The sequence below is a fragment of the Paraburkholderia sp. BL25I1N1 genome (assembly GCF_003002025.1).
Classification (GTDB): domain Bacteria; phylum Pseudomonadota; class Gammaproteobacteria; order Burkholderiales; family Burkholderiaceae; genus Paraburkholderia.
The window spans coordinates 169940-282057 of the sequence record NZ_PVZB01000005.1; the positions used below are offsets into that span (position 1 = coordinate 169940).

Here is a 112118-nt window from a genome sequence, read left to right on the forward strand (position 1 = left end):
GGCGCAACCGTAACGGCACAAGCCTTGCTGCGAACCAATGGAACGCAAACGAGGATAAATAATATGCCGGACTACGCTGCCGCCCCCGCGCTTCCCCTGCCGATTCAGGCTCATCGTCCCGAGCCGATCGAGCCGCCGTCGCCGCCTCCGATTGCGCCGCCGAGTCCAGGCGAACCCGACACCATTCCGGTTCCAGGTCCCAGTCCCGATCCGAGTCCGCAACCCATCGAACCGATCGAGCCCGTCGCTCCGCCAATCGGCGATCCGCCGCCGCAGCCGACCCAAACGCCACAAGCCGGTCAGCGTTAGCCGTCGCGAATGCCGCGTATGCAACTCTGACACGTTCTTCGGTTGCGCCGCAGTATGGCGCGCCGAATTTATGTATTTGTTACAAAGCCGGCGCATCTTTTACCGGCAATTTACCGTCGCGACCCCTAGACTGTATTGACGCCGCCAATCTGGCGGCGGGCTTCCCGCGGAGGCGTGGATCATGAGACATCCAGCATTGCGACGTTCAGCGCGCCATTCGAAGCGCGACTCCCGGCCGGCCGGCACCAAGGAGAGTCCGCCTGAATTGCACGATCCCGCAGGGCAGAACCGCATCGCGCCCGACGCGCCACCGGACGGCGAGCACAACCAGGGCGGCGTGCGTCAGGAAGGGCTGGAGTACCAGCGCGACCTCGGCTCGGAACAGGACGCCTGAGCCGATTGACGACCGGTAAGAGGCCTTCCGGTTTCGTCATACAAAGCAGAAAAAATTTCTTCGCGGCCGGGTGGCGCCGCGCGTTTTTGCTCGTCAGTCACATTTGCATACATTTTTATTTCTGCGACTGTTAAAAACGGCACGCGACTTGCATGCATCTTTTCGACACATATCCGTATGCAACGAAACAACTGAACTAGGTGGAGCACCAATGAGCAGACTGATCGTGGTATCGAATCGTGTCGCGCCGACTCAGGAAGGCCGTCCCGCAGCGGGCGGTCTCGCTATCGGCGTGCTGGACGCGCTGAAGGAAAGCGGCGGGGTCTGGTTCGGCTGGAGCGGCGAGACGGTGAGTGAGCCCAGCGCTCCGGTGATAGAAAAACAAGGCAATGTGACGTACGCAACGGTGGGCCTGACCAAGCGCGACTACGACCAGTATTACCGCGGCTTTTCCAATGCGACGCTGTGGCCGACGTTCCACTATCGCAATGACCTGTCGCGCTACGACCGGCAGGAATACGCGGGGTATCAACGTGTCAACGCGACGCTGGCCAAGCAGCTCAAGGCGCTGCTCAAGCCCGACGACATCATCTGGGTTCACGACTATCATCTGCTGCCGTTCGCGCGCTGCCTGCGCGAACTCGGCGTGAAGAATCCGATCGGCTTCTTCCTGCATATTCCGTTTCCGGTGCCGGAAGTGCTGCGCACGATTCCGCCGCACGAAGAACTGGTCAAGGCCATGTGCAGCTACGACGTGATCGGCTTCCAGACCGATGCGGATCGCCAGTCGTTCGTCGACTTTATCGAGCGCGGCCAGCACGGCACCTCGAGCGAAGACGGTATGGTGCACGCGTATAACCGTTTCCTGAAGGTGGGCGCGTATCCGATCGGGATCTATCCAGACGCGATCGCCAAGGCCGCCGAGCAATTCACCGACCGTAAGCCGGTGCGCAGCCTGCGCGATGGCATGCGCGGACGCAAGCTGATCATGAGCGTCGACCGCCTCGATTATTCGAAGGGTCTGGTGGAGCGCTTCCAGGCGTTCGAGCGGTTGCTGCTGAACGCACCGGGTTGGCACGGTCGCGTGTCGCTCGTGCAGATCGCGCCGCCGACGCGCGCCGACGTCACGACCTACCAGCGGATTCGTCAGACGCTCGAGGGCGAAGCGGGCCGCATCAACGGTCGCTTTGCGCAACTCGACTGGACGCCCATCCAGTACCTGAACCGCAAATACGAGCGCAATCTCTTGATGGCGCTCTTCCGTCAGTCGCAGGTCGGCTATGTGACGCCGCTGCGCGACGGTATGAATCTCGTCGCAAAGGAGTACGTGGCGTCACAGGATCCGGCCGACCCGGGCGTGCTCGTGCTGTCGCAGTTCGCCGGCGCGGCCGAGCAGCTGCCTGGCGCACTCGTCGTCAATCCGTTCGATCTGTCACAGATGGCCGAGGCGCTGGAACGCGCGCTCTCCATGCCGCTCGCCGAGCGTCAGGCACGGCATGCCGACATGATGGCGCCAATGCGCGAGAACAATCTGTCGGTGTGGCGCGATACCTTCCTCGCGGATTTGCGCAACGTCGCGACGGCATCGTCGGTGGCGGCCAAAGCGGTAAAGCGCGCTGACGTGACCGCGCCGTCGTTGCCGGAGTAACGGTCGCGCGGCTAGCGTGAGAGCCGCGCGTGCTGGTCACGTCATCTGATTGGCGGTGTGAAAGTAGAAGCGAAGGGCGTGGCTCGCACAACGTGAGCCACGCCCTTTTTGCATTCGTACGGCTGAAAAAATCCCTTGCGCTGAACTCAGTCAGGCCGGCTGCACATTGGCATGGTGCCTGACGCGCATCGTGCTGATCACCGCGGCGACCGCCGAAAAACACGCGGCCACGTAGAGCGCGATGGTCGGTCCATGCTGTGGCGCGATGCCGAAGATCAGCGCGACCAGCGCCGCGCCGAGCGTCTGGCCGGTCAGGCGCGCGGTGCCGAGCATGCCGCTCGCGCCGCCGCTGCGCTCGCGCGGCGCGGCAGACAGCATGGTGCGATTGTTCGGCGACTGGAAGATGCCGAAGCCGGCGCCGCACAAGGCCATGCGCCAGGCGATTTGCATGGCGTCCGGATGCGCGCCGAGTGTGGCGAGCAGCAGCAACCCGGCCGTCATCGCGGCAAGTCCGATGCCGCCCAGCCATCCCGACGACACCTTGTCCGACAGTACGCCCGCAATCGGCGCCGCGATGATGATCACGGCAGGCCACGGCGTCATGAGCAGACCGGTTTCCACCTGCGACAAACCCAGCGAGTCCTGCAGCATGAACGGCAGCGACACGAAGGCGAGCATCTGCGCGCAGAACGAACAGACCGACGTGCCGATCGAGAGCGCGAAGATGGGAATCCTGAGCAAATCGATCGGCAGCAAGGGCGCGGGCTGCGTCAACTGACGGCGCACGAAGAAATAGCCGATCACCAGCGCGCCGAGCGCTTCGAGCGCGACGTAGCGGAATCCCTCGCCGTGGCCGAGTCCGTCGACCGCGAAGATCAGCAGGCCGAAGACAAATGCGTTCATCACCGCGCTCAAATAGTCGTACGGCGATTCGTGGCCGGGGTTCATCGGCAACGCCTTGAAGCCGCCGACGATTGCCGCGATGCCGATCGGCACGTTGATGGCGAACAGCCACGGCCATGAGGCGACCGCGAGCACGCCGGAAGCCACGGTCGGCCCCACCGCCGACGACACCGCGACCACCATCGCGTTGATGGAGACGCCGCGTCCGAGCTGCGCGGGCGGATAGATCATGCGTACCAGCGCCGTATTCACGCTCATGATGCCGGCCGCGCCGAAGCCTTGGATCACGCGAGCGAGCGCGAGCGTCGGCAGCGAAGTCGACAACGCACAACCGAACGACGCCACCGTGAACAGGATCAGCCCGGCCAGATAAATGCGCCGGTAACCGATGCGGTCGCCGAGCGAGGCGAGCGGCAACAGCGAGATGGTGATCGCGAGCTGATAGGCGTTGACGACCCAGATCGAGCCGGCCGCGCTGGCGTGCAGATTGCGCGCGATAGTCGGCAGCGCCACGTTGGCAATCGCGCTGTCAAGCACCGCAAGCGTGAGGGAGAGCGCGATAACCAGCATCGCCCAGTAGCGCTGCGGAATCGGCAAACCTTGTTCGGTGTCCTTGCGCAGCGATGTGTCGAGGGCGAGGGTGTCGGCCGCTTCGGCGGCGATGGTGCCGTCGGCGCCGTCCTTGCGCGGTGGTTGTGCTTGCATCGATTGTTCGAGTTTTAGTGGGGCGGCTCGCCGCTCGCGCGCGCCGCGTGCCGCTTTCAAGGAGCCGGCGCAGCCTGAGCGCGCCGGCCGGCGCGTCTCCCGCGTTATTTGAGTTCGTACAGACCGGTGTGAGTGGTCGAATCGAGTTCGTTCAGATGCGTCATAAAGCGCGCCACCGCGTTGGTGGTGTCCGCGTTGATCGGCAGACTCGGCACGCGCAGCGCATGCAGACGGAAGATGTAGCGATGCGCCTTGTCGCCCCGCGGCGGCGCGGCGCCGCCGAAGCCGACCGTGCCGTAGTCGTTGCGCACCTGCAGCGCGCCTTGCGGCAGCAGCGAGCCGTCCGACTTGCCGGCGTTGCGCGGCAGCGAACGGGCGTCACCCGGAATATTCACCACGACCCAGTGCCAGAACCCGCTGCCGGTGGGCGCGTCGGGATCGTGAACGGTGAGCGCGAAGCTTTGCGTGTCGGGGGGCGGCGCCTCCCAATGCAACGCGGGCGAGATGTTCTCGCCGTCCACGCCAAAGGCCTTGTCGTGATATTCGTGGGCTTTCGGCATGAAGCCGTTGGTGGGAAATTCGTCGGACCAGAGACGGAAATCTGCCATGGTGTGCCTCCCTTCTTGAGTGGTTCTGGGATGGTCGGGGCGGGCGGTTTTGCGGCCGGTTTGCAGGGCAGGGCGCCGTGCGGAAGTACCCCGAGTTAGCCAATCGAGTGTATCACCAGCGGCCTGAAGATTCGTGCGGCCGGGCGGACTACAAGCGGCTTTCAGCCGCGTTCCTCGAAGCTCGGCGCGTCGCTCTTCAGCCACTCGACGAGCCGCTGCAAGACACCTTCGATATCGCGATTGGCGCCACGCAAAGCGCATTCCCATACCACCGCGACGCGCCAGCCGCTGGCGAGCAGCGCCGCGCAAACCTTGTCGTCGTTGCTGCGATTGCGGCCGATCTTGTCGCGCCAGAATTCCGGCCGCGTTTGCGGCCATTTGAAAAGATGACAGTCGTGGCCGTGCCAGAAGCAGCCGTGCACCAACACCACGGCGCGGTAGCGCGGTAAGACGATGTCCGGGCGTCCGGGCAGATCGCGCGCATCCAGCCGGAAGCGAAAGCCCTGTCGATGCAACAGGCTGCGGATCAGAATTTCCGGTTTGGTGTTGCGGCCGCGAATGCCGGACATCATCCGGCTGCGGGTGGCGCTATCGACGATGTCGACCATCGCTTCTAGCGCTTGAAAAGCGGGTCGGCGCGCCGGCTATTCACACCGACTGACCGATCACGCGTAGAGCGAGAGCGTTTGCTTCGAATCATGGCGAGTTTCCTCGGCGAGCAGAGCTTGCACGTGCGGCAGCATGATGCGCGCCACTTCGCGCATTACCGGCATCACGACGCTGTTGCCGAACTGCCGGTAGGCTTGCGTGTCGCTCACCGGGATTCTGAAGGTATCGGGAAAGCCCATCAGCCGCGCGCATTCACGCGGCGTGAGGCGGCGTGGGCGCAGCGACTCGCCCTGATAGACCAGGATCTCGGAGCCGTCCTTGTGATAACGCGCCGACAGCGTGCGCGTCACGCTGGTCGGATAAGCCATGCCGAAGCCGAAGCCGTTGCCCGCCGCACGATGTTTCTCCGCGTAGTTCTGCAGGTAAGTCCAGAGATTCGGCGTGAGTGTGTACTTGGGTTGCACGCGTCGGCCGGCGTGGTCGAAGAAGCGGTCGTGGTCCCACGGCAGCACCGGCTCGCTGCCATCCGTGCGATGCAGAATCGAGCCGAGACGCGGGCCTTCTTCCGGCAGGCGCAGGTCGTCCCACGAAAACAAAGTCTTGCCGCGAAAGCCGACGATGATGATCCGTTCCCGATGCTGCGGCGTGAAATGCTGGCCGTCGACCACGCGATAGTGCACTTCGTAGCCGAGTTCGTCGCGCAAGGTTCGCAGGATCACGTCGAAGGTGCGGCCCTTGTCGTGCGAGAGCAGGTTCTTCACGTTCTCCAACAGGAACGCGGCGGGTCGTTTGGCTGCGATGATCCGCGCGACATCGAAAAAGAGCGTGCCCTGGGTCGTGCATTCGAAGCCGTGCGGCCGGCCCAGCGCATTCTTCTTGCTCACACCCGCGATCGAAAACGGCTGGCACGGGAAGCCGCCGAGCAACACGTCGTGGCTCGGCACGTCCTCAGCCGGAAACGAGACGATGTCGCCGATCAGCGCATGCTCGGCGCCGCCGGGATAATTCTCGCGGTAGGTCCTGGTCGAAAAGTCGTTCCACTCGCTCGTAAAGACGCAGTCGCCGCCGTGCGCCTCGAAGCCCATGCGAATTCCGCCGATGCCGGCGAACAGGTCGATAAAGCGGAACTGAGCGTCGCCGCCCACGCTGCCGCGGGTTCGCACGCGGTTTCGCAGCAGATCGCGCAAGGCCGGTTCAAGCATCGCCGGGCACTGCGTTTCGCCTTTTTCCCAGCGACGTACCGTCTTGATGTCCTTGCCGACATGCGCGGCGATTTCGCGTTGAGTGAAGCGGGCGCGCGCTTGCTTGAGCAGTGCGAGCGGTGCGGCGACGGTCACGGGTATCCTTGCTGGGAATTTTTGCGGACATTATGACCTAAGGTCGTCCCATTTCCCTATTTTTTGCGTGGCTTGGGCAGAAAATTTCGCACGTTTGAAACACTGCACAGGCGAGTCCACGGCTAAATGCGGCTGTCACAGTTGCGCGTGTACGCTTATAACGTGACGCGAATTCCCCGCGTTGCGACGTGTTGAGGCCGCGGCATGGTTCGCGGCCTTTTTTTATCGCGAGCAAATGGAATGCCGCCGGCCCGGAACGAACCGGAGTTCAGGCTCAGCCGGTCAGACCCGGTGGCTGGCGCTGGCCGGGTACGGCGGCGGGAACAACGCGGCGGAGGCCGGCGCCAATGCGTCCCAGGCCAGTTGAGGTTCGGCTTCGTACTGATCGAGCTGGAGCAGGAGGCTGTCGACCGTGCACAGTTGCGCGTGGGAAAGATTGCCGGCGTCGAGCAATTGGTACAGACGCTTGCGCCAATACCCGGCGGGCAGGATCGGGCCGCCCAGATCGCCGTGTAAAGACGGCCGCATCACCCGCGCAATATGGGTAATGTCGCGATCGATCAAAGCGGCTTGGGATGATCCCGAAACGGTGATGGCTGTGCGATCCATGGCGCCTCCTTGGCAGCTTTACGGCGCGCCGCAGCGGGACTTTAGGCCTGTTTGAAAATATTTTCTTGCGATACGTTCTGAAGAAACCAAACCACGCGCGGGCACGGGCACACCCGTTGCTCACTACGGATACTGGCGTAATGTCGCGCCGGCATTCCAAATAGTGGAGCCGAACATGAACAAGGACCAGGTGAAGGGTGTGGCCGAGCAGGTTAAGGGCAAGGTCAACGAAGCAGTCGGCAAGGCCACGGACAACCCGGGCAAGGAAATCAAGGGCGATCTGCAACAAGGCGCGGGCAAGGTGCAAAAGGCCTATGGCGACGCGAAGGAAGACGCCAAGAACAATGCCAAGCGCAACGCGCCGTAATTTGGTTTGCGACGGGGGTCGACGGAAAGGGCGCTGCGGCGCCTTTTCCTTTGCCGATGCCTTTGCGTCGCACATCGGACTTGTTCGGCCGATGGCGGATTTTGCCTGGGAGTAACCCGGGGTTGGGGTCGGGAGCATTCCGCATGCCGTGCGCCGCCTTTAGACTTGGCGCATCCAATACGGAGACGGCGCCCATGACACCCGAAAAAGTTCTTTCGATGTTCGAACGGCAATACCTCGAGGGCAAAACGCCCGTCGACCTGGAACAGACCTGTGCGAGCTTCGCCAGTTGGCTCGCGGCCGCCTGGGACTTGCTCGACGGCGAGCAGAAGACGCTGTTGCTGAGCGTCGGCGCGTCCTTGTGGCGCGAAGGTTATAACTCGCGCGCCGGCACCGCGACCAAGGATCTGTGGTGAGTGCCGGTTAGCGTGCACGTTTTACGTTCGCGAGCCGCCGGTAACGTCGGCTGTAAAACCTTGAGTGCCGATATACGCGTTGGGCCGCGCCCGCACGCGTTGCGCCGAGTCGGTTTATATTTGGCGATCCTGGGTTGGGATCTTCGCCACCGGTCGTCCGGCCGGCAGCGAAGGCCCGATTCTCTTTTCAGTCGCCGCATTCGCACAAGGGTTACACCGCCAGATGACCGACCTATCCGCTTTTCCGATCACGAAGAAATGGCCTGCCGAGCATCCGGACCGGATTCAGCTTTACTCGCTGCCCACGCCCAACGGAGTGAAGGTGTCGATCATGCTGGAAGAAACGGGCTTGCCGTACGAGCCGCATCTCGTGCGCTTCGATACCAACGATCAGATGACGCCGGAGTTTCTGTCGCTCAGTCCGAACAACAAGATTCCGGCGATCATCGATCCGAACGGACCTGACGGCAAGCCGTTGCCGCTGTTCGAATCCGGCGCGATCCTGCTTTATCTCGCGGACAAGAGCGGCCAGTTGATTCCACAGAATGCCGCCGGCCGCTATGAGGCGATCCAGTGGGTGATGTTCCAGATGGGCGGTATCGGGCCGATGTTCGGCCAGGTGGGTTTCTTCCACAAGTTTGCCGGCAAAGAGTACGAAGACAAGCGTCCGCGCGACCGCTATATCGGCGAAGCGAAGCGCTTGCTCGGCGTGTTGGACCGGCAACTCGAAGGACGTGACTGGATTCTGGGCGATGCCTACTCGGTCGCCGATATCGCCACGTTTCCTTGGGTACGCAATCTGATCGGCTTCTATGAAGCAGGCGATCTCGTCGGCATTCAGGACTTCTCGAACGTGACGCGCGTGTTGGCCGCGTTCGTCGCGCGTCCGGCCGTGGCGAAGGGACTGGATATTCCTAAGCGTCCGTCGTAATCGATTCATGCGGCCGGGCTGCGAGTCTCGTCGGCCGGCCGCCGTTAGTCTAAATCCGCCATGAATTCCTTTGCGTGGATCTTGCGTTGCCTCTCTGTCTTCTGTCGTTCGCGTGGCGGCGCGTCGATAGCGTCATCATTGTTCGCGAAGTCCTCAACCATGTGATCGACGAACGCCCGCACTCTGTATGCGGTGAGACATAACGGTTCTTTTCAATTGAGCAGTAGAAAGTCTGTGCGTAATTTGCACTGATCGCCCGGCGCTCGTTGCCGTCCTCGAATGACTTTACGTAGGGCAGGTAGCTTTTACGACTATTGCCCAGCGAGAACGAAAAGATTTCCGTGCAGTGGAGAAGCGAGATGATTTGTTGAACTTCTCGTAGCCGAATCCTTACCAACCGTTTCAGAGCTTATCGGCTATCAATACCCGCGCGGCGAGCTATCCGCCCCGCCTTCTCCAAACAGGCATGAGTCACATGCAACACACCCGGATTGCCGGCCTCGACGGATTGCGCGCGCTTTCCGTCATCGCCGTATTTCTTGCGCATACGGGTCTCGCAGGCGTCGTGGGCGGCGGGTATGTCGGCGTCGACGTATTCTTCGTATTGAGCGGTTACCTGATCACGAGCCGGCTGATCGCGGAACATCACCGTAACGGCCGCATCGATTTGCCGAGATTCTACTGGCGGCGCGCTCGCCGGCTTTACCCGGCTTTGTTATTGATGCTTGCCGGGGTCACGCTCTATTGTCTGGTGTTTCCCGGCTCCCTGAGAGTGGGGTTCGAAGTCCTGCCCGCTTTTTTCTACGTGATGAACTGGGTCCGCGCGTTCGGCATTTACGACGCGCATCTCACGGGACATACGTGGACGCTCGCGATCGAAGAGCAGTTCTACCTCGTCTGGCCGCTCATCCTGTTGGGCGTGTTGAAATTCTGGCCACGCCGGCTCGTGCTCGTAGTCGCACTCCTTGCGGTTGCAGTGATCGCGTGGCGTTCGTTTCTGATGTCGCAGCACCTTTCGATGGCGCGCATTTACTGCGGCTTCGATACGCATTCGGACGGGCTGCTGATGGGGGCTTTGCTGGCGGTGATGCCGCGCCAATGGACGGCCTGGGCCGGCAAGTTATGGCCCCTTGCCGTAGCCTTTCTGTTTATCGTGACGTTTAGCGAAACCGGACTCGAATTTTCGTTGCTGGCGTGGGGTTACCCACTTACGCCGTTAGCCGCGGCGCTCACTATTGCGAAGGTCGTCACGGCCCAGCAGTCCGCGTTGGTGCGCTCGCTCGATATCGCACCTTTGGCCGGGCTCGGTCGAGTTTCGTACGGGTTTTACCTGTGGCACTACGTTGTCCTGCAGTCGATGCTTTACGGTGGGCATGAGAAGATGGGCGCATTTTTCGGTCGTTTCTCTCACCCGAATATCGCCATGGTGACCATCACATTTGTCGTATCAATGGCGCTCACGTTGGTCTCCTGGTTTGCCGTCGAAAAACCGGCGATGCGATTGCGGTTTCCGTGGCGGCGAAACGCGGCGATGGCCTGAGTCGCCGCCGCGGCGAGAAACGCAGTCAGCCGCGAGTCGATTGCTTCAGCGGCGGTGTACGACGTGCCAAATTGCACTGTTGCCTGTTCTAACGCCGAGAGGTAGTTCATGAATCTGGTTACGACGCTGCGCCGCGGGCATCTGCTGAAACATACCGATCTATCGGGAGTCGGTCTTGAGATAGGACCGTATGATCAGCCGACCGTCTTCAAGTCGGAAGCAGACGTACGATATCTGGACTGGAAAGACAGGGAGCAACTGGTCCGGGAGTGCACGCACCCGGACATGATCGCCGACATACCCGAAATCGACTACGTGGTTCACTCGAACCGGTACGGCGAGTACATCAGCGATAAGTTCGACTACGTTATCGCGAATCATGTGATGGAGCACGCGCCCAACATGATTCAATGGCTATCCGATCTATGCGACATGATGCGGCCTGGCGCAGTGCTGTTTCTTGCCCTGCCCGACAAGAAGTTCAGTTTCGACAAATACCGACAGGACACGGCGCTAAGTCATTTCGTGGCCGAATATATCGCGAGTGTCGAGGACATTCCGCGTGAACATCAAATCGAATGTGAGATCTATTACGACGAAGCCTTCGTCAACAAGCCGATGCATGTGGCCGATAAACTCGATATGAACCGTATCAGGCACAAGCTGAAGGCGCCTCCGCATGTGGGCATTCACAGCCACGTTTTCGAGAGCAGCACGATTGTTTCCAAAGTCCTGAAGCCGATCCTGATGATGGGTTTCTTCGAATTCAATCTCATCGATTTTGTGCCGGCGCGCGGCGAAACCGGCGGCGAGATGATCATTGTGCTTCGCAAGGAACCGCCTCGCGTTGAACTCACGACGGCGGAGTTCTACAGCGCCCCAGTGGATGCTGAGACAGCGGAGCGCCTCGCCGAGGCCGAGACAGCGCTTGCGGAAACGCGTCAGAAGTTCGCGGCGACACAGGAGCAGGTTGTGACGATGCAAGAGGCGGCTGCTGTCATGCAGGAGAAAGTTGCCGCGATGCAGGGCGAAATTGTCGCGATGCAGGAGGAGATTGCATCGAAGGATTCGACGATCAGGGCGTTGGAGTCGTCGACATCGTGGCGGATCACGGCGCCGTTGCGCGCCGCGGTAACCAGGTTTCGAGGGCGTGGCTCGAAAGAGCGAAACATATCGTATTGAATGCGCGCGTGGGCTTGTTTTTAAATTCTCCACGTCTCATGGCCGTCCCGCGATCGACGCGGATCGCCTTCGCTGGAGATGCTGGCACTGGCAATACCGCTTCTTTGTGTGATATTTGCTGAGACATCCTTCACCATTTATCGGAGAGGCCATGAAACCGATCAAATTGCGTGTGCCGCGCGAGGAAGCGGCCGATCTGCCGGACGATCTCACGGCGTGGGCGAGCGTGTCCGGTATCGACCCCGGACTGACCGTGTTGAGCGAGCCCGGGTCCGCGACCGACCGTAGTTCGCCGGTCCTGTATCAGATCTACGTGAGTCAAAGCTTCTTCGAGCAGTTTCCGGAATGGCGCATGTATATCGAGCAGTAGCGGACGACGGGCCCAGGAAGTGTGCGTCGTCGCCGTGCGGTAGAAATGCCGCGACCCGCGACCGTACTGCCTGCCGATTGCAACCATCATACGAAATCCCTGGTTATATTTGCCGATAGGTGTATGTAAGATAACGGTTCACATCAGCGCCCCGAGCGCGGTGTGTGTGTTTTGAGCCGCAGCATTGCTGCGGCTTTTTTTTGGCCGCTTTTTTTTGCGCAGTGGGTTTGAGCGCGGATGGTGTTTTCCCTGGCGTTCAATCCTGGGGCACGCGGGTTGCGCGACGTTGACTGCATACGCGGACCGCCGCGTCGGGAGAGTGATCATGCCTTGCCAGTCCTATGCACCTTATCGCGGGTTCGGAATCGACGTTCAGGTCACGACCGGGAAGACGTTGTGTTTGCACAACGTCGGACGCCGGTACAAGGTGTCATGGACTATCAGTTCGTCCAGTCAGCCCGCACAAAAGGTTGCAAGTTTTCCAGAGCAACTGGAATTCGTGTCTGAGGTAGATGCGTTTAGGTATGCGGAGAAGCGTGCGCGGACGTTCATCGACTGCATGCTCTCGAGGAATTCGGCTGTTGCGTCCGGTCGTGATTGGGGTGGCGTTCGCGAGGAAGCGCCGCGCGTTTGATGTTGATGTCTGAGTTTGGCCCGATGTGAGCGTTCGGCGTGGCACGTGGGTATTCGTGTGTGTGTCGGCGTGAGTGGACGATTTGGCTTTGTTTATTCGGGCAAGGATGGCAGGCAGGAAAAGGCCTCGTAGTGCGAAGGCTTGCGGGGGGCTTTTTCTGGGCAAATCTAGCAGATGCTGGGACGCTATCTGGTCCCCTGACAGCCGCTCCCCGCGCTGGGGTTTTTTCATTTATGCCTGCGATTACGTGCGTATAGTCGCGATCAGCCCAACCCGTTCGGTTCGTCATCCATCGCCCTGAGCAGATCACGTGGGAATTCATCGGTGGCGTCTTCGCGATCGGCCGAGCCGGCCCGAAGGTCTTCGGGATTCTGTTTCCCTTGCGCGCCTCTGGCCGGCGGCGAAACGCGATGCCGGATGCCGCCTTCACGCATGTTACGATCCTCGGCGTCAGGCCGTCCGACGGACGGTACGCACACGCGGCACAATTGAGCGTTCAATATGCCCATCAACTATCTTCGCGGATTTACTGCACCGGAACGGACCGATGTGACCAACCGTCGTTTGGGGCGGTCGCTGGCATTTGTCGCCGGAGCGGCGAATGCGGGCGGATTTCTGGCCGTTGGTCAATACACTTCGCACATGTCCGGGATCGTCTCGTCGCTCGCCGATAATGCGGTGCTCGGGGATGCAAGCCTTTTCGTTTCCGGGCTCAGTTCGCTTTTTTCGTTTCTTGTTGGCGCGGCTGCATCCGCCATCCTGATCAATTGGGGGCGTCGGCGGGATTTGCACAGCATCTACGCGACACCGCTTGCGATCGAGGCAATTCTGCTGCTGTGCTTCGGGCTGCTGGGCTCCAACCTTGAACACCATCGGGTTCTTTTCGTGCCTGCCACCGTCTGCGTCCTGTGCTTTGTCATGGGTCTACAGAATGCGATGATCACGAAGATTTCGCGATCGGAGATTCGTACGACCCACGTCACCGGCCTGGTAACGGATGTCGGCATCGAACTGGGCAAGATGCTCTACTGGAATACGCGGTCGATTGCCGGGGAAGGGGCCGTCAGGGCGGACAAGCAGAAGCTCGCGCTGCTCGGTTCGCTGCTTCTTTCGTTTATTGCCGGCGGTCTGGCGGGGGCCATCGGTTTCAAATATCTCGGATTCATATCGAGCGTGCCGCTCGCTATCGTTCTGCTCACGCTAGCCGTTGTGCCTCTGGTCGATGACGTGCGTGGTACGCGCTGCTAGTGCGCACTTAGCGACCGTGCCCATGGCTCCCGCGTAAGTCCGAACGTTTCCATCAGCTGCGCGTCAACTCACCTGCTATCTGCCTGAGCGCGATCCGCTGCTGCCAATCGAAGCGCGCTCCATTTGCCTTGCAGCAGATGCCCTGATTCAACCAGGTGGTTGGTGCGCAGCCAGTCGCAGATGCGGGCCATCGCGACGAGTTGCGCGACGACGAGGTAGCAAAGTAGCTCGGCGCGTAAGTCGTCACCGAGGTTATTCGCTGGCGAAATCAAGTTCTTGTTGACCACCGAAACGAGTGGTGATCTTCGGTTCGCGAACTTGGGAGATGCTGGGAGGCTATCTGGTCCCCTGACAGAATTCATACGTCAAGGCTGGTGGGGTGTTTCGGCTTATTTTTCAAATTTTATACCCCCACCAGTACCCCTAAAATCCGTCTCCTGAGGATATACGGGTGCGATTCCGAGACGAGTTGCCGGAATGCATGATTGGCATTATTCCTGTGCGTCTCACTCTAGGTCGGGCTGAAATTCGAGGCCTAAGTATTTCCGCACCTTTTCTCGCGCTCTATCGAGTTCACTCTTTGGGTCGGAACTATCTAGGTCTATTTCATCGAAAACCTTGCTGAAATAGTCACCTCTGACCAACTGCATATTGATCCATTTACGCAACTCGACGGTAGGCAAGCCCTGCCCAAGAGTCCTAAACGTAGATCTTACCCGGACAGTATGGGAAGCTGCGGAATAGTCTAGATATGCATCTAGAAGCTGCTCATGATTGATGTCGTTGATGATCGAAAGCATCGCTCCGATCTGCACATCTCTGTCGGTCCGGCGTACGTGGGAATAAGCTCTAACCAACGCAGAATCTTCGTGACAGAAAAGCACAAGCAACCATGGGTCCTTGACGTCTTCATCTGAAAACGCGAGGTGCGTTACCGTTACATTTTTTGGACTTTGCTCTGGCAGGCTATCGGGAACGTTGAATGAGATACCCAAGCCGGTTAGAGTGCTGCGTAACAGGTCGGTATTTGGCTGGGTTTCTTCGATAGCCGTTGAATCTGCCATGATTGATTTTTAACTCTGGAAAGATTGAAACCTGGTCGGTGCCAATTGCGGTCAGCGCTGACTCAATTACGCCTGTCGCCCAAACCATGTCCGGGTTGTGGATTGGATATGACAGCTTGAATAGCGTCCCCGGAACCTTGTTTCGAGCAGTGATTTCGGGGATTTTTTCCACAGCCGCTTCCGAGATGCGGTTTGTGATGGCGACGTCGTCTCGCAGACGCTTGAGTTCTACCAGCGAGGCCGATTGGACCAAGCGAACCCGATCGATTGTGTCCGGCCACACGTACATCGTCTTCAAGAGCAGCTCGCCAGATCTGCTCATGCTTACCGATTCGGACTCGTATCTCGAAAATGCAACCTCTCCGCCACCGAGAATTTCGGACGCGTCTCGTTGAGACCAACCAAGGTGTTCCCGAATCTCCTTGATCATGCCTCCGGAAAGCGTGCGTTCACCGGCTTTCAACTTACGTCGAAGATCGGCGACGCGGCGATCGGTAGCTTCGGCCTGTTCAGGGGTGACAAATTCTTCACCGCATGCCGCGCAGACGGAAACTACGGCTTGGTATGTCCCAACGCCATATTTAGTTTTCAGTTCCCGCGATTCTTCGCGGACAGAACCTGCGAACCCTTCGCAGAATACACACTGACCAAACTTGTCCATCGAATGTCCTTAAAGCTTTCCGGTGTCTAGATGAAAGCGTTCGATTACGAGCGTGTCCGAAGCGTTGACGTAGAGTTTGACAAAAATTAGATCACTTCGATCGCATTCGTCATTTTCGTCATACCATTCGAACCGAGCTTTGTAACTGTCATGAATCTTTCCGTCCGGATACAGGTAACACCATCGGAAATCGTGTTCAATCAATTGTGTGATACAGGCGCAGGCGCCTTTCCTGTCCATGCCCAAATTAGTGTAATCACGTTGAGCGCTTGGCGAGAAAACGTACCGCCCGGCGCTCAACCTTACAGGGAGGTCTGCCAAGCACCAGTTTGCCGGCTTCACCTTCTGCGGGTCAGCTGAGGTTATCATTATGATAAGTGGCGTGCAAGGACCGCCGTGTTCGATATCGTACGTACAGACGGGGCAAATTATAGGGCCGATACGTGCGCGGCCGGCGCACGGGCCGCATAGGATACCCCATAAAGGCATCTGCCCCTAAGCAGCAGTGCCATTATTCCGACTTCTATTCTGTCCAGATGCTAAAAAAACGGTCCATGGGAGGAGTGACCTGCCGATCTGTGCCAAGTCTACTTAAGCGAAAACTTCTTCGAGCAGTCCCGGGCTGGCGGACGTATATCGAGCAGTAGCCAATGGCTCGCGCCATAAAAAAAGGCCGCACATGACGGCCCTTAAGGGATTTTGTGACATCGCCGAGCTGAGAGTACTGGCGACGATGACATCGTGCCAGCACGCAATGTATGTCGAAAATCAGGATTTCCTGATGTCGCGGCCTGTATTTCCATGTACCTTGGCGATGCTATCTGCAGCGAGCCAGGCGAGTCGCACATGCCTCGTGGATGCCGCACACCACTGGCGACGCGTAGTCGGGCATCCAGCTGTCGCGAAATAGTGGCACTAACGACCGCTCTCGCGTAAGTCCGAACGTCTCCATGATCTGCGGCGCCGTCTCAGCCGCTATCTGCCCGAGCGCGATCCGCTCCTGCCAATCGAAGCGCGCTCCATTTGCCTTGCACCAGATGCGTCCTGATTCAACCAGCTGATCGGTGCGCAGCCAGTCGCCGGTGCGGGCCATCGCGACGAGTTGCGCGACGACGAGGTAGCAGAGCAGCTCGGCGCGAGCATCGTCGTCCGATCTCGTCGGACCATCGCCGTCGGACATCAGTTCTGCCGCATCCGGTTCGCCTCGCTAAGCACCGCGGAGGCGACCACATGGAGGCGCAAGATGGCTTCCCTAATCTCGCAGAGTTCGGAGTGGGCGCCAATTGCGTCAGCCGCGTCCATCATGGCGGCGCAAACGCGGATCGCTTCGCTGCAGCCCTCGTCGATAGCGGTCGCCGCTTGGTAGCGACCCTCTGCGGACCCCTGTCCCTCGTTTGCATCATTCACAGCGCCTCCAGCAAGAGTTTAAGGCGTGCACCCGACGATCTGCCTCGTGACCGATTGGAAGAGGAGCTCGGCGCGGGCGTCACCAAGAGTCGGCGCCTTCATAATTCGTCGATGGGTATATTGAACTGCGTTCTGCATGTGGGGCACTTCACGGGTTCGACACGTCCCTGCGCCGGCAATGCGGCAAGTGGCTGTTCTTCGCCCGCGAGAAAGCAGACGGGGCAGGGGAATGCCTCGTGCGGTTTCAGGCGGTGCCAACGGTCGACAAACCGTTGGATTTCCATGGGCGGCGCGTCGATCGCCTCTAGATGATCCAGCAAGACGTGGAAAAGCGGACCGTTCTGCATGTCGCCTCCATAGGCGGTATGCGTCATGTTACCCGGCCGTGCACGCAAAAGTCAGTTCCGCCTCTTGAGGCGTCCAGCCGCGAACGCCGTGCGTCTGCATATCGACCTGATGCATCTGCTTGCCCTGTTGGCTGCAGTACTCGTCGGCGCGCTTCAGGCTCGATGCTTTCACTTCCCCCCACGGCGTCATGCCGCCGCGGACTTGGGTCGTCACTGTGTAGTTGCCGTCGCCGGCCGGCGTGACATTCGTGACTGTGGTGCATGCGGCGAGCGTGGCTAACGCTGCCACAGTGAGAGTTTTTTTTTCATTGTGGTCCCCATTGATGGCGGAATTTTGCAGGGACGCGGTGCGGACCGCAAGTGCGCGTTATCATCGTGACTCACGAAACTCTTCCACGAGGGTTGCCGATGAAAATCCGACTCGATAAGTGGCTTGAAAAGGAATTCGACCCGCCGCCCAAGATTCGCACGGCGCGCCTGTGGATCAACGCGGGGAAGATATATCCGCCGCCCGTGAAGGTCGGACGCTCGTACTACGTAGAGCAGGACGCGGTATTCGCCGATGGTCGAACGCGTCCGACTCTCGCAGAGCGGGTGATCGCAGCTCGGAAGGCGAGAGGCTACGACGATTGACCTTCAAACTCCTATCTCCCGAGGACCTTCGGTCGATTACCGGCGCGCAGCGCTACTCTCTTCAGGCGAAGTGGTGCGAAGAGAATTAACTTCACTCGCAAAAGCGATGACAATTCTAACCAACGATGAACTTATTCAGCTCACGGGCGGCCTGAAACAGGGCGCAGCTCAGTGTCGATGGATCGAGCGAGAGTTTGGGTTCAAGCCGCCTCGAAAGATCGACGGTCATCCTGTCATTACGTGGGAACAAGTCAATCGGGTTCCAGAGCAAGAAAGAAAAAAGCCCCAATTCAACTGGTCGAAGGCCATTTAAATACGGCGCGCGCGGCTGGCTGGCGCGTCAACCCATGCCCGGGAACAGACATGCGGCGGCTCTTTGCTAAGATTGCTTTCGCGACCGTGCAAGCGCCATGTCGATCTGCTCGATAGGAATCCTGCCGCATCTGTTTAGGCGAAACTCACCCGCCTTCAGCTTCTTGCTCACCGTGTGGCGGCTCAGACCGAGTATCGCCGCCGCTTGCGTGATTGTCACGTGCACAGGACGTGGGGGCTGCCTCTCGTAGACATCCATGGCGCGCTGCATGAGCACTAACATCTGCTCTTCGGTGAGGTGTGCATCGCGGCCGCCGGATGCTGCATCAGTCCAAGGAAGCTCCTCGATTTTTCGCACCAGCTCGTCGACGTCCCGTTTCAGGCGAACTGCGGCGGCGCGTAACTCATCTATCGCTTTGGTCATGATGCTCTCCCGAAAGACTCTTTTCCTATCTTCCCAAAACCGTCCAGATTTGCAAAATCTCACTTGACGTTCTCACACTGGACAACTAACCTTCAGTCATCGTTGAGACAACAGCGATCGGGCCTGGAAACCCGGAAGACACAGGCGGACGACCGCCAGCAGGCGGTATTTTTTCGTCCGTAGTATCATCGCGCACCCACAGTTTATGGGTGGGCCATGGTGGGGGTGCGCTTGCGCACGCCGGTTCCTGTGTTCCGGTTTTCCAGCCCTGCCATGTGCCTGCCCACCCCATCTGGAAATGGGGCGCAGGCTCTTGTAAACACAGGAGTCCAAGCCATGCCCTCCAAAGCCCCTGCTCGTCCTGAGCAAAGTAACGAACCTCTCGTCAATTTGGCCTCGCTTCCTCGTGAAGATGCGCTCGAACGCGCTCGCGTCGCCGGCCGCGAAATTCTCGGTCACGAAAATGCTCTTCAAGCCGTGAGCGATGCGTTGTGGATGAACTGGATCAACGTCAATATGCCCGTCGCCGTCGGTCAAACCGATGACGAGTTCGGCGAACTGGTCGATGCGATGGGCGACCAGTTCTTCGATGGGCTAGCGGAGAGTGTCAAGCGGTTCGCCGCGGACACCCGTACGTTGGACCGAATCTCAGAGTTCCTCATCAAAGAATCGGGACTGGCCTGGAAAATTCACAACATGCTCGCCTTCATGGAGGCGGCGTTGGACGATGACACTCAGGGAAGCTTACCCATTCGCTGCGCGGTAGCCGACTTGCGCGTCGACCAGGACAGGCTCGCGACAGCCCTGATGGATCTCGTATGGAGAGCCAGCCATGCTTAAGAAATTGCCCACCACCGACGCATCGGGCGTCGACAATTCATCTGCGGCTGATTGCCGTTCCCCTGGCCTTGGCGAGCTAACAATTCTCCTGCGGCCTTCGGATATCGCGATGGCCGTATATGTCGGCACGCGTGCTCAGCTGGAGGGAGAGGGTGTGATCCCGCCTGGGACCGAATGGCCGACCGGCTTCGCCAGCGTTTGCTGGCAAGCGAATGGAATCGACTTCTGTCTGAAGCGGGAGCGGCCGGAAGGTGCGAAAGGTCGGCAGCGTGAATTTGTCGAGTGTGACAACTGGTGGTTGCGCGTGACGAATCCGCGTTTGAATTGGCCAGACGAGTCTATCCGGCTTCAGTATATGAAGCTGGGAAGGTTGCTGTACCAGCGAACTCAGGAGGGCATCGCTGCGTTAAATCGCCAGCACGAGATGTATTGGTCTGCGAGACGCGACGAAAAATACCAGGCATTCAAGGCGCTTATTCCGGGCCTTGTGCCGCCGCCGCGCAAACGTCGCAACCGCCGTACGCAATCCGGGGTGGGCCATGACTAACAATGTCCATGTGCTGCCAACCGGACGGAAGGCGGGGCGCCGCAGAACGCGGCCAGTCCCTGGCGCGGCCATCGCGACCGTGCTGAGTTTCGAACCACAGAACGACACCTTCGAAACGGCAGAGCAGCGTCTCGCGAAGATCGATGAGGCCACAAGACGAATGGCGCGTCACTTATTGTTTGCGATCCGGACTCTCCGTGAAATCGACGACGTTCTCAAGGACGAGTAAGAATCTTGGCATAATCGTTTCCAATCGCGCCTAGCCCGACGGGGCGAAAGCAGGGCTCCCTTACCCTGTTGGCGCGGTTCCTAACACGAGGGACGCGTTCAAGGGGCGCGAAATGCCATACGAAGATCTCTATCGGGCGCACGCGCTCACCGGCTCGCTTTTCCAAACGGTACCCATCCGGAAAGCAGCGTTTCTAATCGCTTTGGACAATGATGTTCGCGATCAGTCTGAAATTGATGCTGACCTACCGAACAACGGCGACTTTGCACATTGGTGGATGGCTTCAGAACTTGAGCCCAGCGGCAAGCTGAAAGCGTCGCGCGACAAATTCGAGCGTGCGCTGTTGAAGTCAGTGGAAACGGGCCGCCTGAGCGCGGCGATTGTTGCGCGAAACATCGACGATGAAATCGATCCAATCTATACCATTGTGCCGATCAACGACATCCGCGATTGGTGTCTAGAACGTGACGTTGATACCGGGGACTGGATTGCGCATCACGAGGAAACAGAAATCGAATTTTCCGACGCGATTATCGACGAGATAGCTACGCATTACTCTCCTGGAACGGCCGCCCTAGGCACGTACGACGCCGCCGCTCTCGAGACGTACAGATCATCGGATGAAAGTGAGCGGGCGGATCAGTATCGGCGCCTGCTTCAGGAAGTGCAAAAGCTCCGTTCTGAAACTTCGCAAGGCATAAAAGCTGAGCCTGATGGGCCCATCAACACAAGAGAGAAAAACTCACTTCTGACTGTGATCGGAGCGCTGATCACTGCATTGAGTGATCGCCTACCAGAGGGATACAAGCGCGCGCAAGCAGTCGCGAGTCTCACTGACCGAATCGGTGCATCACTTTCTGTGAACACAGTGGACAAAATTCTTAAGCAGATTGATGCGGCAGTCGACCGCCGGCGTGGGGCAAATAGGTAACCACAAACTCAATTGAGTCGAAATTTACCTCAATTGAGATTTCCGGAATTGATCGCCGCATAGCATCTGTCCATCCCAACTCTCACGATTGCGGCGGACAGATGTCAAACCTCCAACAAACCCCTTCCGCGCAGCCTCCGGTGCTGCCGACCACCGGCCTTTCCAAATGGCCGCAGATCAAACCATTTCTGCCGATCGGCCGCGAGACGTGGCGCAAGCTCGGTCTGGAAGGTAAGGCGCCGCGAGCTATCAAGCTCTCGGAAACCTGCGCCGTATATAAAAATTCCGACGTTTTACGCTGGATCGCGGACCCCCTGAATTACACCGAAGACGTCGCCTGAGGTCCGCCATGGCGACCATTCTGAAGCGCGCCGTCATGGCCGCACACAATCACGGATTTCTGCCGTTTCGGGCCGTATCGCCGTTGATCCGTCTTCTGGGTCTGGAGGCTTCCTGATGAGCCTCGAACTGCATCCGTTGTGCACGCTGTTTCCTCGTCTCGAAGGCGTCGAGTTCGAATCGCTGAAGGCTGATATCGAAGCGAACGGCCAGTTGCAGCCGATCGTTCTGCACGACGGGATGATTCTCGACGGTGGGAATCGCTACCGCGCCTGCGTGGAACTTGGTATCGAGCCGCTGACCTCGGACATGGATCTGGGCGACTACGATCTGCTGTCGTACGTGCTTTCGGTGAACCTTCACCGCCGGCACCTTACCCCGGGCCAGCATGCCGCGATCGTGGCCGCAGCTACTGACTGGCTGAATTCTCAAACTGTGGGGCGCCCGGTAAATCCGGCAACGTTGCCGGATTCCCTCGGTCAAGCGGCAACGTTGCCGCTTGAAACGGTTGCTGACCGAGCGGCAAGGTCAGGCGCCAGTGAGCGTACCCAGCGCATGGCTGACAAAGTGGCAAAGGCGGATCCCGATCTGGTCAAGCGGGTCGCGCACGGCGAAATCAGTCTGCCCAAGGCGGTGAGACAGATCGAACGTAAAGATCAACCTGAGGCAGGCACAACCTCCGATTTTTCGCGTCACGACTCCGCTCAGGAGTCCTCATCGGAGAGCGACTACGGTCCCAGCCCGGAAGAAATCGCTTTTCTCGAGCAGCAGGAACGTGCCGACCGCGAGAAGTATGACGCTCTTGTTGAGGTTTCCTATGCGGATGACAAGATCGCCGCAGCCCTGAAGCTGGTCGATACGCAGGCTCAGGAGATCGCCCGGTTGCGCGCTGAGATCGCTGTGTTGCGCGAACGCCAGACGGGCCTGATGAACGAAAAGGTTGCGCTGGAATCGGCCGCGAAGCGGTGGAAGAAGATCGCCGAACAGCACGGCTACAAAGACAAGGGGGGAAAGTGAACGCTCCTTTGTTCAGTTTTCTCCCCGACTACGAGCGCGCGACATTTCCTGAGCCACGTGGCTTTCAGGATCCCGCTATCGAAAAGATCATCGCTGGCCGACGTGACGGACATCGTCGTCAGATGCTTGTTGCCCCGACCGGGGCGGGGAAGACATACCTGGGTCTCAAGCTGGCCCACGCCACGTTGAAGATCGGCAAGAAGGCCACCTTCGTCTGCGACCGCAAGTCGCTCATCAAGCAGACGAGCGAGGTCGCATCTGCCTATGGCCTCCATCAGCACGGCATCATCCAGGCGCAAAACCCGAGGTTCAACATGGATCTGCCGTTCCAGATCGCCAGCGTGCAGACGATCATGGACCGCGGCTGGCACGACACAGACCTGATCGTCGTGGACGAGGCACATACGATCTACAAGACGCTCAAGGATCACATTCTCAGCACGCGTGCGACGGTTATCGGTCTGTCTGCAACGCCTTTCACAAACGGGCTGGGAGAGATTTTCACGAATCTCATCAACGCCGCCACGATGTCTGAACTCACGCAGTCCGGCGATCTGGTGCCTATGCGGGTGCTTTCCTGCACGCGCATCGACATGGAGGGCGCTAAAACGTCTGACGGTGAATGGACAGACAAGGCCGCCGCCGAGCGGGGCATGCAGATAGTAGGCGATGTCGTCTCGGAGTGGTCTCGTTACGCCGAGAACCGCAAGTCCATTGTCTTCGCTTCAAACATCAAGCATTGCGACGAGCTGTGCCGGCAGTTCAACGAGTGCGGCATCCTGGCGGAGGTATTTACCAGCAAGACGAAGGACGACGATCGGGACCGCATTCTCAATGAGTATCGGAAGCCCGACTCTCTGATCCGCGTCCTGATCAGCGTTGAGGCTCTGGCGAAAGGTTTCGACGTCAAGGACGTTTCCTGCGTCGTCGATTGCCGTCCGCTGCGCAAGTCCCTGAGTACCGCCATCCAGATGTGGGGTCGCGGTCTGCGGGCATCGAAGGAAACAGGCAAGACAGACTGTCTGTTGCTCGATCACAGCGGCAACATCGTCCGGTTCATCGAGGACTTCACCGAGTTTTTCCATGACGGTCTGGATTCGCTTCATCAGGGAGAAAAGCTTGATCGCATCGTTCGAAAGGATGTGAAGGAGCGGGAGACAGCAGAGTGCCCGAAATGTGGCTACAGGCCGTTCTTCAAGCGGTGCATGTCGTGCGGACACGAGACGATAACTGGCCCTGCCGTAGCCGCTCGCGCAGGCGAAATGAGGGAGATCGTCATTGGCAAGCAGACGGTCGCACGCGATCAACGGCACCTCTGGGACCAACTGAGCGCGTACGCGCGTGAGCACAGCCGTTCTGAGAAACAGTATTGGCGCGCATTCCACCTGTTCCGCAAGATCGCAGGCTCGGAGCCGCCCAAGGCTTGGGGTCTTTCCACCGAGCCGGTGCCCGTTGATGCCGCCATCGTGCGGAAAATCAAATCGATGGACATCGCCTTTAAGAAGGCCAGGGAAGCGGCATGAGCGATTTTGTTTCGTTCGCCGCCGCCCATGGCCTGCTCATCGGAAGTCTTGATGATTCCGGCCGCATCCGCCGATGCGCGACTGAGTCGCATCCGCGCAAGAAGAACGGCTCGTACATGTTCGACGGCCGCCGCGGCTGGGTGAGGGCGTGGGATGGGCAATCAGAGGTCATCTGGTTCGACGATCCCCATGCCCGTCCGTGGACAGAAGAGGAAAAGAAAGCCTGGGCCGTGAAGCGACGTGCCGAGGAAAAGGCACTGATCCGTCGCCGGCAGAACGCTGTTGCGCAAGCCGAAAAGCTGATCTCCGCAGCAATCGTCAGCGAACACAACTATCTCCACTACAAGGGGATTCCTGAGGCTCGTGGACTTGTGGCTCCCGATAACCGATTGATCGTCCCGATGCGCTCGCTTGATGGCGAGCTGCGTGGCGTTCAGTCGATCTGGTGGGACTACGACGACCTCAAGTGGCGCAAGAAAATGGTTTTCGGCATGAATGCAAGTGGGGCGGTGTTCCGCATTGGTCCTTCCCGGGCGACGGAAACGATTTTGTGTGAAGACTACGCGACCGGCCTCTCGATCGAGATGGCGGCGCGCCAGCTCCGTTTTAACGCAGCGGTCCTGATCTGCTTCAACGACTCCAACATGGCAGCCGTGGCGCCCTTGGTGATCGGCCGGAAGTACCTCTTCGCCGATAACGACGAGTCGGGCGCAGGGCAGCGGGCGGCGATCAAAACCGGGGTGTCATGGACGATGAGCGACCGGGTAGGAGAGGACGCCAATGATCTCCACAAGCGCGCCGGCGTGATGGCCGTGTGCCAGAAGCTCATGGAGGCTCGACGAGGCTCCTGAAGGCAGCAAGGCACCGCGCTGGGCGGACACGGTTTAACACCAGCGGCGCGGGAAGACTCGGTACTGGGGGATAGGTCTGAAATACCGATAAGGGTGGCGAAGCTAGCGCCCGAGACCGAACGGCTGGCGAGTCAATGCGATCCGACGGACAGGTCACGTTGTAAAGGCTCTCCCAGGATGGGCTGAGTCTGCTCACCTCGGGACAGAGATCGTAGGGATGTGGTGTTGGGGTTGAAGAGCAGGTCCTACTGAGCAGAACTAATGGCCACGGTTGGTCAAATTTTACGATGGGGAAAACATGGCAAAGCTCGAAGTCACCGAATCGATGATCACCGAAGCTATGGACACCGGCTCGCAGCGCGGATTGCTCGTGCAGGGAGTCAAGCGAACAGACGTGGCCGAACTCCTTAGGCGGACGCTAGCTCTTGCTGGCTCGCGCGACGGGAGCCAGTGGAACTGTCGGGTTGTGTACCGCGGCAATCCGGAGCGGGGAAGGCTTGTCGGACCGTCGACCGAGCAACGCGGCTACTTCTATGTCGAGGTCGAGAACGGTCCCCGCCTGCATGTCCACGGCAACGAGATTTATCCGAATTCGACGTACAAGGCGAGCCGTTCATGAAGCAGATCGAGCGGAAAGGTTCTCCGCAACGCGCAATCTGTGCGCTGCTCGGCGCCACGCCCGGAATGACCATCGCGGCGATCGCGGCGGCGCGCGGCGTTCATCCTCGCGCGATCGCACGTCAGGTCCAGGCGCTGATGAAGGAAGGGTTCGTTTGCGGCGGCGGCTACCCGCGCCAGTACCGCATGACATCGAAGCCGATGCCGGCCCCGGTGGCGAGTACTTCGCAATCAGCCGTCGTCACGCGCGCGCGGCGGCGCGAAAAGGAAGCCACTGACAAACCGTTCGGCATTCCTTCGGTCGGAGAACTCGAGCGCGTCGTTTCGAGCTGGGTGGGGTCCTGATATGCCAACCATCCGCGAACTCTACCGGAAGGATTCGAGCACCCGGGCAATATGCGCGTTGCTCGACGCCGCGGGCCCTCTCACCCAGACGCAGATCTGCGCAGCCGGCGATTTCACCGGTGGTTGTGCGTGCAAATGCCTGAAGTTGCTCATAGCCGAAGGCTACGTTGTCCGCGGGGCGCGCGCGATGAACCGGCACCGGACGTCGATCGGTCCGCGTCCATGGACGTACGTGCGCACGTCCAAGGTGCTGCCGCAGACCGGAACATCGCGGCCCGTCGCGCCCACAGCGCAGGAGCTATGCGACGTCATGAACAGCATCATCAGACGCACCAACGTCGCTGCCTGAGAGCAGGAAATATTCGTAGAGTGTCTTCGTCTCCAACGCTCGATGAGAGTTTAGCCCCGCAGGTCGGGGCTTCTTTTTCGATGAAGCCTGATTCCGTTATCTGCCCGTCGTGCGGCGCCGAGTGGCAACTGACAACGATCGAGATGGTTCGCCATCGTGGTCCGTTGTGGTGTGTCGCATGCGTCGAACGTGCAGATGCGAGGCTCGTCGAAGCGCTCAGGCGCCATCCGCAGAAAGATGCCGCGAATAGGTCAAGCGGGGTAGAAGGAAGGCCGAGCGGGGGCCATTAGCCCAGCCCTGAGATTCACCGGTGTCGCGCCGGCTCAATAAACATGGATGAATGGCGGAGTCGCCCCGCCACGACCGACCGGAATGGCTGAACGCACAAAGGCGCAGCAGGTCGACGAGTCCGGATATACCGCCCGCGGCTTAGCAAACCACTTTTTTTAGCGGGTGGGAAGTCACGCCCTGTGCAGAAGGTCAGGCATTCGAATAATCTCCGCCCGGTCCCGCTCCACCAGTCGCATATTTGCTGTTGATCACGAAAGAGCGGTGATGATTGCCCGGCCAACCGGGAACATCCTTTCTTTCCCACCATCCTGCTTTGACATGGCGGAGCGGAAGCTTGCTGAGAAGCTTCTCGAATTTGAACGGTCCACGATCCTGAATCGCGTTGTCGGTGACGTAGATGTGCACGAACCCGGGATCGCCTTCATAGGCAATCATGGCCAGCTGAACCCCATCCAGATCAACAAGCAAGCGCCACGAGCGCTCGTCACCGTCGATAAGCGTTGGGTGAGCATTCAGGTGGCGAGCCACATCATTGATCGGGGAGTCCAGCACAATCGCAGGCTGCATGTCCCCCGGGTCTCTGAGTTCGCTGATCTTGAGTATTCTGTATGACATTAGAAGACTCCAGTAACCGAGATCGGAACGATAATCGTATCGACCGAGGAGGTATTGCCGTACTTATCCGTCACCGTCATCGAAACAGTTGTGGTGCCGGACGTTCCATCTTCCCATAGCGCAGTTTTCGAGCCAAACCATATCGCCGAACGCGTAGGTGCTACGCTCGTATCGAATTCGACAGCCTTCTTTGACCCGGAGTTTAAAAGTGCCGGGTCGTGCGAACCATGGTACGCCCTGGCAGTGGGCTTGCCGACACCTAGCGCGCCCACCCTACCCCAAAGTTCGTTTGTCGCCTTCATATTAGCGGCTACCGCTGGATTCGCGTAATGAGTGAACATTCGTTGTTTTTTGAAGGTTGGGCTCGACTGCACGGATACGTCGCCTAACGTTACACCGATCACACACCGAAAATATTACATCTTCTGTGCGTTTGCGACCGCACAACACTTCAATGCAGCGGCGCGTAAGCGATTGAATCAGCGCCCGACACTTCCACCCATTCGTCACGATCCGCGAAGCCGTTGATCTCGGCGCAATGGTCTGCCATCTGCTCCAGAGTCGGCGGCACCTCTGACGAGTAGTAGGCCAACAGCTCGCCGCTCGGCGTGAAGATCGCGTAGGTCATCATCGCAGGCTCCGGTGTGAACCGCGCCATCGTACTGCTACGCAACGGAGACCCCACCGCTGGAAATAATCCCGTCGAGCCGTATCGCCTCACGCGCACGCACACGCGCGAGGAAAGGCTCGGACAGGAGGGATCGAAAGAGGGCAGAGGTGGCCGGTTCGGGTGCCGTGTCAGCCCGGAAAACACGCATCCGGCCGCCATCGACAACGCGCCACACCGCAGCAGATCGGCCCGCCAAGGCTGCACGACATTATAAAGATAATGTCGTGTAATAGCCTGTTTTGTACGGGTTTACCCTCGGTAAAACGGCTCTGAACGAGAACGATTCGCAACTCTGGGACCACCCGGGGCCCCGCCGGACGGGGTGCACAGAATTCGGGGGACGCCTCTCCGATCTGCGCACAGGAAAAACACCGATGATCCTTCGCAACGGAGGATTCGTATGAGTCTCAGCAACGCCGCCTTGCTCAAGGCGATTTCCGAGGATCGGGCACTCGCGTCAGCGATGATGTTTCCGCATCGTCATCCGCAGGCCTCACCAGCATTTCACGTCGAGGTCATGGACCTGTGGCGTGCGGAGGATGAGTTCGTTCTCATTGAGGCATTCCGGGAGGGCGGCAAGTCGACGCTGTCGGAGGAGTTCCTGCTGCTCGAAGCGGCCTTCGGCAATTTTGGATACTGCCTGATTATCGGCGAGACCTACACCAAGGCCTGCCAGCGTCTTGAGGCGATCAAGCACGAGGCGCTGCGCAACATGAAGTTGCAGAGCCTTTTCGGCAGACTCAGGCAGGACGGGCGGAAGTGGAACGAGCATCAGATCGAATTGCCGAACGGCGTGCTGCTCGAGGCGCATGGATGGGAAGAAGAACTTCGGGGCTTCAAGTGGCATGACCTGCGGCCGGACCGCGCGTACCTCGACGACATCGAGAACAAGGAGCGGGTGAAGGACGCGTCGGCGGTGAGCGCGTCGATGAACAAGCTCTATCTCGAGTTGATGCCGGCAATGGACAAGGTGAAGGGAAAAATCCGCTTCACGCAGACGCCGCTTGCCGAGGATTGTCTCGTGACGAGGCTGCGCGAAAACCCGGACTGGACGACGCGGCGCTTTCCGATCTGCAACGGCGACATCGATGATCCGTCGACCGTGGCGCTGTGGCCCGATCGCTATCCGATGGAGTGGGTGCGCAAGAAGCGCGACGAGATGGAGCGCGCCGGCCAGCTCCGCGGCTTCATGCAGGAATACATGCTGCTGGCGATTGGCACGCAGGACAAGCCGTTTGAGACCGAACAGATCGCCGAATGCGCGGTTGACCCGGCGCCGTGGTTGCCGAAGGTGGTCATCACGGATCCGGCCCGCACGACGAATGTGAAGAAGAGCGACCGGTCGGGGCGTGTGGTGGTGAGCCGGCTGGGGACAAAGATTCTGGTGCATTCATCGATCGGCGCGTTCTGGAAACCCGACGAGGTCATCGAGGATGCATTCGCGACATCGTCGCGCTTCGGCGACGCGGCCGTGGCGATCGAAAAGAATTCTCTCGACGAGTGGCTTCTGCAGCCGATGCGCGCCGAAATGCTACGCCGCGGCGTGACGCTTGCGCTCAAGCCGTTGAGTGCGCCGCAGGATCGCGACAAGACGCAGTTCATCATGGGGATTCAGCCGTTCCTGCTCGCCGGCGACATCGTGCTCGTCGGCGGCCGCGGCGCGCACGCCCAGCTCGTCGCCGAGATCCAGAATTTCCCTTCCGGCAAGCGCGACATCCTGAACGCGCTCGCGTATTTCCAGCGCGTGTTCTCGGGGGTCCCCGTGTACGAAGACTTCGGCCAGTGGAACATCGTGTCCTACTACGAGCCGTCGCAGCAGCATCCGATGGCCCTCGCGTTCAACTCGAACGGCGCCGATACGACGGCCGCACTCATCTGCATCGAAGGGCAGCGCATGGTGGTGGTGGCCGATTGGATCTCGCCGGTACCGCCCAAAGAGGCGGTGAACGACATCGTGCAACTGGTGCGCGCGATGTTCCCGCGTGCGCGCCTCACCGCATGGGTGCCGGCCGATGTCATGGATCAGGCCGACCGCATGCCGGTTGTCGCGGCGCTGCGCGCTGTCAATCTCTACCCGATGCGAGGTGAGTATCTGAACGTCTCCCGGGGCGCACTGTCGCCTCTGATCCGCACAGAAGCGAAGGCGCGGCGCCTCTTCCAGGTTGATCAGGAAAGCGCGAAACACACCCTCAATGCTCTGGCCGGTGGATACAACTTTCCAATCGATCGCGCGGGAAATAAAGGTAATGTCCCCGAGACCGGGCCGCACCGAACGCTGATCGAAGGGCTGGAATCCGCGGTCCAGGCGCTTAGCTCGCAACGGGACACGGCCTTGCCGGAAGGCATCCATATGGCCGTCAATCCGCAAGGCGCCTCGTACGTCACAACCCTGCCACGGAGATGAACATGGCTATCGACCGCAAGATTACCCCGAAGGCCCCCACGCAGAAGCCGACGGACTTCTATCAATCGAAGCAGCAGGGCGGCGCCTACGGCAAGCCCGAGAAGGTGGGTGAGCGCCTGAAGGGTGGGCCGATGCGCGAGAAGATGGGCCGCAAGGGGCTGTGATGAAAAAGCGCCGCGAATATCAGGGCACGCGCTCGGTGTCGCGCGACGTCAACGAATTCTTCGGCAAGTCGCCGTACAAGTCGAACGTCGACGACCGGCCGAAGCGTGTGCCGAAGGACCGGAACACCGGGACGTCGGCTGAGCGCCGGCTTCGCGGCAAGGTGATCGGCTAATCCATGGCGCGCGCGAAAAAAGATAAAAAGAAGGATGACAGCCCCGCAGTCGAAACACAGGACTCGCGGGCGCTTGACGCTGAAAAAACGGGTGAAGAGGTAGAGAACTGGGCCGACAAGCCCGACTCGGAAGCGTACATCGAGGCGGCGAAGCTCTACCCCAAGATCGCGAAATGCTACGAGAACAAGCAGGAGCAGATGGACCGCTGCCAGGAGTATTGGGCCATCTACAACGCCCAGCCTGACGAAAACGCCCAGTATTCCGGAAATTCGCAGTGCTACATTCCGGCGGTGCGTAACGCGGTCAATGCGCGCATGAAGCGCACGCTTGCGCAACTGCTCCCGGTCAATCACAAGCACGTGGGCGCCACCGGTCCAGACGGCAATATCCCGTTTTCGCAGATCAGCCTGCTCGAGCATCACATCCGCTCGGCGGGCGTGAAGGATGCGGTTCGAGCCGACTTGATCGCGGGCGACGTGACCGGCCAATGGAATCTGTACATTGACTGGTCGAAGACTCAACGTCGTGTGCGCGAGCTCATCAGGAAGCCGCCGATTCTTGAAAACAGCGAACTCGGTCTTGAGGTTCAGGATGTCGCGGCGGACGACGACGACTGGTCATGGGAAACCGAAACGAAGGACGTGACGATCGAGGGTCCGGATATCGTTCCCTTCGCGACTGAGGATCTCGCCGTCCTGCCACCGACCTGCAACAGCATTGAGAAAGCCACCGCCACGACGATCCGGTTGCGACTCGACAGGGAAGCGGTTCAGCAGTTTATCGACGAGGGCATTTTTCTCGGGCATTCGGCGAAGGATCTGGTCGACAATCTGGCCAAGCCTGACGGCGGCCGGGAGAAGTACGTTCCGCCCAAGCGCCGCACCGGCGACGCCGGTATCCGCACTGAAGGCACGTTCAAGTACGCGCTGATCTATGAAACGCACACCAACCTCGACCTCGGAAATGGTCGGGAACCCTGCTACGTCTATTTCGCAGGTCAGGACGAAATTCTTGGCATTATCCGCAATCCATTTTGGTCTGGAAAACGCCCGATCCTCTCAGCCCCGATCGAGCGCATCACCGGATCATTCTTCGGCATCTCCAAGATCGAACCCGTCAAGTTCCTGCAGTGGAACCTGAATGACTTCTGGAATATGGGCCAGGATTCGGCGCAATACAGTCTGCTGCCGATCACGATGGTCGACCCGCTCTCGAACCCGAACTATCAATCGATGGTGGTGGGCCTCGCGGCCGTCTGGCTGACCGATCCGAACAAGACGAAGTTCGCGAATTTCCCGGCGATCTACAAGGATGCGATTCCGCTCTGCGAGAACCTGAAAGGGCAGATCAACGAGTCGATGGACGTCAACGATGCCATGCTCGGCAAGGCGCCGCAAGGCCGGAAGAATCAGGCACAGATGGCCGCCCAGGCGCAGGCGCAGGAATCGAACATCATCGACAACGCGAAGCGGTATGAGGAAGTCATGCTCAATCCGCTTCTCGAATGGATGTTCGAGCTCGACCGTCAGTTCCGCACGGAGGAGTTGACCGTCGAAGTACTCGGCGAGGTCGGCGCGCGCGCGAACCTGCAGGTCATTCCGCCGCAGGCCTTCGGTGAGCGCTATTTCTTCCGCTGGTGCGGTACGTCCTACCAGCAGAACCTGCAGCGCATGCAGCAGATGATCGCGTGGATGAACGTCTTGCGCGGCATCCCGCCGCAGCAACTCGACGGTCGGCGTCTGAATATCGGCCCGATCCTTGAATTCGGCACGGAGCAGATTTTCGGCCCCGAAGTTGCGCCGCGGATCCTGATCGACGAACGCAACATGTTCCACCTCGAGCCTGATGACGAGAACCTGATGATGCACAACGGCTTGGCGGCCGAGGTGCATCAGGCCGACGACGACCGCGCGCACCTCGCCTCGCATCTGCGTGCCGCGCAGCTCACCGGCGATCTGGCAGGGCTGTTCCGCGCGCACATCCAGCAGCACCAGCAGGCCATGCAGGCCAAACTCCAGGCGCAGCAGCCGAAGCCTCAAGGTCAGCCCGGTGTGCCTGGCGGCGCGGCACCTGGAGTTGCCGGTACGCCGCGCCCGGGTGCTCAACCGGGGCAGCCGCGGCCGCAGGGACCGCCCGGCATGATTCATCCGGATCAGCTTGCGTCGCCTGATGCGGGGCCGCGATGAAACGCTACGTCGCCCGCTGCACGCCATGGGGCACCATCCAGACCGGAGAATTCTTCACGCGCCTGACGGATGAGGAAAAGTCTGCGGTGCTCGCGCATGAGCAGGGACATCTGCGCAATTGCGACCCGTTGCGCCGTCTCTGGTGGGTGCTCTCGCTTCAGATCCTGTTCCGCCCGACGTGGGTGTTCGAGCAGTGCCGTCGGCAGGAATTCGCCGCCGACGCGCACGCGGTCGCGCTTGGCCACGGCGTTGGCCTGCGTCGGTTCCTGCTGCGTTTTCCGCAAACGTCGAGCCCGATCTATCCAAACACACGGCAACGTCTGGAGGCACTCGATGGCTGACGCTTTCCGCATCATCCCTCCGCAGGTGCGTGCCGAAGGCAAGGACGTGCCCCCGGAGCAGATTCAGGCGGGCTTCAACGCGCTTGCCAATCAGGTGACGAACGAGAGAACAGCGTCGCGAGCGATCCGACCGGGCCGGCGGGTGGGGATCTGTCTGGCTTCTATCCGAACCCAACGGTTTCGAAGGTCAATGGCGTTGCCGCCGGGACGATGGCGAACCAGAATGCCTCGAACGTGGCCATTACCGGCGGCACGATTGCGGGCGTTACTGCGTCGCTCAGCACGCCGCTTGCGGTGACGAGCGGCGGGACCGGGCAGAACGCGCTCAGTGCGCACAACGTGCTCATCGGCGAGGGTTCGTCGGCGGTGGGATTTGTCGCGCCCGGCGCGAGCGGCACGTTACTGGCCTCAACCGGCACGGGCGCAGATCCTTCGTTCCAAAGCGCCGCGACGCTCGGGCTTGCGGTGACGAGTGGGACGCTCGCGCAATTCGCCCCGACGACATCAGCACAGCTCGCCAGCATCGTTTCGGACGAAACGGGTAGCGGATCGCTTGTGTTCGGCACAGCCCCGACGATCAGTAATCTGAACGCCACCGGCACGCCTACTGCGCCCACCGCAACGGCCGGCACAAGTACCACGCAGATTGCGACGACCGCTTTTGTTCAGGCAGCGGCCGGCAGCGGCCGGCTTCTCAACGTTCAGGTATTCACTTCAAGCGGAACGTACACGCCCACTGCAGGCGCAAGCTCGGCCGTCATTGAATGCGTAGGCGCCGGCGGCGGTGGCGGTGGTGTCGGCGCGACGTCGTCAACGCAGGTTGCTGTCAGTGGTGGCGGCGGATCGGGCGCATTTGGCCGCGCGCGGGTGACGTCGCTTTCATCGCAAACGGTGACGATCGGCGCTGCCGGCGGTGGCGGTGCTGCTGGTGCCAATGCCGGCTCGGCGGGTGGCCAGACCAGCATCGGAACCTGGCTCGTATGTCCGGGCGGCGCCGGTGGTCCGGCTGGCACTGCACAGACATTGACGAACGCACAGGCCCTGGCCGGTATAGCTGCCGGTGGCGCAATCGCTACCACGAGCGTCACGTCGATTTTCCTTTCAAGGGGCAGCGCAAGCACGTTCGGGATAAGCGTCTATAACACCGGCGGCGGTGTAAGTGGTGGTGGTGCAAGTAGCATTTTCGGAGGAGGTGGCCAGGCTTCAAGTGGTGGCGCCAACAATGCTTCCGGTTTTGGTGCGGGCGGCGGTGGCGCAGCCAACAACATTTCATCGTCGGCGCTGGGCGGAGGCAGTGGAACCGCCGGACTGATAATCGTCTATGAGTTTTCCTGATGAAAAACTATGCGCTTGTCGAAAATGGTGTCGTCGTCAACGTGATCGTGTGGGACGGCCAATCCGAATGGCAACCACCCGACGGACAGACAGCCGTGCAGATTCCGGACGGTACATACGCGGGAATCGGGTCCACGTATTCGAACGGAATATTTGGTGAGCCGCCACAACCGTCATCGACTGTTTGAGCAGTCCGGGAAATAAACGTACCGTTTGCGCAACCCTGATCAGGAGATCACCGTGCGCAAAACGATTCTGGCCAAACTGATTGGCCTTCTCTTCCCGGAAATCGGCGCGGGCAATACGCCGATCGTTCCGGACAACGGAGCATTGCCCGACCAGGTCGGGTTGTTGAATGCCATCCTGGGCATGAATCCGTTCCAGGAAACCGGGTATAACGCGGCGACCAACACGGCGGGTTTCACCGCTGTGCCCCAGCAGGTCTCCGGGGCTGCGCAGAACTTCCTCAATCTCACCGGTGCGCTCGGGGCCGCTGCAAACATGCAGCTTCCGACCGTTGCGGCACTGATCGCCGCACTGCCCAGCGTTGTCCAGAACAACCCGGTCGGGCTCAGCTTCCAGCTGCGCGTCATCAACAGTTCATCTGGCGCTTTCGCGTGGACCGTCACAACGAATACCGGCTGGACGCTGGCCGGCACCATGTCGATGGCGCAAAACACGTGGCGCGATTTCATCATCACGATCACGAGCGCGACGACCGCGACGATCCAGTCGGTCGGCACTGGAACACAATCGTAAAGGTCAACATGAGCAAGCTCCTGAAATTGCTTCTTGGTCTTCTGCTTCCTGGCGTTGATGATCCGGCCGCAGACCCTGTTGATCCGGTCGATCCCGCAGCGGATCCGGCTGACCCGGTCGACCCGGCGGGAAGCGAAACCGATGACGAAGACATCGACTTCGATTTCGTCGAACCGACGCCACGCGCCGCGCCGAAGCGCACTACCGATGACCGCCTCGCGGGAATCGAAGCGTCCATGGCGGAAGCACGTCGTATCGCCGAAGAGCGCATGCGCGGCACTGGTGCTCCGACGGCGCCGGTCGATGTCGAATTCCAGCGCGAGGAAGAGCGCCTTCGCGCTGCGGACCTGAGCGAAACCGAACGCTGGCAGATCAATTCGAATCGGGTGCTGCGTGATAGCCAACGCGCGGCCAATGCGGCGCTGTTCCAGGCTCAGGATCTGAATGACCGGACGACGTTCGAATCGAAGGTCGCCGCCGATCCACACCGCGCGCGCTATCGCGACAGGGTGGAAGCTGCGCTCGCCGAAGAGCGCCGGCACGGTCGCAACGCTTCGCGCGAGGCGATCTACTACCACATGCTCGGCAAGGACATTGCCGACGGCAAGCTCAAGCCGAAAGCCAAGGCGAAGACGCCGGCCGCAGATGTGCCGCGCGGCCGCACGCCGGCGGTTCGTTCCAATGTCCAGTCCGGGCGCGGATCAACCGAACACCAGAAGCGCGCCGCGCGACTGGAAAACCTCAATATCTGACCAGCAAGGGGAAATCCATGTTGACCAAAATCACGGCCCTTCTGCTGGGCCTCCTGCTCCCGGGTGTGACGAATAGTTCGTCGAGCTTTACGGCTGACGTCGAGGCGTACATCCAGGAAGAAGTTGAACCGCTCGCGCGCCGTCAGCTCGTCGCCTACCAGTTCGGCAAACCGCTGAAGCTCGACTCGAACCGCGGCACGACCTATACCGCGTCGCGCTACCAGCGCCTGCCGCTGCCTTATGCGCCGCTGCAGGAAGGCGTCGCGCCCCCGGGCGAGTCGATGACTCTGCAACAGGTGAGCGCCACTGCGCAGCAATGGGGCGATCGCGTGATCATCACCGACGTCGCAAACCTGACCATCAAGCATCCGCTCTTCCAGCAAGCCTGCGAACTGGTTGGGCTGCAGATGCCGGAAACGCTCGAACGCAATACGCTCAACACGTTGCTCTCGGCACCTCAGGTGAACTATGCAGGGGGCGTTGCGAACCGCGCTGCGCTGGTCGCGGCCGACGTTATGTCTCCGCACGAATCGAACCGTCTGTTCGCTTCGATGTCGGCTTACGGCGTTCCGCGTTTCAATGGCGACGAGCGCGAAGACATGATGATCGAGGCGGGCGCCTACCGCGATCCGTCGAAGTCCCCGGCGGTCAAGCAGCACTACGTCGCCCTGATCAGCCCGTTTTCGGCGCAGGACATGCGCGAGAACTCGTCGGTCCAGCAAGCCTGGGCGTATAGCGACGTGAACCGTCTCTATAACAACGAGCTCGGCGATTTCGGCGGTATCCGCTTCGTCGAGACGAACATGATGCCGTACTGGACCGGTGCTGCCCAGATCAACGGCGCGGCGTCGACCTCCGGCGGCCAGCTGGCCACCGGCACGTATTTCATCCAGGTCACCGCCGCGCCGGCCCTGACCTCCGTCGAGCAGACAATCTACCAGGTATCGGCCTCGATCAACGTGACGGGCCCCACCGGATCGATTGCGGTCACGCTGCCGTCGTTCCCGAACTACATCTTCAACGTGTATATCGGCACGACCAGCAGCCCGTCGAACCTTGCTACCGCGATCGGTAACGGTGTCCCGGTGACGGGTGTCCTCGCCGGTCAGGCTACGCAGTTGCAGCCGGGCCAGACGGTCACGCTGACGGGTGTTGGCGTAACGCAGACGCCGCCGGCCGCCCCCGCTAACGGCGTGTCAGTGTTCCCGGTGATCTTCATCGGCAATCACAGCTACGGCCAGGTGCTGCTCGAAAACCCCGAGTTCCATTACCTGACGGGCGCCGACAAGTCGGATCCGCTGAATCAGACGCGCGTCGTGTCGTGGAAGGTCTTCTACGGCTCGATTCTTCTCAACACGGCCTTCCTGGCCCGCGTCGAATGCAGTTCTGCATTCGCGCCGGGCTATCAGGGCGGCACGATCACGACCCCGTAAGGAGTAACTGATGGTCGCACGCAATACGCAGGAGCCGGCCAAGCCGTCGGCTCCGGAAATGACGGAAGCCGATGTCGGACTGTCTGCGGACCAGGGTATCACCCGCGAGAATCCGGACGAGATGGTCGACGCAGCGGCTCGGGGGGAATCGATCGAGTCGCTTCGCGCGCGCATCAAGGCGCTGGAAGCGGACAACGAAAAGCTGAGTGCAGCGAAGGACGTGGCCGAGGAAGAGTCGGCCCGTCTTTCGGCTCAAGCCCAGTCGTCGCTGCTCACGACCTCGGTGGTTGAGCGCTTCGCCGGAAAGTCCGAGGACGGCAAGGATCTGTGGTGGTACCGGGTCGACCTCGCGCCGTGTGGTGGAACGGATCTGCGCATCAATGGCAAACCGTACCTGCACGGCGAGACGTACAAGTTCGATACGGACACGCTGCGCACGATCAAGGAAATGGTTGCGCGCACGTGGGTTCACGAAAACGACATCAACGGGCACGCCTTCAATCCATACCGGAAGGCACAGAACAAGGTGCTCGGTGCTGGCGCGGTGCCCTCGTGGGCCCGGCAGTAATTTCTCATCAACTCTCAGGACAAACCATGTCTGAAAAAATGTCGGCCTCTCCGGAAGTTACGGCTGCACCTGCAACTGTGATCGGCAATTTCTCGATCACACTTCCTGCTCCGAATCAGGCACAACTGCAGGCGAGCGGTTATCTGCTCGATGGCGAAGACAAGGATTCGCTGGATGCGCGCATGGACCTCGTACGTGAGTCCCTGCAGCGTCAGCAGCGCATGCTCGAGATCCCGGTTATCGAGGCGCATATCGAGCAATACTCGAAAGCCCGGGACGACATCGCGAAGGCGTACGCGGATCTGCTCGAACGCAGCAATGCGAAAGCAGCAGGCAAGGCGGGAGCAAAGAGCCTGACGAGTCAGGAGCAGGCGAACCTGAAGACCTACCCGGCGCAACTCGACGGCATCGAGCGAGAACTCCTGAAGGCGACCCAGAAGATCGCCGACGCTCGCGCCGGGGTATGAAATGGCCTACCTCCAGGCCAGTCAGATCGTCGCGCGCGCCTGCGCGATCGCAAAATGCGCTGGCTTCATCCAGCAGGGCGGCATCTATCTGAACATGGTCCTGGAGGACCTTTGGCTGCATCGTGACCTGAAGATCAACCGGGTCACCGAATTCGTCACGGTGCAGGCAAATAACTACGGTCCGTTCACGCTGCCGCTGAACTACCTGCGCACATACGATCTGTTCTTCCAGCAGAACAACCTTCCTTATTTCCTGAATCCGATCTCGACCGAGGAATGGGACCAGGAATTCAAAGACCCATCGATTGCGAACTATCCGTACGAGTACATGACGATTCTCCTCGACGAGACGAGTGCGCAGGCGGCCGGCTCGGCGGGCAGTCTTTATATCTATCCGCAATCGTCAGGGCAGATCGTGCTGACGCACCGCTACATGGTCAAGCAGCCGGATATCACCACGCCGGAGACGTCGACGGTCATTCCGTGGTTTCCCGATCAGAACTACCTGATCAAGGCGACGGCCGTGGAACTGATGGGCGAAACGGACGATACCCGTCAGGAGTCGTGGCGCGCGCAATGCGAAGCCATGCTGCGCACGCACCTGATCATGGAAGGAGATGAGCAGGCTGTGGTCAAGTCGGTGCGTCTCGATCCGCGGCGCTTCCATTCAAACCGGACGCTGAAGCCGACGAAGATCACCGACTAGGGGATGCCATGGCGATTCGAAATGGCAAGCCGGTACAGTTCACGCCCAAAGGGCTCTGTGATGCGTTCGATTCCAGTCAGGCCTTTCCGGGCGCCTGTCAGCTTCTGACGAACCTTGTTTTCGACCAGGCGAATCCTGAGCTGGTGGTCTCCCGGCCGGGCGTTGGCGCTGCCTCCACCACGTTCTCGAGTTTCACCACCCCGACTTTCGTCTCGGTCTTGATTGTCATTGGTGTGGTCGCGTACGGCATGGTGTCGAGCGGCCGCAATGCAGGCAAGGATGAGCCTTTCGCGTACAACATCCTGACGAACACGTTCATCTCGATTTCCGGCGTCACGTCCGCGAATACGCCGACGTCCCCGGCGACGAGTGGTGCGTGGACCCCGCCGACAATGGCCGTCGTGAGTACAAAGATTCTCGTCACGCACCCGGGTTTCAGCGGAACGGGTAGCAACTTTTTCGGGGTGATCGACATCACCAATCCGGCCGCGCCGGCGTGGTCTTCGTCGAACCTGGCGACCAACGCGCTACCTGGCGTGCCGACCGCGGTCGCGAACTACAACAACCGGGCGCACTACGCGGTGGGCAACGTCGACTATTTCAGCGACGTGCTGGTGCCGACCACGCGGACCAATGCATCCCAGTCAATCACCGTCGGCGACACAACGCCGATTACAGCGTTCTCCGGATTGCCGATTCAGACAACATCAGCTGGCGTAATCGGTGCATTGGTCATCTTCAAGAGTTCGCAGATCTGGCAGGTGACTGGAGATCCAACGACGAGCAATCTCGCGTTGAACTACATCACGCTGACGACCGGATGCATCGCGCCGCGCAGCATCGTGCAGGGGCCGTTCGGGATATTCTTCGCAGGGCAGGACGCGCCGTACATCCTGAACTTCCTCGGCACGCTTGTACCGCTATCGAGCCGGCCGGGTACAGACTTCCCGGCTGACCTTCAGGTGCCGTTTCAGAACACCACGGAGCCGTCGCGGATTTCAGCAGCGTTCTCGGGCAACATCTATCGCGTGTGCGTGCCGACGCTGGTCCAGGGACAGGCGCAGACGAATGACTACTGGTACGACATCCGGCGCAAACGCTGGACCGGACCGCATTCGTTTCCCTATGACTGCGCCGCACAATACGGCAATCAGTTTGTCATTTCTGGCGCCGCGTCAGGGGCGGCTCTGTTCGTCAGTTCGACCATTCCGAATTCGAACAGCACGTTCAATGACGCTGGCACGAATCTCACCGGTCATCTGCGCTCTTCCACGTTCCCGAAGACCAACCACATGGCGGTAGTTCAGGTTGTGGAATCGACGATCGAGCTGTCATCGTCCGGCCTCTCCACGACTTACAACATCACAGCGTACGACGACCAGAACAATACGCTGGGCTCGACCTTTGTACAAACGCCGCCTGTTGGCTCTCTTTGGGGCAGTTTTCTCTGGGGCGCGGAGAGTTGGGCATCGAGTTTCAGCATTCCTCACGTGTATAGCATCCCGTGGACCTCCGCTCTCGTGTTCCAGAAGATGGCTATCGATGTGATGGTGACGTCCGCAGAGGGCGTCCAGATCGGCACCTTCTACGCGCGGTATGCGGACACCGGATATACGAATCAGGGGTAAAACATGTCGATCATCGGAGCTCTACCAGTCACGTTGGCGAACGGAAACACAGCTGACGCATCCCAGGTGATGACGAACCTGAATTTCATCATCAACGCTGTCAATGCGAATGCCCAGCCGGCCGGATCGTACCAGCCGGCCGGATCATATGTGACGACGGGCACGCTCCCCGCGCCGTCGGGCACCCGGATGGCGTTTCATCAGGCAGCAGCGCCGACAGGTTGGGTCAGCGACACGACGATCGGCAATCACGCGGTCATCATTTCGTCAGCCGGTGGAACCGTACAGAGCGGTCTGACCAACTTTGGCGGCTTTCTCACCGGCAGTGTCTCGACGGCTGGCCACACCCTCACGGCGTCGGAGATTCCGCAGCATACCCACGGCATTGGACTTTTCCAGAATGGCGGCGTGGGATTCGGTCCTCAATATGTCGGATCGGCGAGTGGTGTTGCCACGCAAACCACCGACGGAGGTACCGGGGGCAGTGGGTCGCATTCACACGGACTCACCACGCAGTACAACTACGTCACTATGGTCATCGCGCAAAAGTCATGAAAAAGTGCCCGCTCATCAAAAAGCCCTGTATCGAATCGGGCTGCACGTTCTGGACTCATCTGCTGGGCACGAACCCGAACACGGGTCTGCCCGTCGACGAGTTCGGCTGCTCGATCGCATGGCTTCCGATTCTGCTGATTGAAACGGCGCGTCATACGCGGGGCGTGCAGGCGGCGGTCGAATCGACGCGTAACGAGATCGTGTCGCGCCAGGACATTCTGAATAGCGCAGTCCGGTCAGCACAGCGGCAGGTGAGCCACACCGATACCAAATCTTTGCCAGACGGGGAAACAAATGGACGATAACCGCACTTTGACAGAGGCTGATGTGAAGGCGATCGCGGCGCAGATCGAGGTCGGTATTACTCAGCGTTTTCAACTGAATGTCGGCCGCGGCGTGCTAGCACTCGTGTGGAAAGTCATCCTGTACGCGCTGATTGCCACGGCGGCGTATGGCGCCGGCGGCGGATTCAAGAAGCTTTTCTAGGAGAAGGTCATGAGCATCTGGACTGGAATCGAAACGGAATTTAACGCGATCGTCGCTGACGCCCGATCGATCCCTGAGAAGCTGGCGGCGCTGGTCGATTTGCACGGCAAGGCGCAATCGCTCTCGACGATCGAAAGCACGGTGACGTCGATCATCGAAGACGCGGCGAAGGCTACCGCCGACAAGGTGACCGAGATCCTGACGGCGGTCGGAAAGCTGTGAGCTCGTTCGACGACGCCTTCGTTGCTCTCATGGGCAATGAAGGCGGTTATTCGGATAATCCCGCCGATCCGGGCGGCGAGACCATGTGGGGAATTACCGCCCGCGTGGCGCGTGCGAACGGGTACGCCGGCGAGATGCGCATGCTCCCACAAAGCACGGCGAAACAGATCGCGAAGATGGTCTACTGGAATCCGTACTACTGCGACCAGTTCGATCCGCGCGTTGCGTTTCAGGTGTTCGACGCTGCATACAACGGTGGAAAGCCCGTAACCTGGCTTCAGACGGCCGCGGGTGTGAAGGTCGACGGCAATATCGGACCCGTGACGATCGCTGCGGTTAATGCCGTTGATCCTTGCCGGATCGTGATGCGCTTCCTTGCCTACCGCCTGCAATATCTCGGTGATCGACCCACCTGGCCGACGTTCGGTCATGGCTGGGCCAACCGGATCGCGAATAACCTTTTAAAAGGAGCTGCGTGATGGCTGCGCTCGACCCCATTACCGCTGTCACTAACGTGGTCGGCGACGTTATCGACCGGATCTGGCCAGACCCTGCTCAGGCTGCGGCCGCGAAACTCCAGCTCTTGCAGTTGCAGCAGACTGGCGAGCTCGCGCAGATCACAGGCCAGATGCAGATCAATCAGGCCGAAGCGCAGAGCGCGGATCCGCTCCAGCACTGGCGCGGCGGAATGGGCTGGGTGTGTGTGGCGGGTTATGCGTGGAATTTCGTGCTGCAGCCGCTGACAAACGCCGTCGGACAGATGGCGGGCCACCCGCTCAATCTGCCGCCGATGGACTTGAGCGAGCTTTCGACTCTCACGCTCGGAATGCTCGGTCTGGGCGGCCTGCACGTTGCTGAACGGATCAAGGGAGCCGCATGAGGAATTTCGTGAAAATCGGCGCCGGGATCGATACGGCGCCCACGTTGCTCGCCATTGCCCGACAGCCCGGCCTGTGGAACCGTCACACGGAACGCACGGCGACGGAAGGCTCTCCGCACGCCGACGTGTCGGACATATGGCTTCGTTACAACGACATCAAGCCGTACAGGAAAAGCGGCGACATGTCGGGGTTCAACGAACCGCACGACGCCGTCTGGTACCCGGAATGGTATGCACTGCCGCAGTTGCGGCCGATCGTGTTCGGGCTCATGGCTCGAGTGGAAGGCACGCGCCTGGGCGGTGTGATGATCACGAAGATTCCGGCCGGCGGCCGGGTTTTGCCGCATGTCGACGACAACTGGCATGTCCACCACTACAACACGAAGCTTTACGTCGTGCTGCAGAGCAATCCCCAATGCTGGAACCGCGTGGAGGATGAGAGGGTGGTGATGGCGCCCGGTGACATCTGGTATTTCGACAACACGAAAGAACATGAGGTGGTCAACGAAGGGGACACCGATCGCATGACGCTGATCGTGTGCATCAGGTGTGAGAAATGATCAAACATCACTTCTCGGCCGGCGGCGTGTACGCGCGTGAAGAGGTCCTGCAGATGGGGCAGGAGGTCGAGAAGCACGTCCACGATTACGACCATCTGAGCTATCTGGCGCAGGGGCGCGCGCTGCTCGAGGTGGACGGTGAACTGAGCGTGCTTGACGGGCCGTGCATGATCGAAGTGAAGGCGGGCCGCGTACATCGCATCCAGGCGCTGACGGACCTGACGTGGCTGTGTATCCATGCGGAAAGCGTGGCCGATGCCGAAACATTGATGAAGGGGTGAGCCATGCCTTGGGGATTTGCGGCAGGAGTTGTCGGCAGTGTTGCGGGCGCCGCGGTGTCGAGCGCCATCTCCCCATCTACGTCCGGAGGTTCGGGCGGGAGTTCCGGCAGCGGCCCCAGCTACTATGTGCCCACGGGTCTTGGCACTGCTGACCAGACCTGGCAAAGCCTGCTGTCGGGGATCAATGGCGTTTATGGTGCGAACAACCTGAACCAGTACGCTCTGGGCTCGTTGCAGGGCGGTGTCACCGCGAGTAACCAGTACGGACCTGCGTATCAGACCGCCGCGAACGGTGCAGCATCGAACTACGGCAACCTGGCGGGCTTGATGGAACAGCAGGCGTACGGCAATTACGGAACGCAGCAGTCGCTGCTCGGCGCAGGGCAGCAGGTCTATGACCTGGCGCTCGATCCGCAAAGCGCGCTTTACAGCCGCACGGCCCAGCAGCTTCAGGATCAGACTGGCGCGACCAATTCGATGTACGGCTTGGGCTCGTCGGCGGCAGGAGCGGGCGTTGCGAACCAGGCGATGTCGAACTTCAATATCGACTGGCAGAACAATCAGCTTTCGCGCGCAACGCAAGGTTTGTCAGCCTATACCGGCGCGGCGAACACCGCCGGCAACTATGGGCAGCTGGCGGATCAGCAGGCCGCGTCGGTGCCAGGGTATCAGCTGCAGTCCGGCGCACTGCCATATCAGACCGCGCAGACTATCGCTGCAACTCCGGGAAACCTGGCGAACACGTACGGCTCGTTCCTGAACCAGAACGTGTACGGACCGGCCGAAGGGATCATGGGTCAAACCATTCCTTATATGAACTACGGACAGGGCGCGCAGAGCGTACCGTTTCAGGCGCAATCGCAGGGTGCGGGGGCGCTCGGTAGCGCCGTCTCCCAGGGAATTAGCGGCGTGGGAAATGCCGTGCAGAACGCGGGCGGCTTTAGCAATCTGTTCAGCGGCACGACTGGATCTTTTGGTGGTGGCGATTTCAGCGGCGCGTTCAATTCGAGCCCCTACTATTCCGGCGGCGGGAATTCGTACGGCTTCACGCTGCAATGAGGTGAATCATGGCCGGACTTTCAGGACTCCCGTATTTTCTGCAGTACCAGGAGCAGGCTCAGCAGCAGGCCATGCAGCGTCAGTATGCGCAGATTCAGATGGCGCAGTTCCAGCAACAGCAGCAGGACCGTCAGCGCCAGCAGGCCGCGCTCGCTGCGGCGGGCAATGCGCTGCCGCAGTTGCTCGCCGGACAGCAGCAGCTTCCGCCGCCACCCGGGCAGGCTTCGCAACCCATGCAGGCGCCGCAAGGCACCCAACCCGCACCGCAGGCCATGCAGGCTCCGCAGGGAGGCGTGCCGCTGCCGTCTGGACTGGTTCCTGGCCAGATGAGTCGGCCGCCGTTGCCCGCAGGTGGTACTGCCGGCGCAATGCCGGCGCGCGGACTGCCGCCTTTCCGGCCGCTGCCGACCAGCGCATCGCCGACACAGGCGGCGTCTCCGACATCGATTCCGGCACCGCCGACGGCTTCTCCCGGTTCACAGCAGCCTGCCCAAGGCCCGTTGACGCTCGAAAGCGCGGTTAAGGTGCTTCAGGATCAGGGGCTGAGCGGCGCTGATCTGATGGCGGGACTCGCGCAGCTCACGCCGATTCTGGACTCGCAGGCCAAGAGCCAGGCCGCGCAGTTGCAGCAGCAATTCCAGCATCAGTTGCAACTCGCGCAACTGCAGGAGCGCTACGACTCGCTGCGTCAGCGCGCGGAGGATAACTCTGCCAATCGCGCGGATCGGGAGCAGGCTCACCGCGATTCGCTTGGTATCCAGCAGCAGATGCTGCAACTCCGTCGCGAGTCGTTGAACAGTCGCCTGCAGGGTGATCCGAATTCGGCGCTCGACAAGGAAGATCTCAGCTTCATGGCCCAGCAGTATCTCGCCGGCGACCGTACGGTGTTGCAGAACCTTGGCCGCGGCGTTCAGGGCTCTAAGAACATCGTCGCTCTTCGCAACGAAGTCAGAAGGCAGGCGCAGGAACAGGGCATGACGGGTCGGGATCTCGCCGCATCGGTGGCGGAATTCGAGGGCGTCAAGTCAGGCGAGCGCGCACTCGGCACACGCACCGCGCAGGCCGGCATGGCCGTCAACGAAGCAAGCCAGTTCGCCGACATCGCGCAGGAGGCGTCGCAGGCTGTACCGCGTAGCCAGTTTGTGCCGGCGAACAAAGCCCTCAATGCGTATCAGACAAATACGGGCGATCCGAAGATCGTCGCATTCGGTGCGGCCACGAACTCGCTGATCAACGCATACGCGCGCGCGGTGTCGCCGAGCGGCACGCCGACGGTGAGCGACAAGGAGCATGCGCGCGAGATGCTGAATACAGCGCAGACGCCGGAGCAATACGCTTCGGTGGTGTCGATGATGAAGCGCGAGATGGCGGCCGCCCAGCAGTCGCCGGGGCAGGTGCGCAGTGAATTCCGCGAGGCAGTGACACGCAAGGCGCCGATGGCCAATCCGCCACCGCCGGCCGGAGGTCTGCCCGCCGGGTGGTCCGTCACGGAGCACTGATGCCCAAATTCACGTTCACATCGCCCGACGGGAAGAACTACGACGTGGAGGGTCCCGATGGCGCGACTAAAGAACAGGCCTTTGCGATCCTGCAGCAGCGTATCGGATCGCCTGGTGCTGGCACTTCATCTCCAACGCCGGGCGGCGCTCCTGCGCCTGCTGCAAAGCCTGCAGCAGATCAATCGCCGCAGAGCATGACCGGCTTTGTCGGTGGAAACCTGGCGAAGGGCGTGGCGGGGGCAGTCGGGCCGGTTGCGGAGAGGGTGCAGAGCCTTGTTGATCTGCCTGCGAGGGCATTCGACAAGGCGCTCGACATCGTGACCGGAGGCATGTCCGGCAAACAGAAGCCGGCCGCGCCATTGCCGAAGACGGCGGACAAGCTACCCGTCGGTGACGATGCGCTTCAGGCCGCGATGAAGAAGATCGGCATCATCGGGCAATCTGCCGAGCCGCGCACAACGGCTCAGAGATACGGCGCGGCCGCGCTGCAGGCGTTGCCCGCTGCTGCTCTACCGGGTGCTGGTGAGGGCGTGCTCGGCCGTGTTCTCCCGCAGCTCGGCGGCGCGCTGGGCGGTCAGGCAGGACAGGACACCGGCGGCGCGCCGGGGCGTCTTGCGGGCACGTTACTGGGTGGCGGCGTTGGTGGCCTCGCTACCACCCGTCCGAGCCAGATCGCGCGGCCGCCGCAGTCGGAAGCCGTGCGCGCAGCGGAGTCCTCGGGCATCCCACTCACGCTGGGGCAGGAAACCGGGAGTTCGTCGCTTCAGTTCCTGGAGAACCGGCTGCGCGAGCTTTTCCCGTCGAAGGGCACCGCGCAGGCCGACGAGGCGGAGCAGGTTGCGGCCGGCGCGGCGCGCGTGAATCAACTCGCGGACCAGTTGAGCACGCAAAGCGTTGCGGATCCGGAAGCGATCGGTAACCGGCTGCGGTCTGCCTACGTCGACACCGTGGGCAAGATCGCGGCACAACGGGATAAGCAGGCATCTGCCGACTACGGCAAAGTGCGTGCTCTCGCTGGTAACAAGCCGGTGATCAAATACCAGAACGTCACAGACGAACTGCAGAAGATCATCGAGGAAAACAAAAACGTGCCCGCCGGCGATGCAAAGAAGATCGCCAGTCAGGCGCGCGGGCTCCTGGATCAACTCACCGAAGCGCAATCAGGTCAGTCTGCGTCGCCTATCGTCCTGCCTTCGGGTCAACCTGCGCGCCTGCCGACTCCGCCCACGCCCGCGGCGAAGGCGGCGACCGTGTCGGATGCGATGAAGACGCGTGCGGCATGGGGAAAGGCGGCCCGCCGTACCGGCAACATCTTTTCCGACATCGATCCGAACGCGAACCAGATGCTGGCTCGCCGTCTTTTCGGCGCGATCAACAAGGACTTCGATGCTGCCAGTACGGATGGAACGCCGATCGCGAAAGCCCTGAAGGATGCGAACCAGAACTATGCGAAGGCATCGAAATCGATCGAATTCATCGATCAGTCGGCGCTTGGAAAGCTGCTCGGCAAGGACGTAACGGACGCCGCGTTTTCCAACGAGACATTCTCGACGAAGGCGCCCGAGGCGATCGCGAAGCGTTACCTCACGATGCAGCCGAGCCAGGCGGCTCAGGTGACCGCGATCCTGCGCGAGCACGCGCCGCAGGTTCTGCAGGACGCCAAGTCGTTCGTGCTGCGCAATGGCTTGGAGCAGGCGACGAACAGTGGTCCCGGTACATCGGGAATTTCGTTTGCCAAATTCCGCAAGGAAATCGAGAGAGTGCAACCCAAGCTCGAAGAGATGGGATTCACCGCGAAAGAGATCAAGGACATCAAGGACGTCACCGATACGATGGCGCGCGCCGGCGATCGCACGGGAGCGAATCCTTCGGGCACGTCTGCCGCCGGTCACATGCTTGGCACCGCGGCGATCGCGCTGGCACATCCAGTCGCGGCCGGTGCGTCCATCGTCACGCCGTGGATCGCATCAAAAGCGCTGCTTTCGGAGCCGGGCCGCGAGCTGCTGCGCAAGGCTTATGCAGCAGGTACGCCGGCGGCGCGCAATGCAGCCCTGGGCGCGCTGCGCGCGAAGTTTGGCCAGACGGTAGTGGGTCAGAACGGGCAGAAGACAGATGCGAACGCAACGACGCCGCCAACCGCAGCCAGGTTTTCCAGCCCATGAGTGCCGGGAACCAGCCAGGCAGCTAGCGCCCCGGTCACGAGCCAACTGCAGACCTTATAGGTGCGCATGTGAGTCTCCAAGGGAGTTACGACAAACATAGCAGGCGAATAATGAGAATTCTAGCAATCGACGTCGGTTCCAACTGTCTGGATTGGCTGATGCGCTGCCAGGACCATGGTCATCAGGTTGCATGGTACGACCAGCCGCGCGCGGACGGCACCGACCGTCACGCCGGCGAAGGCATCGTGCCGAAGATCCGCGATTTCGACGAGTTGCGAAAGAAATGGCTGGGATGGGCGGACCTGATCTACACGCCGGACAACGTGAAGTATCTGACCATGCTCGAACCGTACCGAGCGATGGGCTACCCGATTTACGGTTGCAATCTTGCGGCAGTCGAATGGGAGCTCGACCGGGAAGTGGGACAGAAGATCATGGAAGAGTGCGGCATGCGCATCATCCCGGGCAAAACGTTCCACGATTACGACTCCGCGATCGCTTACGTGAAGAAGGAGTGCAAGCCGTTCGTTTCCAAACCCTCCGGCGACGGCGAGCGCGCCATGTCGTATGTGTCGAACAGCGCGGCGGACATGGTCTACATGCTCAGCCGCTGGAAGAGGATCGACAAATACCGCGCCGCGGCGCGCGCGGACGGCTTCATCATGCAGGAGAAGATCGACGGCATTGAGATGGCCGTGGGCGGCTTCTTCGGCCCCGACGGCTGGTCGAAGGTCTGGATCGAGAATTGGGAAAACAAGAAGCTGATGAACGGCGACCTCGGCGTGAACACTGGCGAGATGGGCACGACTGTGCGCGCGGTGCGCCGGTCGAAACTGGCCGACGAGGTGCTGGTGCCGGCAACGGAACATCTGAAGCGGATCGGCTATGTCGGTTACGTGGACGTGAACTGCATGATCCCGACCGACGGCAAGGGGCCATTCCCGCTTGAGTGGACGATGCGCGACGGCTGGCCGATCCGGCACAACCTGACCGCGCTGATCGAAGGCGATCCTGCTCAGTGGATGAAAGACAAGATCGACGGGCGCGATACGCTGAAGATTCGCATGGACGAGGTGTGCATTTCGGTGCTGATGGCGCTGCCTGATTTCCCTTATTCGAAGATCACGAACAAGGAGTTGTGCGGCATCCCGATCTACGGCGCCGAGGATATGGAGCACCTGCATTTTTCGGAGGTCATGATGGGCACGGCGCCACGCGAAGTGAACGGGAAGATCGTGGATCTGCCGGGCCCGGTGACGGCCGGCGATTACGTGCTGATTGCCACAGGTACCGGCGAGACGATCACCGGCGCACGCCGCTCGGCATATAGCGCGATCAAGAAGGTCAAGATTCCGAACAGCCCGTTCTATCGAACCGACATCGGGGTCGGTCGGCTGAAGAAGCAGTTGCCTGATCTTCAGCGCATGGGCTATGCGAAAGGTTTGAGCTACTGATATGAAACGAGCCAAACGGGCCGGACTGATCTCCGAACAGTCCATCAAGGAAGCGCTAACCGAAGCGAAGGGAGACATCTTCCTCGCATCGACGACACTCGATTGCACGGCGCGTGAGTTAGACGGCTATGTCCGTGCCTCGGCGGAACTCCAGCAATTTGCGGCTGCAATCGAGAAGGTCAAGATCGACCCTGCGTACTCGCGCATGAGCGTCGAGCAGTTCGAGAACCGCCTGGCGGATCTGAGCCTCGCGTACAAGGTGGTTGGCATCGAAGAGTTGCATGATCTGGCCACTATGGATCACGGAGACAGCGCTGCAATGGCGAAGGTCAAGCTGCAAGCGGCTATCGCGCTTCGTGGCGGTCATCTGCAGGTTGCCGGCGACCGCGAGATCGAACATGCTCTTTCCGAGTTGAATCAGCTGTACCACCAGAACGCTCCGCGCATCAAAGAGATCCGGCAAACCACGATCAAGCTTGAAGATGGTCGGGAAGCGACTGAACGAGTGATCGAACTGCGGCCAGATCAGCAATAGCGTCCGCTCGTTTCTTTTCGAGGCGCGACCAATCCGGGTCGGCGGTCGGATAGCACTGGTACTTCTCGAGCGCAATGTGTCCGAGTCTCGCCATCTCCTTGACCGCTGCTCGATGTCCGGCTTCGCGAACAACCTTCTTGCTGGCGCTGCGACCCGCGCCCACCCATTCCCAGGCAGCTTGGAAGCCGGCGAATTCCGGCTGCAATCGCGGCTTCATCACCCATTCTTCGGCCGGCTTCAGGCTATTTCGCATGTACATCACATGCTGTCTGGGCAAATCGGCGGCTTCCGCCAGTTCGGCATCCGTCATCCGCGCGCCGCGACAAAACCTCCACAGATGCTGCAACTGCTCGACGGCCGGCGTACGCAGATCAATGCATTGCTCGTGCACGCGCCACGTGTGCGGGCGCGGAATGACCGTGTATTCAGCAATGTGCTGGCTGGACCGCACGATCCGCTGCATCGTCATCGGGCATTCGACGAAAACGAGAACATCGGCGGGGCCGGACTTATCCGAGAACGCGTATTCATCAATCAGCACGCCGCCGTTCTTCCGCCAGTTGGCGTGCTGCCCGTGCGTGGCGGTCTTCCAGAATCCCCACTGATACACAGGCAGGTCGGCAATGAGGATAGACCTGAAAAACACCGGCTTGATCGTGGTGTATCCGCGGTTCACCAGAACGTGGGTGAAGTCGACGTGAGCGCGGCGGACTGAGGTGGCGATATCGCTTGTCGCAAACAATTTCATCGCGGCGCAGAAACACGGTGAATGTGTGCGGTCGGGCTGTTTGTGGCGCGGGGGCCCAGGGACGCCGCGTCGAAGCCGCGTGCGCACAGAGGCAATACTTGCGACAGCATGGCAATCATCCGCATGGCCGACCTCACGGGTGGAGCAACTTCGGAATGCTCCAATTTTTTCTTGTCGTTGTAACCGTGGGCGGCCGATAGGCTTCAGCGCTTGTCGTCGAGGTAGTCAGCCCATCGCTGCATCATCTGGCGCCGCTCCGGCAAGTACTCCGCGTGGACGTAGGCGGCCGTGACCTGGTTACGCTCAGCGTGTGCCAGTTGGCGATCGACGACGTCGCGGCTGTAGCCGAGTTCGCGCAAGACAGTGGCGGCGAGTCCCCGAAAGCCGTGGCCGGTCATGCGTGACTTGTAGCCCATGCGATACAGCGCAAATAGCATCGTGTTGTTGGAAATGGGACCGCGGCTACGGCCCTGCACGCCGTAAAACACATGTTTCTCGGCGCCGTTCAACTTCCGCAACTCCTCGAGCACTTCAAGCGCCTGCCGCGACAGTGGCACGATATGCGGATCCCGCATCTTCATGCGCTCGGCGGGAATCCGCCATTCGCGAGCCTTCTCGTCGATCTCGGTCCATTCCGCGTTGATCATCTCGGTCGTGCGGACGAAGGTCAGCGCCATGAAGCGCAACGCGAGACGCGTCACCACGTCGCCCTGATATTCGGCGATGTCCTTCATGAGCTGGGGGATCTCGACCGGCTTGACGCGGGCCATGTGCTTGACGCCGGTCCCTTTCTTCAGCACGGTTTCGGCGTCAATGTCGGCCGCCGGATTGCGCGAGCACCGTCCCGTCATGATTCCGTACTGGAAAACGGCTCGGGAGCGCTGGAGCACCCGCTTGGCCGTCTCGCGTACGCCGCGGGCTTCGATCGCACGCACGATTTCCAGCATGTGAGGTGCTTCAATGTCTCCAATCGGTTTGGCACCGAGTTTCGGGAAAACGTCCACTTCGAGCGAATTGATCACCTTGCCGCCGTAGACTTCTGTCCAGCCAGTCTTCTGTGACTCGAACCACTCGCGGGCCACCGCCTCGAACGAGGACACCGCCTCAAGCGCCCGCGCGCGCTTCACTTCCTTTTTTTCCTCAGACGGGTCTTTACCCGCGGTCAGCAATTGCCGTGCAGCAAGACACGCTTTGCGCGCATCCGCCAGGCTGACTTCGGGGTAGACACCGAACGATGCGAGTTTTTCCTTTCCGTCAAACCGGTACTTCATGCGCCAGTAGCGCGAGCCGTTGGGCATCACCTGGAGATAGAGCCCCTTGCCGTCGGCGAGGCGATAGGGCTGTTCGGCCGCCTTGGCCTTGCGGACTTGAAGCTCGCTCAGAGGCGCGATCTGCTTGGGCATGATGTGGGGGTATCGAATTTGGGGGTATTCGGCGATATCCCCACCGATACCCCCAAAGAATCTGGCTTGTGTTGGAAAGATATGGGCAATGATGGCAGCAAAAAGCCCCGCAGCGCAAGGCTTACGGGGCTTTTATGGGCAAACTTGGAAGGTGTTGGGAGGCTATCTGGTCCCCCTGACAGGAATCGAACCTGTATCTAGCGCTTAGGAGGCACTTGTTCTATCCATTGAACTACAGGGAGATGGATATTTGCAATGGGACGACCGCGCCCTTGATGCTATTGGCTGCGGCCTCATCCCGTGGGCGTTTCCGGCTTTTATGCTTCTTCCTAAATGAAGCGCCGCGACCGCCCGCGAAGCCAGTTTACAGCAGTCTCTGCTACCGTTTCGCTACTGCGTGACCCTGTAGCCGCGAAACGAGGCTTGGCACTGCAACAGTTCGGAACGAAGTAAACATGGCTTCAGTCCTGCCAGTCGGCAGTTGCTGGCGTGCCGCAGTACGCCAGCGAGGGCAGAGTATAACAAAATGCGATTAAATCTAGAGACGCCGCAATAGCCCGGACACGGCGAACACGAGGTCGAGACCGGTGCTCACGGAACAGGGCGGCCACTTCTTCAGATCTAGCCCCGACAAAGCCGTCCCACAAAGCAAACGGCCCAGCAGTCAACGCCTGCTGGGCCGCACGAACCTCCAACGCCTGCAACGAACCAAAACAGCAAAGCAGCGTGCCGGCAATCCGACAAATCCGCCTCAGAACTCCACGACGGCGAACTCAGCCTTGCCCACGTCGCACAGCGGGCATCGCCAGTCATCGGGAATCGCGGCGAAGCGCGTGCCCGGTGCGATGCCTTCCTCGGGCAGGCCTTCTTCCTCGTTGTAGATCCAGCCGCAAATCAGACAGACCCAGCTCTTATATTCAGTCACTTCAATTACTTCGCTCACGACGCACTCTTCTCTAGTTCAATGCAAAACCCGCTCAGTCTGCCCCTTTTCTGGGCACGGCGGCGACCCGCAATATTACCGGAATTCGTCAATCCGGCAGAAAACTCCCGATGCGGCAACGCCACTGAGCGTCCGCGTCAAGGCCGTACCCGCTTCACGAACCCGGTCATACACAGCGTGTATGCTCTGATCCGCAGCTGATCTTTTGGACCGGCGCGCCGGCGCGCCCGGCATGAACTGCGACGATCGGCCTCAGGCTCCTCAGGCCACTCAGGCCACTCAGGCGCCGTCGTCGCCGGCATAGCCCGCGCGTGACTCTCGTTTCCCAAAAAAGGAGAAAAACGATGTTCAAGAACAAATGGTTGGTCGGTGCGGCATTGGCCGGATTGCTCACGGTATCCGCCGCGGCGCAGGCCGCCGGCGTGTCGTTCGTGCAGCCGGCGGACGGCGCGACCGTCAGCAATCCCGTCCACGTGGTGTTCGGCGTCGACGGCATGAAGGTCGCGCCGGCCGGCACGATGACGGAAGGCACGGGCCATCATCATCTGCTGGTGGACGGCAAGCCGCTGCCCAAGGGCGAAGTCATTCCCGCGAACGACAAGTCGCTGCACTTCGGCAAGGGCCAGACCGAAACGGATCTGACGTTGCCGCCGGGCGACCACACGCTGACGCTGCAGTTCGGCGACGGCGCGCATCGGTCGTACGGTCCGGAAATGAGCAAGACCATCACGGTGCATGTGAAGTAAGCCGCCGCGCGACACAGCCGGGCGCGTGCCGACGTGCTCCGGCTTCTCGACCCTGCGCGGCGGGCTTGTTCGCGGTCCGCAAGCCGGCCATTCGATCTATCTCTTCCGGCATACGGGCACCCGCCCGCGCGCCCGGTACAATGGGCAGTTCCGACCCATCGCTGTCTTCTCCAATTCTCCATGTCGCTTTACACCATTACCGGAGCCCAACTGGCGTTCGGTCACGTCGCGTTGCTCGATCACGCGGATTTCTCTCTCGAAGCGGGCGAACGCGTCGGCCTGATCGGCCGCAACGGCGCGGGCAAGTCGTCGCTGCTGAAGATCGTCGCCGACCTGAGCAAACCTGACGACGGCCTCGTCACGCGTCAGCAGGGCCTGACTTCGGTCTATGTGCCGCAGGAGCCGGAGTTCGACACGGACGACACGGTGTTCGACGCGGTCGCCGCCGGCCTCACGCACGCCCGCGCGCTGCTGGACGAATACGACGCGGTCGCCAACCAACTCGCCGACGAGCCGGAAGGCGCGGAGCACGACGCGCTCATGTCGCGCATGAACACGCTGCAATCGTCGCTTGATCATTCGGACGCCTGGAACTGGAGCACGCGCGTGGCAACCACGCTGCAACAGATCGGCCTGAACGGCGAGGCACGGGTGGGCTCGCTGTCGGGCGGCATGCAAAAGCGCGTGGCGCTGGCGCGCGCGCTGGTCGTACAGCCCGACGTGCTGCTGCTCGACGAGCCGACCAATCACCTCGACTTCGACGGCATCCGCTGGCTCGAAGACCTGCTGGTCTCGCTGCGCGCGGGCCTGCTCTTCATTACTCACGATCGCGCATTTCTCGATCGCGTCGCCACGCGCATCGTCGAACTGGATCGCGGGCGTCTGCTCTCGTATCCGGGCAATTTCTCGGCATATCAAACGCGCAAGGCGCAACAGCTCGAAATCGAGCAAGTGGAAGCCGCCAAGTTCGACAAGCTGCTCGCGCAGGAAGAAGTGTGGATCCGCAAGGGCGTCGAGGCGCGCCGCACACGCAGCGTCGGCCGGATCGCGCGGCTCGTGGAGATGCGCAACGAGCGCGCGGAACGCCGCAACGTGCTGGGCAACGTCAAGCTCGACGTCGGTCAGGGCGAGAAGTCCGGCAAGATCGTCGCCGAATTGACCGATGTGACCAAGCGCTACGGCGCGCGCACGGTGGTCGACAGCTTCACGGCTACGGTCATGCGCGGCGACAAGATCGGCTTTGTCGGTCCGAACGGCGCGGGCAAGACCACGCTGCTCAAGATGATCCTCGGCGAATTGGCGCCGGACGAAGGCACGGTGCGCATCGGCACGAATCTGCAGGTCGCGTATTTCGACCAGATGCGCGCGCAGCTCGATCTGGAAAAGAGCCTCGCCGACACCATCAGCCCGGGCAGCGAGTGGGTCGAAGTCAACGGCCAGAAGAAGCACGTCATGAGTTATCTCGGCGACTTCCTGTTCGCGCCGGAACGCGCGCGTTCGCCGGTCAAGTCGCTGTCGGGCGGCGAGCGTAACCGCCTGCTGCTCGCGCGTCTGTTCGCGCGTCCGGCCAACGTGCTGGTGCTCGACGAACCGACCAATGACCTCGACATTCCCACGCTCGAACTGCTCGAAGAGCTGCTCACGGAATATGACGGCACGGTGCTGCTGGTCAGCCACGATCGCGCGTTCCTCGATAACGTCGCGACCTCGGTGATCGCGTCGGAAGGCGGCGGAAAGTGGCGCGAGTACGTCGGCGGCTTCACCGATTGGCAGATCCAGCGCGACCGTTCGCAGCAGATGGCGCTGGACGCACAGAAAGAAGCGGGCAAAGACACGGCCGCGGCCAAAGACACGGCCGCGGCCAAAGACAGTTCCGCGGGCCGCAATGCGCCGCAACGCGCCGTGAAGCTGTCGTTCAAGGAGCAGCGCGAGCTGGATGCGCTGCCGGAAAAAATCGCCGCGCTCGAAGCCGAGCAGAAAACGATAGGCGCACAACTCGAAGACGGCTCCGTGTTCGCCAAAGACGCGCAGGAAGGCACGCGTTTGACAGAGCGCTATGCGGCGATCGACGAAGAACTGCTGATCGCGCTCGAACGCTGGGACGAGCTGGAAAAGCGGCGCAAATGAGGTGCGGGGGCGGCGCGGGATTGGAGCGTGCCACCGCCGTCCCTCATCCAGACGGCCAATCCCGTGCATCGTGAATTGCCGCGCGGATCGAAATCAGTAAAATACCCCGCGAACAGGCTTCCCCGGCGTTCGCACCGGCGTCGACGTTGCCCGCCCCGCCATATGCGGGACAGGCTTCGAGCCGCCGTCGAGCGCGCCAACGGGAAGCCATGCGACAAACAGTTTGCCCGCACGGCGGGCACCCCACCTAACCCCGTTGTTTCGTTTCGCTTTTTTTGAAAACTCAACGCATTGTCCACAGCTTTCTGAACAGGACCTGTGGACAACGATGAACCGACGCATCCGAGTCAACCATGTCTACGAAAAAGCCAAACGCCGCGTATAGCGAAGCGTCGATCAAGGTGTTGAAGGGCCTGGAGCCGGTCAAGCAACGGCCCGGGATGTACACCCGCACCGAGAATCCGCTGCACATCATTCAGGAAGTCATCGACAACGCATCGGACGAGGCCCTCGGCGGCCACGGCCGGCAAATCACCGTGACGCTGCACGCGGACCATTCGGTCTCCGTCGAAGACGACGGCCGCGGCATTCCGTTCGGTCTGCATCCCGAAGAAGGCGTGCCGGTCGTGGAAATCGTGTTCACGCGCCTGCACGCGGGCGGCAAGTTCGATAAGGCCGCCGGCGGCGCGTACACGTTCTCGGGCGGCTTGCACGGTGTCGGCGTGTCCGTCACCAACGCACTGTCCACGCGCCTCGACGTCACCGTGTGGCGCGACGGCAAGATCGCCGAATTGAGTTTCGCCAACGGCGACGTCGCCAAGGAACTCGAAGTGCGGCCCGCCACGAAGGTCGACAAGAAGTCCGGCACACGCGTCACCGCGTGGGCCAATCCCAAGTACTTCGATTCGCCGAACCTGCCGCTCGGCGAACTGCAACGTCTGCTGCGCTCGAAGGCGGTGCTGCTGCCGGGCGTCGAAGTCACGCTGATCAACGAGAAAACCGGCGAACAGCAAACCTGGAAATACGAAGACGGTCTGCGCGGCTATCTGCTCGAAGGCATGAACGGCAGCGATCTGCTGATTCCGCTGTTCGAGGGCGAGCGTTACGCCGAAAACTCCCGCGCGAGCGAAGAGACGTTCGCCGAAGGCGAGGGCGCCGCATGGGTCGTCGCGTGGAGCGAGGAAGGCACGCTCATGCGCGAGTCGTACGTGAACCTGATTCCCACGCCCGCGGGCGGCACGCACGAATCCGGCTTGCGCGACGGTCTGTATCAGGCGGTGAAGAGCTTCGTCGAACTGCATAACCTGCAGCCGAAGGGCGTCAAGCTGCTCGCTGAAGACGTGTTCGCGCGTGTGTCGTTCGTGCTGTCGGCGAAAGTGCTCGATCCGCAATTCCAAGGGCAGATCAAGGAACGCCTGAATAGCCGCGACGCGGTCAAGCTAGTGTCGTCGTTCGCGCGGCCGGCGCTGGAATTATGGCTGAATCAGCACGTCGAGCTCGGCAAGAAACTCGCCGACCTCGTCATCAAGCAGGCGCAGGCGCGCACGCGCGCCGGGCAGAAGGTCGAGAAACGCAAGAGCTCGGGCGTCGCGGTGTTGCCGGGCAAGCTGACCGATTGCGAATCGACGGAAATCGGCCGCAACGAACTGTTCCTCGTCGAGGGCGACTCGGCGGGCGGCTCCGCGAAGATGGGCCGCGACAAGGAATATCAGGCCATTCTGCCGCTGCGCGGCAAGGTGCTGAACACGTGGGAAACCGAACGCGACCGGCTGTTCGCCAATAATGAGGTGCACGACATCTCGGTGGCGATCGGCGTCGATCCGCACAGTCCGGACGACAAGGTCGATCTGTCGAACCTGCGCTACGGCAAGATCTGCATTCTGTCGGACGCTGACGTCGACGGCTCGCACATTCAGGTTCTGCTGCTCACGCTGTTCTTCAAGCATTTCCCGCAACTGATCGAACGCGGACATGTGTGTGTGGCGCGCCCGCCGCTGTTCCGGGTCGACGCGCCCGCGCGCGGCAAGAAGCCGGCGCAGAAGCTGTACGCGCTCGACGAAGGTGAACTCGAAGCGATCCTCGACAAGCTGCGCAAGGACGGCGTGCGCGACACGCAGTGGTCGATCAGCCGTTTCAAGGGCCTCGGCGAAATGAGCGCGGAACAGTTGTGGGACACCACGATGAACCCCGACACGCGGCGCTTGAGCCCGGTGGCGCTCGGCGCACTCGACTACGACGCCACGGTCGCGCGCATGACGATGCTGATGGGCAAGGGCGAAGCGGCATCGCGCCGAAGCTGGCTGGAAGAAAAGGGCAACGAAGTGGAAGCGGATATCTGAGCGAGCGCTTTTGTGGGCATTTTTGCCCGCGCTCTGACTTCGCCTGACAACTTCACGCCAAACACGGATACGGAATCTAGATGGACGACGATAACACTCTCGACCTTTTCACCGAGCCGCCGCCCCCGGAAGGCGACTTTCTCACGCTCGGCAATTACGCGGAACGCGCGTACCTCGACTATGCGGTGAGCGTGGTCAAGGGCCGCGCGTTGCCGGATGTGTGCGACGGCCAGAAGCCGGTGCAGCGCCGCATCCTGTTCGCCATGAACGACATGGGTCTGTCGGACAACGCGAAGCCGGTCAAGTCGGCGCGCGTGGTCGGCGACGTGCTCGGTAAGTATCACCCGCACGGCGACCAGTCCGCGTACGACGCGCTGGTGCGTCTCGCGCAAGACTTCTCGATGCGCTATCCGCTGATCGACGGCCAAGGCAATTTCGGTTCGCGCGACGGCGACGGCGCGGCGGCGATGCGCTACACGGAAGCGCGCCTCACGCCGATCGCGAAACTGCTGCTCGATGAAATCAACGAGGGCACGGTCGATTTCATGCCTAATTACGACGGCTCCTCCGAGGAGCCGCGGCTGTTGCCCGCGCGCTTGCCGTTCGTCTTGCTGAACGGCGCATCGGGTATCGCGGTCGGATTGGCCACGGAAATTCCGTCGCACAATCTGCGCGAAGTCGCGGCTGCGACGGTCGCGATGATCCGCAATCCGAAGATCGAACACGCGGAATTGATGCAGCACATCGCCGGGCCGGATTTCCCGGGCGGCGCGCAAATCATTTCGAGCGACGCCGAGATTTCCGCCGCGTACGAAAGCGGGCGCGGCAGCCTGAAGGTGCGGGCCCGCTGGAAGATCGAGGAACTCGCGCGCGGCCAGTGGCAACTGGTGATCACCGAACTGCCGCCGAACACGGCCGCGCAGAAAGTGCTCGAAGAAATCGAAGAGCAGACCAACCCGAAGATCAAGCTCGGCAAGAAAGCGCTCACGCCCGAACAACTGCAAACCAAGCAGACCATGCTGGCGCTGCTCGATGCCGTGCGCGACGAATCGGGCCGCGACGCGCCGGTGCGTCTCGTGTTCGAGCCGAAGTCGAGCCGTATCGATCAAACCGATTTCGTCAACACGCTGCTTGCGCATACGAGCCTCGAATCGAATGCGTCGCTCAATATGGTCATGGTCGGCGGCGACGGCCGACCGCGTCAGAAGGGCTTGAGCGAAATCCTGCACGAGTGGATCGCGTTCCGCTTCGCCACGGTGACGCGCCGCACGCGGCATCGTTTGAGCAAGGTCGACGACCGGATTCATATTCTCGAAGGCCGGATGATCGTCTTCTTGAATATCGACGAAGTCATCCGCATCATTCGCGAATCCGATGAACCGAAGGTCGCGTTGATGGCCGCGTTCGGCTTGTCCGATCGTCAAGCCGAAGACATTCTTGAAATCCGGCTGCGTCAGTTGGCGCGGCTCGAGAAGATCAAGATCGAGAAGGAACTCGCCGAGCTGAAGGACGAGAAGGCCAAGCTGGAAGAACTGCTCGGCAGCGAATCGGCGATGAAGCGTCTGCTCATCAAGGAAATCGAAGGCGACGCCAAGCAGTACGGCGACGAGCGCCGCACGCTGATCCAGCAGGAAAAACGCGCGACGTTCGAAGCGCGCGTGGTCGACGAGCCGGTGACGGTCGTGGTGTCGCAGAAGGGTTGGGTGCGCGCGTTGAAGGGTCACGGACTCGACGTCGCGGGCTTCACGTTCAAGGCCGGCGACGGGCTCTATGCGGCGTTCCAGTGCCGCACGCCGGACACGCTGGTCGCGTGGGGCAGCAACGGCCGTGTCTATTCGGTCGCGGTGGCGACGCTGCCGGGCGGCCGCGGCGACGGTGTGCCGGTCACGTCGCTGATCGAGCTGGAGTCGGGCAGCCATCTGATGCATTACTACGCGGCGTCCGCGGATCAGGCGTTGCTGCTGGCGTCGAGCAACGGCTTCGGCTTCGTCGCGAAGGTCGGCGACATGGTGAGCCGCGTGAAGGCCGGCAAGTCGTTCATGACGATCGACGCCGGCGCCGTGCCGCTCGCGCCAATGCCGATGCTGCCGGACGCGACGCACATTGCGTGTCTTTCGTCGGGCGGACGTTTGCTGGTGTTCGGCCTCGACGAGATGAAGACTCTCTCGGGCGGCGGCCGCGGCGTCACGCTGATGGCGCTCGACGACAAGGAAACGCTCGTACAGGCGCTCTCTATCAACAACGCGGGCGTCGTGTTGATCGGCACGCGCCGTGGCGGCCGTGTCGATGAAGAGAAGGTGAGTGGCGCCGCGCTCGCGCCGCATATCGGCAAACGGGCGCGCAAGGGCCGCGCGCCTGAGAGCAAGATGAAGCTCGAAGGTATGCGTCCGGTGCTGGCCGCTTAACGAAGTTTGACGTTGGAACGTGGCAAGCGTCTGCTAGCATGCGAGACGCTTGTCGTGCGGAGTGAGAGTACAAAACCGGGGAGCAGCATGGCCATCAAGGTGGACATGCTGCGATAACAACTACAAAAACGGCGCGAAAGCCACGGGCGTCATGGAACTGCGTGCATTGCACGTGGTCGAATGCGCTCAATAGCCGCTTGCTCATAGCACTCGTTATAAGCGGCGTGGCGTCGTCGGGAGAGGAAAACAACATGAACAAGGCTATCGAACTCGCGCTCTTTCTCCATTTGCTCGCGGTTGCCGTGTGGGTAGGTGGGATGGTGTTCGCGCATTTCTGTCTGCGCCCGGCTATTGCCGATCTCTCGCCGCAATTACGCTTGCCGTTGTGGGAATCGGTGTTCGGCCGTTTCTTCAATTGGGTCGCGGCCTCGGTGCTGGTGATTCTCCTCACCGGCGGCTTCCTGCTCATGCAATTCGGCGGCGGCCATGCCACCTGGCCGTTGCATGCCATGGCCGGCCTCGGCATCGTGATGATGCTGATCTTCGGGCACATCCGTTTTGCCGTATTCCCGCGCATCCGCCGCGCGGTGCAGGCGCAAAAATGGCCGGATGGCGCGCGCGCCGTCGGCACGATCCGCCGTCTGGTGCTGATCAATATCGTGCTCGGCGTGGTGACGATCGGCGTTGCGGTGCTGTCGCGCGGTTTTTAAGGCGTCTAGATCAGCGAGCCATACGCGAGCCACAGCCCGCACACCACCGCTACCGTCCCGTACACCAGGTACACCGGCACCTTCAGCTTGGCGAAGCACATGGCGGAGAACAGTGCGGTCAACAGATAGATCGGCTTGAACGGCACATGCGCGGCAATGCGTAGCACGGCCACCGCGAGAAATGCGGTGGTGACGGCGCGCAGGATCCGCATGCCGTGCTCGAAGCGCGGATTGGCCTTTAACTGATGCAGATGCCGCTGCGCCAGCACGACGAGGCACCCCGACGGTACGAACAGCGCGAGCGTGGCAATCAGCGCGCCCACCCAGCCGTCCACCAGATAGCCGAAGAACGGCACCACGTTCAACAGCGGTCCGGGCGAGAGCGGCGACAGCGAAAACGCCAGCGTGAAGTCGTTATCGGAGACGCCGATCGCCGGCGTGACGAACAGCGTCTTGAGCACCGGCAGCGCCGAGAAGCCGCCGCCGAACAACGTCATGCCGGCGCCCGCCAGCCGCGGCCACAGTAGCGCCAGCTCATAGCGATGCGGCAATGGCATCGCGAACAACGCGAGGAAGATGGACAGAGCGCTCAGCATCTGCCAGTCGCCGCGCGCGAACGACACGACGACACGCGCATTGCGCACCGGGCTCACGAACCACCCGGTGCCGAAGGCCGCCCCGAGCATGACGACATAAGCGGCCGGACTGCGCGCATAGAACAGCGCGACGCATCCCAGCACCGCCGCGCCCCATTCGAGCTTGCCGCGCACCAGCGCACGCGTCTGTTTGTACCAGGTGATCGCGATCAGCGTGGCCAGCACGACGCTGAAGTGAGCGAGCAAGGTTTGCGAGGCGGCGGCGCGCACGAACGGCGTGCGGTAGAAGATCGCGAACAGCGTCATCAGCATGAAGAAGGGCAGGACGCTGGCAATGCCCGCAACCCAGGCGCCGGCGCGTCCGCGCAGCGCATGCCCGAGTTGCACGGCGACGTTGCAGCCCACCGGGCCGGGCACCATCCAGGCGAGCGCGATCAGATCGGAGAAGGCGATACGTGAGAGGCGTCCTTCGCGTTCGACATAATGGTTTTCAAGTTGCGCCATGAGCGCGAGGCCGCCCCATGACAACGCGGACAGGCTGAACACGACCCGGAACAGCGTCCATAGCGGTTCCCGTTCGCCTCGTCTGGCAGCATCGTGGCTCGTGATCGTCTGCATGGCGCCAAGAGCGCCCGGTACGCGGGCGCTAGTCCTTTGAGATCATCGTTTAGTGGTCCGACGCGGCCGGCGGGCGGCATCGCGCTGTGATGCAGTAAGCGAGAATGTAGCCGGTTTTGCGGCGCTGCGGGTGACGACCCGCGACGCCGCGCAACGGGCGCCGCGCTCAGGTGTTGGTGCTGGATACGCTGCTGGTGCTGTCCGCTTCGTGCGCGATGCGGCGACCCGTCATGCCGCACACGCCGAAGCGGTCCAGCAGCGCCGCAATCGCGTCCACCGGCACGGGACGCGAGAACAGGAAGCCCTGCGCCTCGATATGACCGAGCGCGGCGAGCCACGCAATCTGCTCTTCGGTCTCCGTGCCTTCGACCACCACCGTGAGGCCGAGCGAACGCGCCAGATTGACGATCGCGGTGACCATCACGCAGACGCTGCGGTCGCCCGGAATTGCCTGGATGAACGAACGGTCCACCTTCAGCGTGTCCACCGAGAAGCGGTTCAGATAGGACAGCGACGAATAGCCGGTGCCGAAATCGTCGAGCGCGATGCGCACGCCGAGGCGCTTCAACGCGAAGATTTTCTCGGAGACCAGTTCGGGATACTCCATCATCGCCGTTTCGGTGATTTCGAGTTCGAGGCGGCGCGCGGAGATGCCGCTCTCCTCAATGGCGTGCGAGATCGTTTCGTACAGGTCGCCGCGCCAGAATTGCACCGCCGAAATGTTCACCGCGAGCGACAGCGTGTCGTAGCCCTGTTGCTGCCACAGCGCGAGTTGCCGGCAGGCGGTCTCGATCACGAAGTCGCCGATCGGCACGATCAGGCCGGTCGATTCCGCAACCGGAATGAACTCGTTGGCCGGAATCAAACCGTGTTGCGGATGATTCCAGCGCACCAATGCCTCGAAGCCGGTAATGCAGCGGCGCGTCAGATCGATCTTCGGCTGATAGGCGAGGAACAGTTGCCCTTCGGCGAGTGCCACGCGCAACTGCTGTTCCCACTTCATCAAGTGATCCGCGCGGTGCGACAGTTGCGGCGAATAAAACTGATAGCAGTTCTTGCCCGCGTCTTTCGCGCTGTACATGGCGAGGTCGGCTTTTTTCAGCAGGTCGATCTCGCTTTCGTTGGCGACCGAGTAGAGCGCAATGCCGATGCTCGCATGCAGCACGAACGAACTGCCGCGCACGTCGAACGGCTTGGCGAACGCTTCGGCCGCGGCTTCGGCAAGCGCGACGGCGCGCTTCTCGACGTCGTCGCCCTTGATCACGACGACGAACTCGTCGCCGCCGATGCGGCTCAGCGCGCCGCCTTCGCCGACCGCGGCGGCGAGCCGCGAGGCCGTCATTTGCAGCACGATGTCTCCGGCGTTGTGACCGAGCGTGTCGTTGACGGTCTTGAAGTTGTCGAGGTCGATAAAGAGAATCGCGAGGCGGCCGAGGTTGGTCTGTTGCGCCACGTCGTGCCGCAGGGTCTGCAGCGTCGCGTAGCGATTACGCAGACCGGTGAGCAGATCGTATTCGACCAGATGCGTCATCTCGCGCTCGCGGCCGAGCAGCTTGCCGATCAGGCCGGTGGCCACGGCGAAGAAACTCAGCATGGCGAACGAGATGAAACCCGCCATCATCAGATAGACGTTGCGCGTGTGGTTGTAGTCGGCGAATTCCTCGGCTTGCGAGAGACCCACCAGCACGCCGAGCGGATAACCGTCGATATGCCGGTACGACACGATGCGCGTGACGTTGTCGATCGAATCGACGTAGGTGCCCGACACATGTTCCGAGTTCGGATACGAGCCGCTCGCCGAGAACACGCCGTTAGCGGTTTCAGTGCTGCCGGTGCGCCGCGCGAGCACGGTGCCGTTGTCCGAGATCACCGCGATCACACCTTCACGGCCGATCGCCGCGTTGTTGTAGAAGTCGGTGGTGAAGTAGCTGGGATCTTCCGAGACCACCACGACACCCGCGAACGAGCCGTCCGGATGATTCAGACGCCGCGTCATCTGCAGGGTCCAGTGGCCGGACACACGGCCGAGCACGGGCTTGCTGATAAACAACTGGTCGTCGTTCTCGTGTTCGTGAACCTTGAAGTGTTCGCGGTCGGACAGGTCGATGCGCTTGGGGTTGAGTTCCGCCGTGTTGGCGATCAGCGTGCCGTGTTCGTCGATCAAGGACACCTGTACCAGCGTCTCGCTTTGCACGACGCCTTTTTCCACCGTGCTCGCCAGATCGAAATGATTCGGCGTTTTCTCGAACTCGAATTTGACGAAGCGGGTGATCTGATCGACCTGGTGAATCGCCTTGACCGTGTGCTGCTCCAGCGCCGCGGAGAGTATTGCAGCAGAGGCCATGGCCTCGCGATACGTGGCTTCTTTCTCGACCGAGAGGCGCGCGAAGATCACGGTCCAAAGCAGGATCAGGACCAATACGCCGAGCGCGGGAATGGCGAGCAACGCACGCCGGCGCGACACTGCGGGGTCGCGGCGGGCTTTGGCATCGCGCTGGTCGGAGAAGCGGGATTGGCTCATCGGGCGGCCCGTGCCTGGGTGCCGGCCGGTTGCAAACGAGCGAACGTCGACTGCGCTGAATTCATGGGTGGCTGCATGGTGACCAAGGTGCCGGAACTGCTGCGCAGAAGAAATAAGCGTGGCGCCGTGCCTGACCATCCGCAGGTCATCGGGTACGTCTTGATATTACTTAATGCCACTGGATTAAGGAAGAGGCCCGGCATCGGGTATACGAGGGCGCGGCCAGATGCCCGTTGCGACGAATTTGGCATCCTGTGCAATCGCTCTCGAGGCCGCCGCATCGCGGTCATATTCGGATATTTCATCGGGATTCGGCGGCGAGGCGCGCCAGCATTCAGGTGTGCCAGGCCTTTAACAGGCCTCTCCCGATGCGAGGCGCATTTAATAGTGCAAACGATGCGGCGTTTTGTGGTCAAGCGCGGCCAGGAAGGGCGAACCCTATGCCGCCTCCTGTTGCGTGCCCGGCGCACGAGTGAGGCAAGGGGCGTGCCGGTCAGGGCAGGCGAAACGTGCCGTCGACAATCGTCACCGACGAGCCGCCAATCCACGTCTTGCCGCGCGCGTCGTCGTAGCGCACCGAGATCTGGCCGGCCCGGCCCAGGGCGGTGCCTTGACGGGCTGAATAGTGCGTGCCCGGGCGCAACCGCTGGGCGCTCAGCAGGCCTGCAAGCGCGGCATTGGCGCTGCCTGTCACCGGGTCTTCGCCGACGCCGAAACCGCCACCGGCCATCAGGCAGCGCACCTCGAAGGTCGCCGGCCCGTTGGCCTCGTGCGGACCATACACAGCGAGGCCGTGCGTACCCGCCGAATGCGCAATGTCGGCGAGCGCGCCGGCATCGGGTGCTAACGCGAGGCATTCACGCGCCGAACTGACGCGCACCACGAGCCACGGCGCACCATTGTCGACCGCGCAGGGCGGCGCGCTGAAATCGATTGCATTGCTACGTAAAGCCGTAGACAGTGCCGCGTAGCGATCCTCGGCAAGCGGCGTGACGCGCGCGAGCGGCGCGGCGAAGGCCCACGCGCCGTCCGAGCCCGGCAGCGCCTCGAGTTCGACGAGTCCCACGCCGCATTGCTGCACGAGCTTGCCGGCCTGCTTCGGCTGATAACCGCTTTCGAGCAACGCGTGCGCGGTGCCGAGCGTCGGATGACCCGCGAACGGCATTTCGCCGAGCTTACTGAAGATGCGCACACGATAGTCGGCGGCCGGGTCGGTCGGTTTTACCAGGAACGTCGTTTCGGACAGATTGGTCCAGTGAGCGATGGCCTGCATCTGAGTCGTATCGAGTGCGTCGGCATCGAACACGACGGCAAGCGGATTGCCTTTGAACGGCACCGACGTGAACACGTCGACTTGTTTGAAACGGACAGTGTGGGCGGGCATCGGGCGCAGTCCAGCGAATCAAACGAATGGATAAGATTGGCGGATTCTATCCGTTGACGACGTAACGATCCACCTCTCACAAATGCAAAACGCGCCGCGGGTGGCTGACACCTCGCGACGCGTTGCTGTCTCGCTGCGCCGGACGGCCGGCGGCTCCGACGGCGTTACTGCGTTACCGCATTACTCGACTTCGGCGATCATCTCGATCTCGACGCACGCGCCGAGCGGAATCTGCGCGACGCCGAACGCCGAGCGCGCATGCTTGCCGCGTTCGCCGAACACGTCCGCGACCAGTTCGGACGCGCCGTTGGTGACCAGATGCTGTTCGGTGAATTCGAGCGTCGAGTTGACGAGACTCATCAGCTTGACGATGCGCGTGACGCGGTTCAGATCGCCGACATGCGCGTGCAGCGTGGCGAGCAGGTCAATGGCGATCGAGCGAGCGGCGGCTTTGCCTTCCTCGGTGGTGAGCGTGGCACCGAGCTTGCCGGTCCACACCTTGCCGTCTTTCTTGGCGATATGTCCGGAGAGATACACCGTGTTGCCGCTTTGCGCGCTCATCACATACGCGGCAGCCGGCGCGCCGGCGGTCGGCAGTTCGATGCCCAGTTCCTTGAGCTTGTCGTACACATTCGTTTGAGCCATGGTGTGTCCTTCGTCAGTAGTGGAATTCCGTGGATGCGGGCCGGGCGAAAATCATGCAAACGGCGCGCATGAAAATCGCCCTCAGCGCGCGGCGGCGTTCAGAGCTTCGCGCGGATCAGCGCGCCGAGACGCGACACGCCTTCGTCGATTTTTGCCGGCGGCACCGTCACGAACGACAGGCGCAGCGTGTTGTGTTGCGGCTCGTTCGCGAAGAACGGACCGCCCGGCACGAACGCGACGTTCTGCGCGACCGCTTCTTCCAGCAGCTTCATGCTGTCGATCTGCGCGGGCAGATTCACCCACACGAACATGCCGCCTTCCGGGCGATTCCAGCTCACGCCTTCCGGCATGTAGCGTTCGAGCGAAGCCAGCATCGCCGCGCATTGATCACGATACAGTTCGCGGATGGTCGGCACGTGCGTGTCGAGGAAGCCGTCCTTGATCACTTCGTACACGATCCGCTGCGTGAAGCTCGGCGTGTGCAGATCAGTCGCTTGCTTGGCTTGCACGAGTTTAAAAATCAACTCTTCGGGCGCGATGATGTAGCCGACCCGCAGGCCCGGCGCCAGCACCTTCGAGAACGAACCGAGATGGACGACGTGGCCCGGCGCCATCGACAGCATGGTGGGCAGCGGTTCGCCGGCGTAGTCAAGCGCGCCGTACGGGTCGTCCTCGATCACCGGGAACGGCGCGGTCTTCGCGAACTCGGCGAGCGCGCGGCGGCGCTCGACCGGCAGACGGCGGCCCGTGGGATTCTGGAAATTGGGTTGCGCGTACAGCAGGCGCGCGCCGGCGGTTAGCTCGGGCGTCAGGCCTTCGGGAACGAGGCCATGTTCGTCGGTCGGCACTTGCACGTAACGCGGCTCGTACATCGAGAACGATTGCAGCGCGCCGAGGTAGGTCGGCGTTTCGACCAGCACCGGGCTGCCCGGGCACACCAGCACCTTGCCGAGCAGGTCGAGCGCCTGCTGCGAGCCGGTCGTGATCAGCACCTGAGTCGGACGGATCTGCGCGCCGTTCACCGAATAGCGCTTCGCGATCCATTCGCGCAGCGGCAGAAAACCTTCGGTCGCGCTGTATTGCAGCGCCGCGGCGGGTTCGTCGCGCAGAATGCGGTCGGACGCGGCGCGCATGCGTTCGGCCGGAAAGGTAGCCGGCGAGGGCAGGCCGCCCGCGAACGAAATGACTTCGGGCCGCTCCGTGACCTTCAGAATCTCGCGAATCGCCGAGCTCGTGAGCTTGCGTGCGCGTTCGGACAACTGCCACGTGGGGGCTTTCAAGTCGCTTTGGTCCATGGTCTCCTCTGCTGGTACTGGAACCGGTCAAAACTTCGATTATCGCGCGAGTCGGCGACCCGCGCGCGCTGCTTATTTAAGGGTCCGTAGACCGTCGGGCGTTTCAAATTCGGCGATGAGCGCCGGCGCGCCTTCCGTGGGCTGCAAGGCGATCAGATGCGTCGCGCCGAGCCAGCGCAGTTGCTCCGCCACCGTGTCGGCTTGCGGATGCAGGCCTTTCAAGGCTTGCAGCGAAATCCCGGTTTCCGGCAAGGACGTCGACGGATGCTTCGTCGTGTCCCACTGAATCAGCGAGGGCAGTACGCCGTCGCCGATGCCTTGCCAGGCGGGAAACGCGCCGTCGTCCGGCACGGTGAGGCCCCACGTGAAATCGCCGCGCGTCAGCGGCACGACGGGGGGAATGCGCTGCGGATACTGCGCTTGCCACGTCGGCAGGTGTTTCGGCCGCTCCACCCGGGCCACCCAATGCGACAGATACGGCCCGTTTTCGAGCCGCGCGTGTGTTGCCGGGTCGTCGAGCGCGAACAGTCGAGGGCGCGGCGCGTTGCCGTCGGCGGGCGCATTGTCCTGGGACACGGCTTGCGGATCGATCGCGATCACTTCCAGATACACGCCGCCCCACAGGTTCAGCAGGCGGTTATGCGTGCGCATCAGCGGATGCGCGCCGCCGCCGGACGGGGCGACGCCGAGCGTATCGGCGACGTACTGCGTGCCTTCGTCGAGGGTGCGGGCGGAAACGACGAGGTGATCGAGGCGGAGCGGATGAGCAGTCATGACGGAGCGGGGAAACGGTTTTCTGCGGTAAACCGGGGCGGGCCGGGTGTCGCGGCAACGCTGCCGGGGCCGTTAGCATAACCGTTTGCCGGATCGGCGGGCCATGCGGATGGTGTTTGGCAGGGATTTGCCCGAGAGCGTAGGCGGCGTCGTGAAACCCGCTGTGCCGCCATCCCATCCTTTAACTTGTCTCAAATGTAGCGACGCCGACCGGCACAGTAACGGTACAATCAATTCGATACTGTTCGGTACAGTTGGAGCCCGCCATGTCCGTCCCGCTTGCCCAGATTCCCACCCCTCACGACACCGCCTCGCTCACGCTGGTCGAGCAACTCGTCCAGTGGGCGCGCCGCCGCATCGAGGAGCGCGTGTTCCGCCCCGGCATGCGCATGCCGTCGATCCGCAAGCTGGCGCTCGACAAGGGCGTGTCGCGCTTCACCGTGGTCGAGGCGTACGAACGGCTCGTGGCGCAGGGTTTTCTGGAGTCGCGGCGCGGCTCCGGGTTTTACGTGCGCGAGCGGCTGGGCGGCGCGGCCAGCGCTACCGCCGAGATTCATCCGCACGCCGCGGCGCCGGCGCCGGCCACGATCGACGTAGTCTGGCTGCTGCGCAACATGCTGCACACCGGCGCGCGGCCCGAGCGCAGTCCTGGGCTGGGTTATCTGCCGGCGCGCTGGCTCGACGGCGACCTGATCACCAACGCGCTGCGCACGCTCGGCCGGCAGAGCGGCGCGCAGATGCTCGGCATCGGCACGCCGCAGGGTTTTCTGCCGCTGCGCCAGCAATTGCAGACGCGGCTCGAGGAACTGGAGATCGGTGCGTCGCCGGATCAGATCGTGATGGTGTCCGGCATCACGCAGGCTATCGACCTGATCTCGCGCATTTACGTCAGGCCGGGCGATGCGGTGATCGTCGGCGATCCGGCGTGGTTTCAGATGTTCGGGCGTTTCGCGTCGCAGGGCGCGCGACTGGTGGGCATGCCATACACGCCGGACGGCCCGGATCTCGACGCGCTCGAGTCGCTGGTGCAAACCTGGCGGCCGAAAATGCTGGTGATCAATTCGGTACTGCAGAATCCGACCGGCACGTCGCTCACGGCGGCCCAGGCGTTCCGCATTCTGCGCCTTGCCGAAGCGTACGATTTCATCGTCGTCGAGGATGATATTTACGGCGATCTGTGTCCGCCGAGCTATCCGGGCACGCGCCTCGCGAGTCTCGACCAGTTGAAACGCGTGATCTATCTTGGCAGCTTTTCGAAGACGCTCGCGCCGAATCTGCGCGTCGGTTTCATTGCCTGCGCGCCAGAAGTGGCGACCGCGGTCAGCGACCAGAAAATGCTGGTCGGCATGACGAGCCCGGAACTGAACGAACGTGTGCTGTACAAGATTTTGACCGAAGGCCACTACCGGCGGCATGTCGAACGGCTGCGCGTACGGCTCGACGGTGTGCGCGAGAAGTCCGTGCGGATGCTGGAGAAGACCGGCCTGAAGCTGTTCCTCACGCCCATGGCCGGGATGTTTTTGTGGGCCGACACGGGCGTCGACGCCGACGCGCTGGCGGCCGCCGGTCACGAAGCCGGCTTTCTGCTGACGCCCGGCAGCCTGTTTTCCCCGCAACAGTCGTCGACTACCTGGATGCGCTTCAATATTTCCAACTGCGGTGATCCGGAACTGGCCACTTTTTTGTGCCGCTATCTCGACAGCGTGGCGCGCCGCGCCTCTTGAAACCGCGCCGGCTTGCCCCCAATTAGGCGGACAATCCGGCGGGCCGCGCATCCAGCGGCCGACGGCAGGCCGAGGTCTCCGGCGAACCGCAACGCACGGCGCCGCGCCCGACTTGAACCCCCATTCGCAACAGAGAGGAAGTCCGACCATGGCACAAGAAACCATGAGCTTTCAGGCAGAAGTGAAACAGCTTCTGCACCTGATGATCCATTCGCTGTACAGCAACAAGGAAATTTTCCTGCGCGAGCTGATTTCGAACGCCTCCGACGCGGCCGACAAGCTGCGCTTCGAAGCAATCGAAAACAGTGCGCTGTACGAAAACGATCCGAACCTGCGGATTCGCGTGTCGTACGACAAGGCCGCGCGCACCATCACGCTCGACGACAACGGCATCGGCATGAGCCGCGACGAAGCGATCGCCAACCTCGGCACGATCGCCCGCTCGGGGACCAAGGAATTCTTCGGCAAGCTCTCCGGCGACCAGCAGAAAGATGCGGCGCTGATCGGCCAGTTCGGCGTGGGCTTCTATTCGGGCTTCATCGTCGCGGACAAGATCACGGTCGAAACGCGCCGCGCCGGTTTGCCGGCCTCGGAAGGCGTGCGCTGGGAAAGCGCGGGCGAAGGCGATTTCGCGGTCGAGCAGATCGAGCGTGCTGCGCGTGGAACGACCATCACGCTGCATCTGCGTGCGGATGAAGACGACCTGCTGTCGTCGCATCGTCTGAAATCGATCATCCAGAAGTACTCCGACCACGTTGCGCTGCCGATCCTGATGCAGAAGGAAGAGTGGGACGCGGAAAAGAGCGAGATGGTCACGAAGGACGAGGACGAGACCGTCAATCAGGCCAGCGCGCTGTGGACGCGCTCGAAGAACGAGATCACCGACGAGCAGTACAAGCAGTTCTATCAGCACCTCTCGCACGACCATCAGGATCCGCTCACGTGGACGCATAACCGGGTGGAAGGCCGCAGCGAGTACACGCAACTGCTGTACGTGCCGACCCACGCGCCGTTCGACATGTTCAATCGCGATTATCGCGGCGGCCTGAAGCTGTACGTGAAGCGTGTGTTCATCATGGGCGACGCCGAGCAACTGCTGCCCGCGTATCTGCGCTTCGTAAAGGGCGTGGTCGATTCGGCGGATCTGCCGCTGAACGTGTCGCGCGAAATCCTGCAGGAAAGCCGCGACGTGAAGGCGATCCGCGAAGGCGTAACCAAGCGTTCGCTGTCCATGCTCGAAGAGCTGGCCAATTCGGATAACGAGGCCGACAAGGAAAAGTACGCCGGTTTCTGGAAGGAATTCGGCCAGGTGCTGAAGGAAGGCATTGGCGAAGACTTTGCCAACCGCGAGCGGATCGCGAAACTCGTGCGCTTTGCGTCGACGCATACCGAGACGCCGGAGCAGACCGTGTCGCTGGCCGACTACGTGGCGCGCATGAAGCCCGAGCAGACCAAGATCTACTATGTGACCGCCGACACCTGGCAGGCCGCGACCCACAGCCCGCACCTCGAAGTGTTCCGCAAGAAGGGCGTGGAAGTGCTGCTGCTGACCGATCGTGTGGACGAGTGGATTCTCTCGTTCCTGAACGAATTCGAAGGTAAGCCGCTGCAAAGCGTGGCGCGCGGCGATCTCGATCTGGGCGCGTTGAACGACGAAGAAAAGCAGGCGCAGGAAAAGGTCGGCGAAGAGTTCAAGCCGCTCGTCGAGAAGATGAAGGAAGCGCTGAAGGACAAGGCCAAGGACGTGCGTCTCACGTTCCGCCTGACCGATTCACCGTCCTGCCTCGTTGCCGACGACGGTGAAATGAGCGGCTATCTGCAGCGCATGCTCAAGGCCGCGGGCCAGACGGCGCCGTCGTTCCATCCGATTCTCGAAGTGAATCCGGAGCACGCGCTGGTGAAGGGCCTGCACGCGGACAGCGCGAACTTCGACGACTGGTGCCATCTGCTGTTCGATCAGGCATTGCTCGCCGAAGGTGGCGCGCTGGACGATCCGGCGAGCTTCGTGAAGCGCACCAATGCGCTGCTGCTGGCGCGCGCGAATTGAGCGTGGGTCGAGTTTGATGCCACGGCGTCACACTGACGCTCAAGGTTGAAAAATGCGCTGCTTCGGCAGCGCATTTTTTTTGCCCACGGCGTGTGATGGGACGTGACTTAGCGAAGTGCGCTTTGCTCCGCCTCGTCCGCTTCAGGGCGAACCTTCAACGCGCCAGCGCCGGCCCCTCCAGATGACGTACCTGCGAGAGCACGCTACCGGCCAATTCCTTGGCCTCGTGACATGAAGTGTGATCGGCCAATACTTTCGCAGCGAGACTGCCGATAGCCCTGCTGGTCTGTTTCGACGTGTGATGTTGGGCCAGCGCTGAGCCCGCCAGTTCCTTCTCCAGTTGCGCGACGCCCGCGCGCCGTAAAACGACCGCAGCGAGATGAGCAATGCTGTCGGATGTTTCCTTTGATTTTCCAGTACTCAAAGCTTGCTCCATGTTGTAGTTGATCGATCGGATCGACTAACGGCGGCTACTCATAGTCGACTTGAATTAATTATGGTTAACTAACTAAACACAATCAACGGAATTAAATCGAGATTGGTTTATGAGATGTAAAAGCGCGGTTTTGTCTTATGCTCGCGCGATTTTCATTCGGAGACTTGAAGGGTTATTTCCAGTCTTTAAGCATTGAAAGCACCAAGTCCTATTTTTGTGATTACGCCTTCGCATGCCAACCACAACACACTGAAATCCCATGTCCGATTCCGCTCTGGCAGTCCCTCTCGATTCCGTTCATCTCCTGTGGTCTATCCTGCGCGAGCAAGGTTTCGATGCCGCCGCGCGGCACGCAGTCGAAATGGCCGTGGCAGGCGCGACGGCGCAGTTGCACGCCGACCTGTGCGCGAGCGCCGGGCGTTTCGAAGAGGCGTATCACAGCGCGTCGCAGGCGCAGGCGTGCGCTAACGGAGCGCGCCATGGGCGGGTCGCGTTGTTCGCCGACGCGCTCGGCTATGCCGCCGCCGCGCAGCGAAACAGCGAGCGGGCGGTGGCCGCGCAGCCGGTCGAGACGACGATCGAGTGGGTCGCCTGGCTGATGTCCACGTGCGGCGCGCACTCGGCGGCCGCGCGAATCTTGCGTGCCTATGAGCGTCGCGCACCGCACGACGCGCGCGCGCCGTGGTGGTTGTCGATCGCGTTGGCGGCGCTGCCGGAGACGAGCGCGCGGGACGAGCGTCGTGCGGCGTTGTTGCGGGCGTATGCGCTCGACCACGCGATCGATCCGGCGTTGCCCTTGCAACTCGTGCTGGCGTTGCGCGAGATTCGCGATTGGCCGATGGTCGAGCGTATCTGCCGCGAGTGTCTTGCGCGCAATCCCGCCGATGCGGAGATGGCGTGGCAGCTCAGTCACGCGCAATGGCAGTGCAACGACGCTGCGGCAGCGGAGACCACCATGCGCGCCGTGGACGCCGTCGCGCCCGGCAACGCGGACGTGCTGGCGGCCATCGGCATGTATCTGAACGAGCAGGCGCGCTATGAGGACAGCGAGGCGGCGCTGCGCGCGGCGCTCGCAATCGATCCGTCAGCGGTGCAGGCAGCGGTCGATCTGGCGGACCTGGAACTGCGGCGCGGCGATTGGTCGAGCGCGTGGCCGCGTTTCGAGGCGCGTCTTGCGCGCGAAGACCGCGAACAGAACAATGTCGTCAGCGTCATGACGCGCTTGTGCCCGCGCTGGCATGGCGAAGCGCTCGCCGGCAAGACCCTGGTCGTGCACAGCGAGCAGGGCAACGGCGATGACATCCAGATGGTGCGCTTCGTCCCGCAACTGGCGGCACGCGTGCGTGACGAAGGCGGACGGCTGGTGCTGGCCGTGCGTCGCGCGCTTCAACCGCTGTTCGCGCGTTGCTACGCGAATTGCGTGTCGATCGAAGAAGGCCCGCTCGGCGCACCGGATTACGCATTGCCGCTCATGAGCCTGCCGCTCGTGCTCGGTCTCGAACCGGAGCAGGTTCGCGGCGCGCCCTACCTGCAGGCCGATACAACGAAGGCGGCGGCCTGGCGCGAACGGATCAGCGCGCACGCACCCGATGCGATGTGGCACGTCGGTCTCGTCTGGTCGGGCAGCCCGACGCATCGGCGCGACGCCATGCGGTCGATCCCGCTTGCGGCGCTGACGCCGCTGCTGGCGCTTCCGGATGTCGTCTTCCATCCGCTCACGCCCGGACGTCACGCCGATGTGACGGCGCTCGCCGCGCAGGGACATCGCCTGTGCGATCTGACCGGCGATTACATAGACGGCTTCGACGACGTGGCGGCGCATCTCACCGCGCTGGACGCGCTGGTGACGATCGACAGCGCGCCGTTGCATCTCGGCGGCGCATTAGGGCATCGCGTGCTGGCGATGCTCGATCACGTCTCGCACTGGTCGTGGGGCAACGACGAAGCGCAGCCCTGGTATGACTCGGTCGAGCTATTCCGGCAGCCGCAGCCTGCGCAATGGGCGCCGGTGGTCGAGCGGGCCGCCGCGCGTCTGAAGACGATGATGGCGGCGAACCGGACGGCCCGAGCAGCGCAATCCACGCCAGCTTGAGTCACTCACGCAACTGATCCACATCGATGCACGAACCCGATTTCTCTCTCCCCACCAGCGTCTCCCACGATATCGGTGCAATCACCGCGCACGCCGACGCCTGCTTCGCGGCAGGGCGTCATGACATGGCGATTGTCGACTACGAACGCGTTCTCGCGACGCAGCCGCACAATGTGCACGCGCTCCATCGCCTTGGCCTCGCCTTGTTTCGCGTCGATCGGCTCGACCGCTCGCGCCTGCATTTCGATCAGGCATTGAACGTCGCACCTGAGCGCGCGGACATCTGGGAGCATCGCGGCTTGATCGCCGCGCTGGGCGGCGAGTTGATCGCGGCCGAAGCGTTCTACCATCGCGCTGTGGCTTTGAGTGGCGGCACCGCGAGCCTGCATCGCAATCTGGGCGATTGCCTGAAGCTTTCGAAGCGTCTCGTCGAAGCACGCGGACATTACCTCGAAGCGCTCGAATTCGAGCCAGGCTTACATCATGCCGTTCGCTCGCTCGCGCGGATCAGTACCGAGCTCGAACGCTATCAGGACGCAGCGGACTACTGGCTGCGTGCGTGGTCGCTCGAGTCGACGCATCTGCCGGACGCGCTTGAATTGATCGCGGCGTTGTCGAAAGCGCAGCGCGGCGCGGAGATCGACAGCGTGCTCGCCGACCTGCGCATTCGCTTCGCCTCAGATGCGTCCGCGTTGCGACAGTTGGCCTTTGCGTTGAACGAGGCAGAGCGTTTCAGGGACGCGATTAGCGTCGCCATTGCAGCGCTCGCCGTCGATCCTCTCAATGGCTGGCTGCATCACAACGCGTCGTTTGCGTTCAACATGCTGGGCGACTTCCCGGCCATGCATGCGCATGCCGTCGAAGCCGCGCGGCGGATGCCCGATCATCCGCTGATGCAATTCAACCTCGCAGCCGCGCAACTGCGCGCCGGCGACTACGAAAAGGGCTGGAAGCAATATCGATGGCATGAAGCCCTGCCGGAAAATCACGATCTGGTTCGCCCCGCTTACCCAGAATGGCAAGGCGAGCGGGTAACGGGCCGCCGTTTTCTGCTGGTCGGCGAGCAGGGGCTGGGCGATCAACTGCAGTTCTTGCGTATGGCCGACTGGTTGCATCGGCGCGGCGCACAGGTCGACGTCTGGGTCGAGGCTCCGCTCGGCGAAGTGGCGCGAAGCGCGGCCGGCGTGCGTGCCGTGTGGACGAGCGCGCCGCCCGGTCCGTACGACTACTGGTGCCGCATGCTGAGCATGCCGGAGTCCATGAAGCTGGAGCTGCCGATGTTGCCGCTCGCGACGTCTTATCTGCGAGCGGAACCGGCGCAGGTGCAACGCTGGCGGACCAGGCTCGACGCAATCGGTGCAGCCGATGCGCGCGATCCACCTGGAAAACGCGTCGGCATTGTCTGGGCCGGCAATCCGGCGTACGAGCTCGACCGTTATCGGTCGATTCCGTTGCGCCAGTGGCTGCCGGTTTTGCAGCAGACCGGCGTGCAATGGTTCGCGCTGCAAAAGGGCGAGACGCAGAACGACGTCGTGGCGTCGCGTGCGGATAGCAGCGTGCACAGACTCGGGCCGGAAATCGGCACGTTTGCCGACACGCTGGCGATCGTGCAGTCGCTCGATCTGCTGATTACGGTGGACACGGCGGTTGCTCATCTGGCCGGCGCCTGCGGTACGCCCGTCTGGGTGCTGGTGCCCACGTTCACCGACTGGCGGTGGCTGACGGCGCGCGACGATAGTCCGTGGTATCCGTCCGCGCGACTGTTCAGGCAACGCGAGTTGGGGCGTTGGGATACGGTGCTCGACGAGGTGGCGCAAGCATTGCGCGATTTTGTCGCTGACTGAAAACCGGGCGGTCTGACAGCGCCCGGTTTTTCAGTTGAAGATGGCCGCGAAATAGCTTCGCTTACTTCTTGCCCATCAAGGTATCCATCGTCTCGCCACGCACGACGATCTCGGTACGGCGGTTCAGCGCGCGGCCTTCGGGCGTATCGTTGGCCGCTACCGGGTTGTTGTACGCGTTGCCCTTCGTGCGAATGCGGTCCATCGCAATGCCGCGCGCCACGAGCGCATAACCTACCGCGGTCGCGCGCGCTTCGGACAGTTGCTGGTTGTACTCGAGTGTGCCGACATTGTCGGTGTAGCCCTCGACCACAATCGGTTTCTTGCTGCGCTTGAGCAGCACGGCCGAACGATCGACGACTGCGGCCGCGTCGCCGCGCACGTCGGATTTGTTGAAATCGAACAGGGCGGTTTCGGGCAGCTTGACCGCGACACCGCCGGCGACCGGCGCCACCTCGATACCAACAGCCTTGTTCAACGACGTCTCCGTGTCGCGGTTCAGTTGCGCCGCGCAGCCTGTCACCAGCAGGACCGAGATCGCGCATGCGGTAGTGCTCAGAATGTTCTTCATCTTCGTGTCTTTTCCTTGGTTGTGCGTTCGTGTGGCGCGCCGTTCGATTGCGGGCGGCCGGCTTTGCAAAGCACGGAGGTTTTATCGCGCGACGCGAGTCGGGGAGAATCGGAACTATCTGAAATCGACACGCCGGTGAGAGCGCTTCGCTACCTCTGTCGTAATCGATGAAATCTGCTGAAGGGCAAGGCCTGGGCGTTGGCGAATGGTCCGACAGCCGCGCCGTTATAATCCGACACCATGTCCATCCGTTTCGATGCCGCCGACGCCCACTGGCGCGTCGCGCCCTTACCCGGCTTCAGCGCCGCCCAGAAAGACTGGCTGACCCGTGGCGGTTCACTGACCGCGCATCTGCGTGCGCTCGGTGCCGTCGCGGTACGCGTCACGCACGAAGGCGTCGCGCTGCCGTGGGCCGACGAGCGTGCGGCGCTCGGCCTCGTGTCGCGTGCGCCGGTCTGGGTTCGGGAAGTCGCGCTGTCGGTCGACGGCATACCGTTTGTCGCCGCGCATAGCGTCGCGCCGCTCGCCGCGAGCGCCGGTGTCTGGCAGGCCATGCGGCGTCTGCGCACGCGGCCGCTGGCTGAGTTGCTGTATAGCGATAGCAGCGTGGCGCGTTCGTCGCTGGTGAGCCGCAGGTTGACCGCGCGGCATCCGCTTTATGGTCTGGCCGCGCGTGAAATTGAAGGGTTGCCGCCGCACGCGTTGGTCGCGCGCCGCTCGGTATTCGAGCGCCATGGCGCGCCGTTGATGGTCACCGAATGCATGTTGCCCGCGTTATGGACGCATCTGGCAACCTTGTCCGGCGCGAGCCGGTCGGACGAGCGGCTCGCGCATCCGCGGGTGCGCGAACACGGCCGTCCGCTCGAGCACACCGCATCGCGCGCGCATCCCGCGATGCGCGCGTCCGACGAAGGGAGCCGCTGATGCTGCGCGGTTTTCCTCCGGTCGCCGCAGCGGATACGCATACGCTGATTCTCGGCAGTTTTCCCGGCGAGGCGTCGCTCGCCGCGACACAGTACTACGCGCATCCTCGTAACCAGTTCTGGCGCCTGCTCGGCGCCGTGCTCGACGAACCGCTCGCCGAACTCACTTACGAGGAGCGTTTGCGCCGCCTGCTCGCGCACGGCATCGGCGTGTGGGACGTGCTGGCCGCCTGCACGCGCGAAGGCAGCCTCGATGCCGCGATTCGCAACGCCAGTCCGAATGATTTCGCTTCGTTGCGCGCGCACGCGCCGAAGCTCGCCAAAGTCTGCTTCAACGGCAAGACGGCGGGCCGCTTTGCGCCGGTGATCGGCGCGGCGGGCTATGCCACCCTCGTATTGCCTTCGTCGAGTCCGGCGAATGCTATGCTCTCGTTCGACCAGAAATTGCGTCTTTGGCGCGACATCCTTACATGACGAAATTGATCAGGCGCGCTTCCGCTGAAGCGCGTGCCTTCCGCAACCGCGACGCTGACGCCGCCGGTGGGAAACAGAAACTGCAGAAATCGCAGAAATCGCAGAACGCCGCGCGCAACAAAACGCGCGTTTCGCACGACGACGATCTGCACGACGCGCCGCAAATCGAAGCGCCGCGCAAGCCGCGCTTCGCGCCAGTGACGTTCTCCGAAGAGGGCGGCGTGCGCTTTCTGCATTTCGGCACGGAGTGGGTGCAAGGCGCGATGCGTCTGCGTAAGCCGGATCACATCGAACTGGAATACGCGCAGCAGATGATGGCCTGGCTGCTGTTTATCGAAACGCCCAAGTGCATCGTCCAGCTCGGTCTGGGCGCCGCGGCGCTGACCAAGTTCGCGCATCGCTTCCTGAAACGCGCGAAGGTCGAGGCGGTGGAAGTGAACCCGGCGGTCGTCGTGGCCGCGCGCACGATGTTCGAGCTGCCGCACGACGACGCCCGTCTGACCGTGCACGAAGCCGACGCATGGGATTTCGTCAACGATCGCGCCAACCACGGCACGATCGGCGCGTTGCAGATCGACGTCTATGACGCGACGGCGCGCGGTCCGGTGCTCGACAGCGTCGGCTTCTATCGCGCGGTGCGTGCGTGCCTGACCGACGCGGGCGTGATGACGGTGAACCTGTTCGGCGATCACCCGAGCTTCGTGCGCAACATGAAGCGTCTGAACGAAGCCTTCGACGGCCGCGTGGTCGCGCTGCCGGAAGTGCACGACGGCAACCGCATCGCGATCGCGTTTTCGGGCCCGGCGCTCGAGGTGCCGTTCGCGGCGCTGCAGGCGCGCGCCAAGCTGATCGAAGCGGAACTTGGTCTGCCTGCGCGCAAATGGATCAAGGGCCTGCAGGAATCGACCGGGCAAAACGGCGCCGCGTTCTCGATCTGATTGCAACGACCCATGCGGTCGGGCCGCGCAAGCCGGCCCGATCCCAAGCAGTGCACGGACCAAGTGTCGCAGGTGGCGCGCCGTGCGCCGCGCGCCGTTGCGCCCACGCGACGTTCACGGCTCTCATCCATCGCGCATTGAACAGCCGGCCCTCTTCCTCGCGATGCGGGCCGGCCTGCCAGACCCAAGCGGCACGGCCTGATGCGCCTCGCCGCAGCGCTTTCACTCCTCTTGCTGGAACACCTCCACGCCGACCTCGAAAGCGCGAGCGTGCTGGGGTCGCCCCTGCTTGACCGCGCTCTCGCCGCTCCTATACTCTTTCGAAGCTTTCGGGGCGCCCGTGGGCATTCGCGGGGCCACCCCTCGCAGCGGGATCCACCACCCGTCAAACACGGGCCAACATTTCAATAATAGGGAAGAGGAGACGTCATGGCTCACGACGCCGACGCGAACAAAGCCAGCAAGCACTGGCTCTGGTTGCTGCTGTTGCCCTGGATCGCGATGATCTGGGTGCCGTCATATAACAAGGTCGAACCGGTGCTGTTCGATTTCCCGTTCTTCTACTGGTATCAGCTCCTGTGGGTGCTGATCAGCGCAATCATCACGGCGCTCGTGTACTTCAAGACCAAGACGCGCTCCAGCGGCCGTCCGCAGGGGGGCGCACGATAATGAACGCCATTGCAACTTTCGTCTTCGTTCTGTTTTTCATCGGCGTCACGATTCTCGGCTTTATCGCGGCCCACTGGCGGCGCGGCGATCTGGCGCATCTGGAAGAGTGGGGCCTCGGTGGGCGGCGCTTCGGCACCATCGTTACGTGGTTCCTGCTGGGCGGCGACCTGTACACCGCGTACACCTTCATCGCCGTGCCGGCGCTGGTGTTCGGTGCGGGCGCAACGGGTTTCTTCGCGCTGCCTTACACGATCCTGATCTATCCGTTCGCGTTCGTGGTGTTCCCGAAACTGTGGAGCATCGCCAAACGTCAGGGCTATGTGACGTCGGCGGACTTCGTGTCGGCGCGTTATGGCAGCCGTATGCTCGCTCTGGCGATCGCCGTGACCGGCATCGTGGCGACCATGCCGTATATCGCGCTGCAACTGGTCGGTATCGAAGTGGTGATCGGCGCGCTCGGTTTCGACACCAAGGGCTTTGTCGGCGATTTGCCGCTGATCATCGCGTTCGCGATCCTGGCGGCGTACACGTACACCTCGGGTCTGCGCGCGCCGGCCATGATCGCGGTGGTCAAGGACGTGCTGATCTACGTCACGATCTTCGCCGCGATCATCGTGATTCCGCCGCAACTGGGCGGCTTCGGTCACATCTTCAGCGTGGTGCCGCCAGCCAAGCTGCTGCTGAAGGCGCCGGACGTCTCGAGCCTGAACGGCTACAGTGCGTACGCGACGCTCGCGGTGGGTTCGGCGCTCGCGCTGTTCCTGTACCCGCACTCGATCACGGCGGTGCTGTCGTCGAAGTCGGGTAACACGATCCGCCGCAATATGGCGATGTTGCCGGCTTACTCGCTGGTGCTCGGCCTGCTCGCGCTGCTCGGCTTCATGGCGTTGGCTTCGGGCGTGAAGGACATGCCTGAGTTCGCGCCTTACTTCAAGGCGTTCGGTCCGAACTTCGCGGTGCCGGCGCTGTTCCTGCATTACTTCCCGTCGTGGTTCGTGGGCGTGGCGTTCGCGGCGATCGGCATCGGCGCGCTGGTGCCGGCGGCGATCATGTCGATTGCGGCGGCGAACCTGTACACGCGCAACATCCACAAGGAGTTCGTCAACCGTAACATGACGCATGAGCAGGAAACCAATGTCGCGAAGCTGGTCTCGCTGATCGTCAAGGTCGGCGCGGTGGCGTTCATTCTTGGCCTGCCGCTCACGTACGCGATCCAGTTGCAATTGCTCGGCGGTATCTGGATCATCCAGACGCTGCCGGCCATCGTGCTCGGTCTGTACACGCGCGTGCTCGACTATCGCGGCCTGCTGGCGGGCTGGGCGGTCGGTATCGCAACCGGCACGTGGATGGCGATTTCGCTGAAGCTGGCCGGCTCGATCTTCACGATCCACCTGTTCGGCATGGCGATTCCCGGCTACGCCGCGGTGTGGTCGCTGATCGTGAATCTGGTGGTGGCGGTGGTGGTGAGCCTGCTTGTGCGCGCGGTCGGCATGCAGCGCGCCGAAGACCGTACCCGTCCGGAAGACTATCTGGACGTGGTCGAAAGCTGATCAAGGCATGCTTCATGTCGTGCCGCACTACGCGGGCGGCAGCCTGAAAACAGCAACGCCCGCACACGAAAGTGTGCGGGCGTTTGTCTTGATGAGGCACTCCAGGGCAGGATAGCGGAACCGTCCTTCACCGTATCGAGCGCGCCGCCATGGCTTCTGCCGGTTCCCACACTGTGATTCCACGCCGCTCGGCGCTCAGCCGGATGGTTCGCGCGGTTACGTCACCTTACTACCGCTATCGCCACGCCAAGGTGCTGCACAGCCTGCGTGTCGGGCTGGCCATGCTGGTGTCGATTCTGGCGACCACCGGCATCGACATTCCGCACGGCATCTGGTCGTCGGTCACTTTGCTGGTGGTGATCGGCGGCTTGCAGCATCACGGCAACATCCGCAAGAAGGCGGCGGAGCGGGCGGCGGGCACGCTGCTCGGGGCGTCGATCGGGCTCGCACTGATCGTGTTGCAGAACCTGACCGACTCGCCGCCGCTCACTTACGTGCTGATGTCGATCGCCGCGGGCATCTGCGCGTGGTTCGCGATCGGCTCGTCGGGCTATATCGGGCTGTTGACGGCGATCACGATGTGCATCGTCGCGGGCCACGGTGACAACCAGATCGACGTCGGCCTGTGGCGCACGGCGAACGTGCTGATCGGCATTGTGATCGCGCTGGCGTTTTCGTTTGCGCTGCCGCTGCATGCCACCTATTCGTGGCGCTATGGGCTCGCGACCAATCTGCGCGAATGCGCGCGCATCTACACGCGGCTGCTGGAGGGCGAGACCATCAGCGAGGAAGAGCAGGTCAAGCGCTTTCTGGCGATCAACAAGCGGCTCGTGCAATTGCGTTCGCTGATGCCTTCGGTGGCGAAGGAAATCGAGGTGCCGCAGTCGAAGCTCGAAGAGATTCAGCGGCTGCACCGCTCGGTGCTCAGTTCGCTGGAGTTGCTCGCCACTGGTCCGCTGATGCACGCCGACGCCACGGCGCGCGCCGCGTACGCCGAGCAATGCGGCGTCGAGGTGCGCACCGTGCGCGCGATTTTGCTGGCGATGGCGCGTGGCCTGCGCTTTGGCCGGGCGACGCACTTCGGCATTCCGTCCGCGTCGGCGCTCGCGCAGACGCACGGCGACGCGGCGCTGAGGCTGCCGCCCGAATTTCAGGGGCCGTACTGGCTTGGACAACGGCTTGCCGAACAGGTGGACCGCCTGCGCGAGCGGTTGCTGGAAACCGAGCCGAACTGGAACATCGAACGCCGTGCGCGGCCCTTACTGAAGATTTGAGCCGGTCGGCGCCCACTCCCAGGGGCGCCGTGGTCGCCTGACCGGACCGAGCGCGGCAACCGCGGCAATCACCGCGAGCGCGCGCGCTCATTGTCGTGCACAGCGCCGTGGTTCAACCTTCCGGCACTGTCACCATCCACATGAGACCGAAGCGGTCGACCACCATCCCGAAGCCTTTGCTCCAGAAGGTTGGCTGAAACGGGAATGTCACCTGGCCGCCGTCGGCAAGCGCGTTGAAGAACTGTTCGGCGGACTTGGCGTCGTCGGCGGTCAGCGAGAGGCTGAAGCCATTCATGGTGGCGGCGGGATCGCAATGACCGTCGGAGGCCATCCAGTCCGTCGAGCCCATGCGCACATTGGCGTGCATGATCTTTTCTTCGAGACCTGGGCGCGGCTGGTTTTGAGGATCGGGCGGCGCGTCCTTGTAGCGCATTTTGAGGGTCACCTGAGCGCCGAGCTTCGCGCAGTAGTAGTCGAGCGCTTCCTCGCACCGTCCATTAAAAAATACGTAAGGCTGAACCACCATGATCGTCTCCCAAGGGTAAGCGACTATCTCCCGACAAAGAACAACGGAAGGGCCAATGGATATATGAAGTACCGCGACGGCGCGCGCAGCGCCGCCGGAAGAATGAGCGCCTTGTCACTGACGCGGAGTGTGCGAGGACACAGATTCCAGATGCGCCACTACCGCAACTGCGCGAGGGGCCCGCTTATGAGCTGGCGGTGTGAAGCGGCTTTCTTTGCCTACTTTCTTTGCCGCGGCAAAGAAAGTAGGTGCCGCCCCGCACAGGGGCGACGCTAATAGACCACCATAAAGCGCCCATGCAGAGGATTCTAGACGCCGACGAACGCCCAATTGTGACTAAATGTCGTAACCCCAGCGGCGCCCCCACCGCGCATCAAATGCAACAGCAAACCGACGCCGCAGGCGAGTAAACGACACACGGCCCTGAACCGCAAAGTCCAGGGCCGCGTACACGCAGCGCCGACAAAAACCAGCGCAACCGAACCTTACCGCAATGCTTCGATCAACTTCTCCAACTTAACCGCATCAGCGGCAAACGCCCGAATCCCTTCCGCGAGCTTCTCAGTCGCCATAGCCTCATCATTGACGAGAAACCGGAACGACGCTTCATCAACCGGCACGCGTTCGATATCCGCATCTTTAGCGCTATCCGGCGACAGCTTCCGCTCCACCTTTTCCGTGCTCTCATGCAGCTTCTGCAACAAATCCGGACTGATAGTCAGCAGATCGCACCCCGCCAGCTCGAGAATCTGCCCCGGCGTGCGAAAACTCGCGCCCATCACCTCGGTCTTGTAGCCGAACTTCTTGTAGTACGCATAAATGCGGCGCACCGATTTAACGCCCGGATCATTGGCGCCGCCGTCTTTCGCTTCGTCCCACGCGCTGCCGGCGTTCTTCTTGTACCAGTCGTAAATCCGCCCGACGAACGGCGAGATCAACTGCGCGCCAGCCTCAGCACAGGCCGCCGCCTGAGCGAGCGAGAACAGCAGCGTCATGTTGCAGTGAATGCCTTCCTTCTGCAGCACTTCCGCCGCGCGGACACCTTCCCAAGTGGAAGCCAGCTTGATCAGCACGCGTTCGCGGCCGATACCGTGCTCCTTGTACAGCGAGATCAGTTCGCGGCCCTTGGCGATCGACGCTTCGGTGTCGAACGAGAGGCGCGCGTCCACTTCCGTCGATACGCGGCCCGGAATGATCTTGAGAATTTCGGTGCCGAAGGCGATCAGCAACTGGTCGATGATCGCGCCGACCGGTTTCGACGCGTGAGCCTTCACGGTCTTTTCGAGCAGCGGCTTGTAGTCGTCTTTCTGCACCGCTTTCAGAATCAGCGACGGATTGGTGGTCGCGTCCTGCGGCTTGTATTGGGCAAGCTGCTGGAAGTCGCCGGTATCGGCCACGACGGTGGTGTATTGCTTGAGTTGATCGAGTGCGGTTGTCATGTTCGAGCCTTCAAGGCGCGTGCGCGCCGTGGTTCAGGAGAAATGAGGTTGCCACCGGTCTGAAACGCAAACCAGTTCCGGCGGCCGCGGGTCACGCTGCAGCGCTGCCCGTCATCGTGCCGGGAAATTTTGACGGAAAGCACTGCCGGATGCTTCTATTCTATGGCGGATCGGCTAATGCAGTATTGACACTTGCCCATGGCGATCCGTTCACATCGATTTCACGCGGCATTTTCCGCCCATCGATCCAGCGCTGACCGATTCTGCCGAGCGGATTTTACCGACTGATTATTGCCACTCGATTTTGCCGGCAGCAGGCAACAGGCGGCCGGAGGCCGAGCCGTTGTCTCGCGCAGCGGGCGCATCAAGCGCGCAGGGCGTTCAGCACCCGCTCCGCAGCAGCGCGGCTGTCGCCCGCCGCCGGATCACCAAGCCGCCGCCTCGCGCCGCAGGCGCATCAAGCCCGCCGCGCATTCAACACGACTTGCGTCAGCACACCCGCCACCAGGCCCCAGAACGCCGAACCGATGGACAGCAAAGTCAGCCCCGACGCCGTCACCATGAACGTGACCAGCGCCGCCTCGCGCTGCTTCAGGTCTTGCATCGCGTTGGCGAGCCCGCTCGTGATCGAGCCGAACAACGCCAGCGCCGCGACGGACACCACCAGCGCCTTTGGCAAGGCCGCAAAAAGCGCGGCGATGGTCGCGCCGAAAACCCCGGCGATCAGGTAGAAAATGCCGCACCATACCGCCGCCATATAGCGCTTGTTGCGGTTTTCGTGCGCTTCGGGGCCGGTGCAGATGGCCGCCGTGATCGCCGCAAGATTGATGCCGTGCGAACCAAACGGCGCGAGCAGCAACGAGGCGATGCCGGTGGTCGAAACCAGCGGCGCCGAGGGCGTGGTGTAGCCGTCCGCGCGCAACACGGCGATGCCCGGCACGTTCTGCGACGCCATCGCCACGACGAACAGCGGAATTCCGATGCTGACGCCGGCCGCTACCGAAAACGCCGGCATCGTGAACACCGGATGCGCCAGCGCGACGTGAAAGCGGCTGAAGTCGAGCAGCCCAAGTCCGCCGGCAGCCACGGTGCCGACGATCAGCGTCGTGACGATCGCGTAGCGCGGCGCGAGCCGTTTGACGATCAGATAGGTGAAGAACATCGTCAGCACGAGCGCGGTCTGGAATTGCGCGGCGCGGAAAATCTCGATGCCGATCTCGAACAGGATGCCCGCCAGCAAAGCCGAGGCGATGCCCGCCGGAATCTTCTTCATCAGCGTGTCGAACCAGCCGGTCAGGCCGACCAGCGTAAGCAGCAGCGCGCAGACGATAAACGCGCCGATCGCCTCCGCATACGGCACGTGCGGCAGCGACGACACCAGCAGCGCCGCGCCGGGCGTCGACCAGGCGATCACGATCGGCGCGCGAAAGCGCAGCGACAGCCCGATCGTGCAGACCGCCATGCCGATCGACAAGGCCCAGATCCACGACGAAATCTGCGCGTCGGATAGATGCGCGGCCTGGCCGGCCTGGAACATCAGCACGAGCGAACTGGTGTAGCCGGTCATCATCGCGACAAAACCGGCCACGATGGCGGACAGCGACGTGTCGGCGAAAGGATTGAGGCGCCCGGGCGGCGCGGCGGCCGGGGACAGATGGGGCGTGCTAGACGGACTCATGCAGATGCTTTCTTATCGAAGATGGTAAGGCGAGGGTAGAACGCGACCCGGCTATTTGCTCAGCATGCGCATGGCGGCCTCGAGGCCGGCGAGCGTGAGCGGGTACATGCGATGGCCGAGCACTTCGCGGATCGCGCTGACCGACTGCCGGTACGCCCACAAGCCTTCCGGTTCGGGATTGAGCCACGCGTGATGCGGGAAATGATCGGCGAGCCGGCGCAGCCACACCGCGCCGGCTTCGGCGTTGTTGTACTCCACCGAGCCGCCCGGCTGCAGGACTTCGTACGGGCTCATGGTCGCGTCGCCGACGAAAATCAGCTTGTAGTCCGAGGTGAATTTGTGCAGCACGTCCCACGTCGGCATGCGCTCGGCGTGACGGCGGCGGTTGTTTTTCCACAGAAAGTCGTACACGCAGTTGTGGAAATAATAGAACTCCAGGTGCTTGAACTCGGCTTTGGCGGCGGAGAACAGCTCCTCGGTGCGCTTGATGTGATCGTCCATCGAGCCGCCCACGTCGAGCAGCATCAGCACTTTCACCTTGTTGTGCCGCTCGGGCACCATCTTCAGATCGAGCCAGCCGGCGTTCGCGGCCGTGCTGCGGATCGTGTCGGGCAGATCGAGTTCTTCGGCGGCGCCTTCGCGAGCGAAACGGCGCAGGCGCCGCAGCGCGATCTTGATGTTGCGCGTGCCGATTTCGACCTGGTCGTCGTAATCGCGATAGGCGCGCGCTTCCCAGACCTTGACGGCGGTGCGGTTGCCCGCCGCGTCGCCGCCGATGCGCACGCCCTCCGGGTTGTAGCCGCCATTGCCGAACGGCGACGTGCCGCCCGTGCCGATCCACTTGCTGCCGCCTTCGTGACGCTCCTTCTGCTCGTCAAACAGTTCCTTCAGGCGCTCCATGAGCTTGTCGAGGCCGCCCATTGCCTCGATCTGCGCTTTTTCTTCCGGCGACAGGTCGCGTTGCAGCTTCTTTTTCAGCCAGTCGAGCGGGATGTCGAAGGCGAGCTCCGAAGCTTGCGCGACGCCTTTGAAATACGCGCCGAACGCCTGGTCGAACTTGTCGAAGTACTGCTCGTCCTTGACCAGCGTGATGCGCGCGAGATAGTAGAACTCGTCGAGCGACGGCGCGATCACGTTGGCCTTGAGCGCCTCGAGCAGCGTCAGGTATTCCTTCACCGACACCGGCAGTTTGGCGGCGCGCAGCGAGTAGAAGAAGTCGATCAGCATGCTGGGTCCTCTGCGGCGGCGGGTGGTCGGGGCGGCGCGCTTTTCAGTGGCGGCCTCGCGACCATCCGGCTCCTGGTCACGATCATCGGCGCTCGTTGAACGCTCGATCAACGGTTATTGCGGTTCATGAAGATCAGCCGCTCGAACAGGCTCACGTCCTGCTCGTTTTTCAGCAGCGCGCCATGCAGCGGCGGAATGATCTGCTTCTGGTCGGACGAGCGCAGCGCTTCCGGCGGAATGTCTTCGGCGAGCAGCAGCTTGAGCCAGTCGAGAAGTTCCGAGGTGGACGGCTTCTTCTTCAATCCTGCGACGTTGCGCAATTCGAAAAAGCTCTGCATGGCGGCCGCGAGCAGTTCCTTCTTGATGCCGGGGTAGTGCACCTCGACGATCTGCTGCATGGTGACCGGATCGGGGAACTTGATGTAGTGGAAGAAGCAGCGGCGCAGGAACGCGTCCGGCAGCTCCTTCTCGTTGTTCGACGTGATGATCACGAGCGGGCGCTGTTTCGCGCGGATCAGCTCGTGCGTCTCGTACACGTAGAACTCCATGCGATCGAGTTCACGCAGCAAATCGTTCGGAAATTCGATGTCGGCTTTGTCGATCTCGTCGATCAGCAGCACGGTTTGCTCGTCCGACTCGAACGCCTGCCACAGCACGCCCTTGACGATGTAGTTGCGGATATCCTTGACGCGCTCGTCGCCGAGTTGCGAATCGCGCAGGCGCGACACCGCGTCGTACTCGTACAGACCCTGCTGCGCCTTGGTGGTGGACTTGATGTGCCATTGCAGCAGCGGCATGCCGAGCGCGGCGGCGACTTCTTCGGCGAGCATGGTTTTGCCCGTGCCGGGCTCGCCCTTGATCAGCAGGGGGCGCTTAAGCGTCATCGCGGCGTTGACCGCGAGCTTGAGGTCGTCGGTGGCGACGTACTGCGATGAGCCTTCGAAACGCATGGCGGGCTGCTCTTTTCGGGAAAAAACCCAGTATAAGTCAGAAGACCTGTTGGCCTGAAACCGCCTCGCGTAAGGTGTCATCCGCAGTGCCGTGGCGTGAAGCGAGTGCGCACGCGGCGTCCGCGAGCGGGCCGAATGCTCGTCCGGCGCGCCCGGTGGGCGGGCGAGCCGGGCGAGAGCCGGCTGGGCGGGCGTCGGTTGCCGTGCTGGCCGCGGTATCGAACCGGTGCGCACCGGCGCAAGCAGCCCAGATGCGACGGTGGCCGCCATGCCCCGCGGATTGGCTGCGGCGAAGCAAAGCGGCGCTAGCCGTGGCTTTGCGGCGGTCGGACGCGCCGCGGCCCCGCGCGGTGGACGTTCGGCGCGGCGTCGCGGTACAATTAGCCCGATTTTTTTGGCCTGCGTGGCTACCCTATAAGAATAACGGCGCGGGCCGTTGCCTTCTGGTCGCCCGTTTCCCCTCAAGCCAGGTTACATGCTATGAATAAATTCGTTGGCAAAAACGTCGTGATCGCAGCGCTGTCGGTGCTCGCGGGCTATACGGCCAGTGCGCAGGCAGCGGATGTCGTCGGCAACGCGAAGGCGGGCCAAGGCAAGGTCGCGATGTGTATTGGCTGCCACGGCATCCCTGAATACCGCACGGCTTACCCTGAGGTCTACCGCGTGCCAATGCTCGGCGGGCAGAACCAGGCGTACCTCGAGAACGCCCTGCATGGCTACAAGAAGGGCGACCGCCATTTCGAAACAATGCGCGCCATTACCGCGTCGCTGTCGGATCAGGACATCGCCGACATCGCGGCCTACTACGCAGCGCAAAATTCCTCTTCGAAGAGCAATCCCGACAAGTGACCGGCTGCGGCTCGTCCATCCAGTCACTCGGCTAATAAATTCGCGGGATAGGAGAATTCATGAATAAGCCCCAACAGGCACTCCACACGGTGTTCAAGGCTGCATGCGCGTCGGCGGCAGTGATCGGTCTGGTTGCAGCGAACCTCGCGCACGCGGCCGACGCAGGCAACGGCAAGGTGCTGTCCGACAGCCACAACTGCGCGGCGTGCCACGGCGTCAACCTGAACAAGCCGGTGAGCCCGGAATATCCGAAGCTCGCAGGTCAGCATTCCGACTATGTGTACTTTGCGCTGCGTCAGTATCAGATGGGCAACGGCAACCCGCATTTCGGTCGCAACAACCCGATCATGCAGGCGCAAGTGCAAAGCCTGTCGCAAAGCGATATGAAAGACATCGCGGCTTATGTCGAATCGCTGAACGGCGATCTGGTGCAGAAGAAGTAAACGCGTCGCATCATCTTCGCGCTGCTTTCGGATTGAACGACACCCCGCTTCGGCGGGGTGTTGTGCTTTTGGAGCCGCGGTCTTTGCCCGCTCGCCCCCGCTCGCCCCCGCTCGCCCTTGCACGCGCGACGCCGGCCTCAATCGCGCGTGGCGCGCCGCTCGATGCGTTGCAGATACGCGTCCGTGTCCGGCGGCGTGCCGGTGCGCTGCGCTTCCCAGATGGTTTCGCCGAGGCAGTCCATGATCGCGTGCTGCGCTTCGTGGGTCGAGCCGAGGCGTGCGGCGAGCCGTTCATGCGCCGCGCGAATACCGGGCGGCTGGTCGATCGAGAGCTGTTCGGTGATCGCCAGATGCATCGACAGATGCAGAAACGGGTTGGTCTGGCCGCGTTCGGGCGAGTAGTCCTGTGCCTGGGCGGCGTCGCCGTCGGTCAGGTCGGCGTGGTATTCGGGGTGTTCGACGATCCAGTCGGCGGCAATGGCCTCCAGCGGCGTCAGAATTTCGCCTTTGCGCTGCTTGCGCCAGGTGTCGGTGAAGAAGAGACGGACTTCGTCGCGGCTGGGATTGAACATCGTGAGACCGTGCGTTGAGTGGGCGTGGGACGTGAGCCTGTGAAGCGTCAGTTCGTGAAGCGGACGAGCCGACGAGGCAGGGCGTCATTTTACGCCGGGGCGGCGCGGGCTGCTGGCGGCGCTCCGGCGCTGCGCGAGGCGCCGGTTGCGCTTACAGATCCGGCGGCGGCGTTTTCGGCCGGAACTCGCACAGCGGCTCGATCACGCAATGCCAGCATTCAGGCCGGCGCGCCTTGCACACATAACGGCCGTGCAGGATCAGCCAGTGGTGCGCGTCCTGTTTGAACTCGGCGGGCGTGAATTTCTCCAGCGCCACTTCGACCGCGCGAACGTCCTTGCCGGGCGCGAGGCCGGTTCGATTCGCAACCCGAAAGATGTGCGTGTCGACCGCAATGGTCGGATGACCGAACGCGGTGTTCAGAATCACATTGGCCGTTTTCCGGCCGACGCCCGGCAGACTTTCCAGCGCTTCGCGATCCTCGGGCACTTCGCCGCCGTACTGGTCGAGCAGAATGCGGCACGTCGCGATGACGTTCTTCGCCTTGGTGCGATAGAGGCCGATAGTCTTGATGTAGGCGGTCACGCCTTCCTCGCCCAGATCGAAAACTTTCTGCGGCGTGTTCGCGACCGGGAACATCTTGCGCATGGCCTTGTTGACCGACACGTCGGTGGCCTGCGCCGACAGCAACACGGCGATCAGCAGTTCGAACGGAGTGGTGTACTCGAGTTCGGTTGTCGGATGAGGATTGAGACTCTGAAGCGTCTCGTAGATGGCGCGGCGTTTGTTCGCGTTCATGCTGGGCGTGACAGTGCGGTTAGCGCTTGTCGGACGGCGTACCGGTGTCGTCCGCGGCGAGGCCGAGACGGCGGCGGCGCGCTTCGGCGGCGTCGATCTGCGCCTGCACGTCCGCGCTCACGCGCTCGGTGTTGAGTGGGCCCTGGCCTTTGGCGGCCAGTTCCTCTTTCTTCTTGCGAGCACGTTCGAGCGCGGCCTGGATAATCGCGCGTTTCTTTGCATCGGCGTCGTCCGCGGCGGGCGCAGCCGATGGCGTCGCCTCGCTGGCCGCAGTTGTTTCGGTAACCTGAGCAGTGAGAGTGCTGCCTGCTCGCCGCGCTGCAGCACGTGCTTCGGCAGCCTCGCGCTCGCGTGCGAGACGCGCTTCGCGCCGGTCGTGGCGCGCGCGCGCGGCGTCGGCCTGCGCCTGGCTCCATGCATTCCAACCGGTCGCTTCACCCGTGACCGGCGGCAAGGCGATGCAGTCGACGGGGCAGGGCGGCACGCACAGATCGCAGCCGGTGCAAAGCTCGACGATCACCGTATGCATCTGTTTCGGTGCGCCAACTATTGCATCGACTGGACAGGCCTGCATGCACAACGTGCAACCGATGCAAACTTGCTCGTCGATAACCGCCAACGGGCGCGGCCTTTCGACGCCATTGGCGGAATTGAGCGGAATCACCGGCTTGCCGAGCAACGCGGCAAGCCGCGCGATGCCTTCGGCGCCGCCCGGCGGGCACTGGTTGTAATTGGCCTCGCCGCTTGCAACGGCTTCGGCATAGGGACGGCATGCGGGGTAACCGCACTTGGTGCATTGCGTCTGGGGGAGCAGATCTTCGATGCGGTCTGCGAGGGTTCTGGTATCTGTCACGGTCACGGCGTGGGGCTCTGACTGGTGCTTTGGCTTGCGGCCGCACAGCTTGAACTAAGTAGCACATTATCGCCGATTTCCCCAATTGCCATCCGCAATCCATGTGCCATAATCGAAGCGCTTTTTCGAAAGACCGCAGAAGGGTATTCCCCCAACCAGCCCGTTCAGTGCTGTCGGTGCAGGGCCCGAGGAGAGGCCGGCGGCGCGATCCGGATAACGCGGCTCACGAAGACGATGCCACCATGAATCAGCCGAAAATCAAAAGAGATCCTGAAGGCACACGGCGCCGCATTCTGCTTGCGGCGGCCGAAGAGTTTGCAAATGGTGGGCTATTCGGCGCGCGCGTCGATCAGATCGCTCGCCGCGCGGAAACGAATGAGCGCATGCTCTATTACTACTTCGGTAGCAAGGAGCAACTGTTTACCGCGGTACTCGAGCACGCGTTCAGCGCGCTCAACGAAGCGGAGCGCACGCTCGAACTCAATGGCATTGCCCCGGTCGAGGCCATCACGCGTCTCGCGCATTTTGTTTGGGATTACTACCGCGATCATCCCGAGTTGCTGCGTCTCATCAATAACGAGAATCTGCACGAAGCACGCTATATGCAGAAGTCCACGCGCATCCGCGAAATGATCTCACCGATCGTCGCCACGCTCGGCGGCATTCTCGAACGCGGTCAACGCGCGGGGCTGTTTCGCACCAATGTCGATCCGCTGCGCTTCTATGTCACGCTGTCCGGCATGGGCTATTACATCGTGTCGAACCGCTTCACGCTCGAAGCCACGCTCGGCCGCGATTTCAGCAGCGCGAGCGAGCGCAGTGAAGTGATTCAGATGAACACCGAGTTGCTGCTCGCCTATCTGTTGCGAAAATAACCTCGCGCCGCGCCCCGAGGCTTCGGGATCCTCATAAACGACAACGGCCTCCGAAGAGGCCGTTGTTTATCGACTATGCGTGCGACGCTCAGGCTTCGACTTTTTCCTTCGCAACCTTCGGCGCCTTGTTGTGCTCGAGGATGAAGTCGCGCAACTGCGGATAGATGATGGTGCGCCAGCGGCGCCCTGAGAAAATGCCGTAGTGCCCGCACTTTTCCGCGGTGAAGTGACGCTTGTTCGCTTCCGGAATGCCCGTGCACAGATCGTGTGCGGCATAGGTCTGGCCGTCGCCGGAAATATCGTCGAGCTCGCCTTCGATCGTGAAGAGCGCGGTCTTCGTGATGTCCTGCGGTTTCACCCGTTCGCCGGAGACGTCCCACGTGCCTTCGGCAAGGCTGAATTCCTGGAAGACCACGCGGATCGTGTCGAGGTAATAGTCAGCGTCCATGTCGAGCACGGCGTTGTACTCGTCGTAGAAGCGGCGGTGCGCTTCCGCGTCGTCTTCGTCGCCGCGCAGCAGGCTCTGGTAGTAATCCCAGTGTGATGCCGCGTGGCGTTCCGGATTCATGGCCACAAAACCGGTGTGCTGCAAAAAGCCCGGGTAAACCTTACGGCCCACGCCCGGATAATTCGGCGGCACCGTGAAGATCACGTTGTTCTCGAACCACTCGTACGAGTGCTGTGTGGCGAGCGAGTTGACCGAGGTCGGGCTTTTGCGGGCGTCGATCGGGCCGCCCATCATCGTCATGGTGCGCGGCGTGTCTTCACCGCGGCTCGCCAGCAGCGAGATGGCGGCGAGCACCGGCACGGTCGGCTGACACACCGAGATCACGTGCAGATTCTTCGCGCCGATGTGACGGATGAATTCCTGAATGTAGGCGACGTAGTCGTCCAGACCAAACTCGCCGGCTTCGAGCGGCACCATGCGTGCGTCGATCCAGTCGGTCAGGTAGACCTTGTGATCCTGCAGCAGCGTTTTAACGGTGTCGCGCAGCAGCGTGGCGTGGTGTCCTGACAACGGTGCGCAGACCAGCACGACCGGCTCATCTTTCAATTGGGTAACAGCGTCGCTGTCGTCCGCGAAACGCTTGAAGCGCATCAGGCGGCAAAACGGCTTCTCGATGATCGTCTGTTCGATGATCGGGATGTTATGGCCGTCTTTGACAATCTGATGAAGATTGAACTCAGGCTTTTCGTAATCTTTACCAAGCCGGTAGAGCAGTTCGTAACCGGCTGAGAGGCGCGTGGCGCCAGGCACGTAGGCCAAAGGGCTGGCGGGATTCGCAAAGGATTTCGACGCGGCCTGAGCCCAGGCGGTGAGAGGGCTCAACATCGCCCGTTGGAATTCGTGCAGTTGGTAGAGCATGGGTGCTCCGTTTTAAGCGGTTCGCATGGGGCTTCGCAAACACGCCTGTGGCGTTGCAGCGGGCCAAATTGTTTGTAGGCACATTGTTTTTCGGCCGACAGTCTCGTCGATCATATCGAACAAAGCGTACTTGTGCAATGCAGCATTTTGCGCGCACACGGCACGCAAACTGTCATTAAATCATGCTACTGGCGATGTTGCCGCGCCGCTATCCGGGGTTGCAGCAGCATCAAGTTCCGTGTCTCCGGTGCCGTTATGCGAGGGGTGCCCGGTCGCCTGCGCCATGGCCTGTTCATGTTTCATCAGGTTCAGGCCGGTGTGGACCAGCGCCACGTGCGAAAACGCCTGCGGAAAATTGCCGACAAGACGCTTCGCAGCCGGGTCGTATTCCTCCGCGAGCAAACCGACATCGTTGCAGAGCGCGAGCAGCCGTTCGTACATCGCGATCGCTTCGTCGATACGGCCTTGCAGCGCCAGGTTGTCCACCATCCAGAACGAACACGCTAGAAACGTGCCTTCTCCCGGCGGCAGGCCGTCGTCGTATTCGGTCGTGCGATAGCGCATCACGAAGCCGTCGTGCATCAGGTCGCGTTCGATCGCCGCCACGGTGCCTTTTACGCGCGGATCGTTCGGCGGCAAGAAGGCGACTAGCGGCATCAGCAGCACGCTCGCATCGAGCTGGTCGGTGCCATAGCACTGCGAGAACGCGTTGAGCGCGGGATTCCAGGCCTTCTCGCAGACTTCCGCATGAATTTTCGCGCGGGTGGCGCGCCATTCGTCGAGCGGCCCGTCGAGCTTGAACATTTCCGCCGACTTGATGGCGCGGTCGTAGGCGACCCACGCCATGACCTTCGAGAAGGTGAAATGCTGCCGGCCGCCGCGCGTTTCCCAGATGCCTTCGTCGGGTTCCTGCCAGATCGTGTCGAGGTGCTTCAGCAGCGCGCGCTGCACGTTCCATGCGGTGTCGTCCGCCTGCAGGCCGCCGACGCGCGCCAGATGCAGCGCATTCATCACTTCGCCATAGACGTCGAGCTGGCGCTGGCCGACCGCGTTATTGCCGATCCGCACCGGTTTCGCGTCCTGATAGCCCGGCAGCCAGTCGATTTCGAATTCGGGCAGGCGCCGCTCGCCGGCGATGCCGTACATGATCTGCAACTGGTCCGGCGCACCGGCCATCACGCGGCCGAGCCAGCTGCGCCATGCGCGTGCTTCGTCGTAGTAGCCGCCGCGCATCATCGCGAGCAGCGTGATGGTGGCGTCGCGCAGCCAGCAGTAGCGGTAGTCCCAGTTGCGCGTGCCGCCGAGCTGCTCGGGCAGCGAAGTAGTGGGCGCGGCGACGATGCCGCCGGTCGGCTCGTAAGCGAGCGCCTTCAGCGTGATCAGCGAGCGGCGGATCGGTTCGGCCCAGCGTCCTTCGACCGTGCTGCGCGCCGACCATTCGAGCCAGTGATTCTCGGTGCGCGCCAGCGAGGTGTGCGCATCGCGCGCCGGCGGAATGCGCAGATGCGAGGCCGCATAAGCCAGCGAGAACGGCACCCGTTCGCCTTCGCTGACGGTGAATTCGGCAACCGTCTTCATGTCTTCGCCGCGCAAGTCGACCGGCGTGCGCAACACGGCGGTATCCGGTCCGACGATCGCCTTGATGCCGCTGTCGTGCTTCAGGCGGTCAACCCACGGAATCGAGAAGCCGTAATCGAAGCGCAGCACCAGCTCCATTTTCATGGGCACCCTGCCGCGTCTGCCGACCACGAGCCGGACCATTTCCGACCAGCCGTTACCCGGCGGCATGAAATCGATCAGCGTGACGGCGCCCTCGGGCGTCTCGAAGTCGGTTTCGAGGATCAGCGTCTCGCCGCGATAGCGACGTGTGATGGTCGGCGGCGTGTCCGAGACCGGCGAGATCAGCCAGCGGCCGTTTTCGGGCGTGCCGAGCAGGGCGGCGAAACAGGCGCCGGAATCGAAGCGCGGCCAGCAGAGCCAGTCGACGGATCCCTCGCGGGAAACGAGCGCGGCCGTATGGCCGTCGCCGATGAGCGCATAGTCTTCGATAAGTGCGGGCATGGGAGCGAGTCAGTAGTGCGCGCGGCGAGTCGCGCCCGCGCGAGATGTCGTTGAAGTGTCGTTGCCTTTACCCGACTGGCTGGATGCGTTTTGGTTCATCACGCAACGCAGCAAAACGCGGGTTGGTAATTGTCAAATCAATGCCTACAATCAGATTTCATACCGACGCCCCGGAGCTTTCCGGATTATGACCCAGCCCCGCCCATGGCGCATACAGACGCCGTTTCCGAGGACTAAAGCTATGCTGAACCCGTCGAAATCTGATTGCATCACGATTCTCTCGGCCGCCAGCGAACTTGCCGACGATTCGATGCTGCCACTCGATCATGGCCGCCTGGGCCTGACCCGCAACGGCTTGATGACCGCCGCCGCCTTTCTGGTCGAACGGGCCTGCTTCCGCCGTTATCAAGCAGGCGACGGCCATTATGCCGTCGGCGCGCTGTCGCTGCAGGGACGCCTGCGTCTCGACCAGCTTTCGAACGGTTGACTGACGGCGCTTTATGCACACCGGACGGTGACGTCAGCGCACTGACCGCAGACTCACCATGCATCGGCCGAACGAACCGTGCTTCGCCATGCCGTCCGGGTTCATCGCTTGCACCGAGCTTCACGGCCAGTCGGCGCGTGAAGCTTTCGCACATCTCATGTCCTGCCTCGATACGGGGCGCAGCCGGGCCGGCGCTGCGCCCGGTCGCGCGTTGCATGCTTGCGTAACCCTTGCGTAAGCGCTTGCCGCCGCTCAGAAGTGCGACGACCCCACGCCGAAGATCCCAATGATGCCGATGATGATCAGATAGAGCGCGACGATGTAGTTCAACAGGCGCGGCATGACGAGAATCAGAATACCGGCGATCAACGAAACCAGCGGGCCCAGGCTGAGTGTGACGTTCATGAAGACTCCGTAGTGTGAGACGCGATTAAAAAAACGCCCCGTCAGGCGGGACAATTGCTACTCATGCTGCCGATTGCCGTCGGACCGGATGCCGGTCGGCGGATTCGCTGCATGATCCGACACAACGCTTTTATACTTCTTTCGATAAGAACAACGCTCGACGATTGCGCGGCAGACCAGCGACACCATGACAACCGATTCAACCAAATAACCGCTGTCCGAGGAGGTCATATGCTTCGTCGTCACCGAGCCGCCGCGATGCGTGCCGTTGCGGATTTCCACTTGCCTTCTGCTGCTGATCCCACTTCACGGCGCGTAACGCATGCTCCACTGCGCTCCGCCCGCTCGATAATAAAAGGTTTCGTGCTCATGGTCTCGATTGTTGCTTCGCATGCGTTTGCGCAAGATTCCGGCCCGGCTCCCGCCGACGGCGTCTATGACATGCTGGTCGGCACCTATACCGGCCCAAAGAGCGAAGGCCTGTACGTCTATCGCTTCGACACGAAGACGGGTGAAGCGACACGCGTCTCGGTCGCGCAGACGGTCAATCCGTCCTACCTCGTGGTGAGCCGCGACCGCCGCTTCGTCTACGCGGTCAACGAAATGCCCGGCGACAACGGTCCGGCCACGCAACGCGGCGGCATTAGCGCGTTTCGTTTCGACGCCGCGAGCGGCCAGCTGACCTTTCTTAACAAGGTTTCCTCGGACGGCAACGATCCGTGCTATCTGAGCCTTTCGCCGGACGGCAAGTATTTGCTGACCGCGAACTATTCGGTGGCTGCGGATCCCGGCGGCAGCTTCGCTGTGTTCCCGTTGCAGGCCGACGGCCAGGTCGGCGCATCGGTGCTCACCGTGCACCACGAAGGCGGCGGTCCGGTGAAGGGACGTCAGGACAACTCGCACGTTCACTCCACGGTGTTCTCGCCGGACGGCCACTATCTGTTCGCGCAGGATCTCGGCGCGGACAAGCTGTACTCGTATCGCTACACGCCTGACGGCAGCCGCGGCCTGTTCGGCCCGACCGACTGGCGCTACAACCAGGAAAAAGCCGGCTCGGGTCCGCGCCATCTGGTATTCGGCGCCGACGGCAAACACGCATATCTGACGAGCGAAATGGCCGCCACGGTCAGCACGTTCAATTACAACGAGGGCAAGCTCACGCAGGTGCAAACGCTGCCGCTGACCGAACCCGGCTTCAAGGGCGCGGTGGGCGCGGCGGCGATTCATCTGTCGCCGGACGGGCGGTTTCTGTATGCCACCAATCGCGGCGACGCGAACGACATCGTGATCTTTTCGGTCGATCCCACCAACGGGCACCTGAAGAAGATCGGTCATCAATCGAGCATGGGCAAGTCGCCGCGTGAATTCGCGATCGACCCGACCGGCAACTGGCTGATCGTCGGCAATCAGAACAGCGATACCGTGTATGTGTTCAAGCGCGACCAGCAGAGCGGTTTGCTCGAAGCGAATCCGAAGCATTTCGAACTCGGCGCGCCGGTCGACTTCAAGCTGGTCTCGCCGTCGTGACACGAGATGCCGACGACGCGGTGAAAGACGAGGCGGGTGATATCGACGCGCCGCGCGCGCGATGAAAAAACGGGCCGCTTTTGTGAAGCGGCCCGATTCCTTTTTTGTGGTCGATTTCGCGGCGAGGTTGTTTGCGCTTGCGTCTTGCGGCCCTCGGTAGCGCCGGTGATCAGCTGCAATCAGCGGCGTTCACCGGCCAGTCGCCACTTATTCCGCCGGCCCCGGCGCCAGCACTTCGCGGCTGCCGTTGATGCCCATCGCCGACACGAGGCCCGCGGTTTCCATCTGCTCGACGAGCCGCGCCGCGCGGTTATAACCGATGCGCAACTGCCGCTGCACCGACGAGATCGACGCGCGCCGCGTGCGCACCACGAAGGCGACCGCTTCGTCGTAAAGCGGATCGGCTTCCGCATCAGGCGATTCGCCGAACAGGTCTTGCGCCGCGCCGCCGTCGGTGGCCGGGCCGTCGAGAATACCTTCCTCGTACTGCGGCTCGCCGAACTGCTTCAGATATTCGACGATCCGATGCACTTCCTCGTCAGCGACGAAAGCGCCGTGCACGCGCTGCGGATAGCCGGTGCCGGGCGGCAGGAACAGCATGTCGCCCTGGCCGAGCAGCGACTCGGCGCCCATCTGATCGAGAATCGTGCGCGAGTCGATTTTTGACGACACCTGGAAGGCCACCCGCGTCGGAATGTTCGCCTTGATGAGGCCGGTGATCACATCCACCGAAGGACGCTGCGTCGCCAGAATCAAATGGATGCCGGCGGCGCGCGCCTTCTGCGCGAGGCGCGCGATCAGTTCTTCGATCTTCTTGCCGGCCACCATCATCAGATCGGCGAGCTCGTCGATCACGACCACGATCAGCGGCAATGGCGCGAGCGGTTCGGGCGCTTCCGGCGTCAGCGAGAACGGGTTGCCGAGCTTCTTGCCCTTGGCCTCGATATCGCGGATTTTCTGGTTGAAGCCGGCCAGGTTGCGCACACCAACCGCGGACATGAGCCGGTAGCGCTTTTCCATTTCGCCGACACACCAGTTGAGCGCATTGGCCGCCAGCTTCATGTCGGTGACCACGGGCGCGAGCAGATGCGGAATGCCTTCGTAGACAGACAACTCCAGCATCTTCGGGTCGATCATGATCAGGCGCACTTCTTCCGGCGTCGCTTTGTAGAGCAGCGAGCAGATCATCGCGTTGATCGCCACTGACTTGCCGGAACCGGTCGTGCCGGCGACCAGCATGTGCGGCGCCTTCGCCAGATCGGCGACGACCGGATGGCCGGTGATGTCCTTGCCCATGGCGAGCGTCAACTGCGAATGCGAGTTCTGATAGACGCTGGCTTCGAGGATTTCAGAGAGGCGGATCGTCTGGCGCCGGGCGTTCGGCAATTCGAGGCCCATGCAGGTCTTGCCGGGAATCGTCTCGACCACGCGGATGGACGTGAGCCCGAGGCCGCGTGACAGATCCTTCATCAAGCCGACGATCTGACTGCCGCGCACGCCGAGCGCCGGCTCGACTTCGAAGCGCGTGATGACCGGGCCGGCCGATGCGCCGACGACCGTGACCGGCACCTTGAATTCCTGCAGACGCTGTTCGATCAGCAGGCCGGTTTCGATGAGTTTTTCTTCGGAGACCGGTTCGACGTCGATGTCCGCGGGCGCGAGCAGATCGAGCGTGGGCAATTCGACCATCGATGCCGCGGGCGCGCGGAACTCGAAGCCGTTGGCGGGGCTGTGGCCGCGCAGGGGAGGGCGTGGTTGGACGGCGGGTTCGGTGGGCTCCGTGGCCTCGGTTGCTTCGGTTGCCTCTACGGATGGGGCCGCGGTTGTGAATGGCGCCGCGAGCGATGCCGATGCTGCCGGCGCTTGCGGCGGGATAGCGGCGTCGTTGGTACGTTCTTCAACGGCGAAAGATTCGTCATCAGCGAGATCAGATGCCACGGGCGCCGTCTGAACGACGAAGCCCGGAAAGCGAACCACGTTCGATGCTTGCGGCGCGAGGCTCTGCGGCGACACCGCGATGGGCAGGTTCGACGCATGCGCGTTAGCCGACGAGCCCGAAGTCTGTGGCGCGATGCTTTGCGGCGCCGCTGTGGTGCTCATGTTCGCCGCGTGTGCGGCGGTCGGTGTCTCCGAGACGTGCGGCATGACATTCTGCGGCGGCGTTGCGGCGGTTATGTTCGCCGCGTGCCCAACGGTTGCCGAGTCCGATGCTTCAGGTACGCCTGACAGGGCAGGGGCGTGCGCCGTTTCGGTTTCGACGAGCGTGGCGGACTCGACTGCGCGCGCCATGTTCAGCGATGGCATGGCGTTATGCGTCAGGCCGGCTCCGCTCGATACGCCGACGCGGCTGACACCCGGCACGCTCGATGACGAAGCCGTGTGTTGCGCCAGTACCGCGTCGAGTTCGGCTTCCCAAGGCGCGAGAGTTTTTTCGATTACGACTTCAGCGGCCGACGCAGGCGCGGCGGGCTGCGGTTCGACGAACGGTGCCGCCTCTTTCACCTGTTCGGCAATTGCTGGCGCAGCGAACTGCCCGGCGACGCGCGGTGCGATGACTTCTGAATGGTCCGCAGGCTGGCTGAGCGTCTGTGCGGTTTCAACGCTCGGGCTCGTGTGATGGTCGGCGTGTGTTGTCGATACAGTCGGATCGTCTTCGAACGGCGCTTCATCTTCGTGCGCGTCCCTTGCTTGCAACTGCGCAGCGAAAACCTGGAACGGCGTCGGTGTAGCGGCCGGCGGCACATACTGCGGTGCAGGTGCAGGTGCAGGTGCAGGTGCAGGTGCAGCAATTGGCGCGCGCTCAACCTCTGGCGCAGTTATTGGCGCAGACGCAGACGTCGGCGCTGGCGTAGCAACCAGCCCGTGCTCAACCACTGGCGCCACCGTCAACGGCGGTCGAATAATCGGCGGCTCGATTGGCCACTGCACGACGGGCTCGTGGCTCACTTCGGGCGGCACCTCGATCACTGCTTCCATGCGCGGCGAGTCGGGCGGCGCCTCTGACGCGTGATCGGCCGGCGCGCTGTCCGCAGCTTCAAACGAAGGGCGATGCGCATCCGACGTCAAAACCGCTTCCGCCGCATCCGTCCGTGGCACATCGACAATCGACTGCTCAGGCTCGAACGACGGCGCCGCATTCGGCGCATCCGTCACTTTCGCATTTTCCGAGCCGGTGCTGCGCGCGAGGCTCACGCCCGCAATATCGGTCCAGCGCGCGGCATTTTCCGCGATGCTGCGAAGGGTCTCCTGGACGCTGGCAGGTGGCGTGACTTTCTGCGTCACCGGCATTGGACGCGTGTAGCTCGGTGCCGGACGGCTCGCTGCTCGCGTCGGCGTGACGTCGGTCGAACGAGGGGCGGGCGAGAAAGCTTGCCGCGGCGCGGACGTGCGGTTGACGGAAGCCGCCGAGGCCGCCGTGTCATGGGCCATCGTCGAAGGACGGCCCGCGCCGGCCGCCGCATTTCCAACTGAACCTGCGGCGGAATGAGAGCCCACGCTGCCCGACACGGCCCGCGCTGTCGCTGACGCGTGCATGGCTGCCTGAGTTACCTTGGCCGCAGCACCCGCAGCACCCGCAGCACCCGCAGCACCCGCAGCAAAAGCGCCCCCGGCTACCGATCCCACGTGCCGTTGCTCGCCGGCCGAACGACGTCCAACCTGCGACGCGCCAACGCGAGCGGAAACTCCAGACACCCCCGACCCTGCTGCCGCACCCGAGACCGATCCCGCCACCGATCCTGCTCCCGGCGCAGCCGCCCGCGACCCCGACTCGCGCAACCAGCCGGCCGGCGCAACCGGCTCAGCCGGCATCCAGGCAGCCTTGTCCGCTTTGAGTGGTTGCGTTTGCATCGGCCCATGTCGCGGCGGTGTGGCCGCAGCGCCGGTGCGCAGCACCGGCTCGGCCTGCGTCGCCTGGCTGCGCGGCGCGGCCGCGCCTGTGCGCCAACTCGTTGCACCGCTACGGGCCGCCGCATCCTTGCCCGCCACGCTCGCCGCCGCGCCAGCCGCAGCCGCGTCGCGTCCACGCGCCGGCGGACGCCAGACCGTCGGGCGCGCGTAACGACCATTGGTTTTAGGCGCCATCGTATTGGTGGCCGGCGAAACATGCGACGGCAATCCGTCATCGACGCTGCGATGACGGCGCGCTTCCTCGTCGCGTTTCGCGAGACTGCGTGACAGGCCGAGGCCGAACGCGCCGTCGGCCCAGGCAGCGAAATCGCGCCAGCGGAAGTCGATCAGCCACGGCAGGCTGATGAAAAGCAGCGCGAGCGCCGCGAGGGGCGTGCCGATATGCCCGAGCAGATGGCCGAAGCCCGTGGCCAGCGCATGGCCGAAGCCGTTCACGCCGGCCACGCCGATCAGCGATGCCTCGAGTGTGCAGCTCGCCACCAGCACGCAGACGAAGCCCAGCCACAGCCGGATCGTGCCGGGGCCGCGCAGACCCGCGCCGCCCGGCAGAACCGACTTCACGAGACGCCACAAAAGAGGAATGAACCAGACGGCTGACCCGCCGAACCAGCCGAAAACTACCGTGTGCATACTAGACATCAACGAATGACGGACGCGCAAAAACGCAATCCGACGAGTTTAACCGGCGAAGCCCGATGCTTCGAAGGCAGACGCAAGTATGCTGGCGTCCAATTGAAAAACAGACCGGCGCGCGGCGTGCCGTCGGTGAAAAACAACGGCTGTCGGGACAGCCTTCACCCGTCATATGGACCGTCCGGCGCGCGGCGCCGCTGTGCAGCCCGCTTCGGTCAGCAGCGCGCCGAGGCGTCGACGGGAGGATCCGCGACGCGTTCATTTCGTGCTGCTGTCGAAGGTCAGCGTGTCGCCGTTGTCGAGCACCAGTTGCATCTGCTGCGGCGCGCGCATCTGCACGCCGGTGCGGTCGATGTGCGTGAGCGCATTGAGATAGGCGCCTTCGATCTGTCCGCCCGGCGTCATGCAGGCCATGCGCGTGCCGCCGAGCGTGCCGAAGCTCAGCTTGCCGTCTTTCAGCGCGTACGAGCCCATGTAACGGTTGCAGCCGGAAAAGCCGCTGGCGTGGCGCTGGCCGGTCGAGGTCGAAAGCGTGAGGGTAATCGGCGCGCCCTGGTCGGCGGACGGAATCGCGCGCGTCGTGCCGTCGGCCTGTTTCCAGGCGCTCAACACCCAACTGGTGTCGTCGAGCAGTTGCGCGGCGGCGGGATTGAATGGATCGGGCGCGGCGGCTTGCTCGTCGGGATGTTTCGGGATCGCACAGGCGCCCAACAGCGCGGCGACGCTCAACGCGGCAATGGCGGTGCGCAGATACGGGGTGAAGCGCGCAATACGTCGCGCGGAGGAGCTTTGGAGCATGGCGTCGTTCCTCTTCAAACTGGCGAAGGCGTAAGGGTAACGCACTAAGCTCGCCGCACGCGAGAGCAACGGCACGCGAAAGCGCTGATTCGGAGCGCCGCGGCGCCCTTGCGCGCCGCCTTCTTGCTACGCCGTTGCCCTGCACGCGTGAAGCATGGTGCGGCCGCCGCGAGCAAGGCGCGGCGAGGGGCCCGCATGTTAACATCGTGCTCTACCCAATCCCACCCTCATCCGACTTTTATCTGGAGACCTCATGCAGATCGGCCAACGGATCGGCACACCCCTTTCTGAATCCGCCACGCGCGTCATGCTGCTCGGCGCCGGCGAGCTCGGCAAGGAAGTGATCATCGCGCTGCAGCGGCTGGGCGTCGAAGTGATCGCCGTCGACCGTTACCCGAATGCGCCGGGTCACCAGGTGGCGCACCGCGCGCACGTGATCGACATGACCGACCGCGCCGCATTGCGCGCGCTGGTCGAACAGGAGCGCCCGCACCTGATCGTCCCCGAGATCGAGGCGATCGCGACCGACGCGCTCGCGGCCATTGAAAGCGACGGTCTCGCCGAGGTGATCCCAACCGCGCGCGCCACGCAACTCACCATGAACCGCGAAGGCATCCGCCGTCTCGCCGCTGAGGAACTCGGCTTGCCGACCTCGCCGTACGCCTTCGCCGATTCGCTCGACGAACTGCGCGCGGGCATCGCCCAAGTCGGGTATCCATGTGTGGTGAAGCCGGTCATGTCGTCGTCGGGGAAGGGGCAGTCGGTGCTGCGCAGCGACGCCGACGTCGAACCCGCATGGCAATACGCGCTGGCCGGCGGCCGCGTGAATCACGGCCGCGTGATCGTCGAAGGCTTTATCGACTTCGACTACGAAATCACGCAATTGACCGTGCGCGCCATCGATCCGGCAAGCGGCGAAGTCAGCACGTATTTCTGCGACCCGATCGGCCACGTGCAAGTGGCCGGCGACTACGTCGAATCCTGGCAGCCGCAGCCCATGAGCCCGCTCGCGCTGGAACGTTCGCGCGAGGTCGCGCACAAGGTGACGGCCGCGCTCGGCGGCCGCGGCCTGTTCGGGGTGGAACTTTTCGTGCGCGGCGATGACGTATGGTTTTCGGAAGTGAGTCCGCGTCCGCACGACACGGGTCTCGTCACGCTGTGCTCGCAACGCTTTTCGGAATTCGAATTGCACGCGCGCGCGATTCTCGGTTTGCCGGTCGATACGTCGCTGCGGGCGCCGGGTGCGTCGGCGGTGATTTACGGCGGGCTCGACGAGGCAGGCATTGCCTTCGAAGGCGTCGCCGCGGCATTGGCGGTGCCGAACGCGGACTTGCGTCTGTTCGGCAAGCCGGAGAGTTTCATCAAGCGCCGCATGGGCGTGGCGCTCGCCACCGGCGAGAACACGGACGAAGCCCGTTCGCGCGCGAAGCAGGCCGCGGCGGCGGTGCGGCCGGTGTCGGCAAAGTAAGTCACGGCGCGACGCACGGGCGAATCGCTGTAATGAGGCGATTTGCCATGCGCTGCCCGACCCGCGTGCCCGGCACCATTGCCGCGCGCGCAATCTGAATGATTGGGCTCGTCGGGCTCATCGGAGTATAGGTACGTATGGCGCTGGAAATCCGCAACACCACGCGGCGCGGTTGGACCGGCCGTCTCGGCACACTCGGCGTGCTGCTCGCGCTGTGCGCGGGATTGTCGGGATGCGGCCTCGCGGCGGCGCCGTGCCGGGTCGCCTCGGCAGGCTTGAAGATCGTGCCGCTGGTGGGGCATGTCGCCGCTGCGCCGACCGACGCATGCGCCGACGTGATCGATCCATAACCGATCCGCCGTCGGACGTTTAGCCGCAGCGCGAGGCGCAATGGGCGGCGCGTCACCCGTGTTAGATTGGTAGCAACGATCGAGGCATCTAATGAAGAAATGGCTTGTTGCAGTCGCCACGGCGGCGGGTCTCGCGGCGCTATACAGCGAGGCGTGGGCCGCGCCGTTGCAGTTCTCCGAGATTCAGACCAAAAACCGTCAGACGCACAAATACACCTGCGCGACCGGCAAGATCCTGCAAGTCACATACTGGAACACGGCGAACGGCCAAAGCTTCGCGCTCGTGCCGGTGAAGGGCAAGCAACTGCTGTTCGTCAACACGCTGTCGGCGTCCGGCGCGAAATATCAGGCCGGCAGCTACACGTGGTGGACCAAGGGCCCGCGCGCCGACCTGTATGACGCCATGGCCGGCCAAGACGCGCCGCCCATGCTTTCGGACTGCATCGCCATCAATCGCTGAGTGCGACAAATGGCGGCATTCTCCACCCATGCCGCCGTTTCTTCTTTCCCCCTGCCTTGCAGCGTTGTCCGCCGGCGCACACCGTTTCCATTCGAGTAGTAAGCTGTCCCGCATGGCATTGCCGCCGTGCCGCCGCGTCATGCCATCGTAGTCATGCCGGGCATTGCCGGCGTGGCCGGCGTCGTTTTCGATCGTCCGTTTTTGATCGCCAGTTTCCGGGCCCCGGCGACGGGGTCGCGGCCCGCGTCCGTATCATCAAGCGAGACCCTCAATGAAAGCATCGGACCTGTTCGTCAAATCGCTGGAAGCCGAAGGTGTCGAGTACGTGTTCGGCATTCCCGGTGAAGAAAATCTCGATCTGCTCGAATCGCTGCGCCGCTCGAAAATCCGTCTGATCCTCACGCGCCACGAACAGGCGGCCGGCTTTATGGCCGCCACGTACGGCCGTCTCACCGGGCGCACGGGGGTGTGTCTGGCCACCCTCGGGCCGGGCGCGACCAACTTCGTGACCGCCGCGGCCTACGCGCAACTCGGTGGCATGCCGATGCTGATGGTCACCGGGCAAAAGCCGATCAAGTCGAGCAAGCAGGGACATTTTCAGATCGTCGACGTGGTGCGCATGATGGAGCCGCTCACCAAGTACACGCGGCAGATCGTATCGATCGCCAATATTCCGGCGATGGTGCGCGAGGCGGTTCGTCAGGCGGAGGAAGAGCGGCCGGGCGCCACGCACCTCGAATTGCCCGAAGACGTCGCGCATGAAGAAGGCGACGGCAAGCCGATTCCGAAGAGCTACAGCCGCCGTCCCGTCGCCGAGGAAAAAGCCGTGGCGCGCGCGGTCGAGGCGATCACCAGCGCGAAGCATCCGTTGCTGATGATCGGCGCGGGCGGCAATCGCAAGACCACCACCAAGATGCTGCGCGAGTTCGTCGACCAGATCGGCATTCCGTTCTTCACGACGCAGATGGGCAAGGGCGTGATCGACGAATCGCACCCCATGTGGCTCGGCAATGCGACGCTCTCCGACGGCGACTTCGTGCACCGCGCGATCGATCACGCGGACTGCATCATCAACGTCGGTCACGACGTGATCGAGAAGCCGCCGTTTTTCATGCGCAGCGGCGACGCGGGCGAGAAAACGGTGATTCACGTCAACTTTCTCGGCGCGGAAGTGGACACCGTGTACTTCCCGCAGATCGAAGTGGTCGGCGATATCGCCAACGCCGTGTGGCAACTCAAGGAAAGCCTCAAGGAGCGGCAGGAGCATTGGGACTTCACGCGCTTCAAGGAAATCAAGGAGCACTTCGAGGCGCATCTGGCCAAAGGCCAGCACGACGACCGCTTTCCCATGTATCCGGTGCGCGTCGTCAACGACGTGTACGAGACCACGCCGGTGGACGGCATCGTGTGTCTGGATAACGGCATGTACAAGATCTGGTTCGCCCGCTACTACCGCGCGCATGAACCGAATTCGCTGCTGCTCGACAACGCGCTGGCGTCGATGGGCGCGGGCTTGCCGTCGGCGATCGCCACCAAGATCGTGCACCCGGACCGCAAGGTCATGGCCGTGTGCGGCGACGGCGGCTTCATGATGAACTCGCAGGAACTGGAAACGGCGGTGCGTCTGAAGCTGGATCTGGTGATCCTGATCGTGCGCGACGACGCCTTCGGCATGATTCGCTGGAAGCAGGAAAACATGAACTTCCCGGACTACGGCATGACGCTGAGCAATCCGGATTTCGTCGCGTATGCAGAGAGCTACGGGGCGAAGGGGCACCGCATCGAAACGGCGGGGGAATTCGCGCCGCTGCTGCGCGAATGTTTCGCGACGCCCGGCGTGCATGTGATCGATCTGCCGATCGACTATTCGGACAACGAGCGCGTGCTGAATCGCGAAATCAAGCGGCTTTCAGCGCAATTGTGAAGGCATCGGATCAAGGAGACGCGTCATGTTGCAGAAGACTTACCCGTACTACCTGGCGAACGTTGCGGTGGCCGCCAACACCGACCTGGAAGTCACCGATAAATTCAGCGGCGAAGTCGCCACCCGCGTCGCGATGGCCGACGCCGCCGCGATCGACAAAGCGATCGGCCATGCCGTCGACGCCATGCCCGCTTTGCGCGCCTTTCCGCCGTTCAAGCGCCAGGCGGTGCTCGAACATTGCGTGAAGCGCTTTCGTGAGCGCTACGACGAGCTGGCGCTTGCGCTGTGCATCGAAGTCGGCAAGCCGATCAACGACTCGAAAGGCGAGGTCACGCGCCTGATCGATACGTTCAAGGTGGCGGCGGAGGAATCGGTGCGCATCGACGGCGAGATCGTCAATCTGGAGATATCGCCGCGCGCCAAGGGTTACCACGGCTATGTGAAGCGCGTGCCGATCGGCCCGTGCTCGTTCATTTCGCCGTTCAATTTTCCGTTGAACCTGACCGCGCACAAGGTCGCGCCGGCCATCGCGGCGGGCGTGCCGTTCGTATTGAAGCCGGCGAGCCGCACGCCGGTCGGCGCGCTCATCATGGGCGAGATTCTGGCGGAGACCGACCTGCCGAAAGGCGCGTTCTCGATTCTTCCCGCCCATCGCGACGGCGCGGACCTGTTTACCACCGACGAGCGCTTCAAATTGCTGTCCTTCACCGGCTCGCCCGCGGTGGGATGGGATTTGAAGAAGAAAGCCGGCAAGAAGAAGGTGATCCTGGAGCTGGGTGGCAACGCGGCCGCGATCGTCGACGGCGATCAGGGTGACAAGCTCGACTATGTGGTCGACCGGCTCGCGTTCGGCGCGTTCTACCAGTCAGGGCAGAGCTGTATCGGCGTGCAGCGGATTCTGGTCCATGCAAAGGTCTACGATGCGTTGCGCGAGAAGCTGATCGCGAAAACGAAGACGCTCGTGATGGGCGATCCGAAAGACGAAAAGACCTTCGTCGGGCCGATGATCTCCGAATCGGAGTCCAAACGCCTCGCCGGCTGGATGGAGAGCGCGGTGCAGGCGGGCGCGAAGATCATCGCGGGCGGCAAGGTGGACGGCGCGATGTTCGAAGCCACGCTGCTCGAAGGCGTGAAACGCGACACGGATCTGTATCGCAAGGAAGCTTTCGGGCCGGTGGCGATCCTGGAGCGCTTCGACGATTTCGGCGCCGCGCTCGCAACCGTCAACGACAGCGATTTCGGGCTGCAAGCGGGCGTGTTCACGGATTCGCTCGCGCATGCGCATCGCGCGTGGGACGAACTCGACGTGGGCGGCGTGGTGATCAACGACGTGCCCTCGTTCCGGGTCGACAACATGCCGTATGGCGGCGTGAAGGATTCCGGGCTAGGGCGCGAAGGCGTGCGCTACGCGATCGAGGACATGACCGAACTGCGCTTGATGGTGATGCGCGAGACGTGGTGAGGCGGCGAACCCACACGCTGTCACACAACTGTCGTCCCCACGAACTACGCTGCGAGCGGGGCGCGCCACGGCTTTGCCGCGATTCTCCGGCGGCTGCGGAGCGTCTCGGCGGCTGGCTTTCGCGGGCGTAAGCAGAAAGCCGGCGCATGCGCCATGAGTGTTTTTGCTGAAGTGCTACAATACCGGCCTTTCCGGCGGGTGTTTCCGCCGGCCGGAGCCGGCCGCAATTTTTCCCGCCGTACCGACAGTACCAACGGGTCCCGTGCGGAACGCCGTGGCTCCGCCTTCATCACAATGCCCTCTGCGGTTCCGACCGCTGCCGCGCGCACGCGCGAAGCGCATTTTTAGCGAAAGCCACCATGTCCGACACAGCCGTCACGCCCAGTACTGCGACTTTTGATCAATTCGGCCTCGCGCCCGACATCCTGAAAGCCGTCAAAGAGTCGGGCTACACCATCCCCACGCCGATCCAGGAGCAGGCGATCCCTGTCGTGCTGGCCGGCCGTGACATGATGGGCGCCGCGCAAACCGGTACCGGCAAGACCGCAAGCTTCTCGCTGCCGATCATCCAACGTTTGCTGCCGCAGGCCAGCACGAGCGCTTCGCCCGCGCGTCACCCGGTGCGCGCGCTGATCCTCACGCCGACCCGCGAACTGGCCGACCAGGTCGCCGCGAACGTGCAGGCGTACGCGAAGCACACCGCGCTGCGCAGCGCGGTGGTGTTCGGCGGCGTGGATATGAATCCGCAATCCGAGCAACTGCGCCGCGGCGTCGAGATTCTGATCGCCACGCCGGGCCGTCTGCTCGATCACGTGCAACAGAAAACGGCCAATC

Annotated in this window: 116 protein-coding genes and 1 tRNA gene (1 of these 117 cut by a window edge); 77 read left to right on the forward strand and 40 right to left on the reverse strand. The window is 62.2% G+C overall.

All coding sequences use genetic code 11. The features are described 5' to 3' along the window. Positions 1–63 precede the first annotated feature (63 nt). The 3 genes from B0G73_RS09415 (at position 64) to otsA (ending at position 2351) form a co-directional block, all read left to right on the forward strand. Positions 64–309: a hypothetical protein gene (locus B0G73_RS09415; RefSeq protein WP_106280059.1), complete on the forward strand. Its 246-nt coding sequence runs from the start codon at positions 64–66 to the stop codon at positions 307–309. 181 nt (positions 310–490) lie between these two features. Beyond that, the gene (locus B0G73_RS09420) at positions 491–703 is read left to right on the forward strand and encodes a hypothetical protein (RefSeq protein WP_106280061.1); all 213 of its coding nucleotides are present in this window, start codon (positions 491–493) and stop codon (positions 701–703) included. 211 nt (positions 704–914) lie between these two features. Continuing rightward, on the forward strand, positions 915–2351 hold the full coding sequence (otsA, locus tag B0G73_RS09425) for an alpha,alpha-trehalose-phosphate synthase (UDP-forming) (RefSeq protein ID WP_106280063.1): 1437 nt from the start codon (positions 915–917) through the stop codon (positions 2349–2351). 150 nt (positions 2352–2501) lie between these two features. Here otsA and B0G73_RS09430 read toward each other — a convergent pair whose 3' ends face one another. The 5 genes from B0G73_RS09430 to B0G73_RS09445 form a co-directional block, all read right to left on the reverse strand. Next, the gene (locus tag B0G73_RS09430; protein WP_106280065.1) at positions 2502–3959 is read right to left on the reverse strand and encodes an MFS transporter; all 1458 of its coding nucleotides are present in this window, start codon (positions 3957–3959) and stop codon (positions 2502–2504) included. A 104-nt stretch (positions 3960–4063) separates the two neighbouring features. Further along, positions 4064–4567: a YbhB/YbcL family Raf kinase inhibitor-like protein gene (locus B0G73_RS09435; RefSeq protein ID WP_106280066.1), complete on the reverse strand. Its 504-nt coding sequence runs from the start codon at positions 4565–4567 to the stop codon at positions 4064–4066. 161 nt (positions 4568–4728) lie between these two features. Beyond that, a complete protein-coding gene (locus tag B0G73_RS40425; RefSeq protein WP_116119296.1) occupies positions 4729–5175 on the reverse strand; it encodes a very short patch repair endonuclease in 447 nt (148 codons plus the stop codon). A gap of 57 nt (positions 5176–5232) precedes the next feature. Then, complete coding sequence (dcm, locus tag B0G73_RS40430) at positions 5233–6513, reverse strand: DNA (cytosine-5-)-methyltransferase (RefSeq protein ID WP_181196515.1); 1281 nt, start codon at positions 6511–6513, stop codon at positions 5233–5235. Positions 6514–6795: 282 nt separating this feature from the next. After that, entirely contained in the window at positions 6796–7122 is a 327-nt protein-coding gene (locus B0G73_RS09445; RefSeq protein WP_106280067.1) for a hypothetical protein, read from the reverse strand. A 175-nt stretch (positions 7123–7297) separates the two neighbouring features. On the opposite strand from B0G73_RS09445, the gene B0G73_RS09450 reads away from it, so the two are divergent. The 6 genes from B0G73_RS09450 (at position 7298) to B0G73_RS09475 (ending at position 11928) form a co-directional block, all read left to right on the forward strand. Beyond that, positions 7298–7489 (forward strand): CsbD family protein, encoded by a 192-nt coding sequence (locus B0G73_RS09450; RefSeq protein ID WP_106280069.1) that lies wholly within the window; start codon positions 7298–7300, stop codon positions 7487–7489. A gap of 194 nt (positions 7490–7683) precedes the next feature. After that, entirely contained in the window at positions 7684–7905 is a 222-nt protein-coding gene (locus B0G73_RS09455) for a hypothetical protein (RefSeq protein WP_106280071.1), read from the forward strand. A gap of 223 nt (positions 7906–8128) precedes the next feature. Beyond that, positions 8129–8836, forward strand: a complete 708-nt coding sequence (locus tag B0G73_RS09460) for a glutathione S-transferase N-terminal domain-containing protein (protein WP_106280442.1) — start codon at positions 8129–8131, stop codon at positions 8834–8836. A 475-nt stretch (positions 8837–9311) separates the two neighbouring features. After that, positions 9312–10376, forward strand: coding sequence for an acyltransferase (locus B0G73_RS09465; RefSeq protein WP_181196516.1), 1065 nt, complete (start codon positions 9312–9314; stop codon positions 10374–10376). A 108-nt stretch (positions 10377–10484) separates the two neighbouring features. Beyond that, entirely contained in the window at positions 10485–11558 is a 1074-nt protein-coding gene (locus B0G73_RS09470) for a methyltransferase domain-containing protein (RefSeq protein WP_106280075.1), read from the forward strand. Positions 11559–11709: 151 nt separating this feature from the next. Further along, on the forward strand, positions 11710–11928 hold the full coding sequence (locus B0G73_RS09475) for a hypothetical protein (protein WP_106280077.1): 219 nt from the start codon (positions 11710–11712) through the stop codon (positions 11926–11928). An 897-nt stretch (positions 11929–12825) separates the two neighbouring features. Here the strand turns inward: B0G73_RS09475 and B0G73_RS40435 are convergent. After that, complete coding sequence (locus B0G73_RS40435; protein ID WP_181196517.1) at positions 12826–12996, reverse strand: hypothetical protein; 171 nt, start codon at positions 12994–12996, stop codon at positions 12826–12828. A gap of 67 nt (positions 12997–13063) precedes the next feature. Here B0G73_RS40435 and B0G73_RS09485 point away from each other — a divergent pair, with 67 nt between their 5' ends. After that, positions 13064–13810, forward strand: a complete 747-nt coding sequence (locus B0G73_RS09485; protein WP_106280081.1) for a YoaK family protein — start codon at positions 13064–13066, stop codon at positions 13808–13810. Positions 13811–13878: 68 nt separating this feature from the next. On the opposite strand, the gene B0G73_RS09490 is transcribed toward B0G73_RS09485, so the two are convergent. The 5 genes from B0G73_RS09490 to B0G73_RS09525 all read right to left on the reverse strand — a co-directional run bounded on the left by B0G73_RS09490 (position 13879) and on the right by B0G73_RS09525 (position 17578). Next, positions 13879–14097: a hypothetical protein gene (locus B0G73_RS09490; RefSeq protein WP_106280083.1), complete on the reverse strand. Its 219-nt coding sequence runs from the start codon at positions 14095–14097 to the stop codon at positions 13879–13881. Between the two features lie 679 nt (positions 14098–14776). Continuing rightward, positions 14777–15535, reverse strand: coding sequence for a type II TA system antitoxin MqsA family protein (locus tag B0G73_RS09500; protein ID WP_106280086.1), 759 nt, complete (start codon positions 15533–15535; stop codon positions 14777–14779). 817 nt (positions 15536–16352) lie between these two features. Next, complete coding sequence (locus B0G73_RS09510; protein WP_106280090.1) at positions 16353–16715, reverse strand: hypothetical protein; 363 nt, start codon at positions 16713–16715, stop codon at positions 16353–16355. Positions 16716–17040: 325 nt separating this feature from the next. After that, positions 17041–17316 carry a hypothetical protein gene (locus B0G73_RS09520; protein WP_106280094.1) on the reverse strand — a complete coding sequence of 92 codons (276 nt, stop codon included), beginning with the start codon at positions 17314–17316 and terminating at the stop codon, positions 17041–17043. Position 17317: 1 nt separating this feature from the next. Continuing rightward, a complete protein-coding gene (locus B0G73_RS09525) occupies positions 17318–17578 on the reverse strand; it encodes a hypothetical protein (protein ID WP_258193247.1) in 261 nt (86 codons plus the stop codon). A 119-nt stretch (positions 17579–17697) separates the two neighbouring features. Here B0G73_RS09525 and B0G73_RS09530 point away from each other — a divergent pair, with 119 nt between their 5' ends. The 3 genes from B0G73_RS09530 to B0G73_RS41865 are packed head-to-tail and all read left to right on the forward strand — an operon-like array spanning position 17698 to position 18235. Next, the gene (locus B0G73_RS09530; protein ID WP_106280098.1) at positions 17698–17922 is read left to right on the forward strand and encodes an excisionase; all 225 of its coding nucleotides are present in this window, start codon (positions 17698–17700) and stop codon (positions 17920–17922) included. Then, positions 17919–18011 (forward strand): DUF4224 domain-containing protein, encoded by a 93-nt coding sequence (locus tag B0G73_RS41860; protein ID WP_181196518.1) that lies wholly within the window; start codon positions 17919–17921, stop codon positions 18009–18011. Before B0G73_RS09530 ends, B0G73_RS41860 begins: the two co-directional genes overlap by 4 nt. Positions 18012–18028: 17 nt before the next feature. Beyond that, positions 18029–18235, forward strand: coding sequence for a DUF4224 domain-containing protein (locus tag B0G73_RS41865; RefSeq protein ID WP_106280100.1), 207 nt, complete (start codon positions 18029–18031; stop codon positions 18233–18235). 66 nt (positions 18236–18301) lie between these two features. Here the strand turns inward: B0G73_RS41865 and B0G73_RS41165 are convergent, their stop codons facing one another. Continuing rightward, a complete protein-coding gene (locus tag B0G73_RS41165; protein ID WP_258193248.1) occupies positions 18302–18658 on the reverse strand; it encodes a helix-turn-helix domain-containing protein in 357 nt (118 codons plus the stop codon). 336 nt (positions 18659–18994) lie between these two features. Here B0G73_RS41165 and B0G73_RS09550 point away from each other — a divergent pair, with 336 nt between their 5' ends. The 11 genes from B0G73_RS09550 to B0G73_RS09600 all read left to right on the forward strand — a co-directional run bounded on the left by B0G73_RS09550 (position 18995) and on the right by B0G73_RS09600 (position 26247). Beyond that, entirely contained in the window at positions 18995–19498 is a 504-nt protein-coding gene (locus B0G73_RS09550; protein ID WP_106280102.1) for a hypothetical protein, read from the forward strand. Next, the gene (locus tag B0G73_RS09555) at positions 19491–20045 is read left to right on the forward strand and encodes a hypothetical protein (protein WP_106280104.1); all 555 of its coding nucleotides are present in this window, start codon (positions 19491–19493) and stop codon (positions 20043–20045) included. Before B0G73_RS09550 ends, B0G73_RS09555 begins: the two co-directional genes overlap by 8 nt. Further along, a complete protein-coding gene (locus B0G73_RS09560) occupies positions 20038–20274 on the forward strand; it encodes a hypothetical protein (RefSeq protein WP_106280106.1) in 237 nt (78 codons plus the stop codon). Before B0G73_RS09555 ends, B0G73_RS09560 begins: the two co-directional genes overlap by 8 nt. A gap of 112 nt (positions 20275–20386) precedes the next feature. Next, positions 20387–21205: a hypothetical protein gene (locus B0G73_RS09565; protein ID WP_106280108.1), complete on the forward strand. Its 819-nt coding sequence runs from the start codon at positions 20387–20389 to the stop codon at positions 21203–21205. A gap of 101 nt (positions 21206–21306) precedes the next feature. Continuing rightward, positions 21307–21546, forward strand: a complete 240-nt coding sequence (locus B0G73_RS09570) for an AlpA family transcriptional regulator (RefSeq protein WP_106280110.1) — start codon at positions 21307–21309, stop codon at positions 21544–21546. Positions 21547–21661: 115 nt separating this feature from the next. Further along, positions 21662–22561: a ParB N-terminal domain-containing protein gene (locus tag B0G73_RS09575; RefSeq protein ID WP_106280112.1), complete on the forward strand. Its 900-nt coding sequence runs from the start codon at positions 21662–21664 to the stop codon at positions 22559–22561. Then, the gene (locus B0G73_RS09580; protein ID WP_258193249.1) at positions 22558–24084 is read left to right on the forward strand and encodes a DEAD/DEAH box helicase; all 1527 of its coding nucleotides are present in this window, start codon (positions 22558–22560) and stop codon (positions 24082–24084) included. The genes B0G73_RS09575 and B0G73_RS09580 overlap by 4 nt, the downstream gene beginning before the upstream one ends. Further along, complete coding sequence (locus B0G73_RS09585; protein WP_106280114.1) at positions 24081–24935, forward strand: hypothetical protein; 855 nt, start codon at positions 24081–24083, stop codon at positions 24933–24935. Before B0G73_RS09580 ends, B0G73_RS09585 begins: the two co-directional genes overlap by 4 nt. A 298-nt stretch (positions 24936–25233) precedes the next feature. Then, positions 25234–25554, forward strand: a complete 321-nt coding sequence (locus B0G73_RS09590) for a dihydrodipicolinate synthase family protein (protein WP_146144160.1) — start codon at positions 25234–25236, stop codon at positions 25552–25554. Then, positions 25551–25898 carry a winged helix-turn-helix domain-containing protein gene (locus tag B0G73_RS09595; RefSeq protein WP_106280118.1) on the forward strand — a complete coding sequence of 116 codons (348 nt, stop codon included), beginning with the start codon at positions 25551–25553 and terminating at the stop codon, positions 25896–25898. Before B0G73_RS09590 ends, B0G73_RS09595 begins: the two co-directional genes overlap by 4 nt. Position 25899: 1 nt before the next feature. After that, positions 25900–26247, forward strand: coding sequence for a helix-turn-helix domain-containing protein (locus tag B0G73_RS09600; protein WP_106280120.1), 348 nt, complete (start codon positions 25900–25902; stop codon positions 26245–26247). Positions 26248–26727: 480 nt separating this feature from the next. On the opposite strand, the gene B0G73_RS09605 is transcribed toward B0G73_RS09600, so the two are convergent. Both B0G73_RS09605 and B0G73_RS09610 read right to left on the reverse strand, forming a co-directional pair. After that, positions 26728–27153, reverse strand: coding sequence for a hypothetical protein (locus B0G73_RS09605; protein ID WP_106280122.1), 426 nt, complete (start codon positions 27151–27153; stop codon positions 26728–26730). A 451-nt stretch (positions 27154–27604) separates the two neighbouring features. Beyond that, positions 27605–27784, reverse strand: a complete 180-nt coding sequence (locus tag B0G73_RS09610; RefSeq protein WP_258193250.1) for a beta-lactoglobulin I — start codon at positions 27782–27784, stop codon at positions 27605–27607. Positions 27785–28223: 439 nt separating this feature from the next. On the opposite strand from B0G73_RS09610, the gene B0G73_RS09615 reads away from it, so the two are divergent. The 27 genes from B0G73_RS09615 (at position 28224) to B0G73_RS09735 (ending at position 50433) form a co-directional block, all read left to right on the forward strand. Next, positions 28224–30227 carry a hypothetical protein gene (locus tag B0G73_RS09615; RefSeq protein ID WP_106280123.1) on the forward strand — a complete coding sequence of 668 codons (2004 nt, stop codon included), beginning with the start codon at positions 28224–28226 and terminating at the stop codon, positions 30225–30227. A gap of 2 nt (positions 30228–30229) precedes the next feature. Continuing rightward, positions 30230–30391, forward strand: coding sequence for a hypothetical protein (locus tag B0G73_RS40445; protein WP_181196519.1), 162 nt, complete (start codon positions 30230–30232; stop codon positions 30389–30391). Beyond that, on the forward strand, positions 30391–30564 hold the full coding sequence (locus tag B0G73_RS40450) for a hypothetical protein (RefSeq protein WP_181196520.1): 174 nt from the start codon (positions 30391–30393) through the stop codon (positions 30562–30564). Before B0G73_RS40445 ends, B0G73_RS40450 begins: the two co-directional genes overlap by 1 nt. 3 nt (positions 30565–30567) lie before the next feature. Then, positions 30568–32751, forward strand: a complete 2184-nt coding sequence (locus tag B0G73_RS09620) for a hypothetical protein (RefSeq protein ID WP_106280125.1) — start codon at positions 30568–30570, stop codon at positions 32749–32751. Then, complete coding sequence (locus tag B0G73_RS09625; protein ID WP_106280127.1) at positions 32748–33092, forward strand: M48 family metalloprotease; 345 nt, start codon at positions 32748–32750, stop codon at positions 33090–33092. Before B0G73_RS09620 ends, B0G73_RS09625 begins: the two co-directional genes overlap by 4 nt. A gap of 210 nt (positions 33093–33302) precedes the next feature. Then, positions 33303–34427 carry a hypothetical protein gene (locus B0G73_RS09630; RefSeq protein WP_106280129.1) on the forward strand — a complete coding sequence of 375 codons (1125 nt, stop codon included), beginning with the start codon at positions 33303–33305 and terminating at the stop codon, positions 34425–34427. Further along, positions 34427–34615 carry a hypothetical protein gene (locus tag B0G73_RS09635; RefSeq protein ID WP_106280131.1) on the forward strand — a complete coding sequence of 63 codons (189 nt, stop codon included), beginning with the start codon at positions 34427–34429 and terminating at the stop codon, positions 34613–34615. The genes B0G73_RS09630 and B0G73_RS09635 overlap by 1 nt, the downstream gene beginning before the upstream one ends. 52 nt (positions 34616–34667) lie before the next feature. Next, positions 34668–35186 (forward strand): hypothetical protein, encoded by a 519-nt coding sequence (locus B0G73_RS09640; protein WP_146144161.1) that lies wholly within the window; start codon positions 34668–34670, stop codon positions 35184–35186. An 8-nt stretch (positions 35187–35194) separates the two neighbouring features. Further along, entirely contained in the window at positions 35195–35938 is a 744-nt protein-coding gene (locus tag B0G73_RS09645; protein WP_106280135.1) for a hypothetical protein, read from the forward strand. 17 nt (positions 35939–35955) lie between these two features. Next, entirely contained in the window at positions 35956–37371 is a 1416-nt protein-coding gene (locus tag B0G73_RS09650; RefSeq protein WP_106280137.1) for a N4-gp56 family major capsid protein, read from the forward strand. A gap of 10 nt (positions 37372–37381) precedes the next feature. Further along, a complete protein-coding gene (locus tag B0G73_RS09655) occupies positions 37382–37939 on the forward strand; it encodes a hypothetical protein (RefSeq protein WP_106280139.1) in 558 nt (185 codons plus the stop codon). A 26-nt stretch (positions 37940–37965) separates the two neighbouring features. After that, positions 37966–38406, forward strand: a complete 441-nt coding sequence (locus B0G73_RS09660; protein WP_146144162.1) for a hypothetical protein — start codon at positions 37966–37968, stop codon at positions 38404–38406. 1 nt (position 38407) lies between these two features. Beyond that, positions 38408–39112, forward strand: coding sequence for a hypothetical protein (locus B0G73_RS09665; protein WP_106280143.1), 705 nt, complete (start codon positions 38408–38410; stop codon positions 39110–39112). Between the two features lie 8 nt (positions 39113–39120). Further along, complete coding sequence (locus tag B0G73_RS09670; RefSeq protein ID WP_106280144.1) at positions 39121–40740, forward strand: hypothetical protein; 1620 nt, start codon at positions 39121–39123, stop codon at positions 40738–40740. Between the two features lie 69 nt (positions 40741–40809). After that, positions 40810–41295 carry a hypothetical protein gene (locus B0G73_RS09675; RefSeq protein ID WP_106280146.1) on the forward strand — a complete coding sequence of 162 codons (486 nt, stop codon included), beginning with the start codon at positions 40810–40812 and terminating at the stop codon, positions 41293–41295. Beyond that, positions 41292–41600, forward strand: coding sequence for a hypothetical protein (locus B0G73_RS09680; protein ID WP_181196521.1), 309 nt, complete (start codon positions 41292–41294; stop codon positions 41598–41600). Before B0G73_RS09675 ends, B0G73_RS09680 begins: the two co-directional genes overlap by 4 nt. Further along, positions 41590–41781 carry a hypothetical protein gene (locus B0G73_RS09685; protein ID WP_106280148.1) on the forward strand — a complete coding sequence of 64 codons (192 nt, stop codon included), beginning with the start codon at positions 41590–41592 and terminating at the stop codon, positions 41779–41781. Before B0G73_RS09680 ends, B0G73_RS09685 begins: the two co-directional genes overlap by 11 nt. A 9-nt stretch (positions 41782–41790) precedes the next feature. Then, positions 41791–42003 (forward strand): hypothetical protein, encoded by a 213-nt coding sequence (locus tag B0G73_RS09690; RefSeq protein ID WP_106280150.1) that lies wholly within the window; start codon positions 41791–41793, stop codon positions 42001–42003. Continuing rightward, the gene (locus B0G73_RS09695; protein ID WP_106280152.1) at positions 42000–42482 is read left to right on the forward strand and encodes a glycoside hydrolase family 108 protein; all 483 of its coding nucleotides are present in this window, start codon (positions 42000–42002) and stop codon (positions 42480–42482) included. Before B0G73_RS09690 ends, B0G73_RS09695 begins: the two co-directional genes overlap by 4 nt. After that, positions 42482–42883 (forward strand): 3TM-type holin, encoded by a 402-nt coding sequence (locus B0G73_RS09700; protein ID WP_106280153.1) that lies wholly within the window; start codon positions 42482–42484, stop codon positions 42881–42883. The genes B0G73_RS09695 and B0G73_RS09700 overlap by 1 nt, the downstream gene beginning before the upstream one ends. Before the next feature lie 8 nt (positions 42884–42891). Then, positions 42892–43443, forward strand: coding sequence for an aspartyl/asparaginyl beta-hydroxylase domain-containing protein (locus B0G73_RS09705; RefSeq protein WP_181196522.1), 552 nt, complete (start codon positions 42892–42894; stop codon positions 43441–43443). Beyond that, positions 43440–43724 (forward strand): cupin domain-containing protein, encoded by a 285-nt coding sequence (locus tag B0G73_RS09710; protein ID WP_106280157.1) that lies wholly within the window; start codon positions 43440–43442, stop codon positions 43722–43724. The genes B0G73_RS09705 and B0G73_RS09710 overlap by 4 nt, the downstream gene beginning before the upstream one ends. 3 nt (positions 43725–43727) lie before the next feature. Beyond that, positions 43728–44783: a hypothetical protein gene (locus B0G73_RS09715; RefSeq protein ID WP_146144163.1), complete on the forward strand. Its 1056-nt coding sequence runs from the start codon at positions 43728–43730 to the stop codon at positions 44781–44783. Positions 44784–44791: 8 nt separating this feature from the next. Then, positions 44792–46282: a hypothetical protein gene (locus B0G73_RS09720; RefSeq protein ID WP_106280160.1), complete on the forward strand. Its 1491-nt coding sequence runs from the start codon at positions 44792–44794 to the stop codon at positions 46280–46282. Continuing rightward, positions 46282–48444 (forward strand): hypothetical protein, encoded by a 2163-nt coding sequence (locus B0G73_RS09725; protein ID WP_106280162.1) that lies wholly within the window; start codon positions 46282–46284, stop codon positions 48442–48444. Before B0G73_RS09720 ends, B0G73_RS09725 begins: the two co-directional genes overlap by 1 nt. Positions 48445–48554: 110 nt before the next feature. Next, a complete protein-coding gene (locus B0G73_RS09730; RefSeq protein WP_106280164.1) occupies positions 48555–49898 on the forward strand; it encodes a hypothetical protein in 1344 nt (447 codons plus the stop codon). A gap of 1 nt (position 49899) precedes the next feature. Then, positions 49900–50433: a hypothetical protein gene (locus tag B0G73_RS09735; RefSeq protein ID WP_106280166.1), complete on the forward strand. Its 534-nt coding sequence runs from the start codon at positions 49900–49902 to the stop codon at positions 50431–50433. Here the strand turns inward: B0G73_RS09735 and B0G73_RS09740 are convergent. The 4 genes from B0G73_RS09740 to B0G73_RS09755 all read right to left on the reverse strand — a co-directional run bounded on the left by B0G73_RS09740 (position 50369) and on the right by B0G73_RS09755 (position 53527). Next, positions 50369–51181: a hypothetical protein gene (locus tag B0G73_RS09740; RefSeq protein WP_106280168.1), complete on the reverse strand. Its 813-nt coding sequence runs from the start codon at positions 51179–51181 to the stop codon at positions 50369–50371. The two genes, B0G73_RS09735 and B0G73_RS09740, sit on opposite strands and share 65 nt — an antisense overlap. 203 nt (positions 51182–51384) lie before the next feature. Then, positions 51385–52584 carry an integrase arm-type DNA-binding domain-containing protein gene (locus tag B0G73_RS09745; RefSeq protein WP_106280170.1) on the reverse strand — a complete coding sequence of 400 codons (1200 nt, stop codon included), beginning with the start codon at positions 52582–52584 and terminating at the stop codon, positions 51385–51387. A 167-nt stretch (positions 52585–52751) separates the two neighbouring features. Then, positions 52752–52826 (reverse strand) — tRNA-Arg (locus B0G73_RS09750). 509 nt (positions 52827–53335) lie between these two features. After that, positions 53336–53527, reverse strand: a complete 192-nt coding sequence (locus B0G73_RS09755) for a rubredoxin (protein WP_074285028.1) — start codon at positions 53525–53527, stop codon at positions 53336–53338. A gap of 344 nt (positions 53528–53871) precedes the next feature. Between B0G73_RS09755 and B0G73_RS09760 the strand changes: the two genes are divergently transcribed. The 5 genes from B0G73_RS09760 (at position 53872) to B0G73_RS09780 (ending at position 61854) form a co-directional block, all read left to right on the forward strand. After that, positions 53872–54273 carry a DUF4399 domain-containing protein gene (locus B0G73_RS09760; RefSeq protein ID WP_106280172.1) on the forward strand — a complete coding sequence of 134 codons (402 nt, stop codon included), beginning with the start codon at positions 53872–53874 and terminating at the stop codon, positions 54271–54273. A 180-nt stretch (positions 54274–54453) separates the two neighbouring features. Continuing rightward, positions 54454–56400 carry an ATP-binding cassette domain-containing protein gene (locus B0G73_RS09765; RefSeq protein WP_106280174.1) on the forward strand — a complete coding sequence of 649 codons (1947 nt, stop codon included), beginning with the start codon at positions 54454–54456 and terminating at the stop codon, positions 56398–56400. Positions 56401–56753: 353 nt separating this feature from the next. Beyond that, a complete protein-coding gene (locus B0G73_RS09770; RefSeq protein ID WP_106280176.1) occupies positions 56754–58739 on the forward strand; it encodes a DNA topoisomerase IV subunit B in 1986 nt (661 codons plus the stop codon). An 80-nt stretch (positions 58740–58819) separates the two neighbouring features. After that, positions 58820–61144 carry a DNA topoisomerase IV subunit A gene (gene parC, locus B0G73_RS09775; protein WP_106280178.1) on the forward strand — a complete coding sequence of 775 codons (2325 nt, stop codon included), beginning with the start codon at positions 58820–58822 and terminating at the stop codon, positions 61142–61144. Between the two features lie 251 nt (positions 61145–61395). Beyond that, positions 61396–61854, forward strand: coding sequence for a CopD family protein (locus B0G73_RS09780; RefSeq protein ID WP_012432243.1), 459 nt, complete (start codon positions 61396–61398; stop codon positions 61852–61854). 5 nt (positions 61855–61859) lie between these two features. Here B0G73_RS09780 and B0G73_RS09785 read toward each other — a convergent pair whose 3' ends face one another. The 6 genes from B0G73_RS09785 to B0G73_RS09810 form a co-directional block, all read right to left on the reverse strand. Continuing rightward, positions 61860–63068, reverse strand: a complete 1209-nt coding sequence (locus B0G73_RS09785; protein ID WP_106280180.1) for a chromate transporter — start codon at positions 63066–63068, stop codon at positions 61860–61862. Positions 63069–63234: 166 nt separating this feature from the next. Beyond that, a complete protein-coding gene (locus B0G73_RS09790) occupies positions 63235–65589 on the reverse strand; it encodes an EAL domain-containing protein (RefSeq protein WP_106280181.1) in 2355 nt (784 codons plus the stop codon). Positions 65590–66082: 493 nt separating this feature from the next. Next, entirely contained in the window at positions 66083–66973 is an 891-nt protein-coding gene (locus B0G73_RS09795) for a PhzF family phenazine biosynthesis protein (protein ID WP_106280183.1), read from the reverse strand. 180 nt (positions 66974–67153) lie between these two features. After that, positions 67154–67618, reverse strand: a complete 465-nt coding sequence (locus tag B0G73_RS09800; RefSeq protein WP_012432248.1) for a RidA family protein — start codon at positions 67616–67618, stop codon at positions 67154–67156. Between the two features lie 98 nt (positions 67619–67716). Continuing rightward, positions 67717–68913 (reverse strand): PLP-dependent aminotransferase family protein, encoded by a 1197-nt coding sequence (locus B0G73_RS09805; protein ID WP_106280185.1) that lies wholly within the window; start codon positions 68911–68913, stop codon positions 67717–67719. A 72-nt stretch (positions 68914–68985) separates the two neighbouring features. Further along, positions 68986–69687: a VOC family protein gene (locus B0G73_RS09810; RefSeq protein ID WP_106280187.1), complete on the reverse strand. Its 702-nt coding sequence runs from the start codon at positions 69685–69687 to the stop codon at positions 68986–68988. Positions 69688–69953: 266 nt separating this feature from the next. On the opposite strand from B0G73_RS09810, the gene B0G73_RS09815 reads away from it, so the two are divergent. Together B0G73_RS09815 and htpG are read left to right on the forward strand one after the other, a co-directional pair. Further along, positions 69954–71411 (forward strand): PLP-dependent aminotransferase family protein, encoded by a 1458-nt coding sequence (locus tag B0G73_RS09815; RefSeq protein ID WP_106280189.1) that lies wholly within the window; start codon positions 69954–69956, stop codon positions 71409–71411. A 148-nt stretch (positions 71412–71559) separates the two neighbouring features. Continuing rightward, positions 71560–73458, forward strand: a complete 1899-nt coding sequence (htpG, locus tag B0G73_RS09820) for a molecular chaperone HtpG (protein ID WP_106280191.1) — start codon at positions 71560–71562, stop codon at positions 73456–73458. 154 nt (positions 73459–73612) lie between these two features. Here htpG and B0G73_RS09825 read toward each other — a convergent pair whose 3' ends face one another. Then, positions 73613–73894 (reverse strand): hypothetical protein, encoded by a 282-nt coding sequence (locus tag B0G73_RS09825; protein WP_106280193.1) that lies wholly within the window; start codon positions 73892–73894, stop codon positions 73613–73615. Positions 73895–74153: 259 nt separating this feature from the next. Between B0G73_RS09825 and B0G73_RS09830 the strand changes: the two genes are divergently transcribed. Further along, positions 74154–75986: a hypothetical protein gene (locus B0G73_RS09830; protein ID WP_106280195.1), complete on the forward strand. Its 1833-nt coding sequence runs from the start codon at positions 74154–74156 to the stop codon at positions 75984–75986. 26 nt (positions 75987–76012) lie between these two features. Beyond that, positions 76013–77830, forward strand: coding sequence for a tetratricopeptide repeat protein (locus tag B0G73_RS09835; protein ID WP_106280197.1), 1818 nt, complete (start codon positions 76013–76015; stop codon positions 77828–77830). Between the two features lie 61 nt (positions 77831–77891). Here the strand turns inward: B0G73_RS09835 and B0G73_RS09840 are convergent, their stop codons facing one another. Beyond that, a complete protein-coding gene (locus B0G73_RS09840; RefSeq protein ID WP_106280199.1) occupies positions 77892–78398 on the reverse strand; it encodes an OmpA family protein in 507 nt (168 codons plus the stop codon). A gap of 240 nt (positions 78399–78638) precedes the next feature. Between B0G73_RS09840 and B0G73_RS09845 the strand changes: the two genes are divergently transcribed. The 6 genes from B0G73_RS09845 (at position 78639) to B0G73_RS09870 (ending at position 84226) form a co-directional block, all read left to right on the forward strand. Next, a complete protein-coding gene (locus B0G73_RS09845; RefSeq protein ID WP_106280200.1) occupies positions 78639–79322 on the forward strand; it encodes a chorismate lyase in 684 nt (227 codons plus the stop codon). Then, positions 79322–79795, forward strand: coding sequence for a DNA-deoxyinosine glycosylase (locus B0G73_RS09850; RefSeq protein WP_106280202.1), 474 nt, complete (start codon positions 79322–79324; stop codon positions 79793–79795). Before B0G73_RS09845 ends, B0G73_RS09850 begins: the two co-directional genes overlap by 1 nt. Next, entirely contained in the window at positions 79792–80733 is a 942-nt protein-coding gene (locus tag B0G73_RS09855; RefSeq protein ID WP_106280204.1) for a spermidine synthase, read from the forward strand. Before B0G73_RS09850 ends, B0G73_RS09855 begins: the two co-directional genes overlap by 4 nt. A 429-nt stretch (positions 80734–81162) precedes the next feature. After that, a complete protein-coding gene (locus tag B0G73_RS09860) occupies positions 81163–81402 on the forward strand; it encodes a DUF3311 domain-containing protein (RefSeq protein WP_106280205.1) in 240 nt (79 codons plus the stop codon). Further along, the gene (gene mctP, locus B0G73_RS09865; RefSeq protein WP_106280207.1) at positions 81402–82952 is read left to right on the forward strand and encodes a monocarboxylate uptake permease MctP; all 1551 of its coding nucleotides are present in this window, start codon (positions 81402–81404) and stop codon (positions 82950–82952) included. Before B0G73_RS09860 ends, mctP begins: the two co-directional genes overlap by 1 nt. 149 nt (positions 82953–83101) lie before the next feature. Further along, complete coding sequence (locus tag B0G73_RS09870; RefSeq protein WP_181196523.1) at positions 83102–84226, forward strand: FUSC family protein; 1125 nt, start codon at positions 83102–83104, stop codon at positions 84224–84226. 112 nt (positions 84227–84338) lie between these two features. Here B0G73_RS09870 and B0G73_RS09875 read toward each other — a convergent pair whose 3' ends face one another. The 5 genes from B0G73_RS09875 to B0G73_RS09900 all read right to left on the reverse strand — a co-directional run bounded on the left by B0G73_RS09875 (position 84339) and on the right by B0G73_RS09900 (position 90046). Then, entirely contained in the window at positions 84339–84752 is a 414-nt protein-coding gene (locus B0G73_RS09875; RefSeq protein WP_106280209.1) for a VOC family protein, read from the reverse strand. Positions 84753–85237: 485 nt separating this feature from the next. Beyond that, complete coding sequence (tal, locus tag B0G73_RS09885) at positions 85238–86191, reverse strand: transaldolase (protein WP_106280210.1); 954 nt, start codon at positions 86189–86191, stop codon at positions 85238–85240. A gap of 457 nt (positions 86192–86648) precedes the next feature. Further along, entirely contained in the window at positions 86649–87869 is a 1221-nt protein-coding gene (locus B0G73_RS09890; protein WP_106280212.1) for a benzoate/H(+) symporter BenE family transporter, read from the reverse strand. A gap of 51 nt (positions 87870–87920) precedes the next feature. Then, positions 87921–89096: a VWA domain-containing protein gene (locus tag B0G73_RS09895; protein ID WP_106280213.1), complete on the reverse strand. Its 1176-nt coding sequence runs from the start codon at positions 89094–89096 to the stop codon at positions 87921–87923. A gap of 107 nt (positions 89097–89203) precedes the next feature. Continuing rightward, complete coding sequence (locus B0G73_RS09900) at positions 89204–90046, reverse strand: MoxR family ATPase (protein ID WP_012432267.1); 843 nt, start codon at positions 90044–90046, stop codon at positions 89204–89206. Between the two features lie 480 nt (positions 90047–90526). Between B0G73_RS09900 and B0G73_RS09905 the strand changes: the two genes are divergently transcribed. Together B0G73_RS09905 and B0G73_RS09910 are read left to right on the forward strand one after the other, a co-directional pair. Continuing rightward, positions 90527–90895 (forward strand): c-type cytochrome, encoded by a 369-nt coding sequence (locus tag B0G73_RS09905; RefSeq protein ID WP_106280215.1) that lies wholly within the window; start codon positions 90527–90529, stop codon positions 90893–90895. A 59-nt stretch (positions 90896–90954) separates the two neighbouring features. Beyond that, positions 90955–91338, forward strand: coding sequence for a c-type cytochrome (locus B0G73_RS09910; protein ID WP_106280217.1), 384 nt, complete (start codon positions 90955–90957; stop codon positions 91336–91338). A 137-nt stretch (positions 91339–91475) separates the two neighbouring features. On the opposite strand, the gene B0G73_RS09915 is transcribed toward B0G73_RS09910, so the two are convergent. The 3 genes from B0G73_RS09915 to rsxB form a co-directional block, all read right to left on the reverse strand. Next, positions 91476–91910, reverse strand: a complete 435-nt coding sequence (locus tag B0G73_RS09915; RefSeq protein WP_012432270.1) for a DUF1841 family protein — start codon at positions 91908–91910, stop codon at positions 91476–91478. 151 nt (positions 91911–92061) lie between these two features. Further along, complete coding sequence (gene nth, locus B0G73_RS09920) at positions 92062–92706, reverse strand: endonuclease III (RefSeq protein WP_106280219.1); 645 nt, start codon at positions 92704–92706, stop codon at positions 92062–92064. Between the two features lie 19 nt (positions 92707–92725). Then, on the reverse strand, positions 92726–93559 hold the full coding sequence (rsxB, locus tag B0G73_RS09925) for an electron transport complex subunit RsxB (protein WP_106280451.1): 834 nt from the start codon (positions 93557–93559) through the stop codon (positions 92726–92728). 242 nt (positions 93560–93801) lie between these two features. On the opposite strand from rsxB, the gene B0G73_RS09930 reads away from it, so the two are divergent. Continuing rightward, the gene (locus B0G73_RS09930) at positions 93802–94434 is read left to right on the forward strand and encodes a TetR/AcrR family transcriptional regulator (RefSeq protein ID WP_012432273.1); all 633 of its coding nucleotides are present in this window, start codon (positions 93802–93804) and stop codon (positions 94432–94434) included. 88 nt (positions 94435–94522) lie between these two features. Here the strand turns inward: B0G73_RS09930 and B0G73_RS09935 are convergent, their stop codons facing one another. Next, positions 94523–95800: a polyhydroxyalkanoate depolymerase gene (locus B0G73_RS09935; RefSeq protein WP_106280221.1), complete on the reverse strand. Its 1278-nt coding sequence runs from the start codon at positions 95798–95800 to the stop codon at positions 94523–94525. A gap of 180 nt (positions 95801–95980) precedes the next feature. Further along, positions 95981–97861, reverse strand: a complete 1881-nt coding sequence (locus B0G73_RS09940; RefSeq protein ID WP_106280223.1) for a glycoside hydrolase family 15 protein — start codon at positions 97859–97861, stop codon at positions 95981–95983. 241 nt (positions 97862–98102) lie between these two features. Here B0G73_RS09940 and B0G73_RS09945 point away from each other — a divergent pair, with 241 nt between their 5' ends. Further along, the gene (locus B0G73_RS09945) at positions 98103–98348 is read left to right on the forward strand and encodes a hypothetical protein (RefSeq protein WP_106280225.1); all 246 of its coding nucleotides are present in this window, start codon (positions 98103–98105) and stop codon (positions 98346–98348) included. Positions 98349–98600: 252 nt separating this feature from the next. Here B0G73_RS09945 and B0G73_RS09950 read toward each other — a convergent pair whose 3' ends face one another. Then, complete coding sequence (locus tag B0G73_RS09950) at positions 98601–98753, reverse strand: DUF3096 domain-containing protein (protein ID WP_007175701.1); 153 nt, start codon at positions 98751–98753, stop codon at positions 98601–98603. Between the two features lie 57 nt (positions 98754–98810). Beyond that, entirely contained in the window at positions 98811–99035 is a 225-nt protein-coding gene (locus tag B0G73_RS40455) for a hypothetical protein (protein WP_181196528.1), read from the reverse strand. Here B0G73_RS40455 and B0G73_RS09955 point away from each other — a divergent pair. Beyond that, positions 98985–100280 carry a lactonase family protein gene (locus tag B0G73_RS09955; RefSeq protein ID WP_106280226.1) on the forward strand — a complete coding sequence of 432 codons (1296 nt, stop codon included), beginning with the start codon at positions 98985–98987 and terminating at the stop codon, positions 100278–100280. The two genes, B0G73_RS40455 and B0G73_RS09955, sit on opposite strands and share 51 nt — an antisense overlap. Before the next feature lie 207 nt (positions 100281–100487). Here the strand turns inward: B0G73_RS09955 and B0G73_RS09960 are convergent, their stop codons facing one another. Together B0G73_RS09960 and B0G73_RS09965 are read right to left on the reverse strand one after the other, a co-directional pair. After that, positions 100488–104819, reverse strand: a complete 4332-nt coding sequence (locus B0G73_RS09960; protein WP_106280228.1) for a DNA translocase FtsK — start codon at positions 104817–104819, stop codon at positions 100488–100490. 261 nt (positions 104820–105080) lie between these two features. Beyond that, positions 105081–105620, reverse strand: coding sequence for an META domain-containing protein (locus B0G73_RS09965; protein WP_106280230.1), 540 nt, complete (start codon positions 105618–105620; stop codon positions 105081–105083). A 253-nt stretch (positions 105621–105873) separates the two neighbouring features. Between B0G73_RS09965 and purT the strand changes: the two genes are divergently transcribed. The 6 genes from purT to B0G73_RS10000 all read left to right on the forward strand — a co-directional run. Beyond that, positions 105874–107088 (forward strand): formate-dependent phosphoribosylglycinamide formyltransferase, encoded by a 1215-nt coding sequence (gene purT, locus B0G73_RS09970; protein ID WP_106280232.1) that lies wholly within the window; start codon positions 105874–105876, stop codon positions 107086–107088. Between the two features lie 137 nt (positions 107089–107225). Beyond that, a complete protein-coding gene (locus B0G73_RS09975; RefSeq protein WP_106280234.1) occupies positions 107226–107438 on the forward strand; it encodes a DUF6726 family protein in 213 nt (70 codons plus the stop codon). Positions 107439–107529: 91 nt separating this feature from the next. Then, complete coding sequence (locus B0G73_RS09980) at positions 107530–107898, forward strand: MliC family protein (RefSeq protein WP_106280236.1); 369 nt, start codon at positions 107530–107532, stop codon at positions 107896–107898. Positions 107899–108169: 271 nt separating this feature from the next. Further along, positions 108170–109822: an acetolactate synthase large subunit gene (locus tag B0G73_RS09985; protein ID WP_106280237.1), complete on the forward strand. Its 1653-nt coding sequence runs from the start codon at positions 108170–108172 to the stop codon at positions 109820–109822. Positions 109823–109847: 25 nt separating this feature from the next. Beyond that, complete coding sequence (locus tag B0G73_RS09990; RefSeq protein ID WP_106280239.1) at positions 109848–111284, forward strand: aldehyde dehydrogenase family protein; 1437 nt, start codon at positions 109848–109850, stop codon at positions 111282–111284. 359 nt (positions 111285–111643) lie between these two features. After that, on the forward strand, positions 111644–112118 hold the 5' portion of the coding sequence (locus tag B0G73_RS10000) for a DEAD/DEAH box helicase (RefSeq protein ID WP_106280241.1). 998 nt of this gene lie beyond the right edge of the window; the window shows 475 of its 1473 coding nt (coding positions 1–475); its start codon is at positions 111644–111646; the stop codon falls past the right edge of the window.

Excerpts from the sequence above, each read along its gene's own strand:
- B0G73_RS09895 (WP_106280213.1), bottom strand. The coding sequence starts at position 89,096 with ATGCTGATCGACTTCTTCTACTCGCTGCGCGCCGCCAAACTGCCGGTG.
- B0G73_RS09890 (WP_106280212.1), bottom strand. The coding sequence starts at position 87,869 with ATGAGTCCGTCTAGCACGCCCCATCTGTCCCCGGCCGCCGCGCCGCCC.
- B0G73_RS09715 (WP_146144163.1), top strand. The coding sequence starts at position 43,728 with ATGCCTTGGGGATTTGCGGCAGGAGTTGTCGGCAGTGTTGCGGGCGCC.
- B0G73_RS40435 (WP_181196517.1), bottom strand. The coding sequence starts at position 12,996 with ATGCGTGAAGGCGGCATCCGGCATCGCGTTTCGCCGCCGGCCAGAGGC.
- B0G73_RS09420 (WP_106280061.1), top strand. The coding sequence starts at position 491 with ATGAGACATCCAGCATTGCGACGTTCAGCGCGCCATTCGAAGCGCGAC.
- B0G73_RS09530 (WP_106280098.1), top strand. The coding sequence starts at position 17,698 with ATGAAAATCCGACTCGATAAGTGGCTTGAAAAGGAATTCGACCCGCCG.
- B0G73_RS09930 (WP_012432273.1), top strand. The coding sequence starts at position 93,802 with ATGAATCAGCCGAAAATCAAAAGAGATCCTGAAGGCACACGGCGCCGC.
- B0G73_RS09795 (WP_106280183.1), bottom strand. The coding sequence starts at position 66,973 with ATGCCCGCCCACACTGTCCGTTTCAAACAAGTCGACGTGTTCACGTCG.
- B0G73_RS09980 (WP_106280236.1), top strand. The coding sequence starts at position 107,530 with ATGAAGAAATGGCTTGTTGCAGTCGCCACGGCGGCGGGTCTCGCGGCG.
- B0G73_RS09855 (WP_106280204.1), top strand. The coding sequence starts at position 79,792 with ATGACGAAATTGATCAGGCGCGCTTCCGCTGAAGCGCGTGCCTTCCGC.
- B0G73_RS09690 (WP_106280150.1), top strand. The coding sequence starts at position 41,791 with ATGAGCATCTGGACTGGAATCGAAACGGAATTTAACGCGATCGTCGCT.
- B0G73_RS09770 (WP_106280176.1), top strand. The coding sequence starts at position 56,754 with ATGTCTACGAAAAAGCCAAACGCCGCGTATAGCGAAGCGTCGATCAAG.
- B0G73_RS09450 (WP_106280069.1), top strand. The coding sequence starts at position 7,298 with ATGAACAAGGACCAGGTGAAGGGTGTGGCCGAGCAGGTTAAGGGCAAG.
- B0G73_RS09660 (WP_146144162.1), top strand. The coding sequence starts at position 37,966 with ATGTCTGAAAAAATGTCGGCCTCTCCGGAAGTTACGGCTGCACCTGCA.
- B0G73_RS09565 (WP_106280108.1), top strand. The coding sequence starts at position 20,387 with ATGCCATACGAAGATCTCTATCGGGCGCACGCGCTCACCGGCTCGCTT.
- B0G73_RS41865 (WP_106280100.1), top strand. The coding sequence starts at position 18,029 with ATGACAATTCTAACCAACGATGAACTTATTCAGCTCACGGGCGGCCTG.
- nth (WP_106280219.1), bottom strand. The coding sequence starts at position 92,706 with ATGAACGCGAACAAACGCCGCGCCATCTACGAGACGCTTCAGAGTCTC.
- B0G73_RS09670 (WP_106280144.1), top strand. The coding sequence starts at position 39,121 with ATGGCGATTCGAAATGGCAAGCCGGTACAGTTCACGCCCAAAGGGCTC.
- B0G73_RS09975 (WP_106280234.1), top strand. The coding sequence starts at position 107,226 with ATGGCGCTGGAAATCCGCAACACCACGCGGCGCGGTTGGACCGGCCGT.
- B0G73_RS09485 (WP_106280081.1), top strand. The coding sequence starts at position 13,064 with ATGCCCATCAACTATCTTCGCGGATTTACTGCACCGGAACGGACCGAT.
- B0G73_RS09905 (WP_106280215.1), top strand. The coding sequence starts at position 90,527 with ATGAATAAATTCGTTGGCAAAAACGTCGTGATCGCAGCGCTGTCGGTG.
- B0G73_RS09445 (WP_106280067.1), bottom strand. The coding sequence starts at position 7,122 with ATGGATCGCACAGCCATCACCGTTTCGGGATCATCCCAAGCCGCTTTG.
- B0G73_RS09475 (WP_106280077.1), top strand. The coding sequence starts at position 11,710 with ATGAAACCGATCAAATTGCGTGTGCCGCGCGAGGAAGCGGCCGATCTG.
- B0G73_RS09520 (WP_106280094.1), bottom strand. The coding sequence starts at position 17,316 with ATGACGCATACCGCCTATGGAGGCGACATGCAGAACGGTCCGCTTTTC.
- B0G73_RS09645 (WP_106280135.1), top strand. The coding sequence starts at position 35,195 with ATGAGCAAGCTCCTGAAATTGCTTCTTGGTCTTCTGCTTCCTGGCGTT.
- B0G73_RS09835 (WP_106280197.1), top strand. The coding sequence starts at position 76,013 with ATGCACGAACCCGATTTCTCTCTCCCCACCAGCGTCTCCCACGATATC.
- B0G73_RS09470 (WP_106280075.1), top strand. The coding sequence starts at position 10,485 with ATGAATCTGGTTACGACGCTGCGCCGCGGGCATCTGCTGAAACATACC.
- B0G73_RS09785 (WP_106280180.1), bottom strand. The coding sequence starts at position 63,068 with ATGCAGACGATCACGAGCCACGATGCTGCCAGACGAGGCGAACGGGAA.
- B0G73_RS09575 (WP_106280112.1), top strand. The coding sequence starts at position 21,662 with ATGAGCCTCGAACTGCATCCGTTGTGCACGCTGTTTCCTCGTCTCGAA.
- B0G73_RS09455 (WP_106280071.1), top strand. The coding sequence starts at position 7,684 with ATGACACCCGAAAAAGTTCTTTCGATGTTCGAACGGCAATACCTCGAG.
- B0G73_RS09860 (WP_106280205.1), top strand. The coding sequence starts at position 81,163 with ATGGCTCACGACGCCGACGCGAACAAAGCCAGCAAGCACTGGCTCTGG.
- B0G73_RS09960 (WP_106280228.1), bottom strand. The coding sequence starts at position 104,819 with ATGCACACGGTAGTTTTCGGCTGGTTCGGCGGGTCAGCCGTCTGGTTC.
- B0G73_RS09910 (WP_106280217.1), top strand. The coding sequence starts at position 90,955 with ATGAATAAGCCCCAACAGGCACTCCACACGGTGTTCAAGGCTGCATGC.
- B0G73_RS09830 (WP_106280195.1), top strand. The coding sequence starts at position 74,154 with ATGTCCGATTCCGCTCTGGCAGTCCCTCTCGATTCCGTTCATCTCCTG.
- B0G73_RS09635 (WP_106280131.1), top strand. The coding sequence starts at position 34,427 with ATGAAAAACTATGCGCTTGTCGAAAATGGTGTCGTCGTCAACGTGATC.
- B0G73_RS09790 (WP_106280181.1), bottom strand. The coding sequence starts at position 65,589 with ATGAGCCAATCCCGCTTCTCCGACCAGCGCGATGCCAAAGCCCGCCGC.
- B0G73_RS09720 (WP_106280160.1), top strand. The coding sequence starts at position 44,792 with ATGGCCGGACTTTCAGGACTCCCGTATTTTCTGCAGTACCAGGAGCAG.
- B0G73_RS09965 (WP_106280230.1), bottom strand. The coding sequence starts at position 105,620 with ATGCTCCAAAGCTCCTCCGCGCGACGTATTGCGCGCTTCACCCCGTAT.
- B0G73_RS09685 (WP_106280148.1), top strand. The coding sequence starts at position 41,590 with ATGGACGATAACCGCACTTTGACAGAGGCTGATGTGAAGGCGATCGCG.
- B0G73_RS09730 (WP_106280164.1), top strand. The coding sequence starts at position 48,555 with ATGAGAATTCTAGCAATCGACGTCGGTTCCAACTGTCTGGATTGGCTG.
- B0G73_RS09940 (WP_106280223.1), bottom strand. The coding sequence starts at position 97,861 with ATGCCCGCACTTATCGAAGACTATGCGCTCATCGGCGACGGCCATACG.
- B0G73_RS09875 (WP_106280209.1), bottom strand. The coding sequence starts at position 84,752 with ATGGTGGTTCAGCCTTACGTATTTTTTAATGGACGGTGCGAGGAAGCG.
- B0G73_RS09765 (WP_106280174.1), top strand. The coding sequence starts at position 54,454 with ATGTCGCTTTACACCATTACCGGAGCCCAACTGGCGTTCGGTCACGTC.
- B0G73_RS09615 (WP_106280123.1), top strand. The coding sequence starts at position 28,224 with ATGAGTCTCAGCAACGCCGCCTTGCTCAAGGCGATTTCCGAGGATCGG.
- B0G73_RS09710 (WP_106280157.1), top strand. The coding sequence starts at position 43,440 with ATGATCAAACATCACTTCTCGGCCGGCGGCGTGTACGCGCGTGAAGAG.
- B0G73_RS09555 (WP_106280104.1), top strand. The coding sequence starts at position 19,491 with ATGCTTAAGAAATTGCCCACCACCGACGCATCGGGCGTCGACAATTCA.
- B0G73_RS09415 (WP_106280059.1), top strand. The coding sequence starts at position 64 with ATGCCGGACTACGCTGCCGCCCCCGCGCTTCCCCTGCCGATTCAGGCT.
- B0G73_RS09585 (WP_106280114.1), top strand. The coding sequence starts at position 24,081 with ATGAGCGATTTTGTTTCGTTCGCCGCCGCCCATGGCCTGCTCATCGGA.
- B0G73_RS09945 (WP_106280225.1), top strand. The coding sequence starts at position 98,103 with ATGCTGAACCCGTCGAAATCTGATTGCATCACGATTCTCTCGGCCGCC.
- B0G73_RS09845 (WP_106280200.1), top strand. The coding sequence starts at position 78,639 with ATGTCCATCCGTTTCGATGCCGCCGACGCCCACTGGCGCGTCGCGCCC.
- B0G73_RS09725 (WP_106280162.1), top strand. The coding sequence starts at position 46,282 with ATGCCCAAATTCACGTTCACATCGCCCGACGGGAAGAACTACGACGTG.
- B0G73_RS09625 (WP_106280127.1), top strand. The coding sequence starts at position 32,748 with ATGAAACGCTACGTCGCCCGCTGCACGCCATGGGGCACCATCCAGACC.
- B0G73_RS09620 (WP_106280125.1), top strand. The coding sequence starts at position 30,568 with ATGGCGCGCGCGAAAAAAGATAAAAAGAAGGATGACAGCCCCGCAGTC.
- B0G73_RS09680 (WP_181196521.1), top strand. The coding sequence starts at position 41,292 with ATGAAAAAGTGCCCGCTCATCAAAAAGCCCTGTATCGAATCGGGCTGC.
- B0G73_RS09630 (WP_106280129.1), top strand. The coding sequence starts at position 33,303 with ATGGCGAACCAGAATGCCTCGAACGTGGCCATTACCGGCGGCACGATT.
- B0G73_RS40450 (WP_181196520.1), top strand. The coding sequence starts at position 30,391 with ATGAAAAAGCGCCGCGAATATCAGGGCACGCGCTCGGTGTCGCGCGAC.
- B0G73_RS09850 (WP_106280202.1), top strand. The coding sequence starts at position 79,322 with ATGCTGCGCGGTTTTCCTCCGGTCGCCGCAGCGGATACGCATACGCTG.
- B0G73_RS09950 (WP_007175701.1), bottom strand. The coding sequence starts at position 98,753 with ATGAACGTCACACTCAGCCTGGGCCCGCTGGTTTCGTTGATCGCCGGT.
- B0G73_RS09955 (WP_106280226.1), top strand. The coding sequence starts at position 98,985 with ATGCTTCGTCGTCACCGAGCCGCCGCGATGCGTGCCGTTGCGGATTTC.
- B0G73_RS09465 (WP_181196516.1), top strand. The coding sequence starts at position 9,312 with ATGCAACACACCCGGATTGCCGGCCTCGACGGATTGCGCGCGCTTTCC.
- B0G73_RS09740 (WP_106280168.1), bottom strand. The coding sequence starts at position 51,181 with ATGAAATTGTTTGCGACAAGCGATATCGCCACCTCAGTCCGCCGCGCT.
- B0G73_RS09675 (WP_106280146.1), top strand. The coding sequence starts at position 40,810 with ATGACGAACCTGAATTTCATCATCAACGCTGTCAATGCGAATGCCCAG.
- B0G73_RS09460 (WP_106280442.1), top strand. The coding sequence starts at position 8,129 with ATGACCGACCTATCCGCTTTTCCGATCACGAAGAAATGGCCTGCCGAG.
- B0G73_RS09810 (WP_106280187.1), bottom strand. The coding sequence starts at position 69,687 with ATGACTGCTCATCCGCTCCGCCTCGATCACCTCGTCGTTTCCGCCCGC.
- B0G73_RS09700 (WP_106280153.1), top strand. The coding sequence starts at position 42,482 with ATGGCTGCGCTCGACCCCATTACCGCTGTCACTAACGTGGTCGGCGAC.
- B0G73_RS09600 (WP_106280120.1), top strand. The coding sequence starts at position 25,900 with ATGCCAACCATCCGCGAACTCTACCGGAAGGATTCGAGCACCCGGGCA.
- B0G73_RS09915 (WP_012432270.1), bottom strand. The coding sequence starts at position 91,910 with ATGTTCAATCCCAGCCGCGACGAAGTCCGTCTCTTCTTCACCGACACC.
- B0G73_RS09560 (WP_106280106.1), top strand. The coding sequence starts at position 20,038 with ATGACTAACAATGTCCATGTGCTGCCAACCGGACGGAAGGCGGGGCGC.
- B0G73_RS09570 (WP_106280110.1), top strand. The coding sequence starts at position 21,307 with ATGTCAAACCTCCAACAAACCCCTTCCGCGCAGCCTCCGGTGCTGCCG.
- B0G73_RS40445 (WP_181196519.1), top strand. The coding sequence starts at position 30,230 with ATGGCTATCGACCGCAAGATTACCCCGAAGGCCCCCACGCAGAAGCCG.
- B0G73_RS09435 (WP_106280066.1), bottom strand. The coding sequence starts at position 4,567 with ATGGCAGATTTCCGTCTCTGGTCCGACGAATTTCCCACCAACGGCTTC.
- B0G73_RS09990 (WP_106280239.1), top strand. The coding sequence starts at position 109,848 with ATGTTGCAGAAGACTTACCCGTACTACCTGGCGAACGTTGCGGTGGCC.
- B0G73_RS09825 (WP_106280193.1), bottom strand. The coding sequence starts at position 73,894 with ATGGAGCAAGCTTTGAGTACTGGAAAATCAAAGGAAACATCCGACAGC.
- purT (WP_106280232.1), top strand. The coding sequence starts at position 105,874 with ATGCAGATCGGCCAACGGATCGGCACACCCCTTTCTGAATCCGCCACG.
- B0G73_RS09985 (WP_106280237.1), top strand. The coding sequence starts at position 108,170 with ATGAAAGCATCGGACCTGTTCGTCAAATCGCTGGAAGCCGAAGGTGTC.
- B0G73_RS09815 (WP_106280189.1), top strand. The coding sequence starts at position 69,954 with ATGTCCGTCCCGCTTGCCCAGATTCCCACCCCTCACGACACCGCCTCG.
- B0G73_RS09870 (WP_181196523.1), top strand. The coding sequence starts at position 83,102 with ATGGCTTCTGCCGGTTCCCACACTGTGATTCCACGCCGCTCGGCGCTC.
- B0G73_RS09595 (WP_106280118.1), top strand. The coding sequence starts at position 25,551 with ATGAAGCAGATCGAGCGGAAAGGTTCTCCGCAACGCGCAATCTGTGCG.
- B0G73_RS09655 (WP_106280139.1), top strand. The coding sequence starts at position 37,382 with ATGGTCGCACGCAATACGCAGGAGCCGGCCAAGCCGTCGGCTCCGGAA.
- B0G73_RS09760 (WP_106280172.1), top strand. The coding sequence starts at position 53,872 with ATGTTCAAGAACAAATGGTTGGTCGGTGCGGCATTGGCCGGATTGCTC.
- B0G73_RS09510 (WP_106280090.1), bottom strand. The coding sequence starts at position 16,715 with ATGTCCGACGGCGATGGTCCGACGAGATCGGACGACGATGCTCGCGCC.
- B0G73_RS40425 (WP_116119296.1), bottom strand. The coding sequence starts at position 5,175 with ATGGTCGACATCGTCGATAGCGCCACCCGCAGCCGGATGATGTCCGGC.
- B0G73_RS09900 (WP_012432267.1), bottom strand. The coding sequence starts at position 90,046 with ATGCGTTTCGAAGGCTCATCGCAGTACGTCGCCACCGACGACCTCAAG.
- tal (WP_106280210.1), bottom strand. The coding sequence starts at position 86,191 with ATGACAACCGCACTCGATCAACTCAAGCAATACACCACCGTCGTGGCC.
- B0G73_RS09550 (WP_106280102.1), top strand. The coding sequence starts at position 18,995 with ATGCCCTCCAAAGCCCCTGCTCGTCCTGAGCAAAGTAACGAACCTCTC.
- B0G73_RS09500 (WP_106280086.1), bottom strand. The coding sequence starts at position 15,535 with ATGGACAAGTTTGGTCAGTGTGTATTCTGCGAAGGGTTCGCAGGTTCT.
- B0G73_RS09665 (WP_106280143.1), top strand. The coding sequence starts at position 38,408 with ATGGCCTACCTCCAGGCCAGTCAGATCGTCGCGCGCGCCTGCGCGATC.
- B0G73_RS09805 (WP_106280185.1), bottom strand. The coding sequence starts at position 68,913 with ATGGACCAAAGCGACTTGAAAGCCCCCACGTGGCAGTTGTCCGAACGC.
- parC (WP_106280178.1), top strand. The coding sequence starts at position 58,820 with ATGGACGACGATAACACTCTCGACCTTTTCACCGAGCCGCCGCCCCCG.
- B0G73_RS09745 (WP_106280170.1), bottom strand. The coding sequence starts at position 52,584 with ATGCCCAAGCAGATCGCGCCTCTGAGCGAGCTTCAAGTCCGCAAGGCC.
- mctP (WP_106280207.1), top strand. The coding sequence starts at position 81,402 with ATGAACGCCATTGCAACTTTCGTCTTCGTTCTGTTTTTCATCGGCGTC.
- B0G73_RS09935 (WP_106280221.1), bottom strand. The coding sequence starts at position 95,800 with ATGCTCTACCAACTGCACGAATTCCAACGGGCGATGTTGAGCCCTCTC.
- B0G73_RS09840 (WP_106280199.1), bottom strand. The coding sequence starts at position 78,398 with ATGAAGAACATTCTGAGCACTACCGCATGCGCGATCTCGGTCCTGCTG.
- B0G73_RS09605 (WP_106280122.1), bottom strand. The coding sequence starts at position 27,153 with ATGTCATACAGAATACTCAAGATCAGCGAACTCAGAGACCCGGGGGAC.
- B0G73_RS09650 (WP_106280137.1), top strand. The coding sequence starts at position 35,956 with ATGTTGACCAAAATCACGGCCCTTCTGCTGGGCCTCCTGCTCCCGGGT.
- B0G73_RS41165 (WP_258193248.1), bottom strand. The coding sequence starts at position 18,658 with ATGACCAAAGCGATAGATGAGTTACGCGCCGCCGCAGTTCGCCTGAAA.
- B0G73_RS09780 (WP_012432243.1), top strand. The coding sequence starts at position 61,396 with ATGAACAAGGCTATCGAACTCGCGCTCTTTCTCCATTTGCTCGCGGTT.
- B0G73_RS09430 (WP_106280065.1), bottom strand. The coding sequence starts at position 3,959 with ATGCAAGCACAACCACCGCGCAAGGACGGCGCCGACGGCACCATCGCC.
- htpG (WP_106280191.1), top strand. The coding sequence starts at position 71,560 with ATGGCACAAGAAACCATGAGCTTTCAGGCAGAAGTGAAACAGCTTCTG.
- B0G73_RS09610 (WP_258193250.1), bottom strand. The coding sequence starts at position 27,784 with ATGATGACCTACGCGATCTTCACGCCGAGCGGCGAGCTGTTGGCCTAC.
- B0G73_RS09735 (WP_106280166.1), top strand. The coding sequence starts at position 49,900 with ATGAAACGAGCCAAACGGGCCGGACTGATCTCCGAACAGTCCATCAAG.
- otsA (WP_106280063.1), top strand. The coding sequence starts at position 915 with ATGAGCAGACTGATCGTGGTATCGAATCGTGTCGCGCCGACTCAGGAA.
- B0G73_RS09590 (WP_146144160.1), top strand. The coding sequence starts at position 25,234 with ATGGCAAAGCTCGAAGTCACCGAATCGATGATCACCGAAGCTATGGAC.
- B0G73_RS09800 (WP_012432248.1), bottom strand. The coding sequence starts at position 67,618 with ATGGCTCAAACGAATGTGTACGACAAGCTCAAGGAACTGGGCATCGAA.